This window comes from Kitasatospora sp. NPDC058965 (assembly GCF_042741245.1).
Classification (GTDB): Bacteria; Actinomycetota; Actinomycetes; order Streptomycetales; family Streptomycetaceae; genus Kitasatospora.
This window is the reverse complement of record NZ_JBHYKG010000001.1, coordinates 1-115,343: the sequence shown is the minus strand read 5'-3', so window position 1 is coordinate 115,343 and position 115,343 is coordinate 1. Positions and strand designations below refer to the sequence as shown.

The window sequence follows — 115,343 nt, the reverse complement described above, 5'->3', positions numbered from 1 at the left end:
TCCAGGCCGAGCAGCTGCTCCGGATGAAGCGCCGGATGTCGGAGCTCATCTCGCACCACAGCGGCCAGACCTTCGAGCAGATCACCAAGGACTCCGACCGCGACCGCTGGTTCACCGCCGAGGAGGCCAAGGACTACGGTCTGGTGGACGAGATCATGCACAGCGCCGCGGACGTCCCCGGCGGCGGCGGTACCGGCGCCTGATCGCCGCGACCGCCCACCCCACCACGTCGGAACGCTTCCGGAGGACACCCGTCATGAACCTGCGCAACACTCCCGCCGGCGAGTACCTCGGCGCCCGTGCCGAGGGCCGCTACATCGTCCCGCGCTTCGTCGAGCGCACCTCGCAGGGCATCCGCGAGTACGACCCGTACGCCAAGCTCTTCGAGGAGCGGATCATCTTCCTGGGCTCCCAGGTGGACGACGTCTCGGCCAACGACATCATGGCGCAGCTGCTGTGCCTGGAGTCGATGGACCCGGACCGCGAGATCCAGATGTACATCAACTCGCCCGGCGGCTCGTTCACCGCGCTGACCGCCATCTACGACACCATGCAGTACGTCAAGCCCGACATCCAGACGGTCTGCATGGGCCAGGCGGCCTCGGCCGCCGCCGTGCTGCTCGCCGCCGGCACCCCCGGCAAGCGGATGGCGCTGCCGAACGCCCGGATCCTGATCCACCAGCCGTACACCGAGACCGGCCGCGGCCAGGTCTCCGACCTGGAGATCCAGGCCAAGGAGATCTTCCGGATGCGCGAGCAGCTGGAGGAGATGCTCTCCAAGCACTCCAAGCGGCCGGTCGAGCAGGTCCGCGAGGACATCGAGCGCGACAAGATCCTCACCGCCGAGGAGGCGCTGGAGTACGGTCTGATCGACCAGATCATCTCCACCCGCAAGGCCTCGCTCACCGACTGAGTGAGCAGCTCCGCCGCGGGCGGGGGTACCGGCCGGTACACCTGCCCGCGGCGGCACGGACGGCATCTGTTCGGTATCAATTCGCCCAGGGCGTAGGGCAGAGCTGTCGAAGACGGCTGATTCTGCCAGTTGGCAGAGTACCGTCGGATACCGAGACCCGACCGCCGAGGTGGCGGTGGCGGTCCACAGCACCAGGCCCCGGAAACCCCGCGGGGCCCCTGGCGAAGGGGAAGCACCTCGTGGCACGCATCGGAGACGGTGGCGACCTGCTCAAGTGCTCGTTCTGCGGCAAGTCGCAGAAGCAGGTGAAGAAGCTGATCGCCGGCCCAGGCGTGTACATCTGCGACGAGTGCATCGACCTCTGCAACGAGATCATCGAGGAGGAACTCGCCGAGTCCTCCGAGGTGCGCTTCGAGGAGCTGCCGAAGCCGCGCGAGATCTACGAGTTCCTGGACCAGTACGTGGTCGGCCAGGACCTGGCCAAGAAGGCCCTCTCGGTCGCGGTGTACAACCACTACAAGCGGGTGCAGGCCGGCGAGGCCGGGCGCAGCGGCAGCGGCCGCGACGACGCCATCGAGCTCGCCAAGTCGAACATCCTGCTGCTGGGCCCGACCGGCTCCGGCAAGACCCTGCTGGCGCAGACCCTGGCCCGGATGCTCAACGTGCCGTTCGCCATCGCGGACGCCACCGCGCTGACCGAGGCCGGCTACGTCGGCGAGGACGTCGAGAACATCCTGCTCAAGCTGATCCAGGCGGCCGACTACGACGTCAAGAAGGCCGAGACCGGGATCATCTACATCGACGAGATCGACAAGGTCGCGCGCAAGAGCGAGAACCCGTCGATCACCCGGGACGTCTCCGGCGAGGGCGTGCAGCAGGCGCTGCTGAAGATCCTGGAGGGGACCACCGCCTCGGTCCCGCCGCAGGGCGGCCGCAAGCACCCGCACCAGGAGTTCATCCAGATCGACACCACCAACGTGCTGTTCATCGTGGGCGGTGCGTTCGCGGGCCTGGAGCGGATCATCGAGGGCCGCTCGGGTGCCAAGGGGATCGGCTTCGGCGCCACCATCCGCTCCAAGCGGGAGAGCGACGCCAGTGACCACTTCCGCCAGGTGATGCCGGAGGACCTGGTCAAGTTCGGCATGATCCCGGAGTTCATCGGCCGGCTGCCGGTGATCACCAGCGTGCACAACCTGGACCGCGAGGCGCTGCTGCAGATCCTCACCGAGCCGAAGAACGCGCTGGTCAAGCAGTACCGCAAGCTCTTCGAACTGGACGGCGTGGAGCTGGAGTTCAGCCGGGACGCGCTGGAGGCGATCGCCGACCAGGCGATCCTGCGCGGCACCGGCGCCCGTGGGCTGCGGGCCATCATGGAGGAGGTGCTGATGTCCGTGATGTACGAGGTGCCCTCGCGTCAGGACGTCGCCCGCGTGGTGGTCACCGGTGACGTGGTCTCCAAGCACGCGATCCCGACCCTGGTCCCGCGCGACATGATCAAGCGCGAGCGCCGGGACAAGAGCGCCTGAGCCGACACCCGGACGCACGGAGAGGGGCCCGCCACCGGCGGGCCCCTCTCCGTGCGTGCGGTGCCGGTTACTTCTTGACCTCGGCGATGGCGCGCAGGTCGCGGGCGTCCTGGGCGGCCTTGTCGAGCGAGGGCGCGGTGCCCTTGAGGGTGGTCTGCATGGTGACCACCAGCACGCTGTTGTCCACCCACATGCAGACCGCGTCGGTCTCCCGGGTGGTGATGGCGTTCTCGCAGCTCATCACGCCGCCGAGCGGGCCGGCGTCCGGGTGGGTGCGCGGGCCGAAGGTGGTGCCGCTGCCGCTGGACTTCGCCGAGCTCTCGAAGCTGCTCCAGAACGAGGTCTCCTCGGTGGACGGCGAGACGATCTTGCCGTAGCCGCCGTAGACCACGATCGCCCGGTCCGAGGTGATGCCGCCGTGGTAGATGGTGCTGACCGTGCCCTGGAGCTCCTTGCTGGCCTGCGGGTCCGAGGTCATGCTGTCCTGCAGCTGCTTGGCCAGCGCGTTGCCGGTGTCGCTGTTCAGGCCCTGGAACTTGTCCGGCAGCACCAGCTTGTGGGTGCCCTCCTTGGAGACGGTGTCGGCCACCGTGCCGACCAGCACGGCCGTGGCCACGCCGATCGCCACGACCACGACGCCGAGGGTGATCCACAGGCCCTTGCGGGACTTCTTCGGCGGGACCGGCGGCGGGTACGCGGCGTACCCGGCCTGGCCGTAGGGCGGCTGGGCCGGCGGCTGGGCGGGCTGACCGTAGGCGGGCGGCTGGGCGGGCTGACCGTAGGCCGGCGGCTGGCCGTAGCCGGGGGCCGAGCCGTAGCCCGGCTGCGGCGGCACCTGCCCGTACCCGGGCTGCTGGCCGTATCCCGGCGGCGTCGGCTGGGCGTACGGATTCTGGTCGGACATCTGTGGGTCCCCTCCCGAGTGCTCTCCAAGCAGGGCTCGTCCGATGATCAGAAGGTCCGTCCGAGCATCGGGCACGCTACCGTACGCCTGCGACGTCCATTCAGGGCCTCGCGGTTCCGTAAACTGTGCGTCGTGACCGACATGACGAACCAGCGCCCCACCGACCTCGCGTCCGGGGACCACGCAGCCGCCCTTCCGACGACCTACGCCCCCGGCGAGGTAGAGGGCGAGCTGTACGAGCGCTGGGTGGACCGCGGCTACTTCACCGCGGACGCGAAGAGCGAGAAGCCCGCGTACACCATCGTCATCCCGCCGCCGAACGTCACCGGGGCCCTGCACCTGGGCCACGCCTTCCAGCACACCCTGATGGACGCCCTGACCCGTCGTAAGCGGATGCAGGGGTACGAGGCCCTGTGGCTGCCCGGCATGGACCACGCCGGCATCGCCACCCAGAACAAGGTCGAGCAGCAGCTCGCCGAGTCCGGCCTGTCCCGGCACGACCTGGGCCGCGAGGCCTTCGTCGAGAAGGTCTGGGAGTGGAAGGAGAACTACGGCGGCCGGATCCTGGGTCAGATGCGCCGCCTGGGCGACGGGGTGGACTGGAGCCGCGAGCGCTTCACCATGGACGAGGGCCTGTCCCGGGCCGTCCAGACCATCTTCAAGAACCTCTTCGACGACGGCCTGATCTACCGGGCCGAGCGCATCATCAACTGGTGCCCGCGCTGCCTGACCGCGCTGTCCGACATCGAGGTGGAGCACGAGGACAGCCCGGGCGAGCTGGTCTCGATCCGCTACGGCGACGGCGACGACTCGATCGTGGTCGCCACCACCCGGGCGGAGACGCTGCTCGGCGACACCGCGGTGGCCGTCCACCCGGACGACGAGCGCTACCGCCACCTGATCGGCCGCACCATCAAGCTGCCGCTGACGGACCGGGAGATCCCGGTGGTCGCCGACGCCCACGTCGACCCGGAGTTCGGCACCGGCGCGGTCAAGGTGACCCCGGCGCACGACCCGAACGACTTCGCCATCGGCCAGCGGCACAACCTGCCCAACCTCACCGTGATGGACGAGTCCGGCGCGATCACCGTGCACGGGCCGTTCCTCGGCCTGGACCGGCTGGAGGCCCGGGCGGCCGTGGTCGGCGCGCTGCGCGAGCAGGGCCGGATCGTCGCCGAGAAGCGCCCGTACATGCACGCGGTGGGCCACTGCTCGCGCTGCCACACCATCGTCGAGCCGCGGCTGTCGCTGCAGTGGTGGGTCAAGGTCGAGCCGCTGGCGCAGGCGGCCGGCGACGCGGTCCGGGACGGCCGGGTGCAGATCCACCCGAAGGAGCTGGAGCGCCGCTACTTCGACTGGGTCGACAACATGTACGACTGGTGCATCTCGCGCCAGCTCTGGTGGGGCCACCGGATCCCGGTCTGGTACGGCCCGGACGGCGAGGTGGTCTGCGTCGGCCCGGACGAGCAGCCGCCCGCGGGCGAGGGCTGGACCCAGGACCCGGACGTCCTGGACACCTGGTTCTCCAGCGGCCTGTGGCCCTTCTCCACCCTGGGCTGGCCGGAGCAGACCGCCGACCTGGCGAAGTTCTACCCGACCGACGTGCTGCTCACCGGCCACGACATCATCTTCTTCTGGGTCGCCCGGATGATGATGTTCGGCCTGTACGCGATGGACGGTCAGATCCCGTTCCACACCATCGCGCTGACCGGCCTGGTCCGCGACGAGTTCGGCAAGAAGATGTCCAAGTCCAACCCGAACGCGGTGGACCCGCTGGACTGGATGGACGCCTACGGCGCCGACGCGGTCCGGTTCACCCTGGCCAGCGGCGCCAACCCGGGCGCCGACGTGCCGATCGGCGAGGACTGGGTCAAGGGCTCGCGCAACTTCTGCAACAAGATCTGGAACGCCACCCGGTTCGCGCTGATGAACGGCGCCACCGTCGAGGGCCCGCTGCCCGCGCCCGAGGCGATGACGGCGGCCGACCGCTGGATCCTGGCCCGGCTCAACGAGACCGTGGCCCAGGTGGACGCGCTCTACGAGGACTACCAGTTCGCCAAGCTCTCCGACGCGCTCTTCCACTTCGCCTGGGACGAGGTCTTCGACTGGTACGTCGAGCTCTCCAAGACCACCCTGGCCAAGGGCGGCGCGCAGGCCGACGCGGCCCGCCGGGTGCTCGGCGAGGTGCTGGACGTGACGCTGCGGCTGCTGCACCCGGTGGTCCCGTTCGTCACCGACGCGCTGTGGACCGCGCTGACCGGTGCCGAGTCGGTGGTCGTGGCCGCGTGGCCGGCGGACAGCGGCTTCCGCGACCCGGCCGCGCTGGCCGAGATCGCCACCCTGCAGCAGGTGGTCACCGAGGTCCGCCGGTTCCGTTCGGACCAGGGCCTCAAGCCCGGTCAGAAGGTCCCGGCCGGGCTGGAGCTGGCCGGCACCGCGCTGGTCGACCACGAGGACGCGATCCGCGCGCTGCTGCGGCTGACCGTGCCGGAGGAGGGCTTCGCGCCCACCGCCTCGCTCGCGGTGGCCGGTGCCACGGTCGCGCTGGACCTGTCCGGCACGATCGACGTGGCGGCCGAGCGCAAGCGGCTGGCCAAGGACCTCGCGGTGGCCGAGAAGGAGGCCGCCCAGACGGCCGCCAAGCTGGGCAACGAGGGCTTCCTGGCCAAGGCGCCGGAGGACGTGGTGGTCAAGATCCGCGCCCGCCAGGCGGCCGCCGAGGCCGACATCGCCCGGATCACCGCCCAGCTGGCCGCGCTGCCGCAGGGCTGAGTCCGCGACCGAGGGCCCCCGCCCGGGGCACCGCGCACCGGGCGGGGGCCCTCGTCGTGGGTCAGCCGGCCAGCGTGGCCGCGTACTCGCAGAGCGCCGAGCGGTGCGGGTGGCCGGTCTTGGCGAGCAGGCTGGCCACGTGCTTCTCCACCGTGCGCGGGGAGATGTAGAGCCGCTCGGCGATCTCCTGGTTGCCCAGCCGGTCCGGCAGCAGCAGGAAGACCTCGTACTCACGCACCGTCAGGCCCTGCCGGCGCAGCTCCGGCGGCACGCCGTCCGAGCCGCTGCGGCGCTGCTGGATGCTGGCGCCGGCGCGGCGCAGCAGGTCCCGGCAGGCGCTGGCCACGGCGGGGACGGCCGCCCCGTGGAAGTACTCCTCGGCGCCGCGCAGCCAGCCGACCGGGTCGCCCCAGCCGTCCGCCAGCGCCGCCTCGGCCACCAGCCGCAGGCCCAGCTGGCGGGCCATCACGAACGGGCGGGCCGCCTCCTGGGCGGTGACCACCGCGTCCAGCGCCTCCGCCACCCGGCCGGCCCGGCCCAGGTGGACCGCGTGCGCCAACTGCCCGAACTGGCGGTTCCAGGGCAGCCCGGCGGCCGCCTCGCCGGCCACCGCCCGGTGCTCGTCCAGGTCGCCGACCCCGGCCAGCGCGCGCAGCAGCGGGCGCAGCCCGTACCGTCCGTTCAGGTAGAAGACGGTGGGGTTGCGGTCCTCCCAGCCCACCGCCTGGTCCAGCTCGGCCAGCGCCTGGGTCCGGTCCTCCTCCAGCAGCGCGCAGACCGCCCGGTTGCCGTGCACCAGCGGCAGCTGCAACGAGCGGTCGCCGTCCCAGCGGCGGAACTCCGCCAGCTCCTGGTCCATCTCCCGGCGCCGGCCCTGGTGCGCGGCCAGCGCGGCCCGGGTGAGCAGCACGTACTGGTGGTTGTCGGCGTTGCGCAGCCGGGCGGTGGCGGCCAGGCAGCGGTCGGAGAGCTCGCGGGCCCGGGGGTACTCGCCGCGCAGCACCGCCTGCATGGCCAGCGAGGCCTCCGCCGAGTGCATCAGCGCGAGCGCGCCCAGGCCCAGCGCCGCCCGGTGCGCGCGCTCCAGCCGGGCCGAGGAGCCGGAGCGCATGAAGTCGTTGGCGCCCAGCCGGACCAGCGCGTCCACCTGCCAGGTGGTCAGGTTGTGCTGGGTGGCCAGGTCCAGGCCGCGCTCCAGGCAGGCGTCGGCCCGGTCGAATCCGTGCTTGCGCTCCAGCAGTGCGATCATCTGCCAGGCCTGGCAGGCGACTTCGGGCACCCCGTTCTGCTCGGCGGCGGCCGCGGCCCGGCGCAGCAGCTCCTCGGCCGCCGCGGTGCGGTCGGCCGGTTCGGCGGTGTCGGGCTCGGCGGCGCCGGCCAGCAGCAGCTGGGCGGTCACCACGTCCACCGCGGGGCGGTGCGAGGCGGAGTCGAACCGGACCAGCAGGCGACGCGCGTAGCTCACCTGGTTGGCGGCCTCCTCCCAGCGCAGCGCACTGGCCGCGGCCCAGGCCAGCCGGGTGTGCAGCGCGGCGGTCCGGGCCGCGCCGAGCGCGCCGGGCCCGGCCAGCGGCAGCTCCTCGGCGAGCGCCTTGGCCCGGTCGTAGTCGCCGGTCTCGATCAGGGTGTAGCCGAGCTGCTCGATCACCCCGGTGCGGTCCGCCGCCCACTGCGGGTCGCTCGCCTCCACCGCGTCCAGCAGGTCGTAGGCGCGCTCCAGCAGGGCGACCGCGGACTTGACGCCGCCGCCCTCCAGCGCGGCCCGGCCGGCCTCGGCGAAGCGCAGCGCGGCCGCCCGGCTGTCCCCGGCGGTCAGTCGCAGCGCCGCGACCCGGCGGCACCACTCGCCCGGCAGCCCGGGGTAGGCGGCCTCGATCGCGTCCGCCGCGCGGGCGGCGATCCGGGTCCGCTCGGCGGGCAGCAGCTCGGCCAGCAGCGCGTCGGTGGTCAGCGCGTGCCGGAACTCGTACCAGTCGGCCACCGGGCCGCTGGCGGAGATCAGCTGGGCGTCGATGCCGGACCGCAGGTGGACCAGCAGCTCGCGGTCGTCCAGGCCGGTGACCAGTTTGAGCACCGGCAGCGCGAACCGGCGCCCCAGCACGGCGGCCGCGTGCAGCAGGTCGCGGCAGTCGGGGCTGAGCCGGGCGGTGCGCTGGGCCACCGAGTGGACCACGGTGCTCGGCACGTCCACCGGCAGCTCGCCGCAGACCTGCCACCGGTCGCCCTCGCGGCGCAGCACCTCGGTGGAGACCATGCCGCTGAGCAGTTCCTCGACCACGAACGGGTTGCCCTCGCCGTCCCGCACCAGTCGCTCGACCACCTGCTCGGGCAGTTGGCCGGCGGCGGTGGCGAGGGCGGCCTCGGCCATCGCGCGGACCTGGTCGGCCGTCAGCGCGCCCGGCTCGACCAGGGTGGCGCTGCGTCGCCGGGCCACCGCGCGGACCAGGTCGTCGGCCGGGCCGGCCTCCGGGCGCAGCGTGACGAGCAGGAAGACCGGCAGGCCCTGGATGTTGTCGCTGAGGTACTCCAGCACCGCCAGCGTCTCGGCGTCGGAGTCGTGCAGGTCCTCCAGCACCAGCAGGCAGCCCTGCTCCTGGTGCTGGGAGAGGTTGCGGCCGACCGCGAGCAGCAGCCGCAGCACCGCCTCGGCGGTCTCCAGCAGCGCGGGCGGCGGGCCGGCCGGCTCCTCGCCGCGCCACTCGGGCAGCAGCACCGACAGGGCCGAGCGGTACGGGGCCAACTCCGGGTCCTGCGGCGGGCCGCCGACCCGGAAGAGCGAAAGCAGCGCCTCGGCGATCGGGCGGAACGGCATGGTGGCACCGGTGGCGACCGCGCGGCCGCGCAGCACCGCCATGCCGGCCGAGAAGGCCCGGAAGGCGGCCTCCGAGACCAGCCGCGACTTGCCGATGCCGGCCTCGCCGCGGACGAAGACCGCGCGGCCTTCGCCCCGGCGGGCGGCGCTGAGCCCCGCGTCCAGCAGGGCCAGCTCACTGCTGCGCCCCACCACCACGGGCGACGTGATGAGCATGTCCGGAGGCTACCTCCGGAACCGGCCGAACCGCCATGGTGACTGCGGTCCGGCCGGTCTGACAGGCGGTCAGGCCCAGGTCAGACGATGGTGACGCTGGTGACGGTCATCGCGCTGACCGACATCTCGGAGGCGCCGTCGTACGTGATCGGACCGATCATCCCGGCCAGCAGTCCGGCCCGGCGGCCCGGCCCACCGCTCTGCCCGAGCTGGATCTCGCCGGCCGGGTGGAAGGAGACGGCCTTCCGGGCGGCGGGGTTCTTCCACGCGCGAACCAGTGCGTCGTCAGTCATGGCGTCCTCCTGGGGGAGCAGGGGTGGCTGGCTGCAGCAGCAGCACGGACGGAATCCGGGGCCGGAATCCGAGGCGGAGCAGTTGGTGGCCGATACCGGCCAGGCCCGACAGCAGTCCGGGACTGCTGAGGCCCTCGGGAGTCCCGCAGCGCGGGCCGAACCGGTCGAGACAGGCGAGCAGGGTGCCCGCCCGGGTGTGCAGCGCGGTGGTCAGCGGACCGTCCGCCGCGCCGGAGAGGAGAAGGTCCAAGGTGCCGGCCTCGCCGTGGCAGAGGCTGTGGTCGGCGGCGATCGGGCGGCGCGCGGCCCGGCGCAGGGCGCGGTCCAGCAGCGCGGCCAGTTCGGGGTCGGTGCGGTGGGCACCGCTGTCGGCGATCGCCAGCGCGACGCCGTCCAGCGGGTCGCACCAGCCGGTGCCGGTGCGGTGCGCCCCCGCGTCGACCGGCGAGCGGTCGGCCTGCCGCGCGGCGGCGCGCAGCCGGTCCAGCCCGGCCCGGGCGTACTCCGGGCCGCCGCCGGCCGAGGCGAAGCGCAGCAGGGCCAGGCCGGCGCCCGCGTCGCCCTCCCGCAGGCCGTGCCCGAAGGCCTCCCGCGGCTGGGTCAGCAGGCGGTCGGCGAAGGCGCCGGCGACGGTGAGCGCGTGGTCGGGCCCGCCGTCGGCGTGCACCGCGACCAGCGCGGCCAGCGCCCCCGCGTCGCCCTCCAGCACCCCGCCGCTGCCGGCCGCACCGGCGCCGGCCAGCTCGGTGAGCCGGACCGCCAGGCCCAGCCAGTCGGCGATCGTCCGGTCGTCCAGCAGCACCGCCAGCTGGCCGAGCGCGTAGCTGATCCCGCCCAGGCCCGCGAAGCCGGCACCGATCTCGGGCAGCTGCTGCGGGTGCGCGGCCAGCGCGTTCAGCAGGGCCGGCACCGGGGCCAGCGCCCGGCGGGCCTGCGTCGCGTAGCGCGGCACACCGGTCAGCGCGGCCAGCTGGGCGAGGAAGAGCGCGGTGCCGCAGTAGCCGTGCGGCAGGCCCGCACCCAGCGGCAGCAGCGCCCAGTTGCGCTCGTCCAGCGGCTCCAGGCCGAGCCAGTTCACCCGGCGGCCGTCGTCGTGGCCGGCGGCCAGGATCCGGTCGGCGATCGCGCAGGCGGCGGCCAGCAGGCGCTCGGGGTCGGGCACGGTGGCCACCCCGGGGCCCGGCTCGGCGGCCGGCGCGCCGGGGGCGGTGTCGCCGTCCCGGACCGCCAGCGCAGCCTGGATCACCCACTCCTGGTCGAACCGGTCGGTGCCGCCCATCCGCTCCAGCCGCTGCTCGGCCCAGTCCAGCCCGGAGCCGAGCACCGGGGCGGCGGTGACGAACCCGCCGATCCGCAGGCCGGTCCGGCCGGCCCGCGCGGTGACCAGCGGCACGTCGCCGCGCCACAGCTCGGCCAGCTCCGCGCCGACCAGCGGGCGCTGGGCGGGGTTGTGGGCCGACTCGCGCCAGAGCGTGTCCAGCAGGTGGTCGCGGTCCAGGCCCTCGCGCAGCGCGTCCGGGTGGCAGGACTCGTCCAGCAGGGTCGCGTACCGGGCGGTGTCGCGGACCAGCACCCGGGTCGGGCAGTCGGCGAACCGGGTCAGCAGCTCGGCCAGTTCGGCCCGGTGCGCGGCGATCGCCTGGTAGCCGGCCCGGTAGCCGCCGAGCAGGGCGTCGGTGTGCCGCGCCGGGTCGGCGTCGACGCCGTCCAGCCGGGGCCGGTTGGCGCCGCCGCGGCTGACGCCGGCGGTGCGCACCAGGTGCATCTCGTCGGTGGCGGCCCCGGCCCAGTCGGCCACCTGGACCGGCAGCGTGACGCCCTTGTCGCCGCCCAGGCCGGACAGGTCGAGCACGCCGTCGGCGCCGTAGCGCAGCACCGGCAGCAGCGCGGTGCGCCGCACCGAGTCCTCCAGGGCGCCCAGCGCCGGGTCCTCGGCGGCGACCCGGGGGCGGACCAGCGCCGGGTGGCAGAGCGTCTCCAGGTCGACCAGCACCGGCTGGTCGGCGCAGGCGAGCAGGTTCTCGTAGTGCAGGTCGGTGCCGCCCAGGGTGTGCACCAGGGCGAGCAGCGCACCGAGCCGGCGGTAGAAGCGGCGCACCTCGGCGCGGTTGCGGCAGGGGGCGGCGGTGGCGAACTCGACCCAGCCGTAGCCGTCCCGGGCCAGCACCGCCAGGGCGCGCGGCTGCAGGTCGGGCAGCTTGGCGCCGAGCCACGCCAGGGTCTCGTTGAACCGGGCGTGCAGCTCGACCGGCCGCGGCTTGTAGACGAGTTCGGCGCCGTGCTCGAAGCGCAGCAGCGCGACGGTGCGCCCGTGGTCGTGCCGGTCGCCGCGTCCGGTCTCCACCGAGACCAGTCGGCCCGGGTCGCCGCCCGGCAGCAGGCCGGCGACCAGCTCGGTGCGGTCGGCGGCCAGCCGGCCGAGCAGTTCGGTCCAGGCCGCCGCGCCCTGCTCGCAGGTCTGGGCGAGCAGCCGGGCCAGCACCGGGTACTCGGTGAGCAGCGCGCGCAGCGCCGGACGCTCGGCCGAGCGGCGGGTGAAGTCGGCGAACCGCCGGGCCGGGGTGTCCCCGTCCAGCCGGCCGGTCACCCGGGCGACGTTGAGCTCCAGCACCAGGGTGCGCCGGGCGGTGCGGACCAGCGCGGCGGTCAGCTGCTCGGTGAAGCAGGCGCGCACCGCCGCCAGGTCGACCAGCTCGGCCAGCTCCGGGCCGGCCGGCAGCCGGTCGGCGGCCAGCGCGGTGAACGGGGCCAGCACCAGCGCGAAGCCGGTGGCCCAGTCGAGCTCCTCGGCCGGCGCCGCGACCCGCTCGGGGGCGGCGGCCAGCACCTGCTCGGTGAAGGCGGCCCAGGACGGGACGGCCACCCGGGCCGCCAGCTGCTCGGCCGGCTCGGCCGCCAGCGCCGCCAGCTGGGGCTCGGTCAGCCCGAGCTCGGCCAGTCGGGCGGCGAACTCGGCGGGGCCGGCGTAGTCCGCCGCCCAACGCTTCGTCAGCTCCGCCTCGCCGAGCGGCAGCTGCGCGGGCAGCGGCAGTCGCTCGGCACGGCTGAGACCGCGGGTCCACCACAGTGTCCCCGGCTCGTCCGTCCCCATCTCCGTCATGCCGATGAGGTTGCCAGCGCGCACCCCCCACCCTCCATGGGGGCGCGCCCCCATATTCAGGGGTGGGTAGGGGACATGGGGGTGGGGGCCGCTGGTCGGGGGCGGAATGCGGGGGCTCGCCCCCATGGGAAGCGCGGCGGCGCCGGGCCAGGCTCGGTGCCATGCAGAACAGTGCGCGTTGCGATCGCAACCACGATGTGCGGATCACCGTGCTGGGCCCGGTCGGGGCCACGGTGGACGGGGCGGCGGCCCGGCTCGGCGGCCGCCGCCCCCGGGCCCTGCTGGCCGCCCTGCTGGTGGCCGACGGCTCCCTGGTGACGGAGGACCAGCTGATCGACTCGGTCTGGGAGGACCAGCTGCCGGCCAAGCCCCGCCAGGCGCTGCACACCTACGTCGCGGACCTGCGCCGGGCGCTGGAGCCGGACCGCCGGGCCCGCCAGGAGCCGCTGGTGCTGCTGCGCCACCCGGCCGGCTACGCGCTGGCGGTCGGCCCGGAGCGGGTGGACACCCGGCGCTTCGTCGACCTGGTGGCCGCGGGCGTGGCGGCCGCCACCGCGGCCCGTCCGGCCGAGGCGCTGGCCCAGGTGGACCAGGCGCTGCGGCTGTGGCGCGGACCGGCCTTCGCCGACCTGGCGGACTCCCGGTTCCTGCGGGCGGAGATCGGCCGGCTGGAGGAGTGCCGCTCGCTGGCCCGGGAGATCCGGGTGGCGGCCCGGCTGGGGCTGGGCGAGCACCGCCAGTCGCTGGCGGAGAGCCAGGAGCTGGTCACCGACTACCCGCTGCGGGAGTCGGCCTGGGCGCTGCGGGTGCTGACGCTGTACCGGTGCGGCTGGCAGGCCGAGGCGCTGCAGGCGCTGGGCACCGCCCGCCGGGTGCTGCGCGAGCAGCTCGGCGCGGACCCGGGGCCCGAGCTGGCCCGGCTGACCGAACGCGTCCTGGTGCACGACCCCGCCCTCGCTTGGCACTGCTGACCGGACCCCCAGTCCAGCAGCCGCCACTGGGGAACCACTGGGAAACCGGTGCGAAGCCGTCCGGACCGATTAACCGCTGAATTCCCCGGATAGCCAAGAATCGATCAGGTTCGCATTCTTTTCAGGCACAACCCGCGGCCAGGTCCGATGACCGGAGAAGGTGCGCCGTATACGGTGTGCTGCAGCCCCGGGCTCAGGATTTCCGTCTGGAACAGCCCGGTCCGCACAAGCGGCGACGGGAAGGCATGGCATGACGCGAGCGCACACTACGGCCGGCGAACTCCCCGCGCAGCGGGTCGAGGAGGCCAAGGGACGGGCCGCGAACCTGCTGCTCGCGTTCCGGCACGGCAACCAGCTCGCGTTCGACGAGGCGCTGGACCGCCTGCTGCAGGACCAGGACGAGCGCACCGTGCTCACCATGCTGGCCTGGATCGCCGCCGAGGCGGTGCGCAAGGCCTACGCCCCCGAGGTCGGCGACCGGGTGCTCCGCTCGCTGGCGCGCCGGGCCCCGCAGAGCGAGATCGGGGTCGCCGTGGACGAGGAGTCGGCGGACGCCGCCCGGCTGATCGCGGCGGTGCGCGGGGGCGACGTGGCGCAGGTGCGGGAGCTGGTCGCCGCCACCGCGGACACCACCTTCCTGCTCGGCGGTCTGCTCCAGGGCGTGGCGATGATGCTGCCGCTGGTCCCGGAGGAGGAGGTCGACCAGGTGCTGCGCGAGCTGAGGATGCGTCAGGCCGCGGTGCCGGCCGGGGTCTGACCCGGGGCGCGGCGCGCGGCCGTCCGGGCTGGTCCGGGGCCCTTTCCACGGTGTGCCGAATTGCTGACTTTGCCGACTGTTTACCCGGCGGCACAGGCCGCCGACCGGCGCCGCGACGAGCGGCCGGGGCGCGCGCGGTGCGGGCCCGCGCACTCCGTAGACTTGGCGGCGTGAGCAGCAGCGCCGGGCCGAACCCGTACACCATCCGCCCCAGCAGTGCGGACTCCACCGACCAGCCGGCCGCCCTTCGCGAGATCGAGGCGGAACTGGCCAAGCGGTGGCCGGAGAACAAGATCGAGCCCACCCTGGCCCGGATCAACGCCCTGATGGACATCCTGGGCCAGCCCCAGCGTTCCTATCCGGCGATCCACATCACCGGCACCAACGGCAAGACCTCCACCGCGCGGATGGTGGAGCAGCTGCTCGGCGCCTTCGAGCTGCGCACCGGGCGGTACACCAGCCCGCACGTGGAGTCGGTGACCGAGCGGATCAGCCTGGACGGCCAGCCGATCAGCGTCGAGAAGTTCGTCTCGACGTACCAGGACATCGAGCCGTACATCCGGATGGTCGACGAGCAGCAGCCGATCGCGCTCTCCTTCTTCGAGGTGCTCACCGGCATGGCGTACGCCGCCTTCGCCGACGCGCCGATCGACGTCGCGGTGGTCGAGGTCGGCATGGGCGGCAGCTGGGACGCCACCAACGTGATCGACGCGGCGGTCTCGGTGATCACCCCGATCTCGCTGGACCACACCGACCGGCTCGGCTCCACCACCGGCGCGATCGGCAAGGAGAAGGCCGGCATCATCAAGCAGGGCGCCGTCGCGGTGGTCTCGCAGCAGCCGCTGGACGCCGCCCAGTCGATCCTGCAGCGCGCCGTCGAGGTGGACGCCACGGTGGCCCGCGAGGGCATGGAGTTCGGCGTGCTGCACCGCGAGGTCGCGGTCGGCGGCCAGCTGGTGACGCTGCGCGGGCTCGGCGGCGCCGAGTACGCCGACCTCTTCATCCCGCTGCACGGCGAGCACCAGGCGCACAACGCCGCGGTGGCGCTCTGCGCGGTGGAGGCCTTCTTCGGCATCGGCGGCGCCCGCGAGGGCTCGCTCGACATCGACAAGGTCCGCCAGGCCTTCTCCGGGGTATCCTCCCCGGGCCGGCTGGAGGTGGTCCGGCGCAGCCCGACCATCGTGCTGGACGCCGCGCACAACCCGGCCGGCGCCCAGGTGACGGCGGCCGCGATCGGCGAGTCCTTCGGCTTCACCCGGCTGATCGGCGTGATCGCCGCCAGCGGGGACAAGGACGTGACCGGCCTGCTGGAGGCGTTCGAGCCGGTGCTGGCCGAGGTGGTCGTGACCGAGAACTCGACCCACCGGGCGATGCCGGTGGACCGACTGGCCGCCCAGGCGGTCGAGGTCTTCGGCGAGGACCGGGTGGTGGTCGAGCCGCGGCTGGACGACGCCATCGAGGCCGCGGTCACGCTGGCCGAGGAGGAGGGCGACCTCGGCGGTGCCGGGGTGCTGATCACCGGCTCGGTGATCACCGTGGGCGAGGCCCGCCTGCTGCTCGGGAGGAAGTGAGCCATGCGCACGCTCTGCTCGTCCACGCTGATCGGCGAGGTCTTCGTGATCCTCTTCGCCGCCTGCGTCGCCATGCGGATGACGGACGTCTCGACGGCGGTGATCTGGACCGTCAGCGGGGTGGCGATGCTGCTCTGCGTGCTGCTCTGCGGCGTGATCACCCGGCCGGGCGCGGTGGCGGTCGGCTGGGGGCTGCAGGTCGCGCTGATCGCCGGCGGCCTGCTGCTGCCCACCCTGTACGGGCTGGGCGTGGTCTTCGCCGGGCTGTGGTGGTGCTCCGTGCACTACGGCCGCAAGATCGACGCCATCCGGGCCGAGCGGGCGGCCGCCGGGGCCTGACCGGGCACCGACCGTTCGCTCACCCGAGGTAACCTCTGGGCCGGTGGCTTACACCAATCCGTCCCGAATCGCATGGAGCCGCACCGTGACCCAGCGCACCCTCGTCCTGCTCAAGCCCGACGCCGTCCGTCGCGGCCTGGCCGGTGAGATCATCAGCCGGATCGAGCGCAAGGCCGGCTGGCAGCTGGCCGCGGTCGAGCTGCGCACCTTCGACCGGGCGACCCTGGAGCAGCACTACGCCGAGCACGTCGGCAAGCCGTTCTACGAGCCCCTGCTCACCTTCATGAGCGAGGGCCCGTCGATCGCGCTGATCGTCGCGGGCGAGAACGTGATCCCGGGCGTGCGCGCGCTGGCCGGTGCCACCGACCCGCTGCAGGCCGGTCCGGGTACGATCCGCGGCGACTTCGCCACCATCACCCGGGAGAACCTGATCCACGCCTCCGACTCGCCCGAGTCCGCGGAGCGCGAGATCAAGATTTTCTTCCCCGCGCACGCCTGAGCGAACGCGACGGCGGAACTCTGCGGCTGACGCCGGGTCGGTCAGGACGGCCCGGCTCAGCCAACTGTGGGAATCTGATCCTCAAATATGGAACCGGGCGCGCCGACACGGCGTCCCAATGCCGGAAGAACTGATTCGGCGACGGAGAATGGACGCCATGCCCACCCCGCCGACGAGTTCGCCGGGCGTGGCTACGATGGAGGCACTCGGTGGGCCCCAGGGTCTGCCCCGCAGTCCCCGCACCGCTGTGCAGTGCACCGGTGTGAGGGTCAACTCCTCGCCCAAGACATCCAGTTCGGGAAGGCGTTCTACTCCTCATGGCCAACAACCTGTCGTTCATCGGCCGTGACCTGGCGATCGACCTCGGCACTGCCAACACGCTGGTGTACGTCAGGGGCAAGGGGATCGTCCTGAACGAGCCGTCAGTCGTGGCGGTCAACACCAACACCGGCGGCATCCTCGCGGTCGGCTCCGAGGCGAAGAAGATGATCGGGCGCACGCCCGGCAACATCATCGCGATCCGCCCGCTCAAGGACGGCGTGATCGCCGACTTCGAGATCACCCAGCGGATGCTGCGGTACTTCATCCAGAAGATCCACCGCCGCCGCTACCTGGCCCGCCCCCGGGTGGTGGTCTGCGTCCCCAGCGGCATCACCGGCGTCGAGCGCCGCGCCGTGGTGGAGGCCAGCCACCTGGCCGGCGCCCGCCAGGTGCACATCATCGAGGAGCCGATGGCCGCCGCGATCGGCGCCGGCCTGCCGGTCCACGAGGCCACCGGCAACATGGTGGTGGACATCGGCGGCGGCACCACCGAGGTGGCGGTGATCTCGCTCGGCGGGATCGTCACCGCGCAGTCCATCCGGGTGGCCGGCGACGAGCTCGACAACGCGATCGTCCAGCACATCAAGAAGGAGTACTCGCTGCTCCTCGGCGAGCGCAGTGCCGAGCAGATCAAGATGAGCATCGGCTCGGCCTACGGCTCGGAGACCGAGAAGGACGAGCACGCCGAGATCCGCGGCCGCGACCTGGTCAGCGGCCTGCCGAAGACCGTGGTGATCTCCGCCGCCGAGGTCCGCGAGGCGATCGACGAGCCGGTCAACTCCATCATCGACGCGGTGAAGACCACCCTGGACCAGTGCCCGCCCGAGCTGGCCGGCGACGTGATGGACCGCGGCGTGGTGCTCACCGGCGGCGGCGCGCTGCTGCGCGGGCTGGACGAGCGGCTGCGCCGGGAGACCGGCATGCCGATCCACATCGCGGAGAACCCGCTGGACTCCGTGGTGCTCGGCTCGGGCCGCTGCGTGGAGGAGTTCGAGGCGCTCCAGCAGGTACTGGACGCGCAGCCGCGTCGTTAGTACCGGTGCCGCGCGCGATCGACGCAGCACCCACCGGTGCGGGTCGAGAGCGCCGGGGCACGAGACCCAGGGGCGGCGGTGGGCCGGCGCGACGCCGGTCCGGCCGACCGCCGCGACACTTCCAGACCGGCCGTCAAGAAGGGGCAGCACCGCCGCCGTGAGGGACACACGAGAGAGCCGACTGCTGCTCATCCTGCTGGTGGCCGTCGCCTTCGCACTGATCACCGTGGACATCAAGGGAGGTGAGACCTCCCCGCTGAACGGCGCCCGCAAGAGCGCCGCCGCCCTGCTCGGCCCGGTCGAGCGGGGCGCCGCCGGCGCCGTGGACCCGATAGCCCGCACGGTCCGCGCGATCCGCGACTCCGGCACCCAGCAGCAGCGGCTGGACCAGATCGGCGCCGAGAACACCGAGCTGCGCCAGCGGCTGGCCTCCTCCGACACCGCCACCGGGCGCACCAAGCAGCTCGACGACATGCTGCGCACCGCCGGCACCGGCGGATACACCGTCAAGGCCGCGCAGGTGATCGCCATCGGCGCGGCCCAGGGCTTCTCCTGGACCATCACCATCGATGCCGGCAGCGACGACGGCATCGAGCGCGACATGACGGTGATCAACGGCGAGGGCCTGGTCGGCCGGGTCACCACGGTGGCCCCGACCACCGCCACCGTGCTGCTGGCCACCGACCCCGGCTTCACCGCCGGCACCCGGATGGAGGGCAGCGGCGAGATCGGCTTCGCGGCCGGCCAGGGCGCCAGCCCCATGAAGGTGCAACTGCTCAACGGCAAGGCGCAGGTCAAGCCGGGGGACCGGCTGGTCACCTTCGGCTCGCAGAGCGGCCGCCCGTTCGTGCCCGGCGTGCCGGTGGGCAAGGTGCTCAGCGTGGAGGCCACCCCGGGCGAGCTGACCAAGACCGTCCTGGTCCAGCCCTTCGTCTCGTTCACCCGGCTCGACCTGGTCGGGGTGGTCGTGGTGCCGCCGCGCACCGACCCGCGGGACGCGGTGCTGCCGCCGGCCCCCAGCGCCGCCCCGACCCCGAACGCCGCCGCACAGCCGTCGCCGGTGGTCGCGCAGCTGCCCGCCCAACCCACCGCCACCGCCAGCAAGACCGGAGGGAACTGACCGATGGTCGTCAAGCGTGTCGTGCTCGCGGGCGTGCTGGTCCTGCTCGGCCTGGTGGTCCAGGTCAGCGTGCTGGGCCGGCTGCAGCTGCCGGGGGCGACCCCGGACCTGCTGATGCTGGTGGTGGTCGGCCTGGCGCTGGTCTGGGGCCCGGGGGCCGGCTGCACGGCCGGCTTCGGCGCCGGCCTGCTGGCCGACCTGGCCCCGCCCTCGGACCACGCGATCGGGCGCTACGCCCTGGTGCTCTGCCTGGTCGGCTACGCGGCCGGGCTGCTGCGGGCGGAGCCCGGCCGGCAGCGCTCGGTGTTCGTCCCGCTGGTGGTGGTGGCCGGCGCCGCGGTGGTCTCCACGGTGCTGTACGCGGCGGTCGGCGCGCTGGTCGGCGACACCGCCGCCCGGCACGTCGGGCTGACCGGACTGGTGTTCAGCGCGCTGCTGTACGACCTGCTGCTGGCCCCGTTCGTGGTGCCGGTGGTGATGCTGCTGGCCCGCCGGATCGACCCCGGTGCGGTGGGCGAGGTGACCGGCTCGGGTCTGGGCACGCTGGCCCGCTACAAGACCACCCGCGAGCCCTCGGCGGTCGGCCCGTCCGCCCGCAAGAAGCGCGTCCCCGGCCTCTGACGACCCGCTAGGCAGGAGTTCCTTCCCCGTGAGCAACATCCCGGAGACCGGCCGCACCCGCCGCGTGACCATCCGTCTGGTGGTGCTGCAGATCCTGGTGCTCTCGCTGCTCGCCACCCTCGGCGGGCGGCTCTGGTACCTGCAGATCCGCAACGGCAGCGAGTACACCGCCAAGGCGTCCAGCAACCACATCCGCGAGGTGGTCGCCCCCGCCGTGCGCGGCGAGATCCTGGACGCCAACGGCAAGGTGCTGGCGGGCAACCAGACCAAGCTGGTGGTCTCGGTCTCGCGCACCTCGCTGCTGCAGCAGAAGGACCACGGCAAGGCGGCGCTCACCCGGCTGGCCCAGGTGCTGGGGATGGCCCCCAAGGACGTGCAGGACAAGGTCCGGCTCTGCGACGCCAAGACGCCGCAGCCGTGCTGGAACGGTTCGCCGTACCAGCCGATCCCGGTGACCGACCAGGCCACCACCCAGCAGGCGATGCAGATAATGGAGCGCCGCGAGGACTTCCCGGGGATCACCGCCCAGCCCACCGCGCTGCGCCAGTACCCCGCCCCGGACGGGGCCAACGCGGCCCAGGTGCTCGGCTACCTCTCGCCGGTCACCGACGACGAGGTGAGCAAGACCGCCGACAAGACCGGCCGGGACCGCTACCTGCCCTCCGACCAGATCGGCCGGGCCGGCCTGGAGTCGGTCTACGACAACGACCTGCGCGGCACCACCGGGGTGGACCGGCTGGAGGTCGACAACCTGGGCCGGGTGATCGGCTCGGCCGGCAACACCCCCGCCCAGTCCGGCAACAACGTGGTCACCAGCCTCGACTCGCGGGTGCAGAAGGTGGTCGAGGACAACCTGGTCCAGGCCATGAACGACGCCCGCACCCAGTTCGACAAGGAGACCAACAAGAACTACGTCGCGGACTCCGGCGCGGCCATAGTGATGGACGTGCACACCGGCCGGATCATCGCGATGGCCAGCGCGCCGACCTACGACCCCAACCTCTGGGTCGGCGGCATCTCGGCCAAGGACTACGCCAACCTGACCAGCCAGGACAGCAACGTCCCGCTGCTCAACCGGGCCATCCAGGGCCAGTCGGCCCCCGGCTCCACCTTCAAGGTGGTCTCCACCTCGGCCGCGGTGCTGGCCGGCTACTCGCTGGACGGCCACTACCCCTGCCCGCAGAGCATGACCATCGGCGGACGCGAGTTCAAGAACTTCGAGGGCGAGCAGTTCGGCGACATCTCGTTGGAGAAGGCGCTGGAGATCTCCTGCGACACCGTCTTCTACGGCCTCGCGTACGACCAGTGGATGAAGGACGGCGGGATCAAGCCGAAGAACCCGGCCGACTGGTTCTACAAGACCGCCCACCAGTTCGGCCTCGGCGCCAAGACCGGCGTGGACCTGCCCGCCGAGGTCACCGGCCGGGTGCCGGACCGGCAGTGGAAGCAGGACTTCTACACCGCCAACAAGGACGCCTGGTGCAAGCAGGCCGCGGGCGGCGGCACCGACTTCGCCACCCAGATCGCCCGCGAGAACTGCGTGGACGGCAACGTGATGCGCGCCGGTGACTCGGTCAACTACGCGATCGGCCAGGGCGACACCCTGGTCACCCCGATCCAGATGGCCCGGATCTACTCGGCGCTGGCCAACGGCGGCACGCTCTACCAGCCGAGCGTGGCCAAGGCGATCGTCACCCCCAGCGGCCAGCTGGTGCGCGACATCGCGCCGGTGGTGTCCGGCAAGCTGCCGGACGACCAGAAGACCCTGCAGTACATCGACCAGGCCACCGCGGGCGTCATCACCAGCGGTACCGCCGCCTGGAAGTTCGTCGGCGCCGGCTGGCCGCAGGACAAGATCCAGCTGCACGCCAAGACCGGTACCGCCGAGGTCTACGGCAAGCAGACCACCTCCTGGCTGACCACCTACAGCAAGGACTACGCGGTGGTCATGACGATCAGCCAGGCCGGTACCGGCTCCGGCGGCTCCGGTGACGCGGTGCGCAAGATCTACCAGGCGCTGTACGGCGTGGACGACAAGGGCGCCATCGACAACGCCAAGGCGCTGCTGCCCACCCCGCAGACCCAGCTGCCCAAGTTCAACCCGGACGGCACCGCGCAGCTGCAGCAGGCCTCGTACACCCTCGACTACCCGACCCCGGCGCCGGGCCGGCCCGCCTTCGCCGCCGACCTGGTCGCGGTGGAGCCCCGCACCACCGGAAGGAGCCGGGCATGACCTCCTCCTACGGGTCGTACCGCCCGCTGCGGTTCGCCCCGCAGCGCAGCCCGCTGGCCCGCGCACTGGCCAAGGACGCACCGCTGCGGCGGATCGACTGGATACTCGTGCTGGCCGCGCTGGCGCTCTCGCTGGGCAGTTCGCTGCTGGTCTGGTCGGCCACCCGCGGGCGCGACTCGCTGACCCACGGGGATCCGCAGTACTTCCTCTACCGGCACCTGACCAACCTGGTCATCGGCCTGGTGCTGTTCGGGGTCGCGGTGGCGATAGGGCACCACCGGATCAAGGCCGCGGTGCCGGTGCTGTACGTGCTGGCGGTCCTGATGCTCTTCGCCACCCTGAGCCCGCTCGGCTCGACCATCAACGGGGCGCACTCCTGGATCCAGTTCGGCGGCGGCTTCTCCATCCAGCCGGCCGAGTTCGCCAAGCTGGCGATCGTGCTCGGGATGGCGCTGGTGCTCTCCTCCCGGGTGGACTCGGGCGAGCGCGAGATGCCCACCGACATGAGTGTGCTGCAGGCGCTGGCGGTGGCCGGCTTCCCGATGTGCGTGGTGCTGCTGATGCCGGACCTCGGGTCGGTGATGGTGATGGCGGTCACCACGCTGGGCATCCTGCTGGCCTCCGGGGCGCCGAACCGCTGGCTGATCGGGCTGATGGCGGTCGGCGGCCTGGGCGCGGCGGCGGTGTGGAAGCTCGGGGTGCTGAGCAAGTACCAGATCGACCGGTTCGCCGCCTTCGCCAACCCCAAGCTGGACCCGGCCGGCGTGGGCTACAACACCGCCCAGGCCCGGATCGCGATCGGCTCCGGCGGCCTGACCGGCAAGGGCCTGTTCCACGGCACCCAGACCATAGGGCAGTTCGTCCCGGAGCAGCAGACCGACTTCGTCTTCACGGTGGCCGGCGAGGAGCTCGGCTTCGTCGGCGGGCTGGTGCTGATCTCGCTGGTCGGCGTGATCCTCTGGCGGGCCTGCAAGATCGCCCGGCAGGCCACCGACCTGTTCGGCACGATCGTCTGCGGCGGCGTGATCACCTGGTTCGCGTTCCAGTCGTTCGAGAACATCGGGATGACCCTGGGGATCATGCCGGTGGCCGGCATCCCGCTGCCCTTCGTGAGTTACGGCGGGTCCTCGATGTTCGCCGGCTGGATCGCCATCGGACTGCTGCAGGCGGTCCGCACGCAGCGGCCGATAGCGGGCTGAGCGGTGCGCACGGGGCTCCCCCGACCTCGGCGGTCGGGGGAGCCCTTTCGGTCGCGCTACCCTTGAGGGTCACCCCTTCCGCTCTCACAGAGGGTTACGCCGCATGCCAGTCGAATCGGTCTTCCCACGCCTGGAGGCCCTCCTCCCGCACGTCCAGAAGCCGATCCAGTACGTCGGCGGCGAGCTCAACTCGACCGTCAAGGAGTGGGACTCCTGTGACGTCCGGTGGGCCCTGATGTACCCGGACGCGTACGAGGTCGGTCTGCCCAACCAGGGCGTCATGATCCTTTACGAGGTGCTGAACGAGCGCGAGGGCGTGCTCGCCGAGCGCACCTACAGCGTCTGGCCGGACCTGGAGAAGCTGATGCGCGAGCACGGCGTCCCCCAGTTCACGGTCGACGCGCACCGCCCGGTGAAGGCCTTCGACGTCTTCGGCCTGTCCTTCTCCACCGAGCTCGGCTACACCAACATGCTGGCCGCGCTGGACCTGGCGGGCATCCCGCTGCACGCCGCGGACCGCACCGACGAGGACCCGGTCGTGCTGGCCGGCGGCCACGCCGCGTTCAACCCCGAGCCGATCGCCGACTTCATCGACTGCGCGGTGGTGGGCGACGGCGAGCAGGCCGTGCTGGACATCACCGAGATCGTCCGGGCCTGGAAGGCCGAGGGCCGCCCGGGCGGCCGGGACGAGCTGCTGCTGCGCCTGGCCCGCACCGGCGGGGTCTACGTGCCCCGGTTCTACGACGTGGAGTACCTGCCGGACGGCCGGATCGGCCGCGTGGTGCCGAACGCCCCCGGCGTGCCGTGGCGGGTCGCCAAGCACACCGTGATGGACCTGGACGAGTGGCCGTACCCCAAGCAGCCGCTGGTGCCGCTGGCCGAGACGGTGCACGAGCGGATGTCGGTGGAGATCTTCCGCGGCTGCACCCGCGGCTGCCGGTTCTGCCAGGCCGGCATGATCACCCGTCCGGTCCGCGAGCGCAGCATCACCGGCATCGGCGAGATGGTCGAGCGCGGCCTGAAGGCCACCGGCTTCGAGGAGGTCGGCCTGCTCTCGCTGTCCAGCGCCGACCACACCGAGATCGCCGACCTCACCAAGGGCCTGGCGGACCGCTACACCGACGACAAGATCGGTCTGTCGCTGCCCTCCACCCGGGTCGACGCCTTCAACATCGACCTGGCCAACGAGCTGACCCGCAACGGCCGCCGGTCCGGCCTGACCTTCGCCCCCGAGGGCGGCTCGGAGCGGATCCGCAAGGTGATCAACAAGATGGTCTCCGAGGAGGACCTGATCCGCACGGTCGGCGCCGCCTACGGCAACGGCTGGCGGCAGGTGAAGCTGTACTTCATGTGCGGCCTGCCCACCGAGACCGACGAGGACGTGCTGCAGATCGCCGAGATGGCGAAGAACGTCATCGCCAAGGGCCGCGAGGTCACCGGCACCAACGACATCCGCTGCACGGTCTCGATCGGCGGCTTCGTGCCGAAGCCGCACACCCCGTTCCAGTGGGCCCCGCAGCTGGGCGCCGAGGAGACCGACGCCCGCCTGGCCAAGCTGCGCGACGCGATCCGCGGCGACCGCAAGTACGGCAAGAACATCGGCTTCCGCTACCACGACGGCAAGCCCGGCATCGTCGAGGGCCTGCTCTCCCGCGGCGACCGCCGGATCGGCGCCGTCATCCGCGCGGTCTACGAGGACGGCGGCCGGTTCGACGGCTGGCGCGAGCACTTCTCCTTCGACCGCTGGATGGACTCGGCCGAGAAGGGCCTGGCCGGCACCGGCGTCGACGTGGCCTGGTACACCACCCGCGAGCGCTCCTACGAGGAGGTGCTGCCCTGGGACCACCTGGACAGCGGCCTCGACAAGGACTGGCTCTGGGAGGACTGGCAGGACGCGCTGGAGGAGGTCGAGGTCGAGGACTGCCGCTGGACCCCGTGCTTCGACTGCGGCGTCTGCCCGCAGATGGACACCCACATCCAGATCGGCCCCACCGGGCAGAAGCTGCTGCCGCTGACCGTGGTCAAGGCGCCCGAGCAGCAGGGGTCGCCGGCGTAGCGGACGGTGCCCCGGCCGGGTCGGGCGGGGCGGCTCACGTGCAGGAGTTCGGCGGCCGGGGCGTGGTTCCCGGTCGCCTCCTGTCCTCTCCGGTCGACCCGCCCGCGACCGGAGTAGCCTCGAAGGCGTCCAGGGCATCCCGCATCCCGGTACTCGTTCCGGCTTCGTTCTGGGTGAAGGACAGGCCGGCGGCCCCGGGCGGGCGGCCGGAGACGGGAAGCGGTGAACACCGTGACCACTCACCCCCCGCAGGCGACCCGGGCCGGCCGAGGCCTCACGGTGGCCGACGCCATGGAACCCTTCGACTACCAGATCACCGACGACAGCAGCATCGACCGGGCCGACGACATCCTCCGCAGCGCCGACCTGGACTACCTGCTGGTCCGGGACCACAACGGCCGCTGCGAGGGACTGGTCACCCGCACCAGCCTGCAGCCGTTCCTGACCCACCTGTGGTACGCCGAGCGGACCGCGATCAGTGCCACCACGCACCAGCGCGGCCCGTTCGCCTGGCCGACCATGGGCCTGCGGCTGGCCGCGATCGCGATGCGGATCAGGCACCTGGCGGTCTGGCCCGTCGTCGACGACGACGGCTACCTCCTCGGGGTCATCACCGCGGACCGCGCCACCGGGCTGCTCGCCGCCGCGCCGGCCTGAGCCGCCGCGCCCGGACACGTGCCGATCCGCGCCGGCGGTCCCCCCGATGCCACACGGGAACGAGCCTGAGATGGACGACGGGCAGCAGCAGGACCGCCCGGGCGACGACGACGTGCGGGCCCAGCGGCTGACCGAGCAGCTGCGGACGGCGATCGAGGACGCCGACGCATCCGTCCTGGTCCTGGCCCGCGGTGTCCGCGCCGCGCACCGGGCGCAGGTGTGGCGGGTGCTCGGGCACTCCTCGTGGTCGGCGTACGCGCTGGCGGAGTTCGGCATCGGCCGCCCGACCGCCTACCGGCTGCTCGACCTGGCGGACCTCGCCGGAGCGATCGAGACCACCGTCCGGCGCGAACTCGGGCGGTCCCACGCCTGGGACGGTTCCGGCCCGGTGCTGCCGGTGCGCGCGGTGGTCGAGCTCGGGGGCCGCACCGCGGAGCTCACCGACCTGCTCGCCGACCGGCTCACCGATGCCCACCGGGAGGCCGGCGGCGCCGTGCTCCCGGTCGGCGAGGTCGGCAGGATCGTCGCCGCCGCGGTCGCGGAGGTCAGCACCAGCCCGGACGTCCCGGCCGCGGAGCTGGCGACCGGCCCCGCCCCCGACGGCGCCACCGAGGCCTGGCGCCAACACGTGACCGCCAGGTGCGACCTGATCGCCCAGCAGCGCGCGGCCCAGCACCGGATCGGCCTCCTCGCGCTGGAGGCGGTCCCGGCCTACCTGGCGGACCGTCAGTACGAGGACGTACTGACCCGCGTCGCCGACGACATCGGTGTCACCACCGCCGAGGTGCTCGCCTGCCGCCGGTACGCGATCTCCGGCGACGCCCGGGCGATGGACGGCTGGTAGACCGCCCGCCGCGCCGGGACGGTTGCGGCGCCGGTTCTGCGCGCACGACGTTCTCCGGCTGTCGGCCGCCCGCGCCCTGGTCGCCTCGCGCGAGCCGCTCCGCAGCACCGCACCGGTCAAGCACCGACCGGGCTGCCCGAGCGCGTACCCTTGCACCTTGACAGAGTCCGGTGCCCAGCCCCGGACCAGGCTTCTCACGAAGGACTGAGTGACTCTGGCACGCCGCACGCCCGACGGTCCGCCTCCCGCGCCGACGGTGCAGCGCATCCGACTGCGCTACACCAAGCGGGGCCGTCTGCGCTTCACCAGCCACCGTGACTTCCAGCGCGCCTTCGAGCGGGCGCTGCGCCGCTCCGCCGTGCCGATGGCGTACTCGGCCGGCTTCACGCCGCACCCCAAGGTGTCGTACGCCAACGCCGCGCCCACCGGCGTGGCCAGCGAGGCCGAGTACCTGGAGATCGGCCTGGCCGACTTCCGGGACCCGCAGGAGCTGCGCGCCCAGCTGGACGAGTCGCTGCCCACCGGGCTGGACGTGGTGGACGCCGTCGAGGTGCGCACCCCCAACTTCGTCGAGCGGCTGGAGGCCTCGCTCTGGGAGCTGCGGCTGCCGCAGGTCGGCGACGAGGAGGCGGCCCGGGCGGTCGCCCTCTTCCTGGCGGCCGACGAGGTCCAGGTGGAACGGCAGACGAAGAACGGGCTACGGGTCTTCGACGCGCGCGGGGCGGTAGCCCGTCTGGAAGCGGTCCCGGCCCAGGTCGGCGTTGGTCCGCTCGGGGAATCCCCGGCCACCTCCGATGTTCGTACCGGTCATGCCTGTGCGATACTGCGGCTGGTAGTACGACACGCCACACCCGCCGTACGACCAGACGACGTCTTGTCCGGTCTTCGTGCGACGGCCGACCTCGCGCTGCCGGTCCCCGCTGAGGTGACCAGGCTGGCGCAGGGGCCGCTCGACGAGGAGACCGGCACGGTGACCGACCCGCTGGCGCTCGACCGCGCTGCGGCCCCGGCCGTCCCATCGGAGACGGCCGTAGAGCCGCAGGCCGCAGCGTCCGCCTAGCGGGCGGAGGCGAGAGCCGGATTAACCACCCGGCTCTGCGCGCTCCAGGGTTCCCGCGGCTCCCCAGGGGAGCGAGCGTCGTCGCGCACTGGCCGTTTCACCGCGCCGCCCTTAGGGCCGGCGCGGGGGCCCGCCCCGGGAGCCACCCTGGGTTGTGGGGCCGCGCAGCTTGCGAAAACCTGAGAAGAACTGGTCAGACCAGAAGACTTTCGACACCCCGCACCTGCGGGGCGCCGAGCGAGACTACGAGCCCCTGTGCGGCTTCGCGTCCGCACGGCGGCGCCGTTGGAGAGTCGCCCCGGGCGCCGAAACACCCCCGGGCCGACCACCGGTGCCCGGCCGTGCCCGGCTGCGGAGCCCGGGGGCCTGACGGGAGATCCACCCGCATGCCTGAGAACGAGAACGAGAACAGCGATTCGCAGCAGATCGGCGATGCCGCCCCGCCGCGCCGTCGGCGCCGTGCGGTGTCCCGCCCGGCCGGCTCCCCGGACGGAGCCGCGCTCGCCGCGGAGACCGTGATCCCGGTGGCCGACGAGCCGGTCGCCGCCGCTGCCGAGCCGGTGGCCGAGGAGGCCCCGGTCGAGAAGCCGGTGCGGGCCCGCCGCACCCGCAAGCGGGTCGAGGCCCCGGTCAGCAGCCCGGTGGTCGAGGAGCCCGTCGAGGAGCCCGCCACCGAGGAGGAGGCCGCCGAGGAGGAGGCCGAGCAGGCCGCCGCCGAGGCCGCGCCGGAGCCGGCCGCCGCGCCCGCCCCCGAGCCGGAGCACCAGGAGGGCCACCGGGTCCGCCGCCGCGCGGTCCGCCCGGCCACCGCGATCTTCCAGGCCCCGGTCTTCCAGGAGCCCGCCGCCTACGTCGCCCCCGCCGCCCAGGCCCCCGCCGCCGCCCAGGCCGCCACCGTCGAGCCGGCGGCCCCCGCCGCGGCCGCCGCCCCGGCTGCCGAGCCCGCCACGGGCCAGCACGAGGACGAGTACGAGTACAGCGGTGTGGGCCGCCGCCGCCGGGTCGGCCGTGCCGCCGTCCGGGTGACGCCGGCGCCCGCCCGCAAGGCCGAGCAGCCCGCCCGCAGGGCGGAGCAGCCGGCCCGCCAGGCCGAGCAGCCGACCCGCCCGGCCGAGCAGGCCGTCGAGGCGCCGGCCGAGGCCGCGCCGGTGGCCGGCCCGGAGCAGGAGGGCGACTGGGAGGAGGACGGCCGTCCGTCCTCGCGCCGCCGCCGCCGCGGTGGCCGTCGCCGCCGCCGGGGCGAGAGCGAGGAGCCGGAGGCCGAGGTCCAGCTGACCGAGGAGGCCGGCGAGCCGCTCGCGGTCGAGGTCACCGAGCCCGCCGACGAGGAGGCCGACGAGGACGAGGACGAGGGCGACCTGGCCACCGGCCTGGCCTCCTCGCGCCGCCGTCGCCGCCGTCGCCGCCGCAGCGGTGAGGGCGCGGCCGAGGGCGGGGAGGGCGCCGAGGACGGTGTCCGCACGGTCGTGAAGGTTCGCGAGCCGCGCCGCCGTTCCAGCGAGCCCTCGTTCGACCCGGACGAGGTGCAGTCCATCAAGGGCTCCACCCGCCTGGAGGCCAAGAAGCAGCGCCGCCGCGAGGGCCGCGAGCTGGGCCGCCGCCGGGTGCCGATCATCACCGAGGCCGAGTTCCTGGCCCGCCGCGAGTCGGTGGAGCGGGTCATGGTGGTCCGTCAGAACGGCCAGCGCACCCAGATCGGCGTGCTGGAGGACGGCGTGCTGGTCGAGCACTACGTCAACAAGGAGCAGGCCACCTCGTACGTCGGCAACGTCTACCTGGGCAAGGTCCAGAACGTGCTGCCGTCGATGGAGGCCGCCTTCGTCGACATCGGCAAGGGCCGCAACGCGGTGCTGTACGCCGGTGAGGTGAACTTCGGTCAGCTCGGCCACAGCGGTCCGCGCCGGATCGAGTCGGTGCTGAAGTCGGGTCAGTCCGTGCTGGTGCAGGTCTCCAAGGACCCGATCGGCCACAAGGGCGCCCGGCTGACCAGCCAGATCTCGCTGCCCGGCCGCTACCTGGTCTACGTGCCCGAGGGCTCGATGACCGGCATCAGCCGCAAGCTCCCGGAGAACGAGCGGGCCCGCCTGAAGCAGATCCTCAAGAAGATCGTGCCGGACGACGCGGGCGTGATCGTGCGCACCGCCGCCGAGGGTGCGAGCGAGGAGGAGCTCACCCGCGACGTGCAGCGCCTGCAGTCGCAGTGGGAGGAGATCCAGAAGAAGGCGGCCGGCGGCAACGCGCCGACCCTGCTCTACGGCGAGCCGGACATGACCGTCCGGGTGGTCCGCGACATCTTCAACGAGGACTTCACCAAGGTCATCGTCTCCGGCACCGAGGCGTGGAACACCATCCACGAGTACGTCACCTCGGTGGCCCCGGACCTGGCCGAGCGGCTGCAGCGCTGGACCAGCGACGTGGACGTGTTCGCCACCTACCGGATCGACGAGCAGCTGATGAAGGCGCTGGACCGCAAGGTCTGGCTGCCCAGCGGCGGTTCGCTGGTGATCGACCGGACCGAGGCGATGGTCGTGGTCGACGTCAACACCGGCAAGTTCGTCGGCCAGGGCGGCAACCTCGAGGAGACCGTCACCCGCAACAACATCGAGGCGGCCGAGGAGATCGTCCGCCAGCTGCGGCTGCGCGACCTCGGCGGCATCATCGTGATCGACTTCATCGACATGGTGCTGGAGTCCAACCGCGACCTGGTGCTGCGCCGCCTGCTGGAGTGCCTGGGCCGGGACCGGACCAAGCACCAGGTGGCCGAGGTCACCTCGCTGGGCCTGGTGCAGATGACCCGCAAGCGGGTCGGCCAGGGCCTGCTGGAGTCCTTCTCCGAGCCGTGCGTGCACTGCAACGGCCGCGGCGTGATCGTCCACATGGAGCAGCCGAGCTCCGCGGGCGGCGGTGGCGGCCCGGTCGGTACCGCGGGCGAGGGCTCCGGCTCGGGCAAGCGCCGTCGCCGGGGCAAGGGCGGGGCCGGGCACGAGGAGGCCGCGCCGGTCGCCGTCGAGCCGCACGAGCACGAGCACGAGCACGAGCACGAGGAGTTCGAGCTGGTCGTGCCGGACGAGGCCGAGGCCGCCGAGGTGGCCGAGGTCGTGGAGCCGGCGGTCGAGGCCGTCGAGCAGCCCGGCCCGGCGGTGGAGCCGCAGGTCGAGCCCGAGGCGGTCGAGGCGCCCGCGCCGGCCGCCCGGACCCGCCGTCGCGCGGTCCGCAAGGCGACCGCCCCCGCCGGTGCGCCGGCCGAGGCGGAGATCGTCGTGCTGCAGTCGCGCGCCGAGGCCGTGATGGAGGCCGCGCTGGCCGCCGCCGCGGTGGCCGCCGAGGAGTCGGCGCCGACCGCCGAGGTCGAGGCCCCGGTCGCCGAGGAGGCCCCGGCCGAGGAGCCGGCCGCCGAGGAGGAGGCCCCGGCCCCCAAGAAGCGCGCCGCCCGCAAGACCGCCGCGAAGAAGACGACCGCCGCCAAGAAGACCACCGCGGCAGCGGCCAAGAAGACCACCGCCCGCAAGACCGCGACCAAGCGGACCAGCGCGGCGGCCAAGAAGGCGGCTGCCGCCGAAGGTGAGACGGCAGCAGAGTGACCCTGTGGGGTGTCAGGGGGACCCGGTCCCCTTGACACCCCCGGTACGGCCCGGTTTGCCCGCAGGGCGGCCGGTCCGTATTCTTGACCCTCGGCGTGTTTGCGCCACGCTCCCGAGCACCTCACCTCCCGGAGCCCTTCGCGAGAAGGCCCTGGGGGAGGCCCCTGTGTCCATACCCAGGTGGCTGGCATCGGAGAGTTCCGAACCGAGAAGGAAAGCAGGTACCGCATGTACGCGATCGTTCGCGCCGGCGGCCGCCAGCACAAGGTCGCCGTCGGCGACGTGCTGGAGATTGACCGCGTTGACGTCAAGCCGGGTGGCTCGGTGGAGCTCTCGACCATCCTGGTCGTCGACGGTGAGGCCGTCACCTCCGACCCGTGGGTGCTGGCCGGTGTGAAGGTCCACGCCGAGGTCGTCGACCACACCAAGGGCGAGAAGATCACGATCCTCCGCTACAAGAACAAGACCGGCTACCGTCGGCGCCAGGGTCACCGCCAGCGCCACACCGCCGTCCGCATCACGAGCATCGACTCCGCGAAGTAAGTAAGGGGACAGCGAGATGGCACACAAGAAGGGCGCAAGCTCTACCCGCAACGGTCGTGACTCGAACGCCCAGCGCCTCGGCGTGAAGCGCTTCGGCGGCCAGGTCGTCAGCGCCGGCGAGATCCTCGTCCGCCAGCGCGGCACCCACTTCCACCCGGGTGCGGGCGTCGGTCGCGGTGGCGACGACACCCTGTTCGCGCTGACCGCCGGTGCGGTCCAGTTCGGCACCCGTCGCGGCCGCAAGGTCGTCAACATCGTGGCCGTCGAGGCCTGATCCAGCTCTTCCGCTGGATCCCATGCAGGGTGGATCGGGTTCCCCGGTCCACCCTGCGTGTTTCTCCACCCTTTCCCTCGCCCCAGGAGGCACCGCTCATGACCACCTTCGTGGACCGCGTCGAACTGCACGTCGCCGCGGGTAACGGGGGCCACGGCTGCGCCTCCGTGCACCGGGAGAAGTTCAAGCCGCTGGGCGGACCGGACGGCGGCAACGGCGGCGAGGGCGGCAGCGTCACCCTGGTGGTCGACGCCAACGTGACCACCCTGCTGGAGTACCACCACTCGCCCAAGCGCAAGGCCGGCAACGGCAAGCCGGGCGCCGGCGGCAACCGCACCGGGGCCAACGGCGAGGACATCGTGCTGCCGGTGCCGGACGGCACCGTGGTGCTGGACAAGCAGGGCAACGTGCTCGCCGACCTGGTCGGCCACGGCACCACCTTCGTCGCCGCCGCCGGCGGCCGCGGCGGCCTGGGCAACGCGGCGCTCGCCTCCACCCGGCGCAAGGCCCCCGGCTTCGCGCTGCTGGGCGAGCCGGGCGAGGCCCGCGACATCGTGATGGAGCTCAAGTCGGTGGCCGACGTGGCCCTGGTGGGCTACCCGAGCGCCGGCAAGTCCTCGTTGATCGCGGTGCTCTCCGCGGCCCGGCCGAAGATCGCCGACTACCCGTTCACCACCCTGGTGCCCAACCTGGGCGTGGTCACCGCCGGCGAGACCGTCTACACGGTCGCCGACGTGCCCGGCCTGATCCCGGGCGCCAGCCAGGGCAAGGGCCTGGGCCTGGAGTTCCTGCGCCACGTGGAGCGGTGCAGCGCGCTGGTGCACGTGCTGGACTGCGCCACGCTGGAGCCGGGCCGCGACCCGCTCACCGACCTGGAGGCGATCGAGACGGAGCTCGCCCAGTACGGCGGCCTGGACGACCGGCCGCGCCTGGTCGCGCTCAACAAGGTGGACGTGCCGGACGGCCAGGACATCGCCGACCTGACCCGGGCCTCGCTGGAGGAGCACGGCTACCGGGTCTTCGAGGTCTCCGCCGCCTCCCGCAAGGGCCTGCGCGAGCTCAGCTACGCGATGGCCGGCATCGTGGCCGAGGCCCGCGCGGCCAAGCCGGTGCAGGAGTCGACCCGGATCGTGCTGCGCCCGGCGGCGGTGGACGACGCCGGCTTCACGGTCACCGAGGAGGACGGCGCCTACCGGGTGCGCGGCACCAAGCCGGAGCGCTGGGTGCGCCAGACCGACTTCAGCAACGACGAGGCCGTGGGTTACCTGGCCGACCGGCTGGCCCGCCTCGGTGTCGAGGAGCAGCTCTGGAAGGTCGGCGCCCACGAGGGCGACACGGTCATCATCGGCCCCGACGAGAACGCCGTGGTCTTCGACTGGGAGCCGACCATGGCGGCCGGTGCCGAGATGCTGGGCCGGCGCGGCGAGGACCACCGGTTCGAGAGCCCGCGGCCGGCGGTGGACCGCCGCCGCGAGAAGCAGAAGGGCCGCGACGCCGCCGAGGCGGAGTACCTGGCCTTCGAGGCGCTCTCCTCCGGCCGCCCGGCCGAGATCGGCGACGACGAGGACGAGTAGGGTCCGCCGCTGGTCCCACGCGGTGGAACACGATGTGGTCCGGCCCGGTTCATCGCGTAGATTGCGCGGGGACCGGGCCGGACGAGCAACAGGGACAGGGCGATGACCGAGCAGACACTGCGTCAGGACGTACTGGCGGCCCGGCGGATCGTGGTCAAGGTCGGCTCCTCCTCGCTCACCACCGCGGCCGGCGGGCTGGACGCGGACCGGGTGGACGCGCTGGTGGACGCGCTGGCCAAGCGGCTGGGCGAGCCGGGGGCGCCGGAGATCGTGCTGGTCTCCTCCGGGGCCATCGCGGCCGGGCTGGCCCCGCTCGGGCTGGACCGCCGGCCGAAGGACCTGGCCCGCCAGCAGGCCGCCGCCAGCGTCGGCCAGGGCCTGCTGGTGGCCCGCTACACGGCCTCTTTCGCCCGCTACGGCCGCCGGGTCGGCCAGGTGCTGCTCACCGCCGAGGACGCCAGCCGGCGCTCCCACTACCGCAACGCCTACCGCACCCTGGACCAGCTGCTGGCGATGGGCGCGGTCCCGGTCGTCAACGAGAACGACACCGTGGCCACCGCCGAAATCAAGTTCGGGGACAACGACCGGCTGGCCGCCCTGGTCGCCCACCTGGTCCGGGCCGACCTGCTGGTGCTGCTCTCCGACGTGGACGGCCTCTACGACGGCGACCCGAGCAAGCCCGGCACCCAGCGGATCGCCGAGGTGCACGGCCCCGCCGACCTGGCGGGCATCGAGATCGGCAGCGCCGGCAAGGCGGGGGTCGGCACCGGCGGCATGGTGACCAAGGTCGAGGCGGCCCGGATCGCCACCGGCGCCGGCATCCCGGTGGTGCTCACCGCCGCCCGGCACGCCGCCGACGCGCTGGCCGGGCGGCCCACCGGGACCCTGTTCACCCGCACCGGCGCGCGCACCGCCGACCGGCTGCTCTGGCTGGCCCACGCCTCCAGCCCGCGCGGCGCGCTGCACCTGGACGAGGGCGCGGTGCGCGCCGTGGTGGAGGGCGGCAAGTCGCTGCTGCCGGCCGGCGTCACCAAGGTGGACGGCGAGTTCACAGCGGGCGATCCGGTGGACCTTCTTGCCGAAAACGGCCACATCGTGGCCCGGGGGCTGGTCAACTTTGATGCGAGGGAGTTGCCGCGCCTGCTGGGCCGGTCGACGCGGGAGCTGGCCCAGGAGCTCGGTGCCGCCTACGAGCGCGAGGTCATCCACCGGGACGACCTGGTGGTGCTGCGCGGCTGACGGCCCGTCGGGTCGACGGGCCGTCGGGTCGGCGGTCCGGTGCGGCACTGGCCAGCGTCGAACAGGAGGCCGCGGTGGGACCCAGGCGCGACCAAGCGCTGTCCGGGAGGGGTGAGCGGGAGTCGGGGGCGGTGGTCCACCGGCTCTTCCCGCCGCTCGCCCGGACCGAGGAACCGGAGGCCGGACGGCTGTGGCACGTGGTGCTCAGCCTGGCCGGCGAGGTGACCCCGCTGCCCGTCCTGCGGGCCGGCCTGGAGCGGCTGGCGCACGACCACTCCTTCTTCCTGACCGCCCGCTACGCGGCCGACCACGCCGAGATCCGCTACTGGGAGCAGGCCCGCGACCTGCACGACGCGGCCGCCATCGCCCTGCGGCTGTGGGGCGAGCACAAGGTCACCGCCAAGCTGCCGCCGTGGGAGATCGTCGGGCTGGAGGTGGTGGACCGGGCCACCTACCACCAGCGGGTGGCGGAGGGCTTCGGCGAGCCGACCGGGCAGCTGGGCGGCGTGCACCCGTACTGAGGCCGGGCCGTCTCAGCGGGTGATCTCCGTGCCGACCGGGGCCGGTCAGTCGATACCCTTCAGGGCATGACCATCGACAGCCCCGTCCTCGCCACCGCGCGGCGCGCCCGTACGGCCGCCGCCGCACTCGCCCCGCTGCCGCGCTCGGCCAAGGACGCCGCGCTGGCCGCGATCGCCGACGCCCTCGTCGCCCGCACCGCCGAGCTCACCGCGGCCAACGCCGAGGACGTGGCGCTGGCCCGGGAGGCGGGCACCGCCGAGTCGGTGATCGACCGGCTCACGCTGACCGGGGAGCGGATCGCCGCGATCGCCGCCGACGTGCGCAAGGTCGCCGGGCTGCCCGACCCGGTGGGCGAGGTGGTGCGCGGCTACACCCTGCCGAACGGGCTGGACGTGCGTCAGGTCCGGGTCCCGCTGGGCGTGGTGGGCATCATCTACGAGGCCCGCCCCAACGTCACGGTGGACGCCGCCGCGCTCTGCCTGAAGTCGGGCAACGCGGTGCTGCTGCGCGGCTCGGCCTCCGCCTACCGCTCCAACACGGCGTTGGTGGCCGTGCTGCGGGACGCGGTGGCGGGCGCCGGACTGCCCGCCGACGTGATCCAGCTGGTCCCCGGCGAGAGCCGGGAGTCGGTCACCGAGCTGATGCGGGCCCGCGGCCTGGTGGACGTGCTGATCCCGCGCGGTGGGGCCTCGCTGATCAAGACCGTGGTGGAGGGATCCACCGTCCCGGTGATCGAGACCGGTACCGGCAACTGCCACGTGTACGTGGACGCGCGCACCGACCTGGCGATGGCGGTCGGCATCCTGCTCAACTCCAAGGCCCAGCGGGTCAGCGTCTGCAACGCGGCCGAGACCCTGCTGGTGCACCAGGACGTGGCCGAGGAGTTCCTGCCGCTCGCGCTGACCGCGCTGGCCGAGGCCGGGGTCACCGTGCACGGCGACGAGACGGTGCTCAAGCTGGCCGCCGGCTCGCCCGCCACCGTGGTGCCGGCCACCGACGAGGACTGGGGTGCCGAGTACCTCTCGCTGGACCTGGCCGCCGCCGTGGTGCCCTCGCTGGAGGCCGCGGTGGAGCACATCCGGCAGTGGTCCTCCGGCCACACCGAGGCGATCGTGACCACCTCGCAGGCGGCCGCCCGCCGGTTCACCCAGCTGGTCGACGCGACCACGGTGGCCGTCAACGCCTCGACCCGGTTCACCGACGGGGGTGAGTTCGGTTTCGGTGCCGAGATCGGCATCTCCACCCAGAAGCTGCACGCCCGCGGGCCGATGGGCCTGCCGGAACTGACCTCCACCAAGTACATCGTCACTGGTGACGGTCACGTGCGCGGCGCCGCGACGCCGACCGTGGGCGGCCGACCGGAGCAACCGCGGGCGCCGCGGGCCAACACCACGTCAGGCCAAGTGCCGGGAGCCACAGACAAATCGCGCCCCCGGTAATACGCTGATTCCCGTGGCTGAGGATGTGGGGGGCTCGCCGTACTCCGACGGCGACGACCACGGTGCAGCGGACGACGAGTTCGCCACCGTGGTCCTTGACGAGGCGTTCGTCCGGTCCGCCGCGGTGCACGAGCCGAGTGCGAGAGAGCGTCAGCTCGCCGCCGCCGAGGCCCGCAACGAACTCGACCCCGGGGTGCCGGTCCGCTCCCGCGAGCCCGGCGGCGACCACTACGACGGACTGCCGCTGGAGCTGCGCCCGCACCCGCTCGGGCTCGACGACGACCGGATCTACACCGACCCCTGGGTCGGTGGCCGGGGCCGGCGGCGCCGCGCGGTGCGCTGGCCGGGCTACGGCGCCCGGGCCGAGTACAGCGCCCGGCAGGTCGCCCAGCAGCGCTGGCACCGGCCGCTGGCCTGGGTGCTGGTGATCGTGATGGGCGTCAGCCTGGTCGCGGTCGCGGTGGCCGCGGTCTACCGCGGCGGCGGCGCGCTGCCGGGCCGCCAGCCGGCCGTGGCCCCCACCGGAGCGGCTTCCCCGGCACCCAGCGGGGTGCACGCGGACCCGGCCGACCTGCCGGTGCCGCAGCCCGCCGGATGAGCCCTGCCGGGCGGACCGAAAGGTGCCCCCGGGGCCTCGTACCGGGCCGGTCCCCGGCTCTACCCTTGATACATGGGTGACCCGGGTGAGCCTCCGGAGGGTGCGCCCGAGGGCGGTTCCGGAAGCGATGACGAGTACCGATCCGTCGTCTTCGACGAGTCGTTCGTCCGTGCTGCCCGGATCACCGAGCTGTCCGCGGACGAGCGCCTGGGCAGTCACGCACCGCACCCGGTGCGGCACAAGCTGGGCCTGGGCGCGCTGGCCTCGCTGCCGCGGCAGGCACTCACCCTGCTACTGCTCGTGGTGCTGGCCTTCGGGGCCGCGGTGTACTTCGGCGTCACCGCCCCGCAGCGCGAGGCGGCGCACGGCGGCGGCACCCAGCTGACCGCCGCGCTGACCGCGCTGAGCGGCACCGACCCGCCGCCGACGGTCGACCCGAACAACCCGTTCGGCACCCTGCCCGCCGGCGCGGGCTACGCGGACGGCACCGCGGGCCTGGGGCTGCCCGCCGTCAAGGCCGGCACCGCCCACTTCAGCCAGTCCCAGGTGACGACCGCGCTGGACACCGTCCGGCGCTACCTGGAGGCCTCCGAGCTGACCCCGTCGGTGCTGGTGGAGGGGGAGACCTCACCGGTGCGCCAGCTGCTCGCCCCCGCCGAGCAGAGCCAGTTCGACGCGGCCGCGGCCGCCCCGGCCGACGACCAGCACCACGCGCTCACCGGCTGGATGGTCCGGTTCGACCCGATGAAGGTGGCGCTGGCCACCGACACCGTGAAGGTGGCCGGGTCGGTCGGCGTCACCGAACTCGACCCGTCCACCCTGGAGATCACCGGCGACCACACCCTGGTGTACGCGCTGCGCCCGGCCGGCGTGCCGGGCAGCGGCCCGGTGAGCCTGTACACGGTGCGCCGCGAGGTCCGCGTCGACCTGGACCACAACGACGTGGCCTACGCGCAGCTGCGGGTGGTGGACTCCGTCGAGCAGGCCGGTCCCACGCCGTGCGGTGCGGCCCAGGCCGAGTACCTGCAGCCGCAGGCCTTCGGGGCCGCCGGTGCGCCGGGCTCGCGCCCGGGCACCGTCGACCCGGCCGACCGGGCGCACCCGGCCTGGGAGTCCTGCGCGGCCATGGCGGCCCCGAAGGGCTGACCGCGCCTCGCTACTCCGCGCCGTCCCGGACGCCGTCCCGGGCGCCGTCGCCCGTGCCGTCGGCACCGCCGCCGCCGTTGCTGCGGGCCCCGGTGAAGGTGTCGCGCAGCTTGCCGCCGACGGTGCCGGCGCCGTCGGCGATGTCCTTGATCAGGTTGAACAGCGGGTCCTTGCTGTCCTTGATCGACTTGCTGTAGGAGTCGGCCGCGGCCTTCCACTGCTCGGAGACCTTGGCCTCCTGGTCGTCCTCCCGGCGCGGGTAGGCGCCGGCCATGATCGACCGGTACTCCTCGCTCTCCGACCACTGCTTGAGCTTGGCCACCCGGACCACCGCGAACGGGTGGGTCTGGGGCAGCACCTGGAGCAGCTTGAGCGCGCTGTCGCGCAGGTCGCCGGCCTTCTCGTACTCCTCGGCCTGCTCCAGGAACGCGTCCACGTTCATCTCGCCCAGGTTGTGGCCGCCGGCCAGCTTCATCAGCCCGCGCATCGAGGCCTGCGGGTCCTGACCGGCCAGCAGGCCGGCCCGGTCGCAGGAGAGTTCGGCCTTGCGGAACCACTCCTTGAGCGCGGTGACCAGGGCCATGACGGCCAGGTTGCCGAGCGGCAGCCAGCCCAGCCGGGTGGCCAGGCCGGTGAGGATCAGCATCATCGTGCGGTAGACCGCGTGGCCGGACATCGCGTGCCCGACCTCGTGGCCGATCACCGCCCGCAGCTCCTCCTCGTCCATCAGCTCGACCAGGCCGGTGGTCACCACGATCACCGGGGTGTCCATCCCGATGCACATCGCGTTGACGGTCGGGTCCTGGGTGACGTAGAGGTCCGGGACCTTCTCCAGGTCCAGGACGTAGGCCGCGTCCCGGACCATGTTGTGGATCTCGGGGTACTGGCGCTCCGAGGTCTTCACCGCGGTGGCCAGGAACATCAGCCGCACGCTGCGCTCGGAGACCAGGCCGGCCAGCTTCTTGAGCACGTCGTCGAAGCCGGTCAGCTTGCGCAGCGCGACCAGCGCCGAGCGGTCGGCCGGGTGCTCCCAGGCCCGGGTGGAGATCCCGGGGAAGCGCTTGCGGCGGCGGCTCGGCGTGCCGGCGGCCTTGTTCGGATCGGTCATGTGCTGAGTACCTCCTGCTCGACGCAGGTCCCGGCCCGGTGCCGGCCCCCGCCCCTGAAACTCGTCAACGTCCGCGTGTGCGCGCTCGTCCCCGGCAGCAGCGTACGGGGCACCGGGGGCGGTGCGAACGGTCGCTTCCCCCCGGGCCTAAGCTGTTTTCCGGAACCGCGCCACCCCTCCCGAGGAGCCCACCGATGTCCCACACCGACCTGGCGGTCCTGGCCACGCCGATCTCCGACGGCCCCGGGCCGGGCCTGTTCCTGCGCCTGGTGGTGGCCGGTTCGATCATCGGCGTGCTGCTGCTGGTCTGGATCCTGGCCCGGGCCAACCGCAGCAACTGAGCCGGTCCGGTCTCACCTGTAGTCAGACGCGGGGAGCCGCCGCGCGGTTGCGCGTAAGGGCCCCGTACGATGAGCGCGCGGGCGGCCCCGGTCGCCGGGACCCGCACCCTGGCCCCCACCGAGTCGAGAAGGCCCACCGATGATGACCAACGCCCTGACCACGCTGGCCGAGGGAAGCAACCACGACAGCCTGAACCCGGCGCTCACCGGTGGCAGCGCGCTCTTCATCCTGCTGCTGCTGCTCTTCGTGACCACCCGCTTCAACCGGGACCGCTGAACCGGCGCCGATCCGGTCCGAGGGGAGCGTTCCGCACCGCGGGCGCTCCCCCGTTCGCAGCAGGGGGCCGCGGCAGCGGCGGTCCGCCGATGGTCGGCTAGGGTGTTCGGCCATGGGAGAGAGCACGAAGGGCCGTGAGCGCATTGGTGTGATGGGCGGCACCTTCGACCCGATCCACCACGGGCACCTGGTCGCGGCCAGCGAGGTCGCCAGCGCCTTCCACCTGGACGAAGTGGTCTTCGTCCCCACCGGCCGGCCCTGGCAGAAGAGCGGCCGCGCGGTCTCCTCCGCGGAGGACCGCTACCTGATGACGGTGATCGCCACCGCCGAGAACCCGCAGTTCTCGGTGAGCCGGATCGACATCGACCGGACCGGTCCCACCTACACCGTGGACACCCTGCGCGACCTGCGGGCGCAGCACCCGGACGCGGACCTGTTCTTCATCACCGGCGCGGACGCGCTGGCCCAGATCCTGTCCTGGCGGGACGTCGAGGAGCTTTTCGCGCTCGCCCACTTCATCGGTTGCACCCGGCCGGGGCACACTCTGACGGACGCCGGGCTCCCGGCGGGCGGTGTCTCGCTGGTCGAGGTGCCGGCGCTGGCCATCTCCTCCACCGACTGTCGGCTGCGGGTCGCCAAGGGCGAGCCGGTCTGGTACCTGGTGCCGGACGGGGTGGTGCGCTACATCGACAAGCGGGCGCTCTACCGGGACGCCGGCTGAGCCGGCCAGACACGGGAAGACCGAGAGGGACGGCGTGACCGGAACGGCAGACCGCAACGGGCCCGAGGACGACGACTGGTCCACCGGGCAGTACCCGCACGCCCACCCGCAGCAGCAGCCGTACGGCTACGAGCAGCAGGGCTACTACGAGCAGGGCTACCAGCAGCCGCAGCAGCAGCCGTACGGCTACGAGCCGCAGCCGGGGTACTACGAGCAGGGCTACCAGCAGCAGTACCAGCAGCCCTACCAGGAATCGGTCTACCAGCAGGGCTACCAGCAGCAGCCGGGCGGCTACCCGCAGGAGTACCCGCCGCAGCCGGCCGAGTACCAGCAGGAGTACCAGCAGCCCGACTACCGGCAGCAGGGCTACCCGCAGGCCTACCAGGGCGGCTACCAGGAGCAGGGCTACCCGCAGGCCCCGGCCGCGCCGGTCGCCGCGCCGCCCGCCCCGCCCGCCGCCGAGCCCGCGCCGGCCCCCGCCCCGCCCCGCCCGCGCCCGGTCCCGGCCGCCAGACCGGCCGCCGCCCCGGAGGTCCGCGAGGAGCCCTCCGAGCAGGTCGGCGGCCGCCGCAACCTGGCCAAGCAGGCCCCGCGGGGCGACCAGGACTCCTATCAGACGGGCGAGTTCACCTTCGTCGACGAACCGGCGGAGGAGACCGAGGACGTCATCGACTGGCTGAAGTTCGCCGAGTCGCGCACCGAGGTCCGGGCCGAGCGCCGCCGCCGGCTGCGCAAGCGGCTGGTCGGCGGCGCGGTGGCGCTGGCGCTGCTGGCCGGCGGCACCGGCGGCTACCTCTGGTACACCGGCGCGATCGGCGGCCAGACCGCGGCCAAGGCGACCGGCGGCCGCAACGTGGTCGTGGTGCACCTGCACGACCTGCAGGGCAAGGTCAGCTCGGTGCTGCTGGTCAACGACGCGGGCGGCAACAAGGCCTCGGTGCTGCTGCTGCCCGACACCCTGCAGGTGCCCGGCACCGACTCCGGCACGATGCCGCTCAGCCAGGAGGCCGCCAGCCAGGGCGCCGCGCCGACCCGGGACGGGCTGGCCAACCTGCTGGGCGCCCCGGTGGCCGGCACCTGGCGGCTGGACACCCCGTACCTGCAGCTGATGGTCGACCAGCTCGGCGGGATCAGCGTGGACACCGACGTCCAGCTGACCGGCCCGGACGGCAAGGTGCTGGTGGACAAGGGCAACCAGCGCACGCTGAACGGGCAGGGCGCGGTGGCCTTCGCCGTCTACCAGGCGCCCGGCGAGAGCCGCGACGCGCAGCTCGCCCGGTTCGGCAAGGTGCTGGCGGCGCTGATCAAGGCGATGCCCGGCGCGCTGGCCGACGCCACCGACGTGGTGCACAAGGTGGGCGCGGTGCCCGACCCCTCGCTGCCGGAGAACGCGCTGGCCGGCCTGCTGGCCCAGCTCTCCGCCCAGGCCGGCGCGGGTCGGCTGACCACCAACGAGCTGCCGGTCAAGGCCGACGGCACGGTGGACGAGGCCAAGGCGGCGCCACTGGTCAAGGACGTGCTCGGCAGCACCGTGCACACCGCGGCCGCGACCGGCGGCCCGGCCCGGGTGAGCATCCTGGACGCCACCGGGAGCACCGCCACCACGCTCGCCGACGCGGCCCAGGCCCAGGTGGTCAACGCCGGCCTGACCTTCGTGCCCGGTGCCGGCAAGGCGACCCCGCAGGCGACCAGCGAGATCCACTACACCGACGACGCCCGCGCGGACGCCGCCCGGTCGCTGGCCACCACGCTGGGCCTGCCCGCGACGGCCGTGAAGAAGGTCACCGACGCCCAGACCAGTGACCTGGTGCTGGTGCTCGGCAAGGACTACCAGGCCCCCAAGGCGGTGCAGTAGCGCGCCGGGGCCCGGTAATCCGGGCGGTCCGGTCCCGGTGGCGTGAGATCCTGGTGGGGGAATCCCATGCCACCGATCCGGAAGAACACCGTGACTGCAACCGAACGCTCACAGGAACTCATCAACGTGGCGGCCCAGGCGGCCGCCGACAAGCTCGCGCACAACGTGATCGCCTTCGACGTCAGCGACGTCCTGGCGATCACCGACGCCTTCCTGATCGCCTCGGCCGCCAACGACCGCCAGGTCAAGTCGATCGCCGAGGAGATCGAGGACCAGCTGCGCGAGCAGCTGGACGTCAAGCCGGTGCGCCGCGAGGGCGAGCGCGAGGGCCGCTGGATCCTGCTCGACTACCTGGACATCGTGGTGCACGTCCAGCACGCCGAGGAGCGCTCCTTCTACTCGCTGGACCGGCTGTGGAAGGACTGCCCGGAGCTGCCGCTGCCGGCCGACGCGACGGCCACCCGCAACCGGCCGGAGGACGCCGCCACCGACGACGCCGGCAATGCCGTCGGCTTCATCCAGGACTTCAGCTGACCAGCCGCGCGGGGGGACCGCGGATCGTCTTCTGGCGGCACGGCCAGACCTCCTGGAACCTGGAGTCCCGGTTCCAGGGCAGCACCGACATCCCGCTGACCGACACCGGCCTGGCCCAGGCGCAGCGCGCCGCCCGGCTGCTCGCCGGGCTGCGCCCGGACCTGCTGATCTCCTCCGACCTGAGCCGGGCGGCGGCCACCGCGGCCGAGCTGGCCCGGCTGAGCGGCCTGGAGGTGCAGCAGCACGAGGGCCTGCGGGAGACCTACGCGGGCAGCTGGCAGGGCCTGACCCACGCCGAGATCAAGGCCCGCTTCCCCGAGGAGTACGCGGCCTTCGGCCGCGGCGAGCCGGTGCGCCGCGGCGGTGGCGAGCTGACCACCGAGGTGGCCGACCGGGCCGTTCCGGTGGTGCTGGCGGCCTTCGACAAGCTGCCCGAGGAGGGCACGCTGGTGGTGGTCAGCCACGGCGGGACGATCCGCACCATGCTGGGCCGGCTGCTCGACCTGGCACCGGCCCAGTGGGAGAGCCTGGGCGGACTGTCCAACTGCTGCTGGTCGGTGCTGGGCCAGGGGGCCCGCGGCTGGCGGCTGTTGGAGCACAACGCGGGCACCCTGCCCGAGCCGGTGATCGGCGACGACACCTGAGCGGGCCGCACGCCGCGGGCGGGATTTCGTCATTCCGGGCCTGACCAGCTAGAGTCTTCCTCGTTCGCAGGAGAGAACGCGGCCCACCGGGCGGCGTGGCTCCTCCGAGTGCGGGGCTGTAGCTCAGTTGGTAGAGCGCTTGCATGGCATGCAAGAGGTCCGGGGTTCAATTCCCCGTAGCTCCACTCCGCACCAGCGGTCCGCGAGGGCCGTGCGTGTCGCGGGGCTGTAGCTCAGTTGGTAGAGCGCTTGCATGGCATGCAAGAGGTCCGGGGTTCAATTCCCCGTAGCTCCACAACGAGTCGAAGGGCGTCTCCCGGTCGGGAGGCGCCCTTCGGCGTTCAGTGGGCGTGGTCGCCGGTCGGCGCGCCGGGGTCGGCCCGCAGCCGCTCCAGCTTCTCCCGGTCGGCCGGGCTCTCCGGGGTGTAGACCGACACGTAGAGCTCCGGGTGGCCGGGCACGGTCAGCTGGGTCGCGCGCAGCCGCAGCACCCCGACCGCGGCGTGCCGGAACACCTTGAGCACCGTCAGCCGCGGCGCCACCTGCTGGTCGGCCCAGAGCTCGCGGAACCAGGGCGAGGCGGCCGACAGCTCGCGCACCCAGTCCTCCCAGGCCGGCTCGCCCACGTGCGAGGCGTAGGCGGCGCGCAGCACGCCGACCAGCCGGGGCAGCTCCTCGTCCCGGTTGACGAACGGGTTGCAGCAGTCCGGCGCGGTGAAGGCGCACCAGAGCGAGTTGCGCCGGCCGTTGGGCGCGGTGCGGCGGGTGGCGCCGGGGAAGAGCGCGTCGTAGGCGTCGTTGAAGCCCAGCACGTCGAAACGGCGGTTGCTGAGTGCGGCCGGCATCGGGGACAGCCCGTCCAGCACCACCTGGATCACCGGGTCCACGGTCGGGCAGAGCCGGCCGTCCGCCTCGACGACGGCCACCCCGGCCAGCGTGAACAGGTGGTCGCGCTCCACCTCGTCCAGCAGCAGGGCACGGGCCACGGCGGTGAGCACCTGCTCGCTGGCGTTGATCGGGCGCCCCTGTTCCAGCCAGGTGTACCAGGTGACCCCGACCCCGGCGAGCTGCGCGACCTCCTCGCGCCGCAGGCCGGGGGTGCGGCGGCGCAGACCGGGCGGCAGGCCGACGTCGTGCGGGGCGACCCGGGCCCGGCAGGCCTTGAGGAAGGCGGCCAGCTCGGTGCGCCGGGCCCTGGCCGGTCCGGCGGCGGGGGTGGGGGCGGGGAGCACGGGCGGCGCGGCGGCGGCGCGGTGGTCGAGCACGGTCATGGCACCATCCTGACGCAGTGTCGGCCGTGGTGTCGGGTAGTGCGAGTACCAGGATCGGCAGGCTCTAACCACCAGTATCGATGCCCGGCGAGGCTGGTGGGCATGACGGACCTCCTGCTTCGACGGCGCCGGGCCGCCGCCCGGACCGAGCCGCTCGCCGACCCGCCCGGGGACGGCCCGGCCCGGCCCGGACTGCTGCTCGCGCTGATCCTCACCGGCCAGTTCATGGCGGTGCTGGACGTCTCCATCGTCAACGTCGCGGTGCCCACCATCCGGCTCGACCTGCACGCCTCCGGCGCTGCCCTGCAGCTGGTGATCGCCGGCTACACCATCGTCTACGCGGTGCTGCTGATCACCGGCGCCCGGCTCGGCGCCCGGTTCGGGCACCGCCAGTTCTTCCAGCTGGGCCTGGGCGTCTTCACCGCCGCCTCGCTGGCCTGCGGCCTGGCGCCGGGCACCACCAGCCTGATCGGCTTCCGGCTGCTGCAGGGCCTGGGCGCCGCCCTGATGGTGCCCCAGGTGATGAGCCTGATCCAGCGCACCTTCACCGGCGCGGCCCGGACCCGGGCGCTGGGCGTCTACACGGCGGTGCTGGCCGGCGGCAGCGTGGTGGGCCAGGTGGTCGGCGGGCTGCTGGTCAGCGCCGACCTGTTCGGCTCCGGCTGGCGGCCGGTCTTCCTGGTGAACGTGCCGATCGGGGTGCTGCTGCTGGTCGTCGGCCACCGGCTGCTGCCGCACCACCCGGTGGACCGGACCCGCCGGTTCGACCTGTTCGGGCTGCTGGCGCTGGCGGTGGCGATCGGCCTGCTGGTGGTGCCGCTGGTGCTCGGGCGGGAGCTGCACTGGCCGCTGTGGTGCTCCCTGATGCTGGGCGCCTCGGTGCCGGCCTTCGCGGGGTTCGTGTTCGAGGAGCGGCGGATCGCGGCGCACCACGGCCAGCCGCTGATCCACGGCCGGGTGCTGCGCTCGCCGGGGCTGGCGCCGGCCGCCGGGGCGATCTTCCTGATCATGTTCGCCTTCTCCGGCTTCATGTTCTCGTTCGCGCTGCACCTGCAGGCGGGTCTGGGCAACAGCGCGCTGCGGGCCGGCCTGCTGTTCGGGCCGCTCGCGGTGGGCTTCGGGCTGGCCGGGCTGCACTGGCACCGGCTGCCCCGGCGGCTGCACCTGTCGCTGCCGGTGCTGGGCCTGGCGGTGGTGGCACCCGGCTACCTGGCGCTGGGTCTGCTGCTGCGCTCCGGCGGTCAGTTGGGCCCGGTCGGCGAGCTGCTGCTGGTGGTGGTCGGGCTCAGCTCGGGCTGCGCCTACAGCCCGCTGTTCGCCCGCGCGCTGAGCCGGGTGGCGCCGACCGACGCGGCGGACGCCAGCGGGGTGATGGTGACCCTGATCCAGCTCGGCCAGGTGGTCGGGGTCTCGCTGCTCGGCACCGTCTTCCTCAGCGGGGTCAGCTACCCGGCGGCCCGCTCGGCCTCCGGCCACGCGCTGGTGGTGACCTGCACGGTGGTCGCCGCGGCGATGGCGCTGGCGGCCGGCTTCGCCTTCCGCACCCGGCGGGCGGCCGCCCCGGAGTAGTCCCGGTCCCGGTACCGGCCGGTCGCGGCCGGTACCGGGATATGGATTCGTGAACCACTCGGCGGACCGTGTAAAGTAAGACATGTCGCCGCGGGAAACCGGGGGCGGCAAAAATATGCACACGGGGCTGTAGCTCAGTTGGTAGAGCGCTTGCATGGCATGCAAGAGGTCCGGGGTTCAATTCCCCGTAGCTCCACGCACACGGATGGCCGTCTCCCTCGGGGAGGCGGCCATCCGTCGTTGACGCGCGCTCAGTCCGGCGCGGCGGCCTCAGACCCGGCGCGGCGCGCCCGGGGCGCGGGCCAGTCGGGGCAGCACCGCCGCGAGCACGGTGACCGCGCCGAGCGCCAGGAAGGCCGCCCCGTACGAGGAGCGGGCGGCCAGCTCCGCCACCGCGAGCGGCCCGGCGATCCCGGCCAGGCTCCAGCCGACCAGCATCAGCCCGTACACCGCGCCCGCGTGCGCCAGCCCGAAGAACTCCGAGGCGGCGGCCGGCATGGTGGCGAAGCCGCCGCCGAAGCAGAGGCAGACCAGCGCCGCCAGCGGCAGGAAGAGCGCGGGGGAGGAGACCTGGGAGAGCGCCACCAGGCAGACCCCCTGGGTGGCCAGCATCAGCACGAAGGCGGTCATCAGCCCGGTCCGCCCGGACAGCCAGCCCCACAGCGGCCGCCCGACCGTGTTGAACACGCCCAGCACCCCGGTCAGCACGGCGGCCATGGTCGGGCTCAGCCCGGTCAGGCTGCCGGCCGCCGGCGCCACCACCGAGAGCATGCTGATCCCGGCGGTGGTGTTGCAGAACAGGATCAGGGTCAGCAGGTACCACTGCCGGGTGCGCAGCGCCTGGGCCGGCCGGTAGCCGGTGGCCGTCCGCTGCGCGGGGAGCGCCACCGGCCGCGGCGGGTCGGCGAAGAAGGCCGCCCCGGTCAGCGTGGTGACCAGGAAGACCACGCCCAGCACCAGCAGCACCCGGGCCGGATCGGCCGCGAAGTGCGCCACCAGCACCCGGTACAGCGGCGCGCTGAGCACCGAGCCCAGCCCGAAGCCCCCGGTGGCCACCGCGGCCGCCAGCGCCCGGTGCCCGGGGAACCAGCGCTGCAGCATGGTGGTCGGCACGATGTAGCCCAGGCCCAGGCCCACCCCGCTGATCCCGCCGTACCCGAGCAGCACCAGCCAGAAGTCCTGCCGCCCGTGCGCGCAGCCGGCCACCAGCATGCCGCCGGCGTACAGCAGTCCGGCCAGCACCGCGATGCCGCGCGGCGGCCGGCGGCCCATCAGCAGCCCGCCCAGCACGGTGCCGAGGAAGACCAGCGCGTGCGCGGCGGCGAACGGCAGCCCGGCCTCGTCCCGGCCCAGCGCGAAGCCGTTGCCGGGCGCCTGGAAACCGGCGGACAGGATGCTCCACGAGTAGACCGAGCCGTAGGCCAGTTGGTTGAGCACCACGGCGCCGGCCAGCAGCGCGCGGCGCCGGCCGATCCGGCGCCGCCGCGAGACGGTCGGCGGACCGGCCGCGGTGCGGGCGGGTCGGGACAGCAGGGCAGGTGGACGCACGGGGGTCACCGCTTCCGGGGGAGGTGGGCTTGCCGGATGTCCTACGCTGAGTGACCGCGACGGGTTACGTGGAACGTCGGTTACCGCGCCGGACCTGGTGAAAGTGCTGGACCGTTCGGCCGTGTCGACTACGCTGGGTGATTTCCGGGGCGTGGTGCCCAAGACCGGCTACCGCCCGCTACCGTCGGGCCATGGCCGATCTCGCGCGCATCCGCAACGAAGAGCTCGCCCGGATACTGCATCAGCTCGCCTGGAGCCCGGAGCGGTTGGCCCGCGAGGTCAACCTGGTGCTGCCGCCGGGGCTGGCGATCAGTCAGACCGCCCCGTACAAGTGGCGGGACCGGGGCATGGTGCCGCGCGCGCCGCACGACCAGGCGGTCTGCGAGGTGCTGAGCCGCGCGGTCGGCATCGCGGTCACCTACGAGCAGCTGTGGGGCCGGATGGGCAGTCAGCGCGGCGCCAAGGTGCTCTCGGCCCGGCTGCTCACCGACCCGTGGACCGCCGACACCGCGCAGATCGCGCTGCGCGAGGCCGGTCTGCAGGTGGCCCCGGTCCGGCTGACCGACCTGTTCCGCGGTGACGAGCTGGCCCGCGCGGCGCTGCACTGGGCCGCCCCGCCGCCGCCGGTCACCGGGGGCACCGGCGCGCTGGCGGTCACCGAGGCGCAGCTGGCGGACCTGCGCCGCAGCTGCCAGGGCAAGCGCCGGCTGGCCCGGGCCTGCGGCGGCGGCCTGGTGCTGGAGCCGGCCCGGGCGGAGCTGGCGATGGTGGGCAAGCTGCTCGAACTGGGCGACTACGCGGAGCAGCCCGAGCTGGGGCGGCAGCTGTACGCGGTGGCCGGGCGGCTGGCCCGGCTGGTCGGCTGGGCCGGGGCGGACCTGGGGCAGGAGGCGGCGGCGCAGCGGGCGTACGTGGCGGCACTGCGGGCCGCGCACGTGGCGGGCGAGCCGTCCCTGGGGGTCTCCGTGGTGGGGAGCCTGGCGGTGCAGCTGGCGTACCACGGGGCCGGTCGCGGCCTGGACCCGGCCGAGCTGCTGGACACCGCGCTGGCGGCGGCCGGCAGCCGGCTGACGCCGGGTCAGCAGGCTCGCCAGCTGGGCCGGCTGGCGCTGGCGCACGGGCGCAACGGGGACCGGGCGGCGGCCGAGCGGGCGGCCGAGCAGGCGTTCGCCGCGCTCCCGGCGGACGGGGACCGGGCGGAGCTGGCCGGACTGGTCGGCGGGGCCTGGCTGTTCCTGGCCGAGCACGAGCGGGCCCGGCCGCTGCTGGCCGAGGCGGTGGCCGGGGTGACCACCGCCCGGGCCCGGGCGCTGCTGCTGGTGCGGCTGGCCGACTCCTACCGGCGCACCGGCGACGTCGAGCGGGCCACCGCGATGGCCCGGCGGGCCCGGGAGCTGGCGGCCGGCATGCAGTCCGGGCTGGTGGCCCGGGTGCTGCGCGAGTTGGACGGCGCGCTGCACGCGGGCGCCGGGCCGGGCCGCGAACGGTAACGGTTAGGCTGCGGCCGATAGACCGGATCGAGAAAGGCGCTCACCACTCCATGAAGGTTCTGATCTCCGGCGGCGCCGGCTACATCGGCAGCACCGTCGCCTCCGCCTGCCTGGCGGCCGGCCACACCCCCGTGATCCTGGACAGCCTGGTGACCGGTCGGCGCGAGTTCACCGAGGGCCGGATCTTCTACCGGGGCGACATCGCCGACGGCGCGCTGCTGGACCGGATCTTCGCCGAGCACCCGGAGATCGAGGCCGCGGTGCACTGCGCCGCGCTGATCGTGGTGCCGGAGTCGGTCGCCGACCCGATCGGCTACTACCGGGCCAACGTGGCCAAGAGCCTGGAGTTCGTCGGCCACCTGGTCCGCAACGGCTGCGAGAAGATGATCTTCTCCTCCTCCGCCTCGATCTACCGCGAGGGCGAGGACTTCAGCGTCGACGAGCAGGCCGTGGTGGCCCCGCAGAGCCCGTACGCGCGCACCAAGGCGGTCTGCGAGGCGATGTTCGCCGACATCGCCGCCACCCAGCCGGTCCGGGTGCTGTCGCTGCGCTACTTCAACCCGATCGGCGCCGACCCCGAGCTGCGCACCGGCCTGCAGGTGCGCCGTCCGACCCACGCGCTGGGCAAGCTGATCGAGGCTCAGGAGGAGGGCGTGCCGTTCACCATCACCGGGGTGGACTGGCCGACCCGGGACGGCTCCGGGATCCGCGACTACGTGCACGTCTGGGACCTGGCCAAGGCGCACGTGGCGGCGCTGGAGCGGTTCGACCAGGCGCTGGAGGGCGGGCGCTCGGCGGCGATCAACCTGGGCACCGGCACCGGGACCACCGTGCGCGAGCTGGTCGCGGCCTTCAACAGCGTGGTGGACGTCCCGGTCGAGGTGACCGAGGCCGCGCTGCGCCCGGGCGACGTCGCGGGCGCCTACACCCGCAGCGACAAGGCCAAGCGGCTGCTCGGCTGGGAGCCGGCGCAGAGCATCGCCGACGGGATCCGCGACTCGCTGCGCTGGGCCGCGGTGCGGGACGAGCGACTGGGCTGACCGCCCGTCGGCCGCGGCGGGGCGGGCCGGAATCCGGCCCGCCCCGGAAGTCCCGGGGTCCCCGCTGGCGCCCTGCGGTACCCTATGGCCATGCGAATCGTGCGCCTGCTCCTTAGCCGGCCGCGCTGACCAGGACCGGCCGGGCCGAGCGGGCTGAGGCCGGAGTCGGCGTGGCGTCCCCTCCTGCGAGGGGCTTTTTTGTTTCCCGGGCCGATCCGCCCGGCGCGCAGGCCCCTTCTCCGGCCGCTCAGCTGACGATTCGCAACCTGACACGATGGAGCTTCGAAGGACCATGAGCGAGACGACCCCTGCCTCCGGCGCCGCCGAGGCCACCACCGAGCCGTTCCGGTACACGGCCGCCCTGGCCGCCGACATCGAGTCCCGCTGGCAGGACACCTGGGAGAAGGAGGGCACCTTCAACGCCCCCAACCCGGTCGGTCCGCTGGCGCCGGAGACCGGCGGGGCCGGCGCGGTCGCGCAGAAGCCGCACAGCTTCATCATGGACATGTTCCCGTACCCGTCCGGCTCCGGCCTGCACGTCGGCCACCCGCTGGGGTACATCGCCACCGACGTGTTCGCCCGCTTCCAGCGGATGACCGGGCACAACGTGCTGCACACGCTGGGCTACGACGCCTTCGGCCTGCCCGCCGAGCAGCACGCGGTGGCCACCGGCGTGCACCCGCGGGTCTCCACCGAGGAGGCCATCAGCAACATGCGCAGCCAGCTGCGCCGACTGGGCCTGGGCCACGACGCCCGCCGCTCGATCTCCACGATCGACCCGGACTACTACCGCTGGACCCAGTGGATCTTCCTGCAGGTCTTCAACTCCTGGTACGACCCGGCGGCGGACGCCGCCCGGCCGATCGGCGAGCTGATCGCCCGCTTCGAGTCCGGCGAGCGCGCCACCCCGGACGGCCGGGCCTGGTCCGAGCTGTCCGCCGTGGAGCGGGACGAGGTGCTGGGCGAGTACCGGCTGGCCTACTCCAAGGAGGTGCCGGTCAACTGGTGCCCGGGCCTGGGCACCGTGCTGGCCAACGAGGAGGTCACCGCGGACGGCCGCTCCGAGCGCGGCAACTTCCCGGTCTTCAAGTCCAAGCTGCGCCAGTGGATGATGCGGATCACCGCGTACGGCGACCGGCTGATCAACGACCTGGACCAGCTGGACTGGCCCGAGGCGATCAAGCTGCAGCAGCGCAACTGGATCGGTCGCTCCGAGGGCGCCCGGGTGGACTTCCCGGTCGCCGGGGATCGGGCGATCACCGTCTTCACCACCCGCCCGGACACCCTGTTCGGCGCCACCTACATGGTGCTGGCCCCCGAGCACGAGCTGGTCGACTCGATCGTCCCGGCCGCCTGGCCGAGCGAGACCCACCAGGACTGGAAGGGCGAGGCGCACACCCCGGCCGAGGCGGTCGCCGCCTACCGGGCCGCCGCGGCCGCCAAGTCGGACGTCGAGCGGCAGATGGACGCCAAGGTCAAGACCGGTGTCTTCACCGGTGCCTACGCGACCAACCCGGTCACCGGCAAGCCGGTCCCGGTCTTCATCGCCGACTACGTGCTGATGGGCTACGGCACCGGCGCGATCATGGCCGTGCCCGCGCACGACCAGCGCGACTTCGCCTTCGCCCGGGCCTTCTCGCTGCCCATGGTGTGCGTCGTGGAGCCGACCGACGGCCGCTCCCCGGACCCGCACGCGTGGGACGAGGCCTTCGACAGCTACGACTCGGTCATCGTGAACTCGGCCGGCGACGGCGTCGCGCTGGACGGCCTGGGCGTGGCGGAGGCCAAGCGCACCGTCACCGCCTGGCTGGCCGACCGCGGCATCGGCGAGGGCACCGTCAACTACCGCCTGCGCGACTGGCTGTTCAGCCGCCAGCGGTACTGGGGCGAGCCGTTCCCGATCGTCTACGACGAGGACGGCGCGATGCACGCGCTGCCCGAGTCGATGCTGCCGGTCGAGGTCCCCGAGGTGGAGGACTACTCGCCGCACACCTACGACCCCGACGACGCCGCCAGCACCCCGAAGACCCCGCTGTCGCGCAACGAGGCCTGGGTCGACGTCGAGCTGGACCTGGGCGACGGGGTCAAGCGCTACCGCCGCGAGACCAACACCATGCCCAACTGGGCCGGCTCCTGCTGGTACGAGCTGCGCTACGTGGACCCGGTGAACTCGGCCGAGGTGGTCGCGCCGGCCAACGAGGCGTATTGGATGGGCCCGACCGAGCAGAAGCCGCACGGCGGTGTCGACCTGTACGTGGGCGGTGCCGAGCACGCGGTGCTGCACCTGCTGTACGCGCGGTTCTGGCACAAGGTGCTGCACGACCTGGGCCACGTCTCCTCGGTCGAGCCGTTCCACAAGCTGTTCAACCAGGGCATGATCACCGCCGACGTGTACCGCGACGCGCGCGGCTTCCCGGTGCCGGCCGCCGAGATCGAGGAGGTGGACGGCGGCTACGTCTGGCAGGGCCAGTCCGTCACCCGCGAGGCGGGCAAGATGGGCAAGTCGCTGAAGAACGCGATCGCGCCGGACGAGATCTGCGCCGAGTACGGCGCCGACACGCTGCGGCTGTACGAGATGTCGATGGGCCCGCTGGACGTCTCCCGTCCGTGGGACCCGCGCGCGGTGGTCGGTTCCTACCGCTTCCTGCAGCGGCTGTGGCGCAACATCGTCTCCGAGGAGACCGGCGAGCTGGTGGTCACCGACGAGCCGGCCGACGAGGCGACCCTGCGGGTGCTGCACAAGGCGATCGACGGGATCCGCTCGGACCTGGCCGGGATGCGGTTCAACACCGCCGTGGCCAAGGCGATCGAGCTGAACAACCACCTGGTCAAGCGGGGCAGCACGCCGCGCGAGGTGGCCGAGGCCGCGGTGCTGCTGGTCGCCCCGCTGGCCCCGCACGTCGCCGAGGAGCTGTGGCGCCGACTGGGCCACGGCGACTCGCTGGCCTTCGCCGACTTCCCGGTGGCGGACCCGGCGCTGGTGGTGGACGAGACGGTGACCTGCGTGGTCCAGGTCAAGGGCAAGGTGAAGGCCCGGCTGGAGGTGCCGCCGAGCATCTCGGACGCCGAGCTGGAGACGCTGGCGCTGGCCGACGCGGCCGTGGTCGCGGCGATCGGCGGCGCGCCGGTGCGCAAGGTGATCGCGCGGGCACCGAAGCTGGTGAACATCGTCACCGGATGACGCGGTGACCCCGTGACGCGGGGTCAGTGGGCGGTGGCCCGGTCGCAGCTGCGGCCGGGCCACCGGCGTGCTGCGGGGCGGGTGCGGGCCGAGTCAGGGGGAAACCAGACGCGGGCCGGATACGGCCCCGCGGTTTGCCGCGGACGGGGGCGGGGCCCGGGGGGGGGGGGGGACGGTGGAACCGAGACGGAGCCCGGGCAGGCAGGCGGAAGGCGGCAACTCTGATGTTCGAGGCAATCGGTGCACTGGGGGTGCTGCTGGCCCTGTTCGGGCTCGCGCTGGTCACGTTGGTGCTGGTCGGCGCGGTGAAGGCGACCCGCGCGGTGGTGCGCAAGGTGGAGCGGACCGAGGCGCAGGCCCGGCGCGCGGTGGAGAACGCGGCACTGAAGGCGAAGACCTTCACCAAGCCCGGGCCGCTGGGCGAACTGGCCGCCCTCCGGCTGGGTCTGCGCACCTCGCTGACCGGCACCCGCGAGGTGCTGGAGGGCGGGGTGACCGCCGACGGCCAGCTGACCGAGGCGCTCGCCCTGCTCGCCCGGCTGGACGAGCACGGGGCGGAACTCGACGGCGAGCTGCGGATGTTGGAGCGGGAGCCGGAGGCGGCCCGGGTCGCGGCCAGGCTCGGCGGGCTGCGCGACCGGGCGCGGCGGATCACGGAGTCGGCGGAGTCGCTGCGGTGGGCCGCGCAGGACCGGATGCACCGGTTCGCCGCGGACGAGTTGAGCCGGTTGAGCGAGGAGTGCGCGAACGAGGCGGGGGCGTTGCGGCACTGGGACTCGCCGTCGGGCGGGGCGGGTTCGGGCTCCTCGGGCGGTGCTGCGGGATCCGCGGGCGGTGCGGGCGGTCCGGCCGGTACGGGTTCGGGGGGCGCGCAGCGAGCCGGGTTGGGCGCCGGGGCGGGGCGGGTGGGCGCGGAGGAGCTGCTGGGGCTGGACCGCCTCGCGCAGCGGCTGCGCAAGCCGAGCACGGGGTCCTCGGCGGGCTGACCCGGGCCGGGCCGGCCGGGCGCGATCCGGTGCGGGCCGGGCGGGATCCGGTGCGGGCCGGGCGCGGATGTGCCCGGTGACCTCGGGAGGAGTAACCTCCGGCTCATGCCCGCCCAGCTCGCCCTCGTGACCGACTCCACCGCCTACCTGCCCCAGGACGTCATCGACCGGCACCGGATCGCGGTGGTCCCGCTGAGCGTGGTGGTGGCGGACGCGGTGCTGACCGAGGGGGTGGAGATCTCCCCGAAGGACGTCGCCGAGGCGCTGCGGACCAAGCAGCGGCTCACCACTTCCCGGCCCAACCCGGAGACCTTCGCGGCCGCCTACCGCGCCGCCGCCGAGGCGGGCGCGACCGGGGTGGTCTCGGTGCACCTCTCGGGCGAGCTCTCCGGGACCGCCGAGGCGGCCGTGCTGGCAGCGGCCGAGGCGCCGATCCCGGTGCGGGTGGTGGACAGCCGACTGGTCGGGATGGCCCTGGGCTACCCCGTGCTGGCAGCCGCCGAGGCCCGCGACGCCGGGCTCGACCTGGACGGCGTGGCGGCGGCAGCCCGGCGGCGCGCCGAGCTGACCCGCGGTTACTTCTACGTGGACACCCTGGAGCACCTGCGCCGGGGCGGGCGGATCGGGGCGGCGCGGGCGCTGATCGGCTCGGCGCTGGCGGTCAAGCCCCTGCTGCACCTGGAGGGCGGGCGGATCGAGCCGCTGGAGAAGGTGCGCACCGCGTCCCGGGCGATCGCGCGCCTGGAGGAGCTCGCGGTCGAGCAGGCGGGGGAGGGGGCGGTGGACATCACGGTCCATCACCTGGCCGCCGAGGACCGGGCCGAACCGCTCGCCGCCCGCCTGCGCGAACGGGTCCCCGGCCTGCGGTCCCTGTACGTCACCGAGGTGGGCGCGGTCATCGGCGCCCACGTGGGACCGGGGCTGCTCGCCGTGGTGGTGTCGGGGGTGCCGGGCGATGGCGGCGGCAGTGCCGGGGCGGGCGCGTCGGAGGGCGAGGCGGGCACGTCGGAGACCGGGGCGGGCACGTCGGAGGGCGAGGCGTAGCAGCCGGGGGCGGGGGCGGCCGGTGGCGCCGCGGTCCCGGCCGGGCGGCGAAAAGCCCTTGCGGGTGGCCTGCGGCGGAGGTCTGATGGGGCGGCCACCGATCACGGGACGGAACATGAGTGCGTCGTTGCCCACCCCCTCGTTGCCCACCACCTCGCTGCCTGCCCCCGCGCTGCCGACCCCCTCGTTGCGCACCGCTCGCCTTCGACTGCGTGCATTCGACGACGCGGATGTGGACGACCTCTTCGCGCTGCACAGCAGCGCCCGCGTGCTGCGCTACTGGGACGCGCCACCGTGGAGCGAACGCGGGCGGGCGGAGAAGTTCATCGCGGCGTGCCGGCGGATGGCCCAGGAGGGCACCGGGGCGCGGCTGGCCGTCGACCGCGTCTCCGACGGGGCGTTCATCGGCTGGTGCACGCTGAGCAGTTGGAACCCCGAGTACCGCAGTGCCTCGCTCGGCTACTGCTACACCGAGGCGGCGTGGGGCCACGGCTACGCGACCGAGGCCGCGCGCGCTCTGCTGCGGTGGGCGTTCGACACGCTGGAGCTGAACCGCGTCCAGGCCGAGGCCGACACGCGCAACGGCGCCTCCGGCCGGGTGCTGGAGAAGCTCGGCTTCGTGCGGGAGGGGACGTTGCGGGAGGACTGCGTGGTGAACGGCGAGGTCTCCGACTCGTGGGTCTACGGGCTGCTCAGGCGGGAGTGGCGACCGTCGTCGGAGCCGGCTCCCGCCCGCTGAGCGACGTCGTTCGACAGTCGGGACATCCGTTTTCGGGGCGCCCCTCCTCGACGGCCGGGATATCCACAGGGCCGGGGTTGTCCACAGGTCTGGGACTCGGGCTGGTGCGGGGCTCGGCGGGTGCCTAGCTTCGGGGCCATGAACGGTCTGCACGTGCTCCTCCCACCCACCACCCGGCGCCGGGCCGCCACCGAGTTGGCGCGCTCGCGCGTCTCGCTCCTCTTCCCGGCGCCGCTGCTGCTCGAGGGTGCGTCAGGTGCGGGGCAACTGCTGGGCACCGACGCCGCGGTGCCTGTCGCAGCTGCGCCCTCGTCGGTGCGGGCCCTCGGCAGCCCGCTCCCGGCAGGGTGGCCCTACGGCTACGGGCCGGTGGCGCCCCGCCCCGGCCGGGCCGACCGCCCCGATCCCGTCGACCCCGATCCCGTCGACCCCGATCGCGCCGGCCGCACTCCGGCCGGTCCCGGTCCGGCAGCGCCCGAACTCGCTGCTCCTGCGCCCGCCGCCGCGCCCACGACCCCCGATCCCGCGCCCGGTCCTCCGCCCGATCCCGCGTCCCGCCCGGCGTCCGCTCCCGGCCATGACCTTGAGCGAGACCCTGCGCGAGACCCCGAGCGGGAACTCGACCGTACCCCCGACCCTGCTCCCGTGCGCTTCGCGAGCGAGGCTCCTGATGCTCCGCCGCCGCCCGTTCCGCGGCGCAGGCTCCGGCTGCCCACCGCCCTGCAGCCGTTGCTCTGGGCCGATCGCAAGGCGGTCCTCGGCCTCGCCGTACTGCTCCTGCTGGCCATCGCCTACGCGGTGCAGCACTTCTGGCTGGGCCGCCCGCAGCCCGTCACCGTGCCGACTGCCGGGCGTCCCGGCCCCCGCGCCGCTCCGGCCGGCACCGCTCCGGCCGGCACCGCCCGGGACGCGGAGCCCGCCGACGCCGCCGATCCCGACTCCGGTCCGGACGCGGGCCCCGACTCCGAGCCCGATGTCGCACCCCACACGAAACTCCCGCCGGTGATCATCGACGTGGCCGGGCGGGTGGTCCACCCCGGGATCCTCACCCTGCCGGCCGGGTCCCGGGTCGCCGACGCGCTGCGCGCCGCCGGCGGCCCGCAGCAAGGCGTCGACACCGACGGGCTCAACCTCGCCCAGGTCCTGACCGACGGTGAACAGATCCTGGTCGGCGTCCCGGGCCAGCCCGTCGCCGTCGCCACCTCGTCCCGGGGCCCGGTGAGCATCAACCACGCCACGGTGGAACAGCTCGACGCCCTGCCCGGCATCGGGCCGGTGCTGGCCCGGCACATCATCGACTTCCGCACCCAGCACGGCGCCTTCCGCTCGCTGAACCAGCTGCAGCAGATCTCCGGCATCGGGACCAGGAAGTTCGCCGAGCTGAAACCCCTGCTCACCCTCTGACCCCGCCGTGCGTCTCCCACCGTCACTGTCCACCCGCTCCCCACACCTGGCCCTCGCATGCCGCCGAAGCGCCGTCCCACCGCTACGGACCCGACCGCTCCCGCCCCCGACCTGCGACTGCTGCTGCCCACCGTCGCCGCCTGGTGCGTCACGGCCCTGCTGCTCGACCTGACGCCACGACAGCTCCCGGTGGTGCTGGTGCCGGCCGGCCTCGCGGCCCTCGCCGCTGCCGCCCTGCTCCTGGTCCACCGTCAGCACCCGGGCCGAGGGCGCCTCGTCACCGCCGCCACCCTGCTCACCGTCAGCGCGGCAGCCACCTGCACCGCCCTGCACACCGCCGACCTGTACCGGGGCCCGCTCCCGGCCCTCGCCCACGCCGCGCCTGACCGAGTGGACCCCGGGCGCACGGACCCCGATCCCGCCGCCGCCCCTACCGCCGCCGCCCCCACCACCGTCACCGTCCACCTCACCGTCACCGGCGACCCGAGCACCCACACCTCGCGGTCCCGGGGTTCGGGGCCGCCCCACCCCGTCCTCACCGTCGAGGCCACCGCCGACCGGGTCAGCGCCGTGCCCGCCACCTCGCCCAACCGCGAGCCCGCCACCCGGACCAGCACGCCCGTCACCGTGATCGTCCAGGACCGGGACGCCGCCGGCTGGCAGCGCCTGCTCCCCACCACCCGGATCAGCGCCCAGGTCCGCGTGCTCCCGGCCACCGCGGAGGGCGGCGAGACCGGCGCCGTCCTGCTCGCCCAGGGCGCCCCGCGCCAACTGGCTCCGCCCAGTTGGGCGCAGCGCCTGGCCGGTCGCCTGCGCGCGGGGCTGCGCGAGGCCTGCGCCGGGCTCTCGCCCGATGCCCGGGCGCTGTTGCCCGGTCTGGTGGTGGGTGACACGTCCGCCGTCCCCGACGACCTGATGGAGGCCTTCCACACCACCGACCTGGTCCACCTGGTCGCCGTCAGCGGCGCCAACCTGTCCATCGTGCTGGCCGTGCTGCTCGGTGCGCCCGCGCTCGCCGGCACCGCCGAACGCGGCGGGCTTGCGGCCCTGCTGGGGGTGCCGCTGCGGCTGGCGGCACTGCTCGGCGCGCTGCTCACGTTGGCCTTCGTCACCCTCTGCCGACCCGATCCGAGCGTGCTGCGGGCCGCCGCCACCGGCCTGCTCGGCCTCCTGGCGCTCGCGCTGGGCCGTCCCCGGTACGCGCTCAGCGCTCTCGCCGCGGGCGTGCTCGCCCTGCTGCTGCTCGATCCGCAACTGGCCCGCTCCTACGGGTTCCTGCTCTCCGTCCTGGCCACCGCCGGCCTGCTCACCCTGGGCCGGCGCTGGTCCGTGGCGCTGCGCGCGCGGGGCTGGCCGCACCATCTCGCCGAGGCGGTCGCCGGCGCCGCCGCGGCGCAGGCGCTCTGCACACCGGCCACCGTCCTGCTCGCCCCGCGGGTCAGCCTGGTCGGCATCCCCTGCAACCTGTTGGCCGAAGCCGCCGTCGCCCCCGCCACCCTGCTCGGCTTCGCCACCCTCGCCGTCGCCCCGCTCTCCATGACCGCGGCCCGCTTCCTGGCCGGTCTCGCCGCCTACCCCACCCAGTGGCTGGTCGCAGTGGCCCGCACCGGCGCCGCACTCCCCGGCGCGGAGCTCGCCTGGACCCCGGGCTGGCCGGGCACGGTGCTGCTGGCCGCCGGCATCGCGGCAGCCTGCTGCGCCCTGCCGGCCGTGTTCCCGGGCACCGACCGGGACGTCGGCGGCGGCCCGCCGCTGCTGCCCCCGGGGCCGCGCCCGCTCGGCGGGCGGGCACGGCTGGTCCTCGCCGCCCTGCTCGGGCTCGCCCTGATCCTCCTCCTGTTCCGGCCACCCGCCCTGGTCCGGATCGCGACGGGCTGGCCACCCGCCGGGGCCCGGCTGGTCGTGTGCGCGGTCGGCCAGGGCGACCTGACGGTGCTGCCCGTCCCGGGGAGTCCGGACAGCGCCGTCGTGGTCGACGCCGGGCCCGATCCGACCGCCGCCGACACCTGCCTGCGCGACCTGGGAGTCACCCGGATCCCGCTGCTCCTGCTCAGTCACTTCCACGCCGACCACCTGGAGGGCCTGCCCGGACTGCTGCGCCGACGTTCGGTCGGCGCGATCGAGACGACCACCCTCACCGCGCCACCCGGCGAGGCGGCCAAGGCCGCCGAGTGGGCGCGGGCGGCCGGCGTCCCGCTGCTGCACGCCGGCCCGGGCGAGCACCGCAGCGTCGGCCCCGGGCTCTCCTGGGACGTCCTGTGGCCCCGCGGCCCGCTCGGCCCGGACACCCCGGGCCCGAACAACGCGAGCCTGGCCCTGCTGGTCACCGCGGGCCCGCTGCGCATCGCCCTGCTCGGCGACCTCGAACCCGCCGCGCAGGCCGCCCTGCTGGCCCGGGCCCGCCCCACCGCCGTGGACGTGCTCAAGGTCGCCCACCACGGCTCCGCCCACCAGGACTGGACCCTCGCCCGCACCCTCCACCCCCGCCTGGCCCTGATCTCGGTCGGCGCCGACAACTCCTACGGCCACCCGTCCCCGCGCACCGTCACCCACCTCACGTCCCTGGGCGCCACCGTGCTGCGCACCGACCTGAGCGGCGACATCGCCGTCCAGGCCGACACCCGGGAGGGCCTGCGGGTGCTGACCCACCCTCGTCCGCGAGAACCGTGACGCGCACCGTGCCCGCCGAGGTCAGACGGTCAGACGGTCAGGCGGGCAGGGACAGCAGGCGGCGGGCCGGGTGGTCGGCCCGGCGGGCGTATCCGGCCAATCGGCGTCCGCGCAGGCGCAGGGCGGTTCCGACGGCCAGCAGTGCTGCGGCCACCAGGACCGTGCCCCAGGGGCCGAGGTGGTGCAGGCCGACGTCCGCCGAGAAGTACCCGAGTGCGGGCAGGAAGCCCAGGGTGGCCAGGGCGAACCAGAAGTCCTCGTCGAGGTACTGGAATTCGAGGAACAGGTTGAGCAGGGGGAGGACGGTGTAGTCCAGCAGGGAGTCATGGTCCGTGAGGACGAACTCAACGGTGAGGATCCCCCAGGCGACGACGATCTGGGCGAGTGCCGCCCAGCCGAGCCAAGGCGGTACGGATGCCGGTGCCCCGAGCCCGACCTGGACCGCCCGCCAGCCGGCGAGGGCGGACCACCCCAGCAGCAGGGCCAGGATCGTCCGGTAGTGCCAGCTCCGGTCGTAGTCGTAACCGCGTCCGAGCGGTGGAGTGGTGATGCCTCGCCAGTCGCTCGGGCGCAGCGGCTCGACGTCGCACAGGCTCGCCAGGGCCAGCAGTCGCGACCGCTCGGGCAGCCGGGCCAGTAGCTGCGCGCGCTGCTCCGACATACCGGCTTCGCGCAACGCATCGCTGGTCAGCGGGGCCAACCGACCGAGGGCCCGGAGTTCGGCGGCCGTCAGCCCGCGCTGAGCCAGGGTTTCGGCCGCCACCAGGAAGGACGTGAGGTGCATCAGCGGGATGGAGGGCGAACCCATGAGGGCGGCATACCGATTGCGGGGATAGAGCCTGGGTTCGAGCGTGCTCATGACTGCCCTCAGGCTTTCCAGGGCCTGCCAGCGTCCCGTCCGGATGGTCTCCGACAGCACCCCCGAGTCCTGACGCACCACGCTGAGCGCCCCTACGAGACGGATGTCCGGACCGAGCGTCAGGGACGGCGGCGCGAACTGCGGATCGCTGATCACCCGGGCGATCCGGCCGACCGTCCGGACCAACCACTCGTCACCGCCCACGGCGAACGGCTGCCACACCCAGTCCATGGTCGCATCGGCCGCCCTGTCGGCCGGCACTTGTGCCGGAGGCGGGGCGGAGCGCAGCGCCACCTCGATGTCCTCGGTGGTCAGCAGGTCGGCCAGCAGCCAGGCGCAGAACTCGGAGGCCTCCGGCCCGCCGGTCCAGAGCAGCTCGTGGAGTGCCAGCGCGGCCCGCGGCGTGCGGATCCGCCACAGCGTGGTGAGTGCCTCGGTCGAGTGCGCGGCCAGTCGACTCAGCGGCGGTACCCCGAGGTCACCCATCCGCCCGAGCGCCGAGGCGGCTGCGGAGTTGCTGCTGACCATCATCGCCAAGGCCTCTGCCGCGCGCGGCAGGTTGGTCGCGGCCAGGGCGCGCACCGCGCTGTCCCGCAGCAGGGCCGGGCCCTGCCCCCAGGCGGCGTCCTTCAGGAAGGCGAAGACCTGCTGCCCGCGGTGGTGGCGCGCCGAGGCGACCAGACCGAAGGCGTTGACCACCTCCTGGCGTTGACCGGAGGCCGTGCCCAGCTCCCCCTTGAAGTGCCCGATGATCTCCCCGGCCAGAGCCTCGTCGACCGTGTAGGCGTCGGCGAGGCACTGGAAGGCCAGCACGGGATCCAGTGCGAAGACCTCCCGCACCATGCGGGTGCAGTCCCTGGCCTCCAGGCCGCACCACAGGCGCACCGCCTCCTGCCAGACCGACGGATCGGCGCGGTAGCGCGCCAGCAGCGCATCGGGATCGTTGGCCAACTCCCGTGCAGCCAGGTACTCCTGGAGGGTCAGGTGGGCGAACTGGTAGCGCTGGCGGTGGTCCACGGCCAGCAGCAGGCCGCTGCGGTCGACGATCTCGCGCAGCAGTTCCTCGGCCACTCCGGTGGGTTTGCCCAGGGTTTCCAGGGTGAGGCGGATCTGCTTGAGCACCAGGTCCTCGGGCAGGGCGAGCCGGTCGTGGGATCCGGAGGGGATGTCCTGTGCGGCCAGGGCGAGTTGCTGCAGCACCGCGACCTTCACCGGGAACGGCTGGACCAGGCCCCGCCGGTCGCTCAGCAAGTGGTCGGTCACCTGCCGGTAGAACCCGGCCCGGGTGTGCGGCAGGGCGTCCTCGGTTCCGGCGTACACATGGGTGTACAGGTAGGCGATCATCGTCAGCAGCAGCGGGTTCCGGGCGAGCTGCATGAGCTGCGGGTTGTCCCGCAGGGCGCCGAGCAGTTGCTCGGCGGTCTCCTCGTCCACCTGCGCGCTGCCGGCGTCGCGCCAGGTGCGCAGGAACCTGCGGATCAGGTGCTCGTCGAAGTCGCGCACCTGCAGGGTCTGGCCGAAAGCGTGGTTGAACTGACCCTCGTAGACCGCGATCCGGCAGGTGACGACGATCCGGCAGTCCGGGTGGCGCTGCGCGAAGTGCAGGATCTGGTCCGCCACCTGCTGCCGCCGGTCGGTGGCCACCTCGTCGAACCCGTCCAAGTAGAGCGCGAGTTGGCCGGCCCGCAGGGCGCGGTCGACCCAGACCGCGGCGTTCGGGAACTGGTGGCGGTCCAGGTGGTCGACGATCAGCGCGGGCAGGTCCAACGCGCCGCTGTTCAGCCGGTGCAGCTCCAGCAGCACCGGGATCCCGCTGAGGTCGCGCAGGTCGACCTTCGCGGCTGCTCGGCGGCCGCCGAGCAGCCGCTTGGGCGGTGCGGTGCTCTGCGGCCGGTAGCGCGAGCGCACCCAGGAGAGCACCTCGTGGCGCAGCAGCATGGTCTTGCCGGCCCCCGGGACGCCGAGCACCACGCTGTGCCGTTCCTTGCGCAGCGCCGCCTCGGTGTGCGGGTCGCCGACCTGGCCGGAGGTGAGCTGCAGCGGGACGTACACGTCAGCGGTGTGCAGGGTGATCGGCGCCGTGACGTCGAAGGAGACCCGGAAGGTTGCGTGCTGGTCGTGCAGGCTGCGCAGGTACCTGCGCAGCGCGGTGCGGCGCAGCAGCGCGCTGCTGGCGAAGCGCCGGTACACCCAGCCGGAGATCCCGTCGACGACCGCCTTGACGACCTTGGTGATCCACTCCTTCAGCACCGCCCCGACCACCAGGCCGACCGCGACGCCGAGCTCGATGCCCCACCTGTGCACCTGGTTCCACACCGCGCACCCTCCCGTGACGACGCGGGCAGAATAGCGCCGCGGGCGTTCCGGAGAGGTCCTGATGCGGTATCAAGCCTGACTCAGTACAGCCGAGTTGTGATCGACCGGGGCAGCCGCCCGGTCCTGCAGCGTCCACGACACCACCACCCCCGCCGCCGCGAGCAGGGCGCACCCGGCCCACACGGTCACGTACGCGCTCTCGCGCGGTACCCCGGTGCGCAGGACCAGGCCGTCGAGCAGGGCCGCGCCGAGGGCTCCGGTGGCAGCGCCGGCCAGGGTTTTGAGGGTGTTGTAGATCCCCGTACCGATCCCGGTCTGCTGCTGCGGCAGCCGGTGCAGCAGCAGGCCCGGCAGCAGGCTGAGCCCGGTCCCCGCGCCGAATCCGGCCACGGCGGCGGGCAGCGCGAACTCGGGCACCGAGGCGTGTGCCACCGCGAAGCTCGCGTAGCCCAGGGTGCTCAGCCCGAAGGCCCCGGCCAGGGTGCGGCGGGCCCCGAAGCGCCGACCGAGGCGGTGCGCCAGCACTGCGCCGACCATCGCCGCCAGCACCGAGGGCAGCGTCAACAGTCCGAGCAACTGGCTGTCCGCCCCGAGCCCGTAGCCCACCACGGCGGGGTCGGCCGCCTGGAAGGCCAAGGTCGGCGCCTGCGAGCCGTAGAGCACGCAGCCCAGCAGGAAGCTCAGTGCGAAGACCGGGGCCGTGGCCCGACCGGTGAGCATCCCCAGCTCGATCACGGGGTGCGCGGTGCGCCGTTCCTGCCGGACGAAGAGCGCCAGCAGCAGCACGGCGGCGGCCAGCAGCAGCCAGCGTCCGGGCAGTCCGCCGAGCGCGCCGAACAGCGTCAGCAGCCCGGTGGAGAGCAGCCCGGCCCCGGTCCAGTCCACCGTCCCGGCGGCCAGCACCCGCGACTCCGGCACCCAGCGCCAGACCACCAGCAGGGCCGCGGCGGGCAGCGCCGCCATCCCCCAGAGCAGCGGCCGCAGCATCACCGCCTCCTTGCCGAGCACCCCGGCGACCACCGCGCCGAGCACGCTGCCCAGGGTCAGCGCACCGACCAGCAGCCCGATCGCCCGACCGCCGCGGTCCGCGCCCAGCCGGTCCCGCAGCAGGGCGAACTCCAGCGGCAGCCAGCAGCTGAGGAACCCGCACAGGCCCCGCCCGAGCAGCAGCACCGCGAAGGATCCGGCCGACGCGCTCACCAGGTACCCGGCCAGCGCCAGCGCCACGGTGACCCGCAGCAGCCGCCGGTGCCCGTACAGGTCGCCGAGGCGCGAGCTGAGCGGCACCGCGACGCCGGACACCAGGAACTCCACCCCGGTGACCAGCGCCTGGTCGCCCGCCCCGACGTGCAGCACTCCCGCCAGCGGCGGCAGCAGCACCGGGAAGGCACCCTGCAGCATGCCGCTGGCGCACTCGATCAGGATCAGCAGGGGCACGAGAAGACCGGGCACGGGCACATCCCTCGGAGGGTGACGGCGGACGGGGGCAGCGGAGGTTCGCGGGCGGCGGGGCCGGAGGCCGCGGGGCGGGGCGGAGGTAGGGCGGAGGTGGGGCGGAGGTGAGGCGGAGCCGAACGGGCGAGGACAGGTGGCGGACAGGATGGCTAACCTGGACCGTCGGCCGAGGCGGGCGCACGAATCCGCTCCAGCCGCCCCACGAACGCAAGGATCCGCCATGATCGACGAGCTGGACCTCGCGCTGGTCGATGCCCTGCGGGTGGACCCGCGGGCCCCGTGGTCCGCACTGGCCGGGCCGCTCGGGGTCGACCCGGCCACCCTGTCCCGGCGCTGGGCCAAGCTCTCCGCCCAGGGCGACGCCTGGGTCTCCTGCTACCCGGCCGCGGACCGCTTCGACCCGGGGCTGACGGCGCTGGTCGAGGTCGAGTGCCGGGCCGGTACGGCCGCCGCAGCCGCCACCGACCTGGCCGGCGACGGACGGGCGGTCAGCATCGAGCTGGTCAGCGGCCGCGCCGACCTGCTGGTCACCGTGGCGGGCCTGACCCCCACCCAGATCGGCGACTACGTGCTGACCCGGATCGCCGCCGTCCCCGGCGTGCTGCGCACCCGCACCTCGCCGGTCGAGCGCACCCTGCGCGAGGGCAGCCGCTGGACCGACGGCGCCCTCGACCCCGACCAGCGGGCCGCCATCGCCGCCACCCGCCCGCCGGGCCTCGCCGACCGCGGGCCCGGCCGCTCCGCCCGGGAGGACCTGCAACTGTTCGCGGCCCTGGGGGCCGACGGCCGGATGCCGTACGCGGAGCTGGGCCAGCGGATGGGCCTGCCGGCCACCACGGTCCGCCGCCGGCTCACCGAACTGCGCGCCAGCGGTCGCCTGGTGCTGCGCTGCGACGCCTCGCCCCGGCTCACCGGCCACCCGGTCGGCACCATGCTCTGGCTCGACCTGCCCGCCGACCGGCTGCCCGCCGCGGCGCGCTGGCTCAGTGAACAGCCGCAGACCCGGATGTGCGTGCTCACCCTCGGCGAGGCCAACCTGGTCGCCTACGTGATGACCCACCAACTCGGTGCCGTGCGGATCCTGGAGGCGGAACTGACGCACCGGTTCCCGGCCGCCCGGGTCCGCGACCGCCAACTCACCCTGCGCACCGCCAAGCTGGTCGGGCGGGTGCTCGACCCGACCGGCCGGGCCGTCGGCTACGTCCCCATCGACCCGGGCGAGCCCTGACCGGGCGTCGGCCGCGCCGCACGCGGCGCCGACCCTCGGACGCCGACGGTCGGCGCGGCCAGGTGTGGTTGGGCGTGGCTAGCCGCGGGCCAGCCGGGCCAGCGCCAGGCCGGCCAGCAGGGCGGCGCCGTCGGCCAGCACGTTGTCCTCGAACTCGGCGTCGGGGGAGTGGTTGTAGGGCGCGGTGAAGGGGTCCCGGCCGTCGGTCGGAGCCGCGCCGAGCATCAGGTAGGCCGAGGGGACCAGCGCCCCGAGCACCCCGAAGTCCTCCGAGCCGGCGATCGGCTTCGGCATCTCCACGTACCGCCCGGCCCCGAGCAGCTGCTCCACCAGGTCCGCCGCGAACCCGGCCTCCACCGGGTCGTTGACGGTCACCGGGTAGCCGCTCTCCACCTCCGCCCGCACCGCCAACCCGTGCGCCGCCGCGATCCCGTGGACCACCCGCAGCGCCTCGGCGTGCGCCACCTCCCGCGCGTGCGCCGAGAACGAGCGGATGGTGGCCGCGAACCGGGCCTCCTCGGGGATCACGTTGGCCACCGTGCCGGCGCTCAGCGTGCCGACGGTGAGCACCACCGGGTCGAAGGCGTCGATCCGTCGGGTCACCATCGACTGCAGGGCCAGCACCGCCTCGCACATCGCCGGCACCGGGTCCAGCGCCGAGTGCGGGCTGGAGCCGTGGCCACCGCGCCCGCGCAGCGTGACGTGCAGGGTGTCCGAGGCGGCCAGCACCGGCCCGGGCCTGCTCGCCACCAGTCCGTTGGGCAGCAGCGCGGCCGCCACGTGCAGCGCGTAGGCGGCCACCACCCGGTCGCCGGCCGCGTCCAGCACCCCCGCGTCGACCATCCGCTGCGCGCCGCCCTCGCCCTCCTCGCCGGGCTGGAACATGAAGACCACGTCGCCCGCCAACGCGTCCCGCCGCGGGGCCAGCAGCCGGGCGGCGCCGACCAGCGCGGCCATGTGCAGGTCGTGCCCGCAGGCGTGCATCGCACCCGGTACGGCAGAGGCGTACGGCAGTCGCCCGCTCTCCTGCACCGGCAGCGCGTCCATGTCGGCCCGCAGCAGCACGCCCGGCCCGGGCCGCCCGCCGCGCAGCACCGCCGTGATCGAGCTCAACCCCGTGCCGAGGGTGATCTCCAACCCCAGTCCGTCCAGCGCCGCGAGCAGCCGGGCCCGGGTCTTCGGCAGCTCCAGCCCGATCTCCGGCTCGCGGTGCAAGTCCCGCCGCAGCGCGGCCAGCTCGGGCTGCAGCCGGGCGGCCGAGGCGGCCAGGTCGGACAGCGGGAGCCCGCTGAGCAGGGCGGCGAACGGGGACGGCGCGGACATCGGACCTCCGGGGAGCGTGGGGACCTTGGGGAGCCTGGGGAGCTCGGGGCTCCATCATCGGCACCGCGGTCGTCCCTCCCGGTCCGGCGCACGGATCGACCAGGAGTCCGAGCCGGGACGCACGAAACCTCCGGTTCGCCCCGGCGCCACCTCGGCTCTGCCGCGCCGCCACCCCTGCCGGGGCTACCCGTCCTCGCGCCACCCCTCGTGGGCGCCCGCCAGCTCGTCGAGCAGGTCCAGCAGCTCGGCCGACCACCCGTCAGCCGGTTCCTCCAGCACCACCAGCCACTGCGCGTCCTCGGCGTCGTCCTCGCCCGCGAGCGCGTCGCGCACCAGCTCGGCGGGTCCGAGTGCGGGGTGGCGCAGCCGGAGCTCCCCGGCCACCTCCTGTGCGCTGTCGCGGTCGGCGAGGACCAGCAGTTGGCGTCCGGTGGGCAGGTCGTGGGCAGTGCTCATCGCCCCATTGTGTCGGTCGCCCGTGGGATGCTGGTACGCGATGGCCAGGAAGAGTGCACCCGACGACCTGCTCGCCCCGCTGACCCTCGTGGTCGGCCAGGAGGAGCTGCTGCTGGACCGCGCCGTCGCGCAGGTGGTGGCGGCGGCCAGGGCGGCCGACCCGGACACCGACGTGCGCGACCTGGCCCCCGGCGGCCTGCAGCCCGGCGCGCTGGCCGAGCTGACCACCCCGTCGCTCTTCGCCGAGCGCAAGGTGATCGTGGTCCGCGCCGCCCAGGACCTGGCCGCCGACAGCGTCAAGGACATCAAGGCCTACCTGGACGCCCCGGCCGAGGAAGTGATCGTGGTCCTGGTGCACGCCGGTGGGGTCAAGGGCAAGGGCCTGCTGGACGCGGCCCGCAAGGCCGGTGCGCGCGAGGTGGCCTGCGCCAAGCTGACCAAGGCGGGGGAGCGGATCACCTTCATCCGCGGCGAGTTCAAGACGCTCGGCCGCTCGGCCAGCCCGGAGGCCTGCCAGGCCCTGCTGGACGCGCTCGGCGGCGACCTGCGCGAGCTGGCCGCCGCCGCGAGCCAGCTCTGCTCGGACGTCGAGGGCACCATCGACGAGCGGGTGGTGGCCCGCTACTACAGCGGCCGCGCCGAGGCCACCGGCTTCGAGGTGGCCGACTTCGCGGTCACCGGCCGCGCGGCGGACGCGCTGGAGCGGCTGCGCTGGGCGCTGGCGGTCGGCCAGCCGCCCACCGGCATCACCTACGCTCTGGCCGCCGGCGTGCGCAGCATCGGCCGCCTCGCCACCGCCGACCGCTCGATGCGCCCGGGCGACCTGGCCCGCGAGCTGGGCATGCCGCCGTGGAAGATCGACCGGGTCCGCCAGCAGATGCGCGGCTGGACCGGCGACGGGGTCGCCACCGCGCTGACCGCGATCGCCCAGGCCGACGCCGCCGTCAAGGGCGGGGCCGACGACGCCGCCTACGCGCTGGAGCGCGCCGTGGTCACGGTCGCCCGCGCCGCCCGCTCCGGCTCCCGCCCGTACTGACCCCCGCCGGGGCCGCACCCGCAGACCGACACGTCGACACACCGGTCGGCGGCCGGCCCCGTTCCCGAACGCCGTCCCCGAACGCCACGAAGCCCGCCCGGTGGGACCGGGCGGGCTTCGGGTACTGACCAGGTGCACCGCACCCGCGTGGCGAACGCAGGCCGCGTGCGGTGCGAAGTGATGCGGTCCGAGCGGGGTCCGGGTAGAGGGCCGGAGTCACCCGTGGACGGGGGTGGTGCTAGCGCGCAGCTCAGGCGGCGACGTTGACCTGCTTGGTGATCGCCGACTTCTTGTTGGCGGCCTGGTTCTTGTGGATGACGCCCTTGCTGACGGCCTTGTCGAGGGCCTTGGAGGCCTCGCGGGCCAGCACGGTGGCCTTCTCGGTGTCACCGGCGGCAGCGGCCTCGCGGGCCTTGCGCAGCGCGGTCTTCAGCGAGGACTTGACGGCCTTGTTGCGCAGGCGCGCCTTCTCGTTGGTCTTGTTGCGCTTGATCTGGGACTTGATGTTCGCCACGAAAGTGCCTCAGTCTGTCTGGTAAGTGCCCCGCTAAGGGCCGAACGGGTTCTGCGACCGGTGCTCCGGAGCAGCTGAGAGGGCATGCCGGAGCGCGGTGCAGCGCCCAACGCTACCAGGGCCCGCCCATGCCCCCCAAACCGGCACTGCGCGCCGCTCGCGTGGGAAGATGGACCAAGCCCTGGTTTCCTCATGCCCAACAGGGCCCCTCGGGCGGACGACATGTCGGCCCCGGACAACCACGGAGAATCGGACCAAGGTGCCCGCGACCCCTACCCATGTGCCAGAGCCCAGCCGCACCGACCCGGCGCTGATCCGCAACTTCTGCATCATCGCCCACATCGACCACGGCAAGTCGACGCTCGCCGACCGGATGCTGCAGATCACCGGCGTGGTCGACCCGCGCCAGATGCGTGCCCAGTACCTCGACCGGATGGACATCGAGCGCGAGCGCGGCATCACCATCAAGTCGCAGGCAGTCCGGCTGCCCTGGGCCCCGAAGACCGGTGAGCACGCGGGCACCACCCACATCCTGAACATGATCGACACGCCGGGCCACGTCGACTTCACCTACGAGGTGTCCCGGTCGCTCGCGGCCTGCGAGGGCACCATCCTGGTGGTCGACGCGGCCCAGGGCATCGAGGCGCAGACCCTGGCCAACCTGTACCTGGCCCTGGAGAACGACCTCACGATCATCCCGGTGCTGAACAAGATCGACCTGCCGGCCGCCCAGCCGGAGAAGTACGCCGCCGAGATCGCGCACATCATCGGCTGCGACCCGGGCGACGTGCTCAAGGTCAGCGCCAAGACCGGTCTGGGCGTCGAGGAGCTGCTCGACCACGTGGTCGACAAGATCCCGGCCCCGGTCGGCGTCAAGGACGCCCCGGCCCGCGCGATGATCTTCGACTCGGTCTACGACTCCTACCGCGGCGTGGTCACCTACGTGCGTGTGGTGGACGGTCAGCTGACCAAGCGCGAGCGGATCGCGATGATGTCCACCGGCGCGACCCACGAGCTGCTGGAGATCGGCGTCATCTCGCCCGAGCCGAAGGTGGCCGAGGGCCTGGGCGTCGGTGAGGTGGGCTACATCATCACCGGCGTGAAGGACGTGCGGCAGTCCAAGGTCGGTGACACCATCACCTCGATGGTCAAGGGCGCCACCGAGCCGCTGGGCGGCTACAAGGACCCGCGCCCGATGGTCTTCTCCGGCCTCTACCCGCTGGACGGCTCGGACTACCCGTTGCTGCGCGACGCGCTGGACAAGCTGCGGCTGAACGACGCCGCGCTGGTCTACGAGCCGGAGACCTCGGTGGCGCTCGGCTTCGGCTACCGCTGCGGCTTCCTCGGCCTGCTCCACCTGGAGATCATCCGGGAGCGGCTGGAGCGCGAGTTCAAGCTCGACCTGATCTCCACCGCGCCGAACGTGGTCTACCGGGTGGTGATGGAGGACGGCACCGAGCACACCGTCACCAACCCGAGCGAGTTCCCCACCGGCAAGATCGCCGAGGTGTACGAGCCGGTCGTGCGCGGCACCATCCTCGCGCCCAACGAGTTCGTCGGCGCGATCATGGAGCTCTGCCAGTCCCGCCGCGGCAACCTGCAGGGCATGGACTACCTCTCCGAGGACCGGGTGGAGCTGCGCTACACCCTGCCGCTGGCCGAGATCGTCTTCGACTTCTTCGACCAGCTGAAGTCCAAGACCCGCGGCTACGCCTCGCTGGACTACGAGCCCATCGGCGAGCAGAGCGCCAGCCTGGTGAAGGTCGACATCCTGCTGCACGGCGACGCGGTGGACGCGTTCTCCGCCATCGTGCACAAGGACAAGGCCTACAACTACGGCGTCATGATGGCGGGCAAGCTGCAGAAGCTGATCCCCCGCCAGCAGTTCGAGGTGCCGATCCAGGCGGCCATCGGCTCGCGGGTGATCGCCCGCGAGACGGTGCGCGCGATCCGCAAGGACGTGCTCGCCAAGTGCTACGGCGGCGACATCTCCCGCAAGCGCAAGCTCCTGGAGAAGCAGAAGGAGGGCAAGAAGCGGATGAAGATGGTCGGCCGGGTGGAGGTCCCGCAGGAGGCCTTCATCGCCGCGCTCTCCACCGACGACGAGGGTCCCAAGGACGCCAAGAAGTAGTCGGGAAGAACCGGAGGGCCGTCACCCGCGTGCTGCGGGTGGCGGCCCTCCGCCGTGCCGGTGTGCCGGTGGGTCAGTCGGCCTCCGCCACCGCCTGCGCGAACTGCGCCTGGTAGAGCCGGGCGTACGCGCCGCCCGCCTCGATCAGCTCCTGGTGCGTGCCCTGCTCCACGATCGAGCCGTTCTCCATCACCAGGATCACGTCCGCGTCGCGGATGGTGGAGAGCCGGTGCGCGATCACGAAGCTGGTCCGGCCGGTGCGCAGCCGGGCCATGGCGCGCTGGATCAGCACCTCGGTGCGGGTGTCCACCGAGCTGGTCGCCTCGTCCAGCACCAGGATGCTGGGCTGGGCCAGGAAGGCCCGGGCGATGGTGATCAGCTGCTTCTCGCCGGCGCTGACGCCGGTGCCCTCGTCGTCGATCACCGTGTCGTAGCCGTCCGGCAGGGTGCGCACGAAGCGGTCCACGTGCGCGGCCCGGGCCGCCTCCACCACCTGCTCGCGGGTGGCGCCGGTGGCACCGTAGGCGATGTTGTCGGCGATCGAGCCGCCGAACAGCCAGGTGTCCTGGAGCACCATGCCGATGCCGGCCCGCAGCTCCTCGCGCGACATCGCCGCGATGTCCACCCCGTCCAGGGTGATCCGGCCGCCGCTCACCTCGTAGAACCGCATCAGCAGGTTGACCAGGGTGGTCTTGCCGGCGCCGGTCGGGCCGACGATGGCCACCGTGTGGCCCGGCTCCACCTTGAGCGAGAGGTCGTCGATCAGCGGCTTGTCCGCCTCGTAGCGGAACGAGACGTCCTCGAAGGCGACCAGCCCGCGCAGCTCGGCCGGGCGCTCCGGCTGCTGCGGGTCGGCGGACTGCTCCTCGGCGTCCAGCAGCTCGAAGACCCGCTCGGCCGAGGCGACCCCGGACTGCACCAGGTTGGCCATGCTGGCCACCTGGCTCAGCGGCTGGCTGAACTGGCGCGAGTACTGGATGAAGGCCTGCACGTCACCGATGGAGAGCGCGCCGCCGGCCACCCGCAGGCCACCGACGACGGCGACGGCCACGTAGTTGAGGTTCCCGACGAACATCATCGCGGGCTGGATCAGCCCGGAGATGAACTGCGCCTTGAAGCTGGACGCGTACAGCGCCTCGTTCTCCCGCGCGAAGGTCTCGGCGGCCTCCTTCTGCCGGCCGAACACCTTGACCAGGGTGTGGCCCGTGTACATCTCCTCGATGTGCGCGTTGAGCTGACCGGTGGTCTTCCACTGGGCGACGAACTGCGGTTGGGCCCGCTTGCCGACCCGGGTCGCCACCATCACCGAGATCGGCACCGAGACCAGCGCGATCAGGGCGAGCAGCCAGGAGATCCAGAACATCATCACCAGCACGCCGACGATGGTGAGCAGCGAGTTCACCACCTGTCCCATGCTCTGCTGCATGGACGTGGCGATGTTGTCGATGTCGTTGGTGACCCGGCTGAGCACCTCGCCGCGCGCCTGCTTGTCGAAGTAGCTCAGCGGCAGCCGGGTGAGCTTGGCGTCCACCTCGGCACGCAGCCGGTTCACGGCGCGGTTGATCGCCAGTGCGACGAGCCGGCCCTGGACGATGCCGAAGACCGTGGACGCGAGGTAGATCGCCAACACCGCGAGCAGGACACGGCCGATGGCGTCGTAGTCCATGCCCTTGCCGGGCGTGAAGGACAGCGCGTGCAGCAGCTGGGCCTGCTTGCCGCCGCGGGCTTCCGCCCCCTCCAGGGCCGCCTGGGTGGGGAACGCCAGCCCCAGCGCGCCCTTGAAGATCAGGTTGGTCGCGTTGCCGAGCAGCTTCGGCCCGGCCACGGCGCAGCCGACGCTGATCGCGCCGAACAGCAGCATCGCGGCGAGCAGCGCCCGCTCCGGGCGCAGCAGGGCGAGCACCCGCTTGCCGCTGCCCTTGAAGTCCATCGACTTCTCGGTCCCCTGGCCGCCCATGAAGCGGCCCGGGCCGGCCGGCCCGCGCCGGGCCGCGGCCTCCTGGGACCCGGACTTCTGCGGGGTGGTCACGCCGCCTCCTGCTCGGTGAGCTGGGAGAGCACGATCTCCCGGTACGTCGGGTTCTCGGCCATCAGCTCGTGGTGCGTCCCGGTGCCGACCACGGTGCCCTCGTCCAGCACGACGATCCGGTCCGCGTCGCGGATGGTGGACACCCGCTGGGCCACGATCACCACGGTGGCCTCGGCGGTCTCCTGGGCCAGCGCCGCGCGCAGCCGCGCGTCGGTGGCGTAGTCCAGGGCCGAGAAGGAGTCGTCGAAGAGGTAGATCTCCGGCTTGCGGACCAGGGTGCGGGCGATCGCCAGGCGCTGGCGCTGGCCGCCGGAGAAGTTGCTGCCGCCCTGGGCCACCGGGGCCTCCAGGCCCAGGTCCAGGGCGGTCACGAAGTCCTTGGCCTGTGCGGTCTCCAGCGCGGCCCACAGGTCCTCGTCGGTGGCGTCCGGCCGGCCGTAGCGCAGGTTGCTGGCCACCGTGCCGGAGAACAGGTACGGCTTCTGCGGCACCAGGCCGACCTTCTCGGCCAGCAGGGCCGGGTCGATCTGCCGCACGTCCACCCCGTTGACCAGCACCTCGCCGCCGGTGGCGTCGAAGAGCCGGGGGACCAGGCCCAGCAGGGTGGTCTTGCCGCTGCCGGTGGAGCCGATCACGGCGGTGATCTCGCCCGGACGGGCCGTCAGGTCGACCCCGCGCAGCACCGGCGCCTCCGCACCGGGGTAGCGGAAGTCCGCGGCGCGCAGCTCCAGCCGGCCGTGCGCGCGCAGCTCGGTGACCGGGGCACCGGGCGGGACGACGCTGGACTCGGTGTCCAGCACCTCCACGATGCGCTCGGCGCAGACCTCGGCGCGCGGCACCATCATGAACATGAAGGTGGCCATCATGACGCTCATCAGGATCTGCATCAGGTAGGAGAGGAACGCGGTCAGCGCGCCGATCTGCATCCCGCCGCCGGCGATCCGGTGCGCGCCGAACCAGAGCACGGCCACGCTGGCGATGTTCACCACCGCCATCACGGAGGGGAACATGAAGGCCAGCAGGCGGCCGGTGCGCAGCGAGACCTCGGTGAGCCGGTCGTTGGCGAGGCCGAAGCGCTCCTTCTCGTGGCCGTCCTTGACGAAGGCCCGGATCACCCGGATGCCGGAGATCTGCTCGCGCAGGATCCGGTTCACCACGTCGATCCGGGTCTGCATGCTGCGGAAGGACGGGCGCAGCTTGCGCACCAGCACGGTCACGATGCCGGCCAGCAGCGGCACCAGGACCACCAGCAGGCTGGACAGCGGCACGTCCTGGTTGAGCGCCATGATGATGCCGCCCACGCACATGATCGGGGCCATGACCATCAGGGTGAAGGTCATCAGCACCAGCATCTGGACCTGCTGGACGTCATTGGTGGTGCGGGTGATCAGCGAGGGCGCGCCGAACTGCCCGAGCTCCCGGGCCGAGAAGCTCTGCACCCGGTCGAACACGGCGGCCCGGATGTCCCGGCCCACCGCCATGGCGGTGCGCGCGCCGAAGTAGACGGCGCCGACCGAGCAGACGATCTGGGCCAGTGTGACGGCGATCATCACGCCGCCGGTCTGCACGATGTAGCCGGTGTCGCCCTTGATCACCCCGCTGTCGATGATGTCGGCGTTGAGCGTGGGCAGGTAGAGCGCGGCGATGGTGGCGATCAGCTGGAGCAGGACCAGCACGCCGATCGGTTTGGTGTAAGGCCCGACGTGGGCCTTGAGGAGTCGGATCAGCACTCGGACACTCTCGTTGTCGACTGGAGGATTCGCATCCTCATTTTCGTACTTCTCCTGACGGCCCTGGGCCCTCTCGTGATTCTGCTACCGAACTTGTAGCCTCCTCCTTCGGACGGCCCGCCACCGGGGTCTGCACTGCCCGTTCGGTGGCGTGCCAGAGCACCGTTGCCTCTTAACACCGGAGCTCGTTGGGCCTAGGCTGTCGGCAACCTTGTTACCCGCCAGTCAGTTACTTGTCGGTACGCAAGTCGTCGTGCGGCTCACCCCCCCACCGCCGCCCGGCGTCCACCCTCGGCCACCTGGTCATCCGGAGGTCTCGTTGAGTTCAGTGCAGTCCGCCGTCGGCTCCGACAAGATCGCGGCGCGTCCGGCCTCCGTGGCCCACCTCTTCCTGAGCCGGGTCGCGGCCACCCCGGACGACGAGGCGTACCGGTACCCGGTGCCGGTCGACGAGCACGCCGCCGACAGCGCCCCCGGCGCCGAGCAGTGGCGTTCGCTGACCTGGGCACAGACCGCGGCGCGGGTGAAGAACGTCGCGGCCGGCCTGATGGCCCTGGGCATCGAGTCCGAGGACCGGGTGGCCATCGCCTCCTCCACCCGGATCGAGTGGATCCTGGCCGACCTCGGCAACATGTGCGCCGGCGCCGCCACCACCACCGTCTACCCGAGCACCAACGCCGACGAGACCGCCTTCATCCTGGCCAACTCCGGCAGCAAGGCGCTCTTCGCGGAGAACGCCGGCCAGCTGGCCAAGGCGGTGGCCCAGCGCGAGCAGCTGCCGGCGCTCGCCACCGTGGTCCTGTTCGACCCGCCCGCCGAGCGCCCCGACACCGGCGGTCTCCAGGTGCTCACCCTGGCCGAGCTGGAGGAGCGCGGCGCGGCCCACCTCAAGGAGCACCCGGACGCGGTGGAGACCGCGGTCGCCGGGCTGGACCGCGAGCAGCTGGCCACCCTGATCTACACCTCCGGCACCACCGGCCGCCCCAAGGGCGTGCGCCTGGTGCACGACTGCTGGTCCTACGAGGGCGTGGCCCAGGCCGAGTGCGGCCTGCTGCGCGCGGACGACGTGCAGTTCATGTGGCTGCCGCTGTCGCACGTCTTCGGCAAGACGCTGATCTCCGGTCAGATCACGACCGGCCACGTGATGGCGGTGGACGGCCGGGTGGACCGGATCATCCACAACCTGCCGGTGGTCAGGCCGACCCTGATGGCCTCGGCGCCGCGGATCTTCGAGAAGGTCTACAACGGCATCGCGGGCCGGGCCAGAGCGGAGGGCGGCGCCAAGTACAAGATCTTCATGTGGGCCGCCAAGGTGGCCCGCGAGTACGCGCAGACCGCGCAGCGGACCCGGGTGGCCACCGGCAAGGAGAGCGTGCCGTTCGCCCTCGGCCTGCAGCACGCGCTGGCCGACAAGCTGGTGTACGCGAAGATCCGGGCGGCCTTCGGCGGCCGGATGCGCGGCTCGGTCTCCGGCAGCGCCGCGCTGGCCCCGGAGATCGGCTACTTCTTCCTGGGCGCCGGGGTGCCGATCCTGGAGGGCTACGGCCTCACCGAGACCAGCGCCGGCTCCGCGGTCAACCGGGCCGAGGACGTCCGGGTGGGCACCGTGGGCCTGCCGCTGCCGGGCACCGAGGCGCGGATCGCCGAGGACGGCGAGATCCTGCTGCGCGGCCCGGGCGTGATGCGCGGCTACCACGACCTGCCGGAGCAGACCGCCGAGGTGCTGGAGGCGGACGGCTGGTTCCACACCGGCGACATCGGCGAGCTGGACCAGGACGGCTACCTGCGGATCACCGACCGCAAGAAGGACATGTTCAAGACCTCCGGCGGCAAGTACGTGGCGCCGAGCGAGGTGGAGGGCAAGTTCAAGGCGATCTGCCCGTTCGTCAGCAACATCCTGGTGATCGGCAACGGCCGCAACTTCTGCACCGCGCTGATCGCGCTGGACGAGACGGTGATCATGCCGTGGGCGGCCGAGCACGGGCTGGCCGGCAAGGACTACGCCGAGGTGGTCGCCACCCCCGAGGTGCACGGCCTGATCGAGGGCTTCGTCAAGCGGCTCAACGGCGAGCTGCAGCGCTGGCAGACGATCAAGAAGTTCACCCTGCTGCCGCGCGACCTGGACATCGAGCACGGCGAGCTGACCCCGAGCCTGAAGATCAAGCGCCCGGTGGTCGAGCGGACCTACGCGGACGCGGTGACCGAGATGTACGCGGGCAGCAACGAGGCCTGAGCCCGGGCGTTCCGGTGCGGGGGAGGGGTTCGCTCTCCCGTACCGGACAATGGACGCATGCCCTCCGCACTTCCCGACGGCGAACCCGTGCCGTCCGACGGTTCGCTGCCCGACCACGCCCTGGCCCAGCTGGGTGAGCGGCCGTTCGGCTTCTACCTGCACGTGCCGTACTGCGCCAGCCGCTGCGGCTACTGCGACTTCAACACCTACACCGCCACCGAGCTGCACAGCTCGGGCGCGGTGGCCTCGCAGGAGACCTACGCGGCCAACCTGGTCGCGGAGGTCCGGCTGGCCCGCCGGGTGCTGGGCGGGGCGGAGCTGCCGGTGCGCACGGTCTTCCTGGGTGGCGGCACCCCCACCCTGCTGCCGGCCCGTGACCTGGTGGCCATGCTGGCCGCGGTCCGCGACGAGTTCGGGCTGGCCCCGGACGCCGAGGTGACCACCGAGGCCAACCCGGAGTCGGTCACCCCGGCCTACCTGGCCGAGCTGCGCGAGGGCGGCTTCAACCGGATCTCGTTCGGCATGCAGAGCGCCCGGCCGCACGTGCTCCGGGTGCTGGACCGCCACCACACCCCCGGCCGTCCCGAGGCCTGCGTGGCCGAGGCGCGCGCGGCCGGCTTCGAGCACGTCAACCTGGACCTGATCTACGGCACCCCGGGCGAGTCCGACGACGACTGGCGCGCCTCGCTGGACGCCGCGATCGGGGCCGGCCCGGACCACGTGTCGGCGTACTCGCTGATCGTCGAGGAGGGCACCCGGCTGGCCGGCCGGATCAAGCGCGGCGAGCTGCCGATGGTGGACGACGACGTGCACGCGGACCGCTACCTGATCGCCGAGCAGGCGCTCGGTTCGGCCGGCTACTCCTGGTACGAGGTCTCCAACTGGGCCACCGACGAGGCCGGCCGGTGCAAGCACAACGAGCTCTACTGGACCGGTGCCGACTGGTGGGGGGCCGGCCCGGGCGCGCACAGCCACGTGGGCGGCGTCCGCTGGTGGAACGCCAAGCACCCCGCCGCCTACGCCCGCGCCCTCGCCGGGGGCAGCACGCCCGCCCAGGGCCGCGAACTGCTCACCGCCGAGGACCGCCGGGTGGAGCGGATCCTGCTGGAACTGCGCCTGGTCGCCGGCTGCCCCCTCGACCTGCTCACCGCGGCCGGCCGCAAGGCCGCGGAGCAGGCCCTGGCCGACGGCCTGCTGGAGGCCGGGGCGTTCGCCGCCGGTCGCGCCGCGCTGACCCTGCGGGGGCGGTTGCTGGCGGACGCGGTGGTGCGTGACGTGGTGGACTGATTGTCGTTACGGTGGTGGGAGCCGTCCGAGGGAGCGAGCGATGACCGCCGTGGATGACCGCATCACAGGGATCTTCGAGAACCTTGAGGTTCCCGACGGATTCAAGGCTGAACTCCTCCGGGGGGAAATCGTGATGATGGCCGGGCCCGACCGGATCCACAATTGGATCGTCGAGGCCATTCAGGATCAGATTCCGCGGGCACGCTGGCACCGGGGAACGACTCAGGACATCGCGATCCCGAGCGCGGTGAGTGAGCCCCAGCCGGACTTGGCGGTGTACGAGCGGGGCGTGGTCGAGGGACCCGGCCGGCTCATCCCCGCATCGAAGATGACCCTGGTCGTCGAGGTCGTCTCGAAGACCAGCGTCGACCGCGACTACCGCACCAAGCGGCACCTGTACGCCGAGGGCGCGATCCCCGCCTACCTGATCGTCGACCCGATCAAGGGGGTCTGCGTCCTGCTGACCGAGCCCCGCCTCGACGCGCCAGGGGGGACGCCGGACTACGTGGCCGAGCGGGTCGGCAAGTTCGGTGACCTGCTGCGGGTCGCCGCCTTGGACCTCACCCTCGATACGAGCGAGTTCCAGACCTACTCCTGACCCGCCGTCACGAAGTCGATCAGCTCCTCCACCCGTCCCAGCAGGGCCGGCTCCAGGTCCTTGAAGGAGTTCACCGAGGCCAGGATCCGCTTCCAGGCCGCCGGGGTGTCCACCGGCCAGCCGAGGCGGCGGCAGATGCCCTGCTTCCACTCCTCCTCGTACGGCACGTCCGGCCAGCCCGCGATGCCGACGCTGGACGGCTTGACGGCCTGCCAGATGTCGATGAACGGGTGGCCCACCACCAGCACCGCATCGCCCGTCACCCGGGCGGCGATCCGGTGCTCCTTGGTGCCCGGGAGCAGGTGGTCGACCAGGACGCCCAGCCGGCGCCCCTCGCCCGGGGCGAAGTCGGCCACGATCGCGGGCAGGTCGTCGATGCCCTCCAGGTACTCGACGACCACGCCCTCGATCCGCAGGTCGTCGCCCCAGACCCGCTCGACCAGCTCGGCGTCGTGCCGGCCCTCCACGTAGATCCGCGACTCGCGGGCCACCCGGGCCCGGGCGCCCGGCACCGCGACCGAGCCGGACGCGGTCCGCCCCGGGGCCGTGGCCGGGGCCGGGCCGGCGGGCCGGACCAGGGTGACCACCCGGCCGTCGAGCAGGAAGCCGCGCGGCACCAGCGGGAAGACCCGCAGCTTGCCGCGCCGGTCCTCCAGGGTCACGGTGAACCCCTCGGCGGTCTTCTCGCAACGCAGCACCGCGCCGCAGAAGCCGGTGGCCGCCTCCTCCACCACCAGGTCCCGCTCGGCGGGCACCTCGGGGACGGGGACGCCGCGCTTCCACGGCGGGGTGAGGTCGGGTCCGTACTCTCTGCTGCGCATGGACCGAACTATAGGAAGAACGGACGCCCCGTCAGCGCCCGGACGCCCCGTCAGAGCCCGGGCGCGCCCCAGACGGGGAACCACCGGCTCAGGTCCGACTCCACCCGCAGGTCGTTCCCCAGCATCGCCTTGACCTGCAGCTCCAGCGGGCTGTTCCGGCGCTCCCGGCCGCCCGGCATCGGGGCGAAGGGGTAGAAGGTGCCGCGCTTGTACAGGTAGACCAGGGCCAGCGACTGCCCCTCGGCGTTGCGGAAGCCCACCAGCGAGCAGAGCAGCTGCGGCCCGAAACCGTTCGCCTCCAGCTCGCTGTTGACCGCGTGCAGGTCGTTGACCAGCTCCGGCAGCTCGTCCGGCGTGTGCCGGGCGAGCAGCCAGGAGTAGCCGTACTCGTCCCGGCTGGCCTCCACCGGCACCCCGCCGTTCGGCGTGTCGGCGTCCAGCAGGGCCCGCACCTGGCGCTGCACCTCGGTGAAGGCCCCGCCCTCGACCGCGGCGAAGCAGACCGAGCCCAGCCCGGTCGGGGTGAAGCCGGCGGCCGCCTCCAGGGTGAGCGCGGCCGAGGGCACGCCGAACAGCTGGTCCAGGTCGGGCTTGACCGGCTTGCTGCGGCCGAGCAGGGCGTCCAGGAATCCCACGGTCGATCCTTCCGTACGTCAGGGGTGCGGGTGCGGGCTCAGCGGCCCAGCTCGGCGGAGATCTTGCCCAACTGCTCCAGCCGCTGCTCCAGCGAGGGGTGGGTGGACATCAGCTGGGCGCCCACCTCCTTGGCGCTCAGCGCGGGGGCGAAGTAGAACGCGTTGTAGGCCTGCGACTTGCGCAGGTCCTCGGTCGGGATGGCGGCGATCTGCCCGGTCACCTTGGTCAGCGCCGAGGCCAGCGCGCTGGGCCGCCCGGTGAGCTGGGCTGCGGCGCGGTCGGCGGCCAGCTCCCGGTAGCGGGAGAGCAGCCGGGTGAGCAGGAAGCTGATCGCGTACACCACGGCGGAGACCGCGGTGACCACCACCAGGGCGATGGCGGCGTTGTCGTTGTTGTCGTTGCGGTTGTTGCCGCCGAACATGCCGCTGTACAGCGCGATCCGGGTGATCACGCCGGCCAGCACGCCGAGGAAGCCGGCGATGGTCATCACGGCCACGTCGCGGTGCGCCACGTGCGACAGCTCGTGCGCGAGCACGCCCTCCAGCTCCTCCGGCTCCAGCCGGCGCAGCAGGCCGGTGGTCACGCAGACCACCGCGTTCTTCTCGTTGCGGCCGGTGGCGAAGGCGTTGGGCATGTCGTTGTCGGCCACCGCCACGCGGGGCTTGGGCATGTCGGCCAGCGCGCACAGCCGGTCGATGGTGCCGTGCAGCTGCGGGTACTGCTCGGGGGTGACCTCGTGCGCCCCCATCGCCTTCTCGGTGATCTTGTCGCTGAACCAGAACTGCGCGACGAAGAGCCCGCCGGCGAGCAGCACCACCAACGGCCAGGCTCCCCGGAGCACCACGATCAGCACACCGGTGAACACGACGAAGAGCAGCCCGATGAAGAACATGGTGACGACCATCCGGGTCGTCAGGCCGCGGTCGGGGGCGAATCGGGTGTGGGGGCCGGAAGCCGACATCTGGGATCCTCCGTCTCGCCGGACCGAGGCCTCGGTCCGAGTTGCTTTCGATGCTGCCACTTCGCCCGGCGCCGGGCACCACCCCGGCGGGTCGCGACACGTGATCCGTGCGGCATCCCGGGACGGGGCGTTCCTGCGGTCGGACCCGGGCCGTACACTGGCAGGTACGGTTCTGGCACTCCTGTAAGCAGAGTGCCAGCCCATGAACGGACAGTACCCGGCGGCGCAGGGCCCGGTACCTGGACAACGCGCGAAGAGGGAGGTGCGTGCCGTGTTCGACGAACCCGTGTCCGACGCGGGCTCCACCGGCCGTGGGCCGGCCTCCGGGGCGAGCGGTACGCCCCGGGCCGCTCGCCCGCCGGCGACCCGGCCGGCCCGGCCCGCCGCCCCGCGCGCCGCCGGCCACGTGCTGGACGAGCGCAAGCTCGCCGTGCTGCGCGCCATCGTCCAGGACTACGTGGGCACCGAGGAGCCGGTCGGCTCCAAGGCCCTGGTGGAGCGCCACAGCCTGGGCGTCTCCCCGGCCACGGTGCGCAACGACATGGCCAGCCTGGAGGAGGACGGCTACATCCAGCAGCCGCACACCAGCGCCGGCCGGATCCCGACCGACAAGGGCTACCGGCTCTTCGTCGACCGGCTGGCCGAGATCAAGCCGATGAGCGCGCCGGAGCGGCGGGCGATCCGTCACTTCCTGGACGGCGCGGTCGACCTGGACGACGTGGTGGCGCGCACCGTGCGCCTGCTCGCCCAGCTGACCCGCCAGGTCGCGGTGGTCCAGTACCCCTCGCTGACCCGGTCCACGGTGCGCCACGTCGAGCTGGTGCTGCTGGCCCCGACCAAGGTGATGCTGGTGCTGATCACCAACACCGGGCGGGTCGAGCAGCGGCTGGTGGACTGCCCCTCCCCGGTGCGCGAGACCACCCTGGCCGACCTGCGGGTCCGGTTGAACGCCCGGGCCGGCGGCCGCCGCTTCCCGGACGTGCCGGCGCTGGTCGAGGACCTGCCCTCGTCCTTCGACCCGGTCGACCGCCCGGTCGTCACCACCGTGCTCTCCACCCTGTTCGAATCCCTGGTGGAGCAGAACGAGGAACGGATCATGCTGGCCGGCACCGCGAACCTGACCCGGTTCGGGCACGACTTCCCGCTGACCATCCAGCCGGTGCTGGAGGCGTTGGAGGAGCAGGTCGTGCTGCTGCGGCTGCTCGGCGAGGCGACCGACAGCGGGATGACGGTGCGGATCGGCCGGGAGAATGAGTACGAGGGGCTGAATTCCACCTCGGTCGTCTCCGTCGGCTACGGTTCGGGCGACGAGAGCGTGGCCAAACTCGGCGTGATCGGGCCGACCCGGATGGACTACCCCGGCACCATGGGGGCAGTACGTGCGGTGGCACGGTACGTGGGGCAGATCCTGGCCGAGTCATAGGCCAGGGCCCGCCCGACCGGCGGGCCGCCGTCCATCATGGACGGGCACAGCAGGCGCAGGCACTTCTAGAGGCGGAACAAGCGGAGCATTTGGTGGCCACGGACTACTACGCGGTACTCGGCGTCCGACGGGACGCGGGGCAGGACGAGATCAAGAAGGCGTTCCGGCGCCTCGCGCGTGAACTGCACCCGGACGTCAACCCGGACCCGAAGACTCAGGAGCGGTTCAAGGAGATCAACGCCGCCTACGAGGTGCTCTCCGACCCGGCCAAGCGCCAGGTCTACGACCTCGGCGGCGACCCGCTCTCGCCCAACGGCGGCGGGGCCGGCGGCTTCGGCGCCGGTGCGGCGGGCTTCGGCTTCTCCGACATCATGGACGCCTTCTTCGGCGCCGCCTCCGGCCAGCGCGGCCCCCGCTCGCGCACCCGGCGCGGGCAGGACGCGATGATCCGCCTGGAGATCACCCTGGAGGAGGCCGCGTTCGGCACCACCAAGGAGCTCCAGGTCGACACCGCCGTCACCTGCACCACCTGCAGCGGCGAGGGCGCGGCCCCCGGCACCTCCGCGCAGACCTGTGACATGTGCCGCGGCAAGGGCGAGGTCTCCCAGGTCACCCGGTCCTTCCTGGGCCAGGTCATGACCTCCCGGCCCTGCCCGCAGTGCCAGGGCTTCGGCACCGTGGTGCCCACCCCGTGCCCGGAGTGCGCCGGCGACGGCCGGGTCCGGGCCCGCCGCACCCTCACCGTCAAGATCCCCGCGGGTGTGGACAACGGCACCCGGATCCAGCTGGCCGGCGAGGGCGAGGTCGGCCCCGGCGGCGGCCCGGCCGGCGACCTGTACGTGGAGATCGCCGAGACCAGCCACCCGACCTTCCAGCGCCGCGGCGACGACCTGCACTGCACCGTCACCATCCCGATGACCGCGGCCTCGCTCGGCACCCAGGTGCCGCTGCAGACGCTGGACGGGTTGGAGGAGGTCGACATCCGGCCCGGTACCCAGTCCGGCCAGTCGATCCCGCTGCACGGGCGCGGCGTCACCCACCTGCGCGGGGGCGGTCGGGGTGACCTGATAGTGCATGTCGAGGTGCAGACGCCCACCAAGCTCGACCCCGAGCAGGAGGAGCTGCTGCGCCGGCTGGCCGCGCTGCGCGGCGAGGAGCGGCCCTCCGGGCAGTTCGCGCCCGGGCAGCAGGGACTGTTCTCCCGGCTGAAGGACGCGTTCAACGGGCGCTGACGCCCGCCCACCCCACCTCCAGGACCGCTCATGACCGCACCCGTCTTCGTCGTGCCCACCGAACGCCTCGCCACCGCCGCCCCCGGGGTGGTGGTCCGGCTGGACGGCGCGGAGGGCCGGCACGCGGTGGCGGTCAAGCGGCTGGAGGTCGGCGAGCCGGTCACCCTGACCGACGGCCTGGGCCTGGGCGGCCGCGGCACGGTCAGCGCGCTGCACGGCAAGGACGCGCTGGACGTCGCCCTGACCGGACTGCACGCCGAGCCGGCGCCCGCCGCCCGGTTGGTGGTGGTCCAGGCGCTGCCCAAGGGCGACCGCGGCGAGCTGGCGGTGGAGACCATGACCGAGGTCGGGGTGGACGTGGTCGTCCCCTGGGCCGCGGCGCGCTGCATCACCCAGTGGAAGGGCGAGCGCGGGACCAAGGCGCTGGCCAAGTGGCGGTCGACCGCGCGCGAGGCCGGCAAGCAGGCCCGCCGACTGCGCTTCCCCGAGGTGCGCGACCCGGTGACCACCCGTCAGCTGCTGCCGCTGCTGACCGGCGCGGCCTTCGCCGGGGTGCTGCACGAGGAGGGCGCCGAGGCGCTGGCCACCACCGCGCTGCCGGCGACCGGCGACCTGGTCCTGGTGGTCGGCCCGGAGGGCGGGATCAGCCCCGAGGAGCTGGCCGCCTTCGGTACGGCCGGCGCCCGGCCGTACCGGCTCGGCCCCTCGGTGCTGCGCACCTCCACCGCCGGCGTGGCGGCCGGCGCGGTGCTGCTGGCGCGCACCGGGCGCTGGGGCTGACGGCACGTCAGCGGCGGTAAACGGTGGTCGGCGCGGTGGCCGGGTGCATAACCTGACGCGGTGACGGAATCCGAGAGCATCCCCGCCGGCGCCTACCTGCGCCACCCGCACCTGCACGGTGATCTGGTGACCTTCGTCGCCGAGGACGATGTCTGGCTCGCCCCGCTGGACGGCGGGCGGGCCTGGCGGCTGACCGCCGACCGGGCCCCGGCCGCGCACCCGCGGTTCTCGCCGGACGGGCGCACGATCGCCTGGACCTCCACCCGGGACGGCTCGGCCGAGCTGTACGCGGCCCCGGTGGACGGCGGCGAGGCGCGCCGGCTGACCCACTGGGGGGCGACCACGCGCACCCTGCTGCGCACCTGGACCGCCCAGGGCGAGCCGGTCGCGATCACCAGCGCGGGGCAGCCGACGGGCCGTCAGGCCTGGGCGTTCGCGGTGCCGCTGGACGGCGGCGAACCGCGCCGGCTGCCGTACGGCCCGGTCGGCGGCCTGGCCTTCGAGCCGCACCGGGACCGGGTGCTGCTGCTCTCCGCCTACAGCCTGGAGCCGGCCCGCTGGAAGCGCTACCGCGGCGGCACCGCGGGCAAGCTCTGGATCGGCGAGACCGGCGGCGCGTTCACCCGGCTGCACGCCGACTTGGACGGCAACGTCGAGTCCCCGATGTGGGTGGGGGACCGCGTCGCCTTCCTGAGCGACCACGAGGGCACCGGGCGGCTCTACTCCTGCCGGCCCGACGGGTCCGACCTGCGGGCCCACGGCGCTCCCGACGCGGCAGGGTTCTACGCGCGGAACGCGGCCACCGACGGCAGCCGGATCGTCTGGCACAGCGCCGGCGACCTGTGGCTGCTGGACAGCCTGGACCCCGACGCGGTGCCCCGGCGGCTGGAGGTGCGCCCGGCCGGCCCGCGGGCGGCCCGCCGCCCGTACCCGCTGGCCGCCGGCGGCCGGGTGGAGAGCGCCGCCCCCGACGGCACCGGGCGCGCGGTGGCCACCGTGGTGCGCGGCACCGTGCACTGGCTGACCCACCGGGAGGGGCCGGCCCGGGTGCTGGCCGAGGCCCCGGGGGTGCGGGCGCGGCTGGCCCGGGTGGTCCCGCCGGCCGGCGAGGAGGGCACCGAGGGCGTGCTCTGGGTGACCGACGCCGAGGGTGACGACGCGCTCGCGTACCTCCCCGACGCGCTGGGCGAGGAGCGGCGGCTGATCGCCGCCGGACAGCTGGGCCGGGTGCTCTCGCTGGCGGTGGCCCCGGACGGCAACCAGGTGGCGCTGGCCGCGCACGACGGGCGGCTGCTGCTGGTCACGCTCGCCGACGGCGCGGTGCGGGAGCTGGTGCACAGTCAGGACGGCGAGGTCAGCGGGCTGGCGTTCGCCCCCGACTCGGACTGGCTGGCCTGGTCGCAGCCCACCCTGGCGCCCTGGTCGCTGCGCCAGATCATGCTCTGCGAGCTGGCCACCGGCAACGTCGCCGAGGCCACCCCGCAGCGCTTCCTGGACACCTCGCCGGCCTTCACCGCCGACGGCAAGCACCTGGCCTTCCTCTCGCAGCGCAACTTCGACCCGGTCTACGACGCGCACAGCTTCGACCTGGCCTTCCCGACCGGCGCCCGCCCGTACCTGATCACGCTGGCGGCCGACACCCCGTCGCCGTTCGGTCCGCTGCGGGGCGGGCGCCCGGTGGACGGCGCCGAGGAGAAGGACGGCACCGAGACCGAGAAGCCGACCGAGGGCGAGGGCACCGAGGAGCCGGCCGGCACCACCGTGGACCTGACCGGGCTGGCCGACCGGATCGTCCCGTTCCCGGTCGAGGCGGGCCGGTTCGGCGTGCTGCGGGCCGCCAAGGACGGCGTGCTGTGGACCCGCTACCAGGTGGTCGGCGAGCTCGGCGACGACGCCGCCACCCCGGACGACGAGCGCCCCGGCCCGGTGCTGGAGCGCTTCGACCTGCGCAAGCTGCGCGCCGAGCAGCTGACCGACAGCCTGGACGGCTTCCAGGTCAGCGCGGACGGCAACCGGCTGGCGGTGCTGGACGGCGGCGAGCTGCGGATCGTGCCGGCCGACCGGAAGCCCGGCGAGGACGACGAGGCCCGGGTGGACCTGGCGCGGCTGCGGGTCACCGTGGACCCGGCGGCCGAGTGGCGGCAGATGTTCGACGAGAACGGCCGCCTGATGCGGGACAACTTCTGGCGGGCCGACCTGGGCGGGGTGGACTGGGCCGGGGTGCTGGACCGGTACCGCCCGCTGGTCGACCGGCTGGGCTCGCACGACGACCTGGTGGACCTGCTCTGGGAGGTGGTCGGCGAGCTGGGCACCTCGCACGCCTACGTCTCCCCGCCCGGGCGCGGCGCCGCCGCCTCCCGGCCGCAGGGCCGGCTCGGCGCCGACCTGGCGCGCGAGGGCGGCGAGTGGCGGGTGGCCCGGGTGCTGCCCGGCGAGTCCTCCGACCCGCGGGCCCGCTCGCCGCTGGCCGCGCCCGGGGTGGCCGTGCGCCCGGGCGACGGGCTGCTCGCGGTGGACGGCCGCCCGGTCGACCCGGTGGCCGGCCCGGCCCCGCTGCTGGCCGGCACCGCCGGGCAGCCGGTGGAGCTGACGGTGCGCCGACCGGACGGCACGGTGCGCCACCCGGTCGTGGTGCCGCTGGCCGACGACGAGGCGCTGCGCTACCACGACTGGGTCCGCGGGCGGCGCGAGGCGGTCCGCGAGCTGTCCGGCGGGCGGCTGGGCTACCTGCACGTGCCGGACATGATGAGCGCCGGCTGGGCCCAGCTCCACCGCGACCTGCGGGTGGAGATGGCCAAGGAGGGGCTGCTGGTGGACCTGCGGGAGAACCGCGGCGGCCACACCTCGCAGCTGATCGTGGAGAAGCTCGGCCGCCGGATCGTCGGCTGGGGCCGCGGCCGCGACCTGGCCACCGCCGACCCGTACCCGGGCGACGCCCCGCGCGGTCCGGTGGTGGCGCTGGCCGACGAGCACGCGGGCTCGGACGGCGACATCGTCAACGCGGCGATCCAGGCGCTGGGCATCGGCCCGGTGGTCGGCACCCGGACCTGGGGCGGGGTGATCGGCATCGACAGCCGGTACAGCCTGGTCGACGGCACCGGGGTGACCCAGCCCAAGTACGCCACCTGGCTGGAGGGTTACGGCTGGGGCCTGGAGAACCGCGGGGTCACCCCGGACGTCGAGGTGCCGATCGCGCCGCACGACTGGGCGGCCGGCGCCGACCCGCAGTTGGCCACCGCGGTGCGGATCGCGCTGGAGGCACTGGCCGTCAACCCGGCCAGGACCCCGCCGCCGCTGCCGTAACCCGGCCGCGCGTCCGGTAGGTTGGCGGAACGTCAGCACCCTCCCCCGGCCAACGGCCGGGGGACCCGCCAACCCGTCCGGAGACCGATCCGCCATGGCCGACCCGCGCGACCCCGACTGCCTCTTCTGCAAGATCGTCGACGGTGCCGTCCCCGCCACCGTGGTCCGCGAGACCGAGCGCACCCTCGCCTTCCGGGACATCCACCCGCAGGCGCCCACCCACGTGCTGGTGGTCCCCAAGGCGCACTACCCGAACGCCGCGACGCTGGCCGCCGCCGACCCGGAGGTCGCCGCCGCGCTGCTCACCGAGGCCGCCGAGGTGGCCGTGGACGAGCGGATCGCGGAGTCCGGCTACCGGCTGATCTTCAACACCGGCCAGGGCGCGGGCCAGACCGTCTTCCACGCCCACGTGCACGTGCTGGGCGGCGAGCCGTTCACCGAGGGCCTGGTCTGAGTCCGTGAGCAACCGCGAACTCGTCGTCCTGGGCACCGCCAGCCAGGTGCCCACCCGGCACCGCAACCACAACGGCTACCTGTTGCGGTGGGACGGCGAGGGCTACCTGTTCGACCCGGGGGAGGGGACCCAGCGGCAGATGCTGCTGGCCGGGGTCTCGGCCACCGATCTGAACCGGATCTTCATCACCCACTTCCACGGGGACCACAGCCTTGGCCTGGCCGGGGTGATCCAGCGGATCAACCTGGACCGGGTGCCGCACCCGGTGCACGTCCACTACCCGGCCAGCGGCCAGGAGTACTTCGACCGGCTGCGGCACGCCACCGCGTTCCACGAGACCGCCGAGCTGGTGCCGGCCCCGATCCGGGGGCCCGTCAGCCTGGTCCTGGGCCTCCCGTTCACGATGAAGGCGGTGGCGCTGTCGCACCCGGTGGACTCGTACGGCTACCAGCTCATCGAGCCGGGTCAGCGGCGGATGCTGCCGGAGAAGCTGGCCGAGTTCGGTCTCAGCGGCAGGATCGTCGGGGAGCTGCAGCGGCATGCCGCGGTCGAACTGGACGGTCGCGTCATCACCCTGGAAGAGGTCAGCGAGGTGTACTGGGGGCAGCGGTTCGCCTTCGTGATGGACACCCGGATGTGCGAGGGGGTCGAGAAGCTGGCCGACGGTGCGGACCTGCTGGTCATCGAGGCGACCTTCCTGGAGTCCGAGCGGGCGCTCGCCGAGGAGCACGGCCACCTGACCGCCGCGCAGGCGGCCAAGGTGGCCCAGGCGGCGGGAGTGCGCACGCTGGTGCTCACCCACTTCTCCCAGCGCTACCCGGACCTGGCCGGCCACGAGGCCGAGGCCCGCAAGCACTTCGACGGCGAGCTGGTGCTGGCCCAGGACCTGACCCGGATCCAGGTGCCGCCGCGGCAGCGGTGGCACGAGAAGCAGCGGACCGGCTGAAAAGCACTGGCATCACCCGCCCCGCTGGCGCACCATCGATCGGGCCGCGCCGCACAGCGAACACCCGCGCGGCGTACCCTGGTGACCCCGGAAGCAACCGGGCGGCACCCCGAGAGACGGATGGGATGAGGCAGGCCGTAGCGCCGACCCATGAGCGAACCGATGAGTGACACCGCACAGACCAGCGCCCAGGGCGGCGCCGGCTCGACCGCACGGATCGTGATCCCCGAGAAGCACCCGATGGTCACCCTGCTCGGTGCCACCGACTCCCTCCTGCGGGTGATCGAGCGGTCCTTCCCGGAGACCGACATCCACGTCCGCGGAAACGAGGTCACCGCCACCGGTGACCGCGCGGACATCGCCCTGGTCAAGCAGCTGTTCGACGAGATGATGCTGGTGCTGCGCACCGGCCAGCCGCTGACCGAGGACGCCGTGGAGCGGTCCATCGCGATGCTGAAGAGCGCCGCGGCCGGTGACGGCCCGGGGCCCGCCCCGTCCGCCGTCTTCACCCAGAGCATCCTGTCCAACCGGGGCCGGACGATCCGTCCGAAGACGCTGAACCAGAAGTCGTACGTCGACGCGATCGACCGGCACACCATCACCTTCGGCATCGGTCCGGCCGGTACCGGCAAGACCTACCTGGCGATGGCCAAGGCCGTGCAGGCGCTGCAGGCCAAGGAGGTCAACCGGATCATCCTGACCCGCCCGGCGGTGGAGGCCGGCGAGCGGCTCGGGTTCCTGCCCGGCACCCTCTACGAGAAGATCGACCCCTACCTGCGCCCGCTGTACGACGCGCTGCACGACATGATGGACCCGGACTCGATCCCGCGGCTGATGGCCGCCGGCACGATCGAGGTGGCTCCGCTGGCGTACATGCGCGGGCGCACCCTGAACGACGCCTTCATCATCCTGGACGAGGCGCAGAACACCTCGCCCGAGCAGATGAAGATGTTCCTGACCCGCCTCGGCTTCAACTCCAAGGTCGTGGTCACGGGCGACACCAGCCAGATCGACCTGCCCGGCGGCACCAAGAGCGGGCTGAAGGTGGTCCAGTCGATCCTGCTGGACGTGCCCGACATCCACTTCTCGGTGCTCACCAGCACCGACGTGGTCCGCCACAAGCTGGTCGGCCGGATCGTCGACGCCTACGAGCGCTGGGACGCCGAGAACTCCGACGAGGCGGCCCCGGCCGCCCGGCGCAGTGCCCCGCGCGGTCCGCGCAGCCACACCCCCCGCCAGCCCCGCCGCACCGAAAGCTGACACCACCGTTCCATGTCCATCGACATCGCCAACGAGTCGGGGTGGGAGGCCGACGAAGAGGCCATCCTCGACGTCGCCCGCTACGCCCTCGACAAGATGCGGATCCACCCGCTCTCCGAACTGTCCGTGATCCTCGTGGACAGCGAGGCGATGGAGCAGCTGCACATCCAGTGGATGGACCTGCCCGGTCCGACCGACGTGATGTCCTTCCCGATGGACGAGCTGCGTCCGGGCAAGGAGGGCGAGGAGCTCCCGCAGGGGCTGCTCGGCGACATCGTGCTCTGTCCCGAGGTGGCCAAGGCGCAGGGCGCCGCGGCCCCCTCGCAGCACTCGATGGACGAGGAGCTGCAACTGCTCACCGTCCACGGGGTGCTGCACGTGCTCGGCTACGACCACGAGGAGCCCGAGGAGGAGCGGCAGATGTTCGCCCTCCAGAAGCGGATCCTGGACGACTGGCGGGCCGGTCGCGGGCTCGGGGGCATCTCCCCGGCGCCGACCACCCACTGATCCCCGATGGAGAGTGCGAGTCTGCTGATCGGCGCGTTCGCGCTGGTCATGCTCGGCTGGTTGGCCGCGTGCGCGGAGGCCGGCATCTCCCGGGTGTCCCGGTTCCGGGCCGAGGAGGCGGTGCGGGGCGGCCGGCGCGGTGCCGGCCGGCTGCTGACGGTCGCCTCCGACCCGGTGCGCTACCTCAACCTGGCCACCCTGATCCGGGTCGCCGCCGAGGTGGCGGCCGCGGTCCTGGTCACCGTGGTCTGCCTGCGCACCCTGCACCAGACCTGGCAGGCGGTGCTGCTGGCGTTCGGCGTGATGGTGCTGGTCTCCTTCGTCGCGGTCGGCGTCTCGCCGCGCACCATCGGCCGCCAGCACCCGCTGACCACCTCGACCGCGGCCTCCTTCGTGCTGCTGCCGCTGGCCCGGATCCTGGGCCCGATCCCGCGGCTGCTGATCCTGCTGGGCAACGCGCTCACCCCGGGCAAGGGGTACCGCGAGGGGCCGTTCGCCTCGGAGGCGGAGCTGCGGGCGCTGGTCGACCTGGCCGAGAAGGACGACCTGATCGAGGACGACGAGCGCCGGATGGTGCACTCGGTCTTCGAACTGGGCGACACCATCGTGCGCGAGGTGATGGTGCCGCGCACCGACCTGGTGATGATCGAGCGGCACAAGACGGTCCGTCAGGCGCTCACCCTGGCGCTGCGCTCCGGCTTCTCCCGGATCCCGGTGGTCGGCGAGAACGAGGACGACGTGGTCGGCATCGTCTACCTCAAGGACCTGGTCCGCCGCACCCACGTGAACCCGGAGTCGGAGTCCGAGCAGGTCGACGCGGTGATGCGCCCGGCGGTCTTCATCCCGGACAGCAAGCCGGTGGACGACCTGCTGCGCGAGATGCAGCAGATGCGCTCGCACGTGGCGATCGTGATCGACGAGTACGGCGGCACCGCCGGGCTGGTCACCATCGAGGACATCCTGGAGGAGATCGTCGGCGAGATCACCGACGAGTACGACCGGGAGACCACGCCGGTGGACGACCTCGGCGACGGCCGCTACCGGATCACCGCCCGGCTGCTGGTGGAGGACCTGGGCGAGCTGTTCGGCCTGGCGCTGGTGGACGAGGACGTCGAGACGGTCGGCGGTCTGCTGGCCAAGTACCTGGGCCGGGTGCCGATCCCGGGCTCGGCCTGCGAGCTGCCGCTGCCCGAGGAGACCTCGCCGAAGCTGGCCGCGATCCGGCTGGTGGCGGAGAGCTCGGCCGGCCGGCGCAACCGGATCGGCAGCGTGGTGGCCAGCCCGGTGCCCCGGGTGGTGGACGAGGCCGAGTCGGGGAGTAAGGCCGACTAGGCTCAGGCCTCATGACTGACCTCGATCCCGAAGACCAGAAGATCATCACGCTGGCCCGCTCGGCCCGCGCCCGCAACGGCGTGCCGGAGGGCGCGGCGGTGCGCGACGAGACCGGCCGCACCTACGTGGCCGGCTCGGTCGTGCTGCCCTCGCTGACGCTGAGCGCGGTGCGGACCGCGGTGGCGATGGCGGTGGCCAGCGGTGCCAAGGGGCTGGAGGCGGCCGCGGTGGTGACCGCCGGCGAGCAGCCGGCCGAGGAGGACCTGGCCGCGGTGCGCGACCTGGGCGGCCCGGGCACCCCGCTGCTGCTGGCCGGTCCGGACGGCGTGCTGCGCACCCACGCGCAGGCGTAGGCCACTCCGTACCCCCGGGGGTGTGGTCGGATAATCTCACCCCATGGGGGTTCTGGCGTTCTTCGCGGCACTGCTGGCCGTGGTCATGGGGTTCGGGCGCTGGCACGAGACCGGCTCGCCGGTCTGGCTGGCGGTCTCCATCGCGCTGCTGGTGCTCACCCTGGCCGGCACCCTGTTCGGCCGCGGCAAGTGACCCTCCGGTGAGTGGCGTCCGACCGGACCCGATCGATCAGGGAGAATGGTGCGCATGAGCGACACCTCCACCGAGCCCTACCGTTCCGGCTTCGCCTGCTTCGTCGGACGTCCCAACGCGGGCAAGTCGACCCTGACCAACGCCCTGGTGGGGACGAAGGTCGCGATCACCTCCGACCGCCCGCAGACCACCCGGCACACCGTGCGCGGCATCGTGCACCGCCCCGATGCCCAGCTCGTCCTGGTGGACACCCCCGGCCTGCACAAGCCGCGCACCCTGCTCGGTGAGCGGCTCAACGACCTGGTCCGCAGCACCTGGGCGGAGGTCGACGTGATCGGCTTCTGCCTGCCCGCCGACCAGAAGCTCGGCCCCGGCGACAAGTTCATCGCCAAGGAACTGGCCGAGATCAAGAAGACCCCCAAGGTGGCCATCGTCACCAAGACCGACCTGGTCGACTCCAAGCGGCTGGCCGAGCAGCTGATCGCCGTTCACCAGCTGGGCGTGGAGCTCGGCATCGAGTGGGCCGAGATCATCCCGGTCTCCGCGGTGGGGGACAAGCAGGTCGAGCTGGTCGCGGACCTGATCACCAAGCTGCTCCCCAAGGGCCAGCCGCTCTACCCGGACGGCGACCTGACCGACGAGCCCGAGCAGATCATGGTCGCCGAGCTGATCCGCGAGGCCGCGCTGGAGGGGGTGCGGGACGAGCTCCCGCACTCGCTCGCCGTGGTGGTCGAGGAGATGATCCCGCGCGCCGACCGCCCGGCGGACCGCCCGCTGCTGGACATCCACGCCAACGTCTACATCGAGCGGCAGAGCCAGAAGGCGATCGTCATCGGCGCCAAGGGCGCCCGCCTCAAGCACGTGGGCACCACCGCCCGCAAGCACATCGAGGCGCTGCTGGGCACGCCGGTCTACCTGGACCTGCACGTCAAGGTGGCCAAGGACTGGCAGCGCGACCCCAAGCAGCTGCGCAAGCTGGGTTTCTGAGCCGGGCTCAGCCCTGGAGCTGGACTCCCTGGTGCAGCACCAGGGAGATCAGCTCGCGCTGGCACTCGGTCAGGCTCGGGTCGGCGCAGTGCACGGTGCGCCCGTCCACCGTGATCGCGTAGTGGTAGCCGTCCGGCACGCCGTAGACCCGGTTGCGGGAGGCGCCGGCCACCGCCTCCCGGGCCAGCGCGTGCACGTGCGGGGCGTCGATCCGGGCGGCCGTGTCGAGTTCGGCCGCGGTGGTGCGGCCGGCGAATCCGCCACTCCTGCTCACCTGTATACGCATGGTCGCCAGTCTGCTACCCAGTGCGCCCCGGCGCAGCAGTTTCGGCGCACCGAGTCGGCCGGGACCACAGCGGTTCTTTGTGGGGACCGTGTGCGCGGCTCACTGCGCCGTCACGCCCACCTGCTTCCAGGCGCCGGCCACCGCCGCCACCACCGGTCCGTCGCCGAAACGGGTCCGGGCGGTCTCGACCGTGGTGCGGGCGAAGTCGGTGAAGTCGGCGTCGGGGCGCAGCCGGCCGCCGGTCATCGCGTCGTACCAGATCCGCCCGGCACGCTCCCAGGCCGCGCCGCCGAGCTCGACCGCGGTCAGGTAGAAGGCCCGGTTGGGGATGCCGGAGTTGAGGTGCACCCCGCCCTCGTCGGTGTCGGTCTCGACGTAGCCGTCCATCGAGGCGGGCTGCGGGTCGCGGCCGAGCCGGGGGTCGTCGTAGGCGGTGCCGGGCGCCTTGAGCGAGCGCAGGCCCACCCCGCGGATGCCCGGTCCGAGCAGCCCGGCGCCGATCAGCCAGTCCGCGTCCTCGGCCTGCTGGCCCAGCGCGTACTGCTTCACCAGTGAGCCGAAGACGTCCGCCAGCGACTCGTTGAGCGCGCCGGACTGGCCCCGGTACGCCAGGGCGGCGCTGTACTGCACCACCCCGTGGGTCAGCTCGTGGCCGATCACGTCGATGCAGCCGGTGAAGTCCCGGAAGACCACCCGGTCGCCGTCGCCGAAGACCATCCGGTGCCCGTCCCAGAACGCGTTGTCGTAGTCCTCGCCGTAGTGCACGGTGGCCTGCAGCGGCAGGCCCTCGCCGTCCACCGAGCGGCGGCCGTAGACCTCCAGCAGCAGGGCCAGGGTGGCGCCGAGTCCGTCGTAGGCGCGGTTGACCGCGGGGTCGCCGGTGGGCGGGCCGCCCTCGGTGCGCACCGTGCGCCCCGGCAGCCGGGTGGTGCCGCCGGCGTCCGCGACGGTCCGCCCGGGCCGCACCGCCGGGCCGCCGGGCGGGGCGGTCGGCAGCAGGGCGGCGCGGGCGGTGCGCAGGGCGGCGTCGGCGGCCAGCGAGCGGCGCGCGTTCTCGTCGCCGAGCTCGGCCAGCCGGTCCAGCAGGTAGGGCGGGATGATGGTGCAGAGCTGGGTCATGGCGCACAGCGTCACCGATCACTGACGCCGTGTCACGCATCCCGCCGTCTCAAGGAGTGGAAATGTCGCGCGGTCCGCTTCGGCACCGCGCGGCCCTGGGTTACGCTGGCTCCATCATGCGTTACGGGCTGCTTCTTCTTAGCTGCCGCGGCGAGGGCCTGTAAGACCGTAGAAGGCCGGCTCCCTCGCCGCGGAGTCTGTGCTGTGCGCATTCCAGAGTTGTTCTGCGCCAAACGGCACGAGTCGGCCCGTCGGGTGAATGCACCCCGACCAGCCCGCATCCGAAGAGAAGCCGAGAGTCTCCACTCATGACCGAGCAGTCTTCCGTGGCCCGCGCCTTCGTCGAGCGTCCGACCCCGATCACCGCGGCCTCCGTGCGCCAGCAGCCGTCGGGCATGCCGTTCCACCGCTACCTGCCGTTCGGCACCGTGGACCTGCCGGACCGGACCTGGCCGAGCCAGGTGATCACCAAGGCGCCGCGCTGGCTCTCCACCGACCTGCGGGACGGCAACCAGGCGCTGATCGACCCGATGTCGCCGGCCCGCAAGCGCAAGATGTTCGACCTGCTGGTGAAGCTGGGCTACAAGGAGATCGAGGTCGGCTTCCCGGCCTCCGGGGCCACCGACTTCGACTTCGTCCGCTCGCTGGTCGAGCAGGACGCGATCCCCGAGGACGTGACCATCTCGGTGCTGACCCAGGCCCGCGAGGACCTGATCGAGCGCACCGTGGAGTCGCTGGTCGGCGCCCCGCGCGCCACCGTGCACCTGTACAACGCCACCTCGCCGCTGTTCCGCCGGGTGGTCTTCAAGGGCAGCCGGGCCGACATCAAGGCGATCGCGGTGGACGGCACCCGGCTGGTCATGGAGTACGCCGAGAAGCTGCTGGGCGAGTCGACGGTCTTCGGCTACCAGTACTCGCCGGAGATCTTCATCGACACCGAGCTGGACTTCGCGCTGGAGGTCTGCGAGGGCGTGATGGACGTCTGGCAGCCCGGCGAGGGCCGCGAGATCATCCTGAACCTGCCCACCACGGTGGAGCGCTGCACCCCGAACGTGTACGCGGACATGATCGAGTGGATGAGCCGCAACCTGACCCGGCGCGAGTTCGTGGCGCTGTCCACCCACCCGCACAACGACCGCGGCACCGGGGTCGCCTCCGCCGAGCTGGCGGTCATGGCCGGCGCCGACCGGGTCGAGGGCTGCCTGTTCGGCCAGGGCGAGCGGACCGGCAACCTGGACCTGGTGAACGTCGGGATGAACCTGTTCTCGCAGGGCGTGGACCCGATGATCGACTTCTCGAACATCGACGAGATCCGCCGCACCTACGAGTACTGCAACCAGATGAACGTCCCCGAGCGCCACCCCTACGCCGGCGACCTGGTCTACACCTCCTTCTCCGGCTCGCACCAGGACGCGATCAAGAAGGGCTTCGACGCGCTGGAGGCCGACGCGGCGGCGGCCGGCGTGCCGGTCGGCGAGTTCACCTGGGGCGTGCCGTACCTGCCGATCGACCCGAAGGACGTCGGCCGCAGCTACGAGGCAGTCATCCGGGTCAACTCGCAGTCCGGCAAGGGCGGCATCGCCTACGTGCTGAAGAACGACCACAAGCTGGACCTGCCGCGCCGGATGCAGATCGAGTTCTCCAGGATCATCCAGGCCAAGACGGACGCCGAGGGCGGCGAGGTCACCCCGGCCGACATCTGGGCGGTCTTCACCGACGAGTACCTGCCCACCACCGAGAACCCGTGGGGCCGGATCTCGCTGCGCGGGCAGCAGAGCCTGACCACCGAGGGCGGGCGCGACGCGCTGTCGGTCGAGGTGCTGCTGGACGGTGCCGCGACCACCCTGACCGGTTCCGGCAACGGCCCGGTCTCCGCCTTCACCGACGCGCTGGCCGGGATCGGGCTGGACGTACGGGTGCTGGACTACGCCGAGCACGCGCTGAGCGAGGGCGGCGACGCCCAGGCCGCCGCCTACGTCGAGTGCGCGGTGGACGGTCAGGTGCTGTGGGGCGTGGGCATCGACGGCAACACCGTGCGGGCCTCGCTGAAGGCGATCATCAGCGCCGTCAACCGCTCCGCGCGCCGGTAAGCTCCCAGGTTCGCCCAGGTTTCGTCCAGTATTCGCCAGATGTGGCCCAGACTGTGTTCTGGGCCACATTTTTTTGCGGTGGCACTCGTTCGGGGTGCTGACACCCGCAGGCAACCGTGGCACCATCGGTGAACCGGAAACGGGGGTCGGTGGGACGGCCCGCGTTTCGGTCGCGTGACCTGCCCGTCGTCGTGCAGGCCGCCTGCCAGGTCTGGGGAGTTGGCGCCGTGACACGGTTGTGGGGTGTTCGCCCGAGGTGGCGGACGGATGTGCTCGGCGAGTTCTTCTGCCCAGGCTGCGGCGGGGACCGCAACTACCGCCGGCAACACGGTCGGCGGTGGCTGCGGTTGTTCGACCTCCCGGTGCTGCCGCTGGGCGGCGTGCTGGGCAGTGTCCAGTGCACCAACTGCCAGGGCCGGTACGGCGTGGAGTCGCTGGAGCAGCCCACCAGTGCTCGGCTGACCGGGATGCTGCGGGACGCGCAGTACACCATCGCGCTCACCCTGCTGGCCGCCGGCGGGACGGGGTCGGCCGCGGCCCGGGCGGAGGCCTGCGAGCTGGTCCGGGTGGCCGGCTTCGAGGACTGCGGCGAGGCCCAGGTGCTGGCCGCGCTGGCCGCGCTCTCCGGGTTCGGCGAGGGCGACCCGTTCGACGTGCACGGGGTGGGCAGCGGGCTGGCCATCGAACTGCACGCCGCGCTGGAACCGTTGGCGCCGCACCTGGCCCAGCAGGGCCGCGAGCGGCTGCTGCTGCAGGGCGCCTGGATCGCGTTGGCGGACGGGCGGTACCTGCCGCAGGAGCGGGTGGCGCTGGCGGCGGTGGGTCACTGCCTGCGGCTGGGCGAGGAGAGCGTGCGGCGGACGCTGGAAGAGGCGAGCCGCACCTCGCACTGAGCGCCACCACCCACCACCCCCAAGAGCCGGGCCCGAAACCCCCCCTCCGGGCCCGCCGTGTCCCGCACCGGCTCCCCCCGTACAAGCCCGGTGCGGGTACACGGCTGTCCGGGCCCGGGCGGGGGTGGGCGGTGGGGGAGAATGGCGGCATGAGTCTGATCCGCGACGACGGCGTCGTGCTGCGTGCCCAGAAGCTCGGCGAGGCCGACCGGATCATCACCCTGCTCACCCGCCAGCACGGCAAGGTCCGCGCGGTGGCCCGCGGGGTGCGCAAGACCAAGTCCAAGTTCGGCGCCCGGCTGGAGCCGTTCTCCCACGTGGACGTGCAGTTCTTCAGCCGCGGCACCGAACTGGTCGGGCGGTCGCTGCCGCTCTGCACCCAGGTGGAGACCATCGCCCCCTACGGCGGCGGCATCGTCACCGACTACGGCCGCTACACCGCCGGCACCGCGATGCTGGAGACGGCGGAACGTTTCGCCGAGAACGAGGGTGAGCCGGCCGTCCAGCAGTACCTGCTGCTGATCGGCGCGCTGCGCACGCTGGCCAACGGGCAGCACGAGTCCCACCTGGTGCTGGACGCCTTCCTGCTCCGTTCGCTCGCGGTCAACGGCTACGGCGCCACCTTCGACGACTGCGCCAAGTGCGGGCTGGAGGGACCGAACCGGTTCTTCTCGCTGCAGGCCGGCGGGGTGCTCTGCGCGGACTGCCGCGTGCCCGGTTGTGCCGTACCCTCCCCTGAGACACTGGTTCTGCTCGGCGCCCTGCTCTCCGGAGACTGGCGGACCGCCGACTCCTGCGAACCCCGCTACTGGCGGGAGGGCAGCGGCCTGGTGGCCGCCTACCTGCAGTGGCACCTGGAGCGGGGCATCCGCTCGATGAGATACGTGGAGAAGTGAGCATGGCAGCGCGACGGCTCTTCGGCGCCAGCAAGCAGCGCGAGTACCGCGCACCGGACCCGCACCCGAGCGGCGCCCAGCCGCCGAAGATCCCCGGCGAGCTGGTCCCGAACCACGTCGCCATCGTGATGGACGGCAACGGCCGCTGGGCCAAGGAGCGCGGCCTGCCCCGCACCGAGGGCCACAAGGTCGGCGAGAGCGTGGTGCTGGACGTGCTCAAGGGCGCGATCGAGCTGGGTGTGAAGAACGTCTCGCTGTACGCCTTCTCCACCGAGAACTGGAAGCGTTCCCCGGAAGAGGTGAAGTTCCTGATGAACTTCAACCGGGACGTGATCCGCCGCCGCCGCGACGAGCTGGACGCGCTCGGGGTGCGGATCCGCTGGGCCGGCCGGATGCCCAAGCTGTGGAAGAGCGTGGTCCAGGAGCTGCAGGTGGCCGAGCAGCAGACCAAGGGCAACGACCTGGTCACCCTCTACATGTGCGTCAACTACGGCGGCCGGGCCGAGGTGGCGGACGCCGCCGCGGCGATCGCCCAGGACGTGGCGGCCGGCAAGCTGGACCCGAAGAAGGTCAACGAGAAGACGCTGAGCAAGTACATGTACCACCCGGACATGCCGGACGTGGACCTGTTCCTGCGCCCCAGCGGCGAGCAGCGCACCTCCAACTTCTGGCTCTGGCAGTCCGCCTACGCCGAGTTCGTGTTCCAGGACGTGCTCTGGCCCGACTTCGACCGGCGCGACCTGTGGCGGGCCTGCGAGCAGTACGCGATGCGCGACCGCCGGTTCGGCGGGGCGCTGCCCAACGAGGTGGCCCCCGAGGTGCCGTCGCAGCGCTGACCCGCCGTCAGTCGGCAACGGGCCCGGAACCCATGGGGTTCCGGGCCCGAAGCGTGCCCCGGCGCCGACCCCCGCGGGCCCGGCGAGTACGGTGCAGATCCGGGTTGTCCCGGAACGGGTACGTCCAGCAACGGGGAGCGGGTGCATGGTCGCCGATCACTTTCACATCGAACCGGACAAGGTCACCGCGTTGAGCGCGGACTTCCACAGCTGCGCCGGCACGCTGAGCGGGCAGATCACGACCTTCGCGAACAAGGCGGAGAACGTGAACGACGCCTTCGGCGTGATGGCCGAGTCCAACGACGCGCTGCAGAAGTACGTGGAGATGACCAGGGCCACCGCGGTCAGCCTGCAGCAGTTGCAGGCCCAGTTGGAGGGCTACTCGCAGGCACTGGCCACCACGGTGAAGAACTACCAGACGGCGGAGCAGCACAACCGCCGCCAGTTGGCGGGCTGACCGTGGCCCAGAACCCGGACAACCAGCAGGGCGGGTCCGACCAGCAGCCGCCCCCGAAGATCGAGTCCAGCTTCGACATCTTCAACCCGGGCGGCGACCCCGGCGTGCTGCGCGCCTGCGCCGCCGCCTGGCGGGAGATGGCCAAGGACCTGAAGAGCACCCGGGACTCGCTGGACCAGCAGGTCGGCCAGCTCGGCGGGGCCTGGACCGGGGCCGCGGCCGACGCCTTCCACAAGCACTGGGAGCACACCCGGGGCGAGATCGACGGCGCGCTGCCCAACTTCGAGACGGTGGCCGCCCAGCTCGAGAAGGCGGCCGACTCGATCGAGTCGGTGAACCACCAGATCCACGAGATCGTGCTGGAGATCGCGGCCACCGCGGCGATCGGCATCGGCCTGTCCGTCCTCACGGCGGGCTTCTCCGACCTGGCCGCCTCCTCCGCCGCCGCGGCCGAGGCCGCCGAGGCGTCGGCGGCGGTGGCCCGGCTGGCGAAGATCCTGGAGTCGATCGCCAAGGTGCTGGAGACCGTCAAGACCGCGATGGAGGACAGCAAGCTGCTGAAGTTCGGGGTCAAGTTCGGCGGCAACCTGGCCGCCAACTTCGGCGGCAACGTGCTCGGCCAGGCGCTGGCCGGTGACAAGGTGACCGCGGGCCAGGACTTCCAGGACGCGGCCGTCTCGGCCGGCATCGGCACGGGGCTCAGCGGCCTGGGCGAGTTCGCCGGGCCCAAGCTGGGCGACGCGCTGGGCACCAAGCTGGCCGGCTCGGGCGCGCACGCCGGTCCGTGGGGCGGCGGCGAGACGATCAGCAACCTGCTCAAGGGCGAGGGCCTGGCCGGCAGCATGTTCACCAACAGCGTCACCAGCGCGGCCGGCACCGCCGGAGCCGACGGGGTGGACATCCTCCAGGGCAGCAAGAACGGGTCCAACCTCGGCCCCGACATGCTGACCTCGGCCATCGGCGGCAGCATCGGCGGCGCCGGTACGCACTACGGCGGCAAGGTCTACGGGCCGGGCAGCGGGACCCACCGGGCGCCGGGTTCGCCGGACCACACCACGGTCGGCGACGCGACGACCAACGCCGGTGCGTACGGCCTGGCCGGAGCCGGCGAGAACGACGCGACCGGCGAGCCGGACCCGCAGACGTTCTTCGACGACGGCCAGCCGCTGGTCAACCCGAAGGGCGCCTACCGGAAGTGACGTACGCTCGGGCGGGGGGTGTCGGGGCCTCCCGCGTCCCCCGCCCGTGAAGGAGCGGCAGCAGTGTTCGACGTCCACAGGAGCATCAAGCGGTTCCGCGCCGACCCGGCCTGGGAGTACCAGCGGCGCCCGGCGGCCGACTGGGCCGTGTTCGATCCGCGCGGCTACCCGTTCACCCTGGAGAGCGGACGCTCGCACCTGCGCGACCTGGTGCGCGGGCAGTTGGCCGGGTACCGGGTGACGCTGGCCCACCTGGTGGTGCCGCCGCAGGGCTCCAACCGCGGGGGCACGCTCTACTCCTTCTCGCTGGCGGTGCTCGACCTGCCGCGCGCGCTGCCGGCCACCGCGGTGACCTGCCGCCGACTGGCCGACCTGTGGCGGATCGAGCGCCGGGACCCGCTGCCGCCCACCGAGGGCCCGGCCCTGGCGCTGCCCGGCGGCGGGCCCGGCGCCCAGGTCCGGCGCACCGGCGCCGACCCGGCGTTCGCCGAGCTGCTGGTCACCGACGAGGTCAAGCGGCTGACCGTGGCGGCCGACTGCGGCTGGCGGCTGGAGCGGAACCGGCTGATCGGCTGGACCGACGGCCGCCGCAGCTACGAGGAACTCGGCGCGCTCGCCGGGCGGCTGGCCGAGCTGGTCGCCGCCTTCCCGCCCGCCGTCTGGGAGTGGCCCGGCTGAGCTGCCGGGCGGCCCACCGACCCGTGGCCGGCTCCTGCACGGCCTTCTATTGGGCGGCCTTCTGTTGGGCGGCCCGGTGCTTGGCCGCGCACTCGGCGCAGGTGCCGAAGATCTCCAGGGTGTGCGCGATGTCGCTGAAACCGTGCTCGGCCGCCACCGCGTTGGCCCAGCGCTCGACCGCCGGACCCTCCACCTCGACGGTGGCGCCGCAGTGCCGGCAGACCAGGTGGTGGTGGTGCCCGCTGCTGCAGCGGCGGTAGACGGCCTCGCCGTCGGCGGTGCGCAGCACGTCCACCTCGCCGGCGTCGGCCAGCGACTGGAGGGTGCGGTAGACCGTGGTCAGCCCGACCGAGTCGCCCCGGTGCTTGAGCATGTCGTGCAGTTCCTGCGCGCTGCGGAAGTCCTCGATCTCGTCCAGTGCTGCGGACACGGCGGCGCGCTGACGGGTGGATCGGGCGCGTGGCGACGGGCCTGCGGTGGTCACCGGTGCTCCTCCTGCGGATCGGGTCGGGTCACACCTCATTGTGCCAGCCCCTTACCTCCGACCGACTCTGCTGTGACGCCCGACTGAACCGGAATCGGCAACTCCGTGGCGGTGCCGCCGCCGTGCCGGTACCGCCGCCGGGCCAGCGGCGCGGCCAGCGCGCTGAACAGCGCGAAGCAGGCGATGGCGAGCAGCACGATCGCGGAACCTGGCGGCACGTCAGCCTGGTAGGAGGTCACCACACCGCCCACCGAGACCAGCACCCCGATCACCACCGACAGCAGCTGGGTGGCCCGGAACGACCGGGTCAGCAGCTGGGCCGCCGCCACCGGGACCACCATCAGCCCGCTCACCAGCAGCACCCCGACCGCCCGCATCGCCACCGTCACGGTGACCGCGGCCATCACCGCGAGCAGCAGGTTGAGCCACCTCACCGGCAGCCCGGTGACCCTGGCGAACTCCTCGTCCTGGCAGACGGCGAAGAGCTGGCGGCGCAGCCCGAGGCAGATCGCGACCACCACGGCGCCCAGCGCCGCGATGGTGATCAGGTCGTTGTCCTCCATGGCGAGGACCGAGCCCCACAGGTAGCTGTCCAGGCTGCCGCTCGCCCCGCCGGCCCCGGGCGCCTTGCTGATCAGCAGTCGGCCGCAGGCCATCCCGCCGTAGAAGAGCATGGCCAGCGCGATGTCACCGCGCTGGTTGCCGCGGGAGCGGACCAGCTCCATGATCACCGCGGCCGCGATGCAGACCAGGACCGCCATCCAGGTCGGGCTGGCGTTGAAGAGCAGGCCGAGCCCGACGCCGGTCAGCGCGACGTGGCCGATCCCGTCGCCCATCAGCGCCTGGCGGCGCTGCACCAGGTAGATGCCGACCGAGGGCGCGGTGATCCCGACCAGCAGCGCGGCCAGCAGCGCGCGCTGCATGAAGAGCAGGCTGAACATGTCGGTCATGCGAGGAGCCCCTGGATCCGGTCGGCGTGCGGGTGGACGTGGTCGGACCCGGTGGGCGGGCCGTCCCGCTCCACCACGCCCTCGCGCAGCACCACCGCGCGGTCGATCAGCGGCTCCAGCGGGCCCAGTTCGTGCAGCACCAGGAGCACCGCCGCGCCGCGCGCGACCTGGCGGCGCAGCGTGTCGGCGAGCACCTGCTGGCTGGCCAGGTCCACCCCCGCCATCGGCTCGTCCATGATCAGCAGCTCCGGCTCGCCGACCAGCGCCCGGGCGATCAGCACCCGCTGCTGCTGGCCGCCGGACAGGTCGGTCACCCCGTCACCGGCCCGGTCCGCCATCCCGACGGCCTCCAGGGCCCGGGCGACCGCCTCCTTGTCCCGTCGGCGGAACGGCAGCAGGCCGTGCCGGGCCAGCCGTCCGGTGGCGACCACCTCGCGCACGGTGGCGGGCACCCCGCCGGCCGCGGTGGTGCGCTGCGGCACGTAGCCGATCCGGTGCCACTGGCGGAACGTGGCGCCGGGCACGCCGAACAGCTCGCGCCCGCCGCCGGTCAGCGGCACCGCGCCGATCACCGAGCGGACCGTGGTGGACTTGCCCGAGCCGTTGCCCCCGAGCAGCGCCACCACCTCGCCCGGTGCGACCGTGAGGTCCACCCCGCGCAGCACCGGGCGGCCGCCGAGCGAGGCCCGGGCGGCGGTGAGCCGGACGGCGGGGAGGGGCGGGGTGGCGCGCGTGGTCATCTGTTGATCCCCCGTCAGGCCGTGCAGCCGAGTGCGGCGCGCAGGTTGGTCAGGTTCTGCTGCATGATCGTGACGTAGCTGTCGGTCTGCTCGTCCTTGACGCCCTCCAGCGGGTCCAGGACGGCGGTCTTCAGGTTCAGGTCCTTGGCCACGCTGTCGGCGAGCTTCGGGCTGACCAGGGTCTCGAAGAAGATCGTGGTCACGCCGTTGGCCTTGGCGGTCTGCTGGATCTGGGCGAGCCGGGCCGGGGTGGGCTCGGACTCCGGGTCCACGCCGTTGATGGCGATCTGCTGCAGGCCGTAGTGGTCGGCCAGGTAGCCGAAGGCCGCGTGGCTGGTGACGAAGGACGTGCCGGTGCAGCCCTTCAGGCCGCTCCGGAAGCCCTGGTCCAGGGTGGCCAGCCTGGCCACCAGGGCGTCGGTGTTCCGCTGGTAGTCGGCGGCGTGCGCCGGGTCCGCCTTGGCCAGTTCGGCGCCCACGCCCTTGGCGACCGTCGCGTAGCGGGTCGGGTCGAGCCAGATGTGCGGGTCCCCGGCGTGGGTGGCCTGGCCGCCGCCGTCGGTGGTGCCCTCGTCCAGGTGGTGGTCGACCAGCGGGGAGAGCGCGGCCGCGTCCACCACGTGCTTGCCGCCGGCCTGGGCGACCGCCTTGTCGACGGTGGGCTGCAGGCCCTTGAGGTAGACCACGGCGCCCGCGCCCTGCACGGCGGCGACCTGCTTGGCCGTCAGCTCCAGGTCGTGCGGCTCGATCCCGGGCGCGGTCAGGTCGGTGACCTTCACGTGGTCGCCGCCGATCTGCTCGGCCAGGTACTGCATCGGGTAGAAGGAGGCGACCACGTTCAACCTGCCGTCGGCGCTGGTCGCACTGGAGCTGCCGCCGCAGGCGGAGAGCAGCAGCGCGCCGGCGACGACGCCGGCGGCGAGGGCGACGGGCGCGGCGGATATGCGGTCTCGGCGGAGCATCATGACAACCATTCTCAACTTACTTGGAAATGATTGTCAACTTGCCGGATGGTCCGCGCAGTGCTGCCGCCGTCACCCCCTGTCCGCCGCCCCGTGTTGGCCGACTTGCCACGCTAATCGGTTTGAGTCCGCCACCCACCTGTTCGGTAACCTGAGGTATTCGGGTGCGCGCAACCAGCCGCGCCTTGACCGTGCCGTCGCACGTGAGTGCGGCGTTGTCTGAAGAGAGCACTGTGGCCGCCGACAAGATCGACACGATCGTCAGCCTGAGCAAGCGCCGAGGCTTCGTCTACCCCTGCAGCGAGATCTACGGCGGTACCCGTGCCGCCTGGGACTACGGGCCGCTGGGTGTGGAGCTCAAGGAGAACATCAAGCGCCAGTGGTGGCGGGCGATGGTGCACGCTCGTGAGGACGTGGTCGGTCTCGACTCCTCGGTGATCCTGGCCCGCGAGGTCTGGGAGGCCTCCGGCCACGTCGCGACCTTCAGCGACCCGCTGACCGAGTGCACCTCCTGCCACAAGCGGTTCCGCGCGGACCACCTGGAGGAGGCCTACGAGGCCAAGCACAACCGGCTGCCGGCCAACGGCCTGGCCGACATCAACTGCCCCAACTGCGGCACCAAGGGCGCCTTCACGGAGCCCAAGGAGTTCTCGGGCATGCTGAAGACCCACCTCGGCCCGGTCGAGGACGGCTCCGGCCTGGCCTACCTGCGCCCCGAGACGGCGCAGGGCATCTTCACCAACTTCAGCGCCGTCCAGACGACTTCGCGCAAGAAGCCGCCGTTCGGCATCGCCCAGGTCGGCAAGAGCTTCCGCAACGAGATCACCCCGGGCAACTTCATCTTCCGCACCCGCGAGTTCGAGCAGATGGAGATGGAGTTCTTCGTCAAGCCGGGTGACGACGAGCAGTGGCACGAGTACTGGCTCGAGCAGCGCTGGAACTGGTACCGCGACCTGGGCCTGCGCGAGGAGAACATGCGCTACTTCGAGCACCCGAAGGAGAAGCTCTCGCACTACGCCAAGCGGACCGTCGACATCGAGTACCGGTTCAACTTCGGCGGTAGCGAGTTCTCCGAGCTGGAGGGCATCGCCAACCGGACCGACTACGACCTGTCGACCCACGGCGAGGCCTCCGGCAAGGACCTCCGGTACTTCGACCAGGAGTCCGGCGAGCGGTACTTCCCGTACGTCATCGAGCCGGCGGCCGGCCTCAACCGCGCGCTGCTGGCCTTCCTGCTCGACGCCTACTTCGAGGACGAGGCGCCCAACGCCAAGGGCGTGATGGAGAAGCGGGTCGGCATGCGGCTCGACCCGCGGCTGGCCCCGGTCAAGGTCGCGGTGCTGCCGCTGTCGCGCAACGCCGACCTCTCGCCGAAGGCCCGAGGCCTCGCCGCCGACCTGCGCCAGGCGTGGAACGTCGAGTTCGACGACGCCGGCGCGATCGGCAAGCGCTACCGCCGCCAGGACGAGATCGGCACCCCGTTCTGCGTCACGGTGGACTTCGACACCCTGGAGGACAACGCGGTCACCATCCGCGAGCGCGACACCATGGCGCAGGAGCGCGTGTCGCTGGACCAGGTGAAGTCGTACCTGGGTGCGCGCCTGATCGGCTGCTAGGCACGGCCGCCCGACGGGCCCCTCCCGCCCCCGGCGGGAGGGGCCCGTCGCGTCAGGGCCGACCGTCCGTCAACTCCGCCCGGGCCTGCATCAGTGCGAAGCCCAGCAGGTTGAGGCCGGGCCAGCGGGCCGGGTCCGCGGCCCGCTCGTCGTCCGCGGCCAGCCCGATGCCCCAGACCCGGTCCAGCGGGCTCGCCTCGACCAGCACCCGGTTCCCGGTCCCCAGCAGGTAGGCGCGCAGCGCTGGGTCCTGCCCGAACTTGGCCACGTTCCCCTCGGTCACCAGCGCGAACCGGTGCGCGGCCCAGCGCTCCTCGTCGAAGCCGCGGACCAGCCGCCCGAACTTCTTCGCCTCGGCCGGCGTCCGGGCGGCCAGGATCCGGGGCACGATCTCCTCGTCCCCGAACAGCCGCGCCTTCCCCGCCATCATCCAGTGCTCGGCCGTGGCGTACCGCACCCCGTCGACGGTGAAGGCGCTCGGCCACCACTGGCTCAGCGCGCCCTGCCCGATGCTGCCGTCCCGCTGGGCCCGGTGCCCCCAGAAGAACAGGTACTTGGGGTGCACGCCGGCGGCGGTCAGGGCGGCGAGCTCGTCGCGGCTGCGGGTGCGGGTGGGGTCGGTCATGGGTCGAGCGTGACAGGGAGGTGTGACAACGGGCGAGGGCATTTCTGGTGGACCGCCCGACCGCCTGACGCGGGAGCCCGGGACTCCTAGGATCTCCGGTGACCGCAGAGCAGCTCCGTGCGCTCGGCGTCGACGTCCCCGACCTCGCCACCACCGTCCGCGCCGCACTCGCGAAGGTGCCGCGCCGGCCCGTCACGGAAGGATCGACCACGGCATGAGGATCCTCGTCGTCACGGCAGGTTCGCACGGGGACGTCGCGCCCTTCACGGGGCTCGGGGCCCGGTTGCTCGCCGCCGGGCACCAGGTCGGGGTGGCCACGCAGCCCCAGTTCGCCGAGCTGGTCCGGGGGCACGGGATGCAGTTCCTGCCGGTGCCCGGGGAGTTGCGGCGCGAATTGCGGCCGCTGCAGCAGGCGGCCGCGTTCGTCCGGGAGATGGGGGCCGGCCTCGCGGCGCTCGCCGAGCACCGGGCCGACGTGGTGCTGCTCACCGCCGCCACCGCGCCGCTCGGGTGGCAGTTGGCCGAGGCGATCGGGGCGCGGCCGATCGGGGCGTACCTGCAGCCGGTGCACCCGACGCGGGAGGCGCCGCCGGTGGTGGGGAGCGGGCGGTCGCTGGGCGGGTGGGGGAACCGGGCGGCGGGGCTGGCCGCGCTGCGGTTGGTGGACCGGATGTACGAGGGTCCGGTGCGTCGGCTGCGGGCCGAGCTCGGTCTGCCGCCGCTGTCGGGGCGGGCGGTCCGGGCCCGCAACGAGCGGGCGAACTGGCCGGTCCTGCACGGGTACAGCCCCGCCGTGGTGCCACGGCCGGGTGACTGGCGGAACGGACTCGAGGTGGTGGGCAACTGGTGGCCGGCCACCGTCGGGGAATCGCCACTACCCGCGGAACTGGAGGAGTTCCTCACGGCGGGGCCGCCGCCGGTGTTCATCGGGTTCGGCAGCATGGGGGGCGGCGAGGGCGAGCGGCTGAGCGCGGTCGCGGTGGCGGCGCTGCGGCTGGCCGGGGTGCGCGGCGTGGTGCAGGCGGGCTGGGCCGGACTGACGGCGGTGGGGGACCAGGTGCTGACCGTGGCCGAGGTGCCGCACGCGCTGCTCTTCCCGCGGACCGCCGCCGTGGTCCACCACGCGGGTGCCGGCACCACGGCGGCGGCGCTGCGGGCCGGGGTGCCGGCGGTCCCGGTTCCGGTGCTCGGGGACCAGCCGTTCTGGGCGCGCCGGGTGGCAGCCCTGGGAGCGGCCACCGAGCCGGTCCCGTTCAAGCGACTCACCGCCGAGCGGCTGGCCGCGGCCATCGGCACCGCGGTGGCCGGGGCCGCGCTGCGCGAGCGGGCCGGGGCGCTCGCCGCCCGGCTGGCCACCGAGGACGGGGCCGGCCGGGCGGTCGCACTGATCGAGCGGTGGGCGGGGGACTGACCCCGGCGCGATCACCCCACGGACCGGGGCAGTCGGCCCGACAGCCGGAGGATCACCAGCGCGCCCACCAGTTCCAGCCCGAGCACCGTGACGATCGCGTGCTGCATGCCCAGTGCGGGGATCAGGGCCAGGAAGAGCGTGCCCAGGGTGGCCACGCCCAGCGCCAGGCTGGACTGCTGGGTGGTGGCCAGCACGCCGCTGCCCACTCCGGCCCGGTCCAGCGGGACCTTCGCCAGCACGATGCGGAACAGCTGAGTCCCGATCAGGCCGTTGCCCAGGCCCATCAGGGCGGTGCCGGGAGCCAGCGTCAGCACGCCCAGCCCCTGGTAGTCCGTCAGCACCGTGGTGATCAGCACCGCCAGGCCGGCCAGCTGGAAGAGGGCACCGGCGCCCAGCACCCGGCTGCCGAACCGGCCCATCAGCCGCGGGCCGAGCAGTGAGGTGGTGAAGTAGCCGGCCGCCATCGGGACCAGGGCCCAGCCGGCCGCGACCGGGCTCAGCCGCAGGCCCTGCTGGACCGCGAGGGCCATCACGAACATGAAGGCGCCGAAGTTGGTGAAGTAGGGGAGTGCGATGCCCAGGCCGCGGCGCATCTCGGGGATCCGCAGCAGCGAGAGCGGCACCAACGGGGTCCGGCCGGCCGCCTCGGCCCGGCGCTCCACGACCACGAAGGCCCGGGCGGCGAACGGGAACAGGGCCAGCGAGAGCCAGGTCCACAGCGGCCAGCCGACCGCACGGCCCTCCATCAGCGGGACGAACAGGCTGAGCAGGGTGACCAGCAGCAGCAGGGTCCCGGGCAGGTCCACCCGGCTGGGCAGCTCGCTGCGGCTCTCCGGCACGAAGCGGACCGCGAGCGCGGCGGCGGCCAGCGCGAACGGCACGTTGAGCAGGAAGACCGCGCGCCAGCTGGTGCCGAACAGGTCGGCCTGCACCAGCATCCCGCCGAGCACCTGGCCGATCACCACGCTGATCCCGCCGACCGCGCCGTAGATGCTCAGCGCGCGGGCCCGGGCCGGGCCGCTGGTGGCGGCGGTGATGGTGGCCAGCACCTGCGGGATGAGCAGCGCGGCCGAGGCGCCCTGGGCGACCCGGGCGCCGACCAGGGTCCAGGCGTCCGGCGCCAGGCCGCAGACCAGCGAGGTGACGGCGAAGGCGGCGGCACCGGCCACGAAGAGCCGGCGGCGGCCCAGGCTGTCGCCGAGCCGGCCGCCGAGCACCAGCAGTACGGCGAAGGCGATGCCGTAGCCGGCCGCGATCAGCTCCAGCACGGCCGGGCCCGCGCTGAGCTGGCGGTCGATGGTGGGCAGCGCGACGTTGACGACGAAGAAGTCGAGCATCGGCAGGAAGGCGCCGAGCAGGACGGTGACCAGGCCGGCCACCGTCAGGTTGCGGTGGGCGGTGGTCCGGGGTTCCGAGCCGAGCGGACGGGCCTGGGGTCGTTCCAGTTGCTGAGTCACGGGTCCTACGATCCGGCGATCCTCAGCCTGGTACCAGAGTCTGGTTATCCAGGTATAAGGAGTACCTGGCACCAGGCTCCGGAAGCGCGCATGCTGGAGGCATGCGCACCGCAGCCACCGGCACCGCCCCGTCCGCCCCCGCGCGCCCGGCCGCGCCGGCCCCGCACGCCCCCGACGCCCGCCGGCAGGAGCTGGCCCACTTCCTGCGCAGTCGGCGCGAGCGGATCTCACCCGAGCAGGTCGGCCTGCCCAGCACCGGCCGGCGCCGCACTCCGGGGCTGCGGCGCGAGGAGGTCGCGCAGCTCGCCGCGGTCGGGGTCACCTGGTACACGTGGCTGGAGCAGGGGCGCGACATCCAGGTCTCCGGCCAGGTGCTGGAGGCGGTCTCCCGCGCGCTGCTGCTGGACCCCAACGAGCGCGCCCACCTGTACGCGCTGGCCGGCGCCGGCGACCCGCTCCCGACCAAGGACTGCTCGGCGGTGACCCCGGCGGTCCAACTGGTGCTGGAGCAGCTCTCGCCACTGCCCGCCTGCGTGCTGAACGGCCGGTACGACGTGCTGGGCTACAACGAGATGTACGCGCGGATGCTCGGCGGGCTGGACCGGCTGCCCTTCGAGGAGCGGAACCTGCTCTGGCTGCTCTTCACCGACCCGTCGTACCAGGAGCGCTGGGTCGACCTGGAGCACGCCCGGCGCCAGGTGGTGGCGCGGTTCCGCAGCGGGTTGGCGGAGCACGTCAACGACCCCGCCTGGAAGGCCCTGCTGGCCCGGCTGCGGCAGACCTCGCCCGCCTTCGAGGAGGCCTGGCAGCGGCACGACGTCTCGGCCCGGGACAACGGCAGCAAGGGCTTCGTCCACCCGGAGCTGGGCGCGCTGCGGATGGACTACACCAACCTCTGGCTCGGCCTGCGCAACGGCACCCGCCTGGTGGTCTACACCCCCGCCGACGACGAGTCCCGGGCCAAGCTGGACCGGCTGGACGGCGCGCGCGGGGCGGACAGGCGCTAGTCCACCGGCAGGCCGCGCGGCTCCTTGACCCGCTTCATGATGATCTGCGAGTTGACCTCGGTCACCCCCGACAGGGTGGTCAACCGCTCGATCCACAGGCGCTCGTACGCCTGCAGGTCGGCCACCGCGATCCGCAGCAGGCAGCCGGGGCTGCCGAACAGGCGGTAGGCCTCGACCACGTCGGGGATGGACTGCAGCGCGGCCTCGAAGGCCTCCACGGCCTCGCGGTCGCGCTTGACCTCGATCGAGACCAGCACCTCGAAGCCGCGCCCGACCGCCTCCGGGTTGATGACCGCCCGGTACCCCTCGATCACGCCGTCCTGCTCCAGCTGGCGCACCCGGCGCAGGCAGGGGGAGGGGGTGAGCCCGACCCGTTGGGCCAGGTCCTGGTTGCTCAGCCGGCCGTCGCGCTGGAGCTCGCGCAAGATGGCGCGGTCGATCCTGTCCATGGCGCAATTATCCACCACGGATACCGGGTCGGGGTGGCAAAAGTGGCGATCGGATTGCGCGACATCTTTCCTACCATTGCTTGACTGGATCGATTGTGCGAAAGATCGGGGTGCGCGGACATGGGGCGGATCGTCGTCATCAGCACCGGCGGAACCATCGCCAGCCGCTGGCAGGGCGCCGGCTTCGCCGCCGAGGCGCGCGGCCAGGAGGTGATGGCCACCGCCGCGGTGCCGCAGGACACCGAGGTCGAGGTGGTCGACCTGTTCAGCGTGAACAGCCCGCGCCTCACCACGGACCACCAGCTCACCCTGCTGCGCACGGTGCACGAGGTGCTGGCGGACCCGGGCGTGGACGGCATCGTGGTCACCCACGGCACCGACACCCTGGAGGAGACCGCCTTCCTGGTCGACCTGCACCACGACGACCCGCGCCCGGTGGTCTTCACCGGTGCCCAGCTCCCGATGGACGCCGCCGACGGCGACGGACCGGGCAACCTGCACGACGCGCTGGTCACCGCCTCCGGGGCCCGCGGCCTCGGCGTGCTGGTGGTCTTCGACGGCAAGGTGCACGCCGCCCGCGGCACGGTGAAGACCCAGACCCTGGCCGCCGACGCGTTCGCCGACCCGTCCGGCCACCGGATCGGCGACGTGGGCTTCGGCAAGGTCTCGGTGCTCCGCCTGCCGCACCGCCCCGCAGCCCTGCCGCTGCCCGAACTGCCGGACGCCGCACCGCGGGTGGACATGGTGATGCACCACGCCGACGGTGACGCGGTGCTGCTGGACGCGGCCGTGGCGGCCGGTGCCCGGGGCCTGGTGCTGGTGGCCACCGGCGCCGGCAACGCCACCCCCGAGATCGTCGAGGCGGTCGCGGCGGCCCGGGCCCGGGGCGTCCTGGTGGCGCTCACCACCCGGGTGGCGGCCGGTCCGGTCGCCGAGATCTACACCCACGGCGGCGCGGTGGACCTGGTCGCCGCCGGCGCGGTGCCCACCGGCACCCTGCGGGCCGGCCAGGCCCGGATCGCCGTGCTCAGCGCCCTGCTCACCGCCGAGGGCCAGGAGCGGCGCGAGGCGGCGCTGCGCGCGGTGCTGGCCGACGCGCCGGCCGTGGAGCCGGTGCTGCACTGAGCCGTGCGGTGCCCGCGGCTCCCGGCTGGGAGTCTGCCGTGAAGATCTGGCGAATCTTGACCCAGCGCCGGCGGGACGACGGTGACGGAGCGCGACGCGGCAGCGGCGAGCTCCGTTGCGATCATCACTTTTAGGGCGTTCTGGCCCAGTACGGCCACTCCGAAATCTGTGACTGAAGTGTCTTCAGGGACCTGTGGGTCCTGTGTTGCACCGGCTGACCACCGGCAATACGGTGCGGCCTGGCTCATATCCGTTGCGTGGCAACGGATGTGACAGGAAGTCGACAACATCACAGGGGGAAGAGTGCGGCCACTGCCGTTCCGCATCTCCGGTGCCCGGGGCAGGGCCCGGTACCGACAAGTGACAGTGCTGGTGGCGACCGCGGCGGCGCTGTCGCTGGTAGCGCCGCTGGCCCAGGCCGACACGGTGGTCGGCGGGTACCAGTACAAGGGCAAGCTGTGGGCGGCGGATCCGCTGCAGCAGCAGCCGAAGGTGAGCGGGCACAACGCGGGCGCGGGCGGTAC

The 115,343-nt window shown here is 73.2% G+C and carries 96 protein-coding genes, 3 tRNA genes and 1 pseudogene (1 of these 100 running past the window's edge); 74 read left to right on the top strand and 26 right to left on the bottom strand.

Annotation, left to right across the window (positions count from 1 at the left end; genetic code table 11):
- From ACFW1A_RS00500 to clpX, 3 genes are all read left to right on the top strand, one after another.
- A protein-coding gene (locus ACFW1A_RS00500) for an ATP-dependent Clp protease proteolytic subunit (protein ID WP_380401603.1) crosses the window boundary here: on the top strand, positions 1-203 show its 3' end. The gene continues 421 nt to the left of window position 1, outside the view; the window shows 203 of its 624 coding nt (coding positions 422-624); the start codon falls outside the window, past its left edge; the stop codon is at positions 201-203.
- Positions 204-256: 53 nt separating this feature from the next.
- Complete coding sequence (locus ACFW1A_RS00495; RefSeq protein WP_380401545.1) at positions 257-913, top strand: ATP-dependent Clp protease proteolytic subunit; 657 nt, start codon at positions 257-259, stop codon at positions 911-913.
- Positions 914-1,152: 239 nt separating this feature from the next.
- Complete coding sequence (gene clpX, locus ACFW1A_RS00490; RefSeq protein WP_380401542.1) at positions 1,153-2,439, top strand: ATP-dependent Clp protease ATP-binding subunit ClpX; 1,287 nt, start codon at positions 1,153-1,155, stop codon at positions 2,437-2,439.
- 67 nt (positions 2,440-2,506) lie between these two features.
- Here clpX and ACFW1A_RS00485 read toward each other — a convergent pair whose 3' ends face one another.
- Complete coding sequence (locus tag ACFW1A_RS00485; protein WP_380401537.1) at positions 2,507-3,343, bottom strand: hypothetical protein; 837 nt, start codon at positions 3,341-3,343, stop codon at positions 2,507-2,509.
- A gap of 141 nt (positions 3,344-3,484) precedes the next feature.
- On the opposite strand from ACFW1A_RS00485, the gene ACFW1A_RS00480 reads away from it, so the two are divergent.
- Positions 3,485-6,115 (top strand): valine--tRNA ligase, encoded by a 2,631-nt coding sequence (locus ACFW1A_RS00480; RefSeq protein WP_380401599.1) that lies wholly within the window; start codon positions 3,485-3,487, stop codon positions 6,113-6,115.
- A gap of 61 nt (positions 6,116-6,176) precedes the next feature.
- On the opposite strand, the gene ACFW1A_RS00475 is transcribed toward ACFW1A_RS00480, so the two are convergent.
- The 3 genes from ACFW1A_RS00475 to ACFW1A_RS00465 all read right to left on the bottom strand — a co-directional run bounded on the left by ACFW1A_RS00475 (position 6,177) and on the right by ACFW1A_RS00465 (position 12,536).
- Positions 6,177-9,143 carry an AAA family ATPase gene (locus tag ACFW1A_RS00475; RefSeq protein ID WP_380401534.1) on the bottom strand — a complete coding sequence of 989 codons (2,967 nt, stop codon included), beginning with the start codon at positions 9,141-9,143 and terminating at the stop codon, positions 6,177-6,179.
- An 80-nt stretch (positions 9,144-9,223) separates the two neighbouring features.
- Entirely contained in the window at positions 9,224-9,436 is a 213-nt protein-coding gene (locus ACFW1A_RS00470) for a hypothetical protein (RefSeq protein ID WP_380401531.1), read from the bottom strand.
- Positions 9,429-12,536 carry a type 2 lanthipeptide synthetase LanM family protein gene (locus tag ACFW1A_RS00465; RefSeq protein WP_380401528.1) on the bottom strand — a complete coding sequence of 1,036 codons (3,108 nt, stop codon included), beginning with the start codon at positions 12,534-12,536 and terminating at the stop codon, positions 9,429-9,431. The genes ACFW1A_RS00470 and ACFW1A_RS00465 overlap by 8 nt, the downstream gene beginning before the upstream one ends.
- Before the next feature lie 161 nt (positions 12,537-12,697).
- On the opposite strand from ACFW1A_RS00465, the gene ACFW1A_RS00460 reads away from it, so the two are divergent.
- The 23 genes and pseudogenes from ACFW1A_RS00460 (at position 12,698) to ACFW1A_RS00350 (ending at position 38,734) form a co-directional block, all read left to right on the top strand.
- Entirely contained in the window at positions 12,698-13,507 is an 810-nt protein-coding gene (locus tag ACFW1A_RS00460) for a BTAD domain-containing putative transcriptional regulator (RefSeq protein ID WP_380401525.1), read from the top strand.
- A 250-nt stretch (positions 13,508-13,757) separates the two neighbouring features.
- On the top strand, positions 13,758-14,264 hold the full coding sequence (locus ACFW1A_RS00455) for a hypothetical protein (protein WP_380401522.1): 507 nt from the start codon (positions 13,758-13,760) through the stop codon (positions 14,262-14,264).
- 137 nt (positions 14,265-14,401) lie between these two features.
- Positions 14,402-15,835 (top strand): bifunctional folylpolyglutamate synthase/dihydrofolate synthase, encoded by a 1,434-nt coding sequence (locus ACFW1A_RS00450; protein WP_380401519.1) that lies wholly within the window; start codon positions 14,402-14,404, stop codon positions 15,833-15,835.
- Positions 15,836-15,838: 3 nt separating this feature from the next.
- Entirely contained in the window at positions 15,839-16,174 is a 336-nt protein-coding gene (locus ACFW1A_RS00445) for a DUF4233 domain-containing protein (protein WP_380401516.1), read from the top strand.
- Between the two features lie 85 nt (positions 16,175-16,259).
- Entirely contained in the window at positions 16,260-16,673 is a 414-nt protein-coding gene (gene ndk, locus ACFW1A_RS00440) for a nucleoside-diphosphate kinase (protein ID WP_380401513.1), read from the top strand.
- Between the two features lie 329 nt (positions 16,674-17,002).
- Positions 17,003-18,028 (top strand): rod shape-determining protein, encoded by a 1,026-nt coding sequence (locus tag ACFW1A_RS00435; RefSeq protein ID WP_145908394.1) that lies wholly within the window; start codon positions 17,003-17,005, stop codon positions 18,026-18,028.
- 157 nt (positions 18,029-18,185) lie between these two features.
- A complete protein-coding gene (gene mreC / locus ACFW1A_RS00430) occupies positions 18,186-19,148 on the top strand; it encodes a rod shape-determining protein MreC (protein WP_380401510.1) in 963 nt (320 codons plus the stop codon).
- A gap of 3 nt (positions 19,149-19,151) precedes the next feature.
- Positions 19,152-19,769, top strand: coding sequence for a rod shape-determining protein MreD (gene mreD / locus ACFW1A_RS00425; protein WP_380401507.1), 618 nt, complete (start codon positions 19,152-19,154; stop codon positions 19,767-19,769).
- 28 nt (positions 19,770-19,797) lie between these two features.
- A complete protein-coding gene (mrdA, locus tag ACFW1A_RS00420) occupies positions 19,798-22,002 on the top strand; it encodes a penicillin-binding protein 2 (RefSeq protein ID WP_380401504.1) in 2,205 nt (734 codons plus the stop codon).
- Entirely contained in the window at positions 21,999-23,201 is a 1,203-nt protein-coding gene (rodA, locus tag ACFW1A_RS00415) for a rod shape-determining protein RodA (protein WP_380401501.1), read from the top strand. Before mrdA ends, rodA begins: the two co-directional genes overlap by 4 nt.
- A 103-nt stretch (positions 23,202-23,304) precedes the next feature.
- Positions 23,305-25,257: a TIGR03960 family B12-binding radical SAM protein gene (locus ACFW1A_RS00410; protein WP_380401498.1), complete on the top strand. Its 1,953-nt coding sequence runs from the start codon at positions 23,305-23,307 to the stop codon at positions 25,255-25,257.
- 231 nt (positions 25,258-25,488) lie between these two features.
- Complete coding sequence (locus ACFW1A_RS00405; protein ID WP_380401495.1) at positions 25,489-25,914, top strand: CBS domain-containing protein; 426 nt, start codon at positions 25,489-25,491, stop codon at positions 25,912-25,914.
- Positions 25,915-25,984: 70 nt separating this feature from the next.
- Complete coding sequence (locus ACFW1A_RS00400; protein WP_380401493.1) at positions 25,985-26,758, top strand: hypothetical protein; 774 nt, start codon at positions 25,985-25,987, stop codon at positions 26,756-26,758.
- A gap of 256 nt (positions 26,759-27,014) precedes the next feature.
- Entirely contained in the window at positions 27,015-27,818 is an 804-nt protein-coding gene (locus ACFW1A_RS00395) for a TIGR03936 family radical SAM-associated protein (RefSeq protein ID WP_380401595.1), read from the top strand.
- Positions 27,819-28,204: 386 nt separating this feature from the next.
- Positions 28,205-31,399, top strand: coding sequence for a ribonuclease E/G (locus ACFW1A_RS00390; protein ID WP_380401490.1), 3,195 nt, complete (start codon positions 28,205-28,207; stop codon positions 31,397-31,399).
- A gap of 228 nt (positions 31,400-31,627) precedes the next feature.
- Entirely contained in the window at positions 31,628-31,942 is a 315-nt protein-coding gene (rplU, locus tag ACFW1A_RS00385; protein ID WP_380401487.1) for a 50S ribosomal protein L21, read from the top strand.
- Positions 31,943-31,958: 16 nt separating this feature from the next.
- Positions 31,959-32,216, top strand: coding sequence for a 50S ribosomal protein L27 (gene rpmA / locus ACFW1A_RS00380; RefSeq protein ID WP_030309712.1), 258 nt, complete (start codon positions 31,959-31,961; stop codon positions 32,214-32,216).
- 98 nt (positions 32,217-32,314) lie between these two features.
- Positions 32,315-33,790: a GTPase ObgE gene (gene obgE, locus ACFW1A_RS00375; protein ID WP_380401484.1), complete on the top strand. Its 1,476-nt coding sequence runs from the start codon at positions 32,315-32,317 to the stop codon at positions 33,788-33,790.
- 102 nt (positions 33,791-33,892) lie between these two features.
- Entirely contained in the window at positions 33,893-35,029 is a 1,137-nt protein-coding gene (gene proB / locus ACFW1A_RS00370) for a glutamate 5-kinase (RefSeq protein WP_380401481.1), read from the top strand.
- Positions 35,030-35,160: 131 nt separating this feature from the next.
- Positions 35,161-35,550 carry a hypothetical protein gene (locus tag ACFW1A_RS00365; RefSeq protein ID WP_380401592.1) on the top strand — a complete coding sequence of 130 codons (390 nt, stop codon included), beginning with the start codon at positions 35,161-35,163 and terminating at the stop codon, positions 35,548-35,550.
- Positions 35,551-35,616: 66 nt separating this feature from the next.
- Positions 35,617-36,879 (top strand): annotated as a pseudogene (locus ACFW1A_RS00360) (glutamate-5-semialdehyde dehydrogenase); the annotation flags it as partial.
- Positions 36,880-37,003: 124 nt separating this feature from the next.
- Positions 37,004-37,588, top strand: coding sequence for a hypothetical protein (locus tag ACFW1A_RS00355; protein WP_380401478.1), 585 nt, complete (start codon positions 37,004-37,006; stop codon positions 37,586-37,588).
- A gap of 72 nt (positions 37,589-37,660) precedes the next feature.
- Positions 37,661-38,734 (top strand): hypothetical protein, encoded by a 1,074-nt coding sequence (locus tag ACFW1A_RS00350; RefSeq protein WP_380401475.1) that lies wholly within the window; start codon positions 37,661-37,663, stop codon positions 38,732-38,734.
- A 10-nt stretch (positions 38,735-38,744) separates the two neighbouring features.
- On the opposite strand, the gene ACFW1A_RS00345 is transcribed toward ACFW1A_RS00350, so the two are convergent.
- Positions 38,745-39,842, bottom strand: a complete 1,098-nt coding sequence (locus ACFW1A_RS00345; protein WP_380401472.1) for a M48 family metallopeptidase — start codon at positions 39,840-39,842, stop codon at positions 38,745-38,747.
- 194 nt (positions 39,843-40,036) lie between these two features.
- On the opposite strand from ACFW1A_RS00345, the gene ACFW1A_RS00340 reads away from it, so the two are divergent.
- The 8 genes from ACFW1A_RS00340 to ACFW1A_RS00305 all read left to right on the top strand — a co-directional run bounded on the left by ACFW1A_RS00340 (position 40,037) and on the right by ACFW1A_RS00305 (position 44,509).
- Complete coding sequence (locus ACFW1A_RS00340) at positions 40,037-40,183, top strand: hypothetical protein (protein WP_380401469.1); 147 nt, start codon at positions 40,037-40,039, stop codon at positions 40,181-40,183.
- A 139-nt stretch (positions 40,184-40,322) separates the two neighbouring features.
- Positions 40,323-40,460 (top strand): hypothetical protein, encoded by a 138-nt coding sequence (locus ACFW1A_RS00335; RefSeq protein ID WP_380401466.1) that lies wholly within the window; start codon positions 40,323-40,325, stop codon positions 40,458-40,460.
- A gap of 112 nt (positions 40,461-40,572) precedes the next feature.
- Complete coding sequence (nadD, locus tag ACFW1A_RS00330) at positions 40,573-41,181, top strand: nicotinate-nucleotide adenylyltransferase (protein ID WP_380401463.1); 609 nt, start codon at positions 40,573-40,575, stop codon at positions 41,179-41,181.
- Between the two features lie 34 nt (positions 41,182-41,215).
- Positions 41,216-43,036 (top strand): LCP family protein, encoded by a 1,821-nt coding sequence (locus ACFW1A_RS00325; RefSeq protein WP_380401460.1) that lies wholly within the window; start codon positions 41,216-41,218, stop codon positions 43,034-43,036.
- A gap of 90 nt (positions 43,037-43,126) precedes the next feature.
- On the top strand, positions 43,127-43,570 hold the full coding sequence (gene rsfS / locus ACFW1A_RS00320; RefSeq protein WP_380401458.1) for a ribosome silencing factor: 444 nt from the start codon (positions 43,127-43,129) through the stop codon (positions 43,568-43,570).
- Positions 43,567-44,214: a histidine phosphatase family protein gene (locus ACFW1A_RS00315; RefSeq protein ID WP_380401589.1), complete on the top strand. Its 648-nt coding sequence runs from the start codon at positions 43,567-43,569 to the stop codon at positions 44,212-44,214. The genes rsfS and ACFW1A_RS00315 overlap by 4 nt, the downstream gene beginning before the upstream one ends.
- A 112-nt stretch (positions 44,215-44,326) precedes the next feature.
- Positions 44,327-44,399, top strand: a tRNA-Ala gene (locus tag ACFW1A_RS00310).
- Positions 44,400-44,436: 37 nt separating this feature from the next.
- Positions 44,437-44,509 (top strand) — tRNA-Ala (locus ACFW1A_RS00305).
- Between the two features lie 46 nt (positions 44,510-44,555).
- On the opposite strand, the gene ACFW1A_RS00300 is transcribed toward ACFW1A_RS00305, so the two are convergent.
- The gene (locus tag ACFW1A_RS00300) at positions 44,556-45,485 is read right to left on the bottom strand and encodes a helix-turn-helix transcriptional regulator (RefSeq protein ID WP_380401455.1); all 930 of its coding nucleotides are present in this window, start codon (positions 45,483-45,485) and stop codon (positions 44,556-44,558) included.
- 102 nt (positions 45,486-45,587) lie between these two features.
- On the opposite strand from ACFW1A_RS00300, the gene ACFW1A_RS00295 reads away from it, so the two are divergent.
- Together ACFW1A_RS00295 and ACFW1A_RS00290 are read left to right on the top strand one after the other, a co-directional pair.
- On the top strand, positions 45,588-47,054 hold the full coding sequence (locus ACFW1A_RS00295) for an MFS transporter (protein WP_380401453.1): 1,467 nt from the start codon (positions 45,588-45,590) through the stop codon (positions 47,052-47,054).
- Between the two features lie 123 nt (positions 47,055-47,177).
- Positions 47,178-47,250: transfer RNA gene (locus ACFW1A_RS00290), tRNA-Ala, on the top strand.
- Positions 47,251-47,324: 74 nt separating this feature from the next.
- On the opposite strand, the gene ACFW1A_RS00285 is transcribed toward ACFW1A_RS00290, so the two are convergent.
- Positions 47,325-48,602: an MFS transporter gene (locus tag ACFW1A_RS00285; RefSeq protein ID WP_380401450.1), complete on the bottom strand. Its 1,278-nt coding sequence runs from the start codon at positions 48,600-48,602 to the stop codon at positions 47,325-47,327.
- Between the two features lie 191 nt (positions 48,603-48,793).
- On the opposite strand from ACFW1A_RS00285, the gene ACFW1A_RS00280 reads away from it, so the two are divergent.
- The 8 genes from ACFW1A_RS00280 (at position 48,794) to ACFW1A_RS00245 (ending at position 61,156) form a co-directional block, all read left to right on the top strand.
- The gene (locus ACFW1A_RS00280; protein ID WP_380401447.1) at positions 48,794-50,092 is read left to right on the top strand and encodes a hypothetical protein; all 1,299 of its coding nucleotides are present in this window, start codon (positions 48,794-48,796) and stop codon (positions 50,090-50,092) included.
- Between the two features lie 50 nt (positions 50,093-50,142).
- Positions 50,143-51,132, top strand: a complete 990-nt coding sequence (gene galE, locus ACFW1A_RS00275) for a UDP-glucose 4-epimerase GalE (protein ID WP_380401444.1) — start codon at positions 50,143-50,145, stop codon at positions 51,130-51,132.
- 292 nt (positions 51,133-51,424) lie between these two features.
- Positions 51,425-54,313, top strand: coding sequence for a leucine--tRNA ligase (gene leuS / locus ACFW1A_RS00270; protein WP_380401441.1), 2,889 nt, complete (start codon positions 51,425-51,427; stop codon positions 54,311-54,313).
- A 224-nt stretch (positions 54,314-54,537) separates the two neighbouring features.
- A complete protein-coding gene (locus tag ACFW1A_RS00265) occupies positions 54,538-55,299 on the top strand; it encodes a hypothetical protein (protein WP_380401438.1) in 762 nt (253 codons plus the stop codon).
- Positions 55,300-55,404: 105 nt separating this feature from the next.
- Positions 55,405-56,343, top strand: coding sequence for a DegV family protein (locus tag ACFW1A_RS00260; RefSeq protein WP_380401435.1), 939 nt, complete (start codon positions 55,405-55,407; stop codon positions 56,341-56,343).
- Between the two features lie 115 nt (positions 56,344-56,458).
- Positions 56,459-57,082, top strand: coding sequence for a GNAT family N-acetyltransferase (locus tag ACFW1A_RS00255; protein ID WP_380401432.1), 624 nt, complete (start codon positions 56,459-56,461; stop codon positions 57,080-57,082).
- A gap of 645 nt (positions 57,083-57,727) precedes the next feature.
- Complete coding sequence (locus ACFW1A_RS00250; protein ID WP_380401429.1) at positions 57,728-58,486, top strand: helix-hairpin-helix domain-containing protein; 759 nt, start codon at positions 57,728-57,730, stop codon at positions 58,484-58,486.
- Positions 58,487-58,543: 57 nt separating this feature from the next.
- Positions 58,544-61,156 (top strand): ComEC/Rec2 family competence protein, encoded by a 2,613-nt coding sequence (locus ACFW1A_RS00245; protein ID WP_380401426.1) that lies wholly within the window; start codon positions 58,544-58,546, stop codon positions 61,154-61,156.
- Positions 61,157-61,193: 37 nt separating this feature from the next.
- Here the strand turns inward: ACFW1A_RS00245 and ACFW1A_RS00240 are convergent, their stop codons facing one another.
- Both ACFW1A_RS00240 and ACFW1A_RS00235 read right to left on the bottom strand, forming a co-directional pair.
- The gene (locus ACFW1A_RS00240; RefSeq protein WP_380401423.1) at positions 61,194-64,331 is read right to left on the bottom strand and encodes an NACHT domain-containing protein; all 3,138 of its coding nucleotides are present in this window, start codon (positions 64,329-64,331) and stop codon (positions 61,194-61,196) included.
- A gap of 69 nt (positions 64,332-64,400) precedes the next feature.
- On the bottom strand, positions 64,401-65,783 hold the full coding sequence (locus ACFW1A_RS00235; RefSeq protein ID WP_380401420.1) for an MFS transporter: 1,383 nt from the start codon (positions 65,781-65,783) through the stop codon (positions 64,401-64,403).
- A gap of 223 nt (positions 65,784-66,006) precedes the next feature.
- Between ACFW1A_RS00235 and ACFW1A_RS00230 the strand changes: the two genes are divergently transcribed.
- Positions 66,007-67,014 (top strand): Lrp/AsnC family transcriptional regulator, encoded by a 1,008-nt coding sequence (locus ACFW1A_RS00230; RefSeq protein ID WP_380401417.1) that lies wholly within the window; start codon positions 66,007-66,009, stop codon positions 67,012-67,014.
- A gap of 78 nt (positions 67,015-67,092) precedes the next feature.
- On the opposite strand, the gene ACFW1A_RS00225 is transcribed toward ACFW1A_RS00230, so the two are convergent.
- Both ACFW1A_RS00225 and ACFW1A_RS00220 read right to left on the bottom strand, forming a co-directional pair.
- Complete coding sequence (locus ACFW1A_RS00225; RefSeq protein ID WP_380401414.1) at positions 67,093-68,337, bottom strand: M20 family metallopeptidase; 1,245 nt, start codon at positions 68,335-68,337, stop codon at positions 67,093-67,095.
- Positions 68,338-68,520: 183 nt separating this feature from the next.
- A complete protein-coding gene (locus ACFW1A_RS00220; RefSeq protein ID WP_380401412.1) occupies positions 68,521-68,793 on the bottom strand; it encodes a hypothetical protein in 273 nt (90 codons plus the stop codon).
- A 40-nt stretch (positions 68,794-68,833) separates the two neighbouring features.
- On the opposite strand from ACFW1A_RS00220, the gene holA reads away from it, so the two are divergent.
- Complete coding sequence (gene holA / locus ACFW1A_RS00215) at positions 68,834-69,829, top strand: DNA polymerase III subunit delta (protein ID WP_380401410.1); 996 nt, start codon at positions 68,834-68,836, stop codon at positions 69,827-69,829.
- A 250-nt stretch (positions 69,830-70,079) separates the two neighbouring features.
- Here the strand turns inward: holA and rpsT are convergent, their stop codons facing one another.
- Positions 70,080-70,343 carry a 30S ribosomal protein S20 gene (gene rpsT, locus ACFW1A_RS00210; RefSeq protein ID WP_380401406.1) on the bottom strand — a complete coding sequence of 88 codons (264 nt, stop codon included), beginning with the start codon at positions 70,341-70,343 and terminating at the stop codon, positions 70,080-70,082.
- 259 nt (positions 70,344-70,602) lie between these two features.
- Here rpsT and lepA point away from each other — a divergent pair, with 259 nt between their 5' ends.
- Positions 70,603-72,474 carry a translation elongation factor 4 gene (gene lepA, locus ACFW1A_RS00205; protein ID WP_380401403.1) on the top strand — a complete coding sequence of 624 codons (1,872 nt, stop codon included), beginning with the start codon at positions 70,603-70,605 and terminating at the stop codon, positions 72,472-72,474.
- 73 nt (positions 72,475-72,547) lie between these two features.
- On the opposite strand, the gene ACFW1A_RS00200 is transcribed toward lepA, so the two are convergent.
- Both ACFW1A_RS00200 and ACFW1A_RS00195 read right to left on the bottom strand, forming a co-directional pair.
- Entirely contained in the window at positions 72,548-74,431 is a 1,884-nt protein-coding gene (locus tag ACFW1A_RS00200; protein WP_380401585.1) for an ABC transporter ATP-binding protein, read from the bottom strand.
- Between the two features lie 68 nt (positions 74,432-74,499).
- A complete protein-coding gene (locus ACFW1A_RS00195; protein WP_380401400.1) occupies positions 74,500-76,233 on the bottom strand; it encodes an ABC transporter ATP-binding protein in 1,734 nt (577 codons plus the stop codon).
- Between the two features lie 319 nt (positions 76,234-76,552).
- Between ACFW1A_RS00195 and ACFW1A_RS00190 the strand changes: the two genes are divergently transcribed.
- From ACFW1A_RS00190 to ACFW1A_RS00180, 3 genes are read left to right on the top strand one after another with little or no spacing between them, the layout of a single operon-like run.
- Positions 76,553-78,466: an AMP-dependent synthetase/ligase gene (locus ACFW1A_RS00190; RefSeq protein ID WP_380401397.1), complete on the top strand. Its 1,914-nt coding sequence runs from the start codon at positions 76,553-76,555 to the stop codon at positions 78,464-78,466.
- A gap of 57 nt (positions 78,467-78,523) precedes the next feature.
- The gene (gene hemW / locus ACFW1A_RS00185) at positions 78,524-79,753 is read left to right on the top strand and encodes a radical SAM family heme chaperone HemW (protein WP_380401394.1); all 1,230 of its coding nucleotides are present in this window, start codon (positions 78,524-78,526) and stop codon (positions 79,751-79,753) included.
- A gap of 40 nt (positions 79,754-79,793) precedes the next feature.
- Complete coding sequence (locus ACFW1A_RS00180; RefSeq protein WP_380401391.1) at positions 79,794-80,351, top strand: Uma2 family endonuclease; 558 nt, start codon at positions 79,794-79,796, stop codon at positions 80,349-80,351.
- Here the strand turns inward: ACFW1A_RS00180 and ACFW1A_RS00175 are convergent.
- From ACFW1A_RS00175 to htpX, 3 genes are read right to left on the bottom strand one after another with little or no spacing between them, the layout of a single operon-like run.
- Complete coding sequence (locus ACFW1A_RS00175) at positions 80,342-81,172, bottom strand: DUF3097 domain-containing protein (protein WP_380401388.1); 831 nt, start codon at positions 81,170-81,172, stop codon at positions 80,342-80,344. The two genes, ACFW1A_RS00180 and ACFW1A_RS00175, sit on opposite strands and share 10 nt — an antisense overlap.
- 50 nt (positions 81,173-81,222) lie before the next feature.
- Positions 81,223-81,807, bottom strand: coding sequence for a hypothetical protein (locus tag ACFW1A_RS00170; RefSeq protein ID WP_380401384.1), 585 nt, complete (start codon positions 81,805-81,807; stop codon positions 81,223-81,225).
- A 38-nt stretch (positions 81,808-81,845) separates the two neighbouring features.
- The gene (gene htpX, locus ACFW1A_RS00165; RefSeq protein ID WP_380401379.1) at positions 81,846-82,769 is read right to left on the bottom strand and encodes a zinc metalloprotease HtpX; all 924 of its coding nucleotides are present in this window, start codon (positions 82,767-82,769) and stop codon (positions 81,846-81,848) included.
- 406 nt (positions 82,770-83,175) lie between these two features.
- Between htpX and hrcA the strand changes: the two genes are divergently transcribed.
- The 12 genes from hrcA (at position 83,176) to era (ending at position 95,539) form a co-directional block, all read left to right on the top strand.
- On the top strand, positions 83,176-84,192 hold the full coding sequence (gene hrcA / locus ACFW1A_RS00160; RefSeq protein WP_380401582.1) for a heat-inducible transcriptional repressor HrcA: 1,017 nt from the start codon (positions 83,176-83,178) through the stop codon (positions 84,190-84,192).
- 92 nt (positions 84,193-84,284) lie between these two features.
- A complete protein-coding gene (gene dnaJ / locus ACFW1A_RS00155) occupies positions 84,285-85,424 on the top strand; it encodes a molecular chaperone DnaJ (protein ID WP_380401376.1) in 1,140 nt (379 codons plus the stop codon).
- A 30-nt stretch (positions 85,425-85,454) separates the two neighbouring features.
- Positions 85,455-86,204 carry a 16S rRNA (uracil(1498)-N(3))-methyltransferase gene (locus ACFW1A_RS00150; RefSeq protein WP_380401373.1) on the top strand — a complete coding sequence of 250 codons (750 nt, stop codon included), beginning with the start codon at positions 85,455-85,457 and terminating at the stop codon, positions 86,202-86,204.
- A gap of 60 nt (positions 86,205-86,264) precedes the next feature.
- Positions 86,265-89,507 carry a PDZ domain-containing protein gene (locus ACFW1A_RS00145; protein ID WP_380401368.1) on the top strand — a complete coding sequence of 1,081 codons (3,243 nt, stop codon included), beginning with the start codon at positions 86,265-86,267 and terminating at the stop codon, positions 89,505-89,507.
- 94 nt (positions 89,508-89,601) lie between these two features.
- On the top strand, positions 89,602-89,961 hold the full coding sequence (locus tag ACFW1A_RS00140) for a histidine triad nucleotide-binding protein (RefSeq protein WP_380401363.1): 360 nt from the start codon (positions 89,602-89,604) through the stop codon (positions 89,959-89,961).
- A gap of 4 nt (positions 89,962-89,965) precedes the next feature.
- On the top strand, positions 89,966-90,907 hold the full coding sequence (locus ACFW1A_RS00135) for a ribonuclease Z (RefSeq protein WP_380401360.1): 942 nt from the start codon (positions 89,966-89,968) through the stop codon (positions 90,905-90,907).
- A gap of 162 nt (positions 90,908-91,069) precedes the next feature.
- On the top strand, positions 91,070-92,167 hold the full coding sequence (locus ACFW1A_RS00130; RefSeq protein ID WP_380401357.1) for a PhoH family protein: 1,098 nt from the start codon (positions 91,070-91,072) through the stop codon (positions 92,165-92,167).
- 12 nt (positions 92,168-92,179) lie between these two features.
- Positions 92,180-92,674: an rRNA maturation RNase YbeY gene (gene ybeY, locus ACFW1A_RS00125; RefSeq protein WP_380401354.1), complete on the top strand. Its 495-nt coding sequence runs from the start codon at positions 92,180-92,182 to the stop codon at positions 92,672-92,674.
- A gap of 6 nt (positions 92,675-92,680) precedes the next feature.
- Entirely contained in the window at positions 92,681-94,006 is a 1,326-nt protein-coding gene (locus ACFW1A_RS00120) for a hemolysin family protein (protein ID WP_380401351.1), read from the top strand.
- Between the two features lie 11 nt (positions 94,007-94,017).
- Positions 94,018-94,359: a cytidine deaminase gene (locus ACFW1A_RS00115; protein ID WP_380401348.1), complete on the top strand. Its 342-nt coding sequence runs from the start codon at positions 94,018-94,020 to the stop codon at positions 94,357-94,359.
- 43 nt (positions 94,360-94,402) lie between these two features.
- Positions 94,403-94,552 (top strand): hypothetical protein, encoded by a 150-nt coding sequence (locus ACFW1A_RS00110; RefSeq protein WP_380401345.1) that lies wholly within the window; start codon positions 94,403-94,405, stop codon positions 94,550-94,552.
- A 45-nt stretch (positions 94,553-94,597) separates the two neighbouring features.
- Positions 94,598-95,539 (top strand): GTPase Era, encoded by a 942-nt coding sequence (gene era, locus ACFW1A_RS00105; protein ID WP_380401342.1) that lies wholly within the window; start codon positions 94,598-94,600, stop codon positions 95,537-95,539.
- 7 nt (positions 95,540-95,546) lie between these two features.
- On the opposite strand, the gene ACFW1A_RS00100 is transcribed toward era, so the two are convergent.
- Positions 95,547-95,825 carry a protealysin inhibitor emfourin gene (locus tag ACFW1A_RS00100; protein WP_380401339.1) on the bottom strand — a complete coding sequence of 93 codons (279 nt, stop codon included), beginning with the start codon at positions 95,823-95,825 and terminating at the stop codon, positions 95,547-95,549.
- Positions 95,826-95,924: 99 nt separating this feature from the next.
- The gene (locus ACFW1A_RS00095; protein WP_380401336.1) at positions 95,925-96,944 is read right to left on the bottom strand and encodes a M4 family metallopeptidase; all 1,020 of its coding nucleotides are present in this window, start codon (positions 96,942-96,944) and stop codon (positions 95,925-95,927) included.
- 308 nt (positions 96,945-97,252) lie between these two features.
- Here ACFW1A_RS00095 and leuA point away from each other — a divergent pair, with 308 nt between their 5' ends.
- From leuA to ACFW1A_RS00060, 7 genes are all read left to right on the top strand, one after another.
- Complete coding sequence (gene leuA, locus ACFW1A_RS00090) at positions 97,253-99,034, top strand: 2-isopropylmalate synthase (RefSeq protein WP_380401333.1); 1,782 nt, start codon at positions 97,253-97,255, stop codon at positions 99,032-99,034.
- A 347-nt stretch (positions 99,035-99,381) separates the two neighbouring features.
- The gene (locus tag ACFW1A_RS00085) at positions 99,382-99,927 is read left to right on the top strand and encodes a TerB family tellurite resistance protein (RefSeq protein ID WP_380401330.1); all 546 of its coding nucleotides are present in this window, start codon (positions 99,382-99,384) and stop codon (positions 99,925-99,927) included.
- 149 nt (positions 99,928-100,076) lie between these two features.
- Positions 100,077-100,823, top strand: a complete 747-nt coding sequence (gene recO, locus ACFW1A_RS00080; RefSeq protein ID WP_380401327.1) for a DNA repair protein RecO — start codon at positions 100,077-100,079, stop codon at positions 100,821-100,823.
- 2 nt (positions 100,824-100,825) lie between these two features.
- The gene (locus tag ACFW1A_RS00075) at positions 100,826-101,659 is read left to right on the top strand and encodes an isoprenyl transferase (protein ID WP_380401324.1); all 834 of its coding nucleotides are present in this window, start codon (positions 100,826-100,828) and stop codon (positions 101,657-101,659) included.
- 145 nt (positions 101,660-101,804) lie between these two features.
- Positions 101,805-102,116, top strand: coding sequence for a type VII secretion target (locus ACFW1A_RS00070; RefSeq protein ID WP_380401321.1), 312 nt, complete (start codon positions 101,805-101,807; stop codon positions 102,114-102,116).
- A 2-nt stretch (positions 102,117-102,118) separates the two neighbouring features.
- On the top strand, positions 102,119-103,315 hold the full coding sequence (locus tag ACFW1A_RS00065) for a WXG100 family type VII secretion target (RefSeq protein WP_380401318.1): 1,197 nt from the start codon (positions 102,119-102,121) through the stop codon (positions 103,313-103,315).
- Between the two features lie 63 nt (positions 103,316-103,378).
- A complete protein-coding gene (locus tag ACFW1A_RS00060) occupies positions 103,379-103,993 on the top strand; it encodes a hypothetical protein (RefSeq protein WP_380401315.1) in 615 nt (204 codons plus the stop codon).
- 46 nt (positions 103,994-104,039) lie between these two features.
- Here the strand turns inward: ACFW1A_RS00060 and ACFW1A_RS00055 are convergent, their stop codons facing one another.
- From ACFW1A_RS00055 to ACFW1A_RS00040, 4 genes are read right to left on the bottom strand one after another with little or no spacing between them, the layout of a single operon-like run.
- Positions 104,040-104,477, bottom strand: coding sequence for a Fur family transcriptional regulator (locus ACFW1A_RS00055; RefSeq protein ID WP_380401312.1), 438 nt, complete (start codon positions 104,475-104,477; stop codon positions 104,040-104,042).
- Between the two features lie 35 nt (positions 104,478-104,512).
- The gene (locus tag ACFW1A_RS00050) at positions 104,513-105,427 is read right to left on the bottom strand and encodes a metal ABC transporter permease (protein ID WP_380401309.1); all 915 of its coding nucleotides are present in this window, start codon (positions 105,425-105,427) and stop codon (positions 104,513-104,515) included.
- Positions 105,424-106,167, bottom strand: coding sequence for a metal ABC transporter ATP-binding protein (locus ACFW1A_RS00045; protein WP_380401306.1), 744 nt, complete (start codon positions 106,165-106,167; stop codon positions 105,424-105,426). The genes ACFW1A_RS00050 and ACFW1A_RS00045 overlap by 4 nt, the downstream gene beginning before the upstream one ends.
- Positions 106,168-106,181: 14 nt before the next feature.
- Complete coding sequence (locus tag ACFW1A_RS00040; protein ID WP_380401579.1) at positions 106,182-107,129, bottom strand: metal ABC transporter solute-binding protein, Zn/Mn family; 948 nt, start codon at positions 107,127-107,129, stop codon at positions 106,182-106,184.
- 233 nt (positions 107,130-107,362) lie between these two features.
- Between ACFW1A_RS00040 and ACFW1A_RS00035 the strand changes: the two genes are divergently transcribed.
- The gene (locus tag ACFW1A_RS00035; RefSeq protein ID WP_380401303.1) at positions 107,363-108,745 is read left to right on the top strand and encodes a glycine--tRNA ligase; all 1,383 of its coding nucleotides are present in this window, start codon (positions 107,363-107,365) and stop codon (positions 108,743-108,745) included.
- Between the two features lie 52 nt (positions 108,746-108,797).
- Here ACFW1A_RS00035 and ACFW1A_RS00030 read toward each other — a convergent pair whose 3' ends face one another.
- Positions 108,798-109,370 (bottom strand): NADAR family protein, encoded by a 573-nt coding sequence (locus ACFW1A_RS00030; RefSeq protein ID WP_380401300.1) that lies wholly within the window; start codon positions 109,368-109,370, stop codon positions 108,798-108,800.
- Between the two features lie 214 nt (positions 109,371-109,584).
- On the opposite strand from ACFW1A_RS00030, the gene ACFW1A_RS00025 reads away from it, so the two are divergent.
- Positions 109,585-110,781 (top strand): glycosyltransferase, encoded by a 1,197-nt coding sequence (locus tag ACFW1A_RS00025; RefSeq protein ID WP_380401297.1) that lies wholly within the window; start codon positions 109,585-109,587, stop codon positions 110,779-110,781.
- A gap of 11 nt (positions 110,782-110,792) precedes the next feature.
- On the opposite strand, the gene ACFW1A_RS00020 is transcribed toward ACFW1A_RS00025, so the two are convergent.
- Positions 110,793-112,238, bottom strand: coding sequence for an MFS transporter (locus tag ACFW1A_RS00020; RefSeq protein ID WP_380401294.1), 1,446 nt, complete (start codon positions 112,236-112,238; stop codon positions 110,793-110,795).
- Between the two features lie 101 nt (positions 112,239-112,339).
- On the opposite strand from ACFW1A_RS00020, the gene ACFW1A_RS00015 reads away from it, so the two are divergent.
- Complete coding sequence (locus ACFW1A_RS00015; RefSeq protein ID WP_380401291.1) at positions 112,340-113,245, top strand: helix-turn-helix transcriptional regulator; 906 nt, start codon at positions 112,340-112,342, stop codon at positions 113,243-113,245.
- Here ACFW1A_RS00015 and ACFW1A_RS00010 read toward each other — a convergent pair.
- On the bottom strand, positions 113,242-113,694 hold the full coding sequence (locus ACFW1A_RS00010) for an Lrp/AsnC family transcriptional regulator (protein WP_380401288.1): 453 nt from the start codon (positions 113,692-113,694) through the stop codon (positions 113,242-113,244). The genes ACFW1A_RS00015 and ACFW1A_RS00010 overlap by 4 nt on opposite strands.
- Positions 113,695-113,814: 120 nt before the next feature.
- On the opposite strand from ACFW1A_RS00010, the gene ACFW1A_RS00005 reads away from it, so the two are divergent.
- A complete protein-coding gene (locus ACFW1A_RS00005; RefSeq protein ID WP_380401285.1) occupies positions 113,815-114,819 on the top strand; it encodes an asparaginase in 1,005 nt (334 codons plus the stop codon).
- Positions 114,820-115,343 lie beyond the last annotated feature (524 nt).

Coding starts and splice junctions, on each gene's coding strand:
- ACFW1A_RS00495 (WP_380401545.1), top strand. CDS start 257: ATGAACCTGCGCAACACTCCCGCCGGCGAGTACCTCGGCGCCCGTGCC.
- ACFW1A_RS00485 (WP_380401537.1), bottom strand. CDS start 3,343: ATGTCCGACCAGAATCCGTACGCCCAGCCGACGCCGCCGGGATACGGC.
- ACFW1A_RS00480 (WP_380401599.1), top strand. CDS start 3,485: ATGACGAACCAGCGCCCCACCGACCTCGCGTCCGGGGACCACGCAGCC.
- ACFW1A_RS00475 (WP_380401534.1), bottom strand. CDS start 9,143: ATGCTCATCACGTCGCCCGTGGTGGTGGGGCGCAGCAGTGAGCTGGCC.
- ACFW1A_RS00470 (WP_380401531.1), bottom strand. CDS start 9,436: ATGACTGACGACGCACTGGTTCGCGCGTGGAAGAACCCCGCCGCCCGG.
- ACFW1A_RS00465 (WP_380401528.1), bottom strand. CDS start 12,536: ATGACGGAGATGGGGACGGACGAGCCGGGGACACTGTGGTGGACCCGC.
- ACFW1A_RS00460 (WP_380401525.1), top strand. CDS start 12,698: ATGCAGAACAGTGCGCGTTGCGATCGCAACCACGATGTGCGGATCACC.
- ACFW1A_RS00455 (WP_380401522.1), top strand. CDS start 13,758: ATGACGCGAGCGCACACTACGGCCGGCGAACTCCCCGCGCAGCGGGTC.
- ACFW1A_RS00445 (WP_380401516.1), top strand. CDS start 15,839: ATGCGCACGCTCTGCTCGTCCACGCTGATCGGCGAGGTCTTCGTGATC.
- mreD (WP_380401507.1), top strand. CDS start 19,152: ATGGTCGTCAAGCGTGTCGTGCTCGCGGGCGTGCTGGTCCTGCTCGGC.
- rodA (WP_380401501.1), top strand. CDS start 21,999: ATGACCTCCTCCTACGGGTCGTACCGCCCGCTGCGGTTCGCCCCGCAG.
- ACFW1A_RS00410 (WP_380401498.1), top strand. CDS start 23,305: ATGCCAGTCGAATCGGTCTTCCCACGCCTGGAGGCCCTCCTCCCGCAC.
- ACFW1A_RS00400 (WP_380401493.1), top strand. CDS start 25,985: ATGGACGACGGGCAGCAGCAGGACCGCCCGGGCGACGACGACGTGCGG.
- ACFW1A_RS00390 (WP_380401490.1), top strand. CDS start 28,205: ATGCCTGAGAACGAGAACGAGAACAGCGATTCGCAGCAGATCGGCGAT.
- rplU (WP_380401487.1), top strand. CDS start 31,628: ATGTACGCGATCGTTCGCGCCGGCGGCCGCCAGCACAAGGTCGCCGTC.
- rpmA (WP_030309712.1), top strand. CDS start 31,959: ATGGCACACAAGAAGGGCGCAAGCTCTACCCGCAACGGTCGTGACTCG.
- obgE (WP_380401484.1), top strand. CDS start 32,315: ATGACCACCTTCGTGGACCGCGTCGAACTGCACGTCGCCGCGGGTAAC.
- proB (WP_380401481.1), top strand. CDS start 33,893: ATGACCGAGCAGACACTGCGTCAGGACGTACTGGCGGCCCGGCGGATC.
- ACFW1A_RS00350 (WP_380401475.1), top strand. CDS start 37,661: ATGGGTGACCCGGGTGAGCCTCCGGAGGGTGCGCCCGAGGGCGGTTCC.
- ACFW1A_RS00345 (WP_380401472.1), bottom strand. CDS start 39,842: ATGACCGATCCGAACAAGGCCGCCGGCACGCCGAGCCGCCGCCGCAAG.
- ACFW1A_RS00340 (WP_380401469.1), top strand. CDS start 40,037: ATGTCCCACACCGACCTGGCGGTCCTGGCCACGCCGATCTCCGACGGC.
- ACFW1A_RS00335 (WP_380401466.1), top strand. CDS start 40,323: ATGATGACCAACGCCCTGACCACGCTGGCCGAGGGAAGCAACCACGAC.
- nadD (WP_380401463.1), top strand. CDS start 40,573: ATGGGAGAGAGCACGAAGGGCCGTGAGCGCATTGGTGTGATGGGCGGC.
- ACFW1A_RS00300 (WP_380401455.1), bottom strand. CDS start 45,485: ATGACCGTGCTCGACCACCGCGCCGCCGCCGCGCCGCCCGTGCTCCCC.
- ACFW1A_RS00295 (WP_380401453.1), top strand. CDS start 45,588: ATGACGGACCTCCTGCTTCGACGGCGCCGGGCCGCCGCCCGGACCGAG.
- ACFW1A_RS00280 (WP_380401447.1), top strand. CDS start 48,794: ATGGCCGATCTCGCGCGCATCCGCAACGAAGAGCTCGCCCGGATACTG.
- galE (WP_380401444.1), top strand. CDS start 50,143: ATGAAGGTTCTGATCTCCGGCGGCGCCGGCTACATCGGCAGCACCGTC.
- leuS (WP_380401441.1), top strand. CDS start 51,425: ATGAGCGAGACGACCCCTGCCTCCGGCGCCGCCGAGGCCACCACCGAG.
- ACFW1A_RS00265 (WP_380401438.1), top strand. CDS start 54,538: ATGTTCGAGGCAATCGGTGCACTGGGGGTGCTGCTGGCCCTGTTCGGG.
- ACFW1A_RS00260 (WP_380401435.1), top strand. CDS start 55,405: ATGCCCGCCCAGCTCGCCCTCGTGACCGACTCCACCGCCTACCTGCCC.
- ACFW1A_RS00255 (WP_380401432.1), top strand. CDS start 56,459: ATGAGTGCGTCGTTGCCCACCCCCTCGTTGCCCACCACCTCGCTGCCT.
- ACFW1A_RS00245 (WP_380401426.1), top strand. CDS start 58,544: ATGCCGCCGAAGCGCCGTCCCACCGCTACGGACCCGACCGCTCCCGCC.
- ACFW1A_RS00230 (WP_380401417.1), top strand. CDS start 66,007: ATGATCGACGAGCTGGACCTCGCGCTGGTCGATGCCCTGCGGGTGGAC.
- ACFW1A_RS00225 (WP_380401414.1), bottom strand. CDS start 68,337: ATGTCCGCGCCGTCCCCGTTCGCCGCCCTGCTCAGCGGGCTCCCGCTG.
- ACFW1A_RS00220 (WP_380401412.1), bottom strand. CDS start 68,793: ATGAGCACTGCCCACGACCTGCCCACCGGACGCCAACTGCTGGTCCTC.
- holA (WP_380401410.1), top strand. CDS start 68,834: ATGGCCAGGAAGAGTGCACCCGACGACCTGCTCGCCCCGCTGACCCTC.
- ACFW1A_RS00200 (WP_380401585.1), bottom strand. CDS start 74,431: ATGGGCGGCCAGGGGACCGAGAAGTCGATGGACTTCAAGGGCAGCGGC.
- hemW (WP_380401394.1), top strand. CDS start 78,524: ATGCCCTCCGCACTTCCCGACGGCGAACCCGTGCCGTCCGACGGTTCG.
- ACFW1A_RS00180 (WP_380401391.1), top strand. CDS start 79,794: ATGACCGCCGTGGATGACCGCATCACAGGGATCTTCGAGAACCTTGAG.
- ACFW1A_RS00175 (WP_380401388.1), bottom strand. CDS start 81,172: ATGCGCAGCAGAGAGTACGGACCCGACCTCACCCCGCCGTGGAAGCGC.
- htpX (WP_380401379.1), bottom strand. CDS start 82,769: ATGTCGGCTTCCGGCCCCCACACCCGATTCGCCCCCGACCGCGGCCTG.
- ACFW1A_RS00150 (WP_380401373.1), top strand. CDS start 85,455: ATGACCGCACCCGTCTTCGTCGTGCCCACCGAACGCCTCGCCACCGCC.
- ACFW1A_RS00140 (WP_380401363.1), top strand. CDS start 89,602: ATGGCCGACCCGCGCGACCCCGACTGCCTCTTCTGCAAGATCGTCGAC.
- ACFW1A_RS00130 (WP_380401357.1), top strand. CDS start 91,070: ATGAGTGACACCGCACAGACCAGCGCCCAGGGCGGCGCCGGCTCGACC.
- ybeY (WP_380401354.1), top strand. CDS start 92,180: ATGTCCATCGACATCGCCAACGAGTCGGGGTGGGAGGCCGACGAAGAG.
- ACFW1A_RS00120 (WP_380401351.1), top strand. CDS start 92,681: ATGGAGAGTGCGAGTCTGCTGATCGGCGCGTTCGCGCTGGTCATGCTC.
- ACFW1A_RS00115 (WP_380401348.1), top strand. CDS start 94,018: ATGACTGACCTCGATCCCGAAGACCAGAAGATCATCACGCTGGCCCGC.
- ACFW1A_RS00110 (WP_380401345.1), top strand. CDS start 94,403: ATGGGGGTTCTGGCGTTCTTCGCGGCACTGCTGGCCGTGGTCATGGGG.
- era (WP_380401342.1), top strand. CDS start 94,598: ATGGTGCGCATGAGCGACACCTCCACCGAGCCCTACCGTTCCGGCTTC.
- ACFW1A_RS00100 (WP_380401339.1), bottom strand. CDS start 95,825: ATGCGTATACAGGTGAGCAGGAGTGGCGGATTCGCCGGCCGCACCACC.
- ACFW1A_RS00095 (WP_380401336.1), bottom strand. CDS start 96,944: ATGACCCAGCTCTGCACCATCATCCCGCCCTACCTGCTGGACCGGCTG.
- leuA (WP_380401333.1), top strand. CDS start 97,253: ATGACCGAGCAGTCTTCCGTGGCCCGCGCCTTCGTCGAGCGTCCGACC.
- recO (WP_380401327.1), top strand. CDS start 100,077: ATGAGTCTGATCCGCGACGACGGCGTCGTGCTGCGTGCCCAGAAGCTC.
- ACFW1A_RS00075 (WP_380401324.1), top strand. CDS start 100,826: ATGGCAGCGCGACGGCTCTTCGGCGCCAGCAAGCAGCGCGAGTACCGC.
- ACFW1A_RS00070 (WP_380401321.1), top strand. CDS start 101,805: ATGGTCGCCGATCACTTTCACATCGAACCGGACAAGGTCACCGCGTTG.
- ACFW1A_RS00050 (WP_380401309.1), bottom strand. CDS start 105,427: ATGACCGACATGTTCAGCCTGCTCTTCATGCAGCGCGCGCTGCTGGCC.
- ACFW1A_RS00045 (WP_380401306.1), bottom strand. CDS start 106,167: ATGACCACGCGCGCCACCCCGCCCCTCCCCGCCGTCCGGCTCACCGCC.
- ACFW1A_RS00040 (WP_380401579.1), bottom strand. CDS start 107,129: ATGCTCCGCCGAGACCGCATATCCGCCGCGCCCGTCGCCCTCGCCGCC.
- ACFW1A_RS00030 (WP_380401300.1), bottom strand. CDS start 109,370: ATGACCGACCCCACCCGCACCCGCAGCCGCGACGAGCTCGCCGCCCTG.
- ACFW1A_RS00025 (WP_380401297.1), top strand. CDS start 109,585: ATGAGGATCCTCGTCGTCACGGCAGGTTCGCACGGGGACGTCGCGCCC.
- ACFW1A_RS00015 (WP_380401291.1), top strand. CDS start 112,340: ATGCGCACCGCAGCCACCGGCACCGCCCCGTCCGCCCCCGCGCGCCCG.
- ACFW1A_RS00010 (WP_380401288.1), bottom strand. CDS start 113,694: ATGGACAGGATCGACCGCGCCATCTTGCGCGAGCTCCAGCGCGACGGC.
- ACFW1A_RS00005 (WP_380401285.1), top strand. CDS start 113,815: ATGGGGCGGATCGTCGTCATCAGCACCGGCGGAACCATCGCCAGCCGC.